We start from the raw sequence: 115343 nt of genomic DNA, 5'->3' as shown, positions 1-115343 counted from the left end.
TTTTGTGCTTCTGCCACAGAGTGGAATAGTGATATTGATGGTGGTATTGGCAATTTTGCAACGATGGCTGGCAGCACATTGAATAATACTTACCAAGGCGGCGATATTAGTTTTGCCAATAGCTCTGATATTTACGGCAGTGTTTGGGCGGGGAATTTATACGGCAATACGGGCGATACTAAAATTCACGGCTATATTACCGCCTTGGCTTTAGGCAGCAAAACCAGTAACACTATTCAAAATAGTACAAATATTATTCTGACCAATTTGCCTGCCAGTTTTAAAGCAGATCAAACTCTATCTACGCCAGGTGGGGGCGGTGCGGGCAACGCCGCCAGCACGGTGGTCCGCCGGGTTAGATATTTATAAGCCTCGGCCCCACAAATCAGATTTGTGGGGCTGATTTACATTGATGACAAGCAAAGCCTTTGATCTGATCCAACAACGTTTTTGCTGTTTTAAGAGTAGAATCCGCTCCCTTTATTAAACACCCCCCGCCTGCCACAAGCACCCTCATCGCAATAAACGCCTTTAACTGATACGCCCGATGCTATACCTCTACAACAGCCGCACAAAAAATTCATTTATGCGTAAACAATATGCTTTTAATTTAATTGAACTGATGGTTACCCTGATTGTGCTGGGTATTGTGCTTAGCATTGCCATTCCCGGCTTTACAGGGATGTTGCAGCGCTATCGCCTGCAAAGTGCCGTTTTAGAAGCGCAAAATGATTGGTTATTTGCCCGCAGCACGGCAGTTAAATTTGGTGGAGCACGCAGCCCCGCTGTTTTTTATGTGGCAAAGCGCCAAAACAATCAGAATTGGTCATTACAAATTTGTACCATCACGCCCTGTAGCGAAGGTAGCACTTTGCTACGCCAGCAGACATCAGAAGAACATAAAGGCGTTGAATTACACTCTTTGAGCGACGCCTTAAAAGAAAATAAATTCCATAATTTCAATGGCCTGCCTAATTTTACCCAGCAGCAATTTATTAACTTTCAATCTGGGCAATACCAGCTGCAATTACAAATTACCGCCACAGGCTTATCCACCCTATGCCGGCCCCAGGGTAGTATCTCCTTCGGAGGGTATGCAGAATGCGTTTGAAGCTTTATTCACAACGTGGCTTATCTTTAATTGAAATGATGCTTGCTACCGCAATGGGGCTGCTACTGCTGGTGGGAATATCGAGCTTATCGCTGACTAATTTATTTACCAGCACCGATACCCAGCGCAATATTATTTTGCAGCAGGATACACAAGCCATGCTGTCTTTAATTAGCCGTGATCTTCGCCGCGCAGGCTATCACCCTGATGCTAATGAAATACCCAATATGCGTAAAATATGGCTCAATAATACGGCGAGCCAGAGCTGTATTTTATTTAATTACCATAATCCAGATTTCCCTAAGCAAGACACTCATGGCTTTCAGTTCAGCCAAGCCAAAGATGGCAAAGGCTTGGTTAAAATGCTGACATCCAGTGACGCCAGCAGCTGTAACAACGGGGAGTGGCAGGCATTAAACAGCGAGCGTAATATACTGATTACACAATTCAAAATTACACCTCACAGCACTTTTGAAAAACAAGGCAGCGAGATTAAAGAAGTAATCAGCAATTTAGATATTGATTTAGAAGCCACGGATAATGCAGGAAAATTCAAAGTGCATTTAAATCAGAATGTACAATTACGTAACCGCCCTTTTCTACAAGAATAAGCATCATGATGAACATCCTATTTCATCAAAAAGGCGTTGCCGCACTCACGGTGACCCTGGTACTCACTTTAATTGCCACGGTTTTTGTTTTATCTACCAATAAAAATAGCTATGTTTTTCAAAAAACATCAGTCAATCATTACCAGCAAGTGCAGGCTTTTGAAGCGGCAGAAGCGGGAGCACAAGCGACCTTATTGCAAATGCGCCGGGATATTGAAGCTATTAATTTAAATGCCAATCACGACGGTATTATTTTAAAAAAAGTAACATCATCAATCCCACCTGCACCCGGCACAAATAACTGTGGCTGGGATAGCGTAGCGGTGAATAGTGATTCCTATGATTACTCTGAACAATTCAAAAAAAATAATTATATTTTTTCAAAAAAAACCGGCAGTCTCTTTCAAAAAATAGGCACTCAGGAAATCAATGCTGACAATACCGCATGGCGCAGCAGTGTTGATTTAAAAACCGGCATGGTAAGCAGTGAGGGGTGCGCCGATGAAAGCAGCGAGCAAGCGCCTTTTTGCGCCAACACCGGCAGCGATCAAACGGCCGCAGTGGTTAGGCGTGGCTTTGATATTCCGCGTAAAGCCGAATTTAATCCTAAAAAAATTGCCCTCACCATCAAGGGGCATGTAGATATGAGCGGCAGTATGTCGCTCGACCCTCATTCTGGTCAGCCCAAGCCACTATGCAATGTATCAACAGGCGGTGATTTTACCTATTGGGGGGCACCACTCACTCCAGATAGCAGCAATAACGCCCCATTGGCCAATTTATCCAATACCCAACTTTTTGCCGCCGTCTTTGGTATGAGTCCAAGCGATTTTAAAAAACAGGCCACACAAATCAATCCAGAAAATGGCAGCAATACCGTAAGCAGCTGCCCCGCTGCCACTGGCCTGATCTGGATTAACGGCGATTTCACACCACCTAAAGACTGCATTATCGGTAGCAGCTACCCCAGCCTTTCCCCCGCCATTGTGGTAGTGGGCGGCTTTGGTAGCACAGCGCTTACCGCCGGTGGCGCAGGCGGCAATATGGTATCTAACAGCAGCACCATTAGCGGCATGCTCTTTACCAACCACTTTAACGGCATTATTCAAGTCTTGGGTGCAATGGCCGTAAATGGCGATCTTGAAGGCGTAACGGGTGCTGTGTTTGATAAAACACCGGGCGACTGCATGTATGGCGCTTGCGCGCACAGACCCGGCTCTGGCTCGGAAGGCTCGATCAATATTGCTTATGATGAGCGGATGTTTATCGGAGCCAACGCAGGCGGCAATCTTAGCGGCAATAAGCTGGGCAGCTGGCATGATTTCTGTAAGGATGGCAAATGCTAAGCCCTAAGCAAAACGGTTTCTCTATGGTAGAAGTACTCATCACCGTATTAATCATCGGCGTGGCCGCTCTTGCCCTGAATGCCTTACAAAGCAATGCCCTAAAAAATAATAGCATCGCTCAAAACCGCAATGAAGCGCTGTTTTTGGCGCAAGACAAGCTTGAGAAACTGCGCCAAAGTAATCTATGCCCACGCAGCAGTTCTGTATCCGGTGGAATAAGCGTGAATAGCAGCAAGGGCTCAGAAAATGCCGAGCTAGAAAATATCCAGAGACAAACAGCCAGCTACCGCCGCATTACCCTCATCAAAGACATCAGCCTGCCTGCCCCCATTGCGCCCGATTTTGGCTGCCCGCCCATCGCCAAAAACCCGCCCACCGCAGCCACCTTGCCCGATCCGCAAAAACTCTACCAAGTAGAACGCAGTGTACAAGTTGTCCTGGACTGGCAAGACAGCTACGGTGAAACGCAATACATCACCCTCAGCAGTCAGATTAACTGGTCGTCCCTTAGCGATTTACCCAGCCCACCCAGCGACGCTTGCGCCTATGCGTGGGTGGCAAAAAAAGATTTGCTCTGGGGGGCATGGGCAAAGTTTGGCAATAGCCTGTATCAGTGCACACTAGAGAGCGGCTGCCCCGGCAGCGATATCACACCGGATATGGCGGCTGGGCAGTGGAAAAAGATTGGGGTGTGTTAGGGAAATATTTGCAGGGCAGGCATGTCGCCCATGCTTAACTTGACTCATATAGGGTGGCGTACTGCGCATTACTTACTAATAAACCGTAAGCAATGCTTCGAGTACGCCCTACGGTTTGGTTTTCTCCGTGAAATTCCGTGTTCTCTGTGGCCTCCGTGGTTCAAGATTTGGGTTTCCCTTGGATAACAGCCCTACACCCCAACCTCCTCCAAAATCAGCGGCAACATGGCTAAATCCACGCCATGATAAAGATCCCCGCCAACCACTTTTACGTTTGGCCCCACCTCGCATGCACCCATGCAAGGCAGGCGAATTATCCTTACATCGGCGTGCATTTTTGTCACCATTTCCAGGGCTTGCGCCAGCGCTTCGCTGCCTCTGGCGGCACAAGATGGCTGGCCACTTAGGCGCCGATTTACACAGATGGCAATTGTTTTCATTTTTCACCACATATCTACACATTTTGGGATTAATATACGCGCCTTTCCGGCTTTGCCGTCCTTTGTAGTAATTGTTAGTTTGCAAGGATTTTGCCATGCGTTTTTACTTCCCTATCATCATCATCGATGAAGATTTCCGCACCGAGAACACCAGTGGTTCCGGTATTCGTGAATTAGCGGCGGCCATTGAGGCCGAGGGCAGAGACGTAGTTGGTTATACCAGCTACGGCGATTTAACCTCATTTGCGCAGCAGCAAAGCCGTGCCTCCGGCTTTATTTTATCGATAGACGATGAAGAATTTGGTGGCGGCTCCCCCGAAGAAACCCACGAAGCACTGACGAGCTTGCGCAGCTTTGTGGCCGAAATTCGCCGCCGCAATCCAGACATCCCCATTTATATCTATGGTGAGACCCGCACTTCGCGCCACATTCCTAATGATGTGTTGCGCGAATTACACGGTTTTATTCATATGCACGAAGACACACCTGAATTTGTCGCCCGCCATATTATCCGCGAAGCAAAAAGCTATCTGGATACCTTGGCTCCGCCGTTTTTCCGCGCGCTAACCAATTACGCCCAGGATGGCTCTTATAGCTGGCACTGCCCGGGGCACTCGGGTGGCGTGGCGTTTTTGAAATCGCCGGTTGGGCAAATGTTTCACCAATTCTTTGGCGAAAACATGCTGCGTGCCGACGTTTGTAATGCGGTAGAAGAACTCGGCCAGTTGCTGGATCATACCGGCCCGATTGCCGCTTCCGAGCGCAATGCGGCCCGTATTTTTAATGCCGACCACTTGTTCTTTGTAACCAACGGCACTTCCACTTCCAACAAAATTGTTTGGCACTCGACTGTTGCGCCGGGTGATGTGGTGGTGGTGGATCGTAACTGCCATAAATCGATTCTGCACTCCATCATGATGATGGGCGCGGTACCGGTGTTCCTCATGCCAACACGCAATCACTACGGCATTATCGGCCCGATTCCAAAAAGCGAATTTGAGCCAGAAAACATCCGCAAAAAGATGATGGATAACCCATTTGCGCGTGAAAAACTACTGGCCGATCCTAATTTCAAGCCGCGTATTCTGACCATTACCCAGTCTACTTACGACGGCATTATGTATAACGTCGAAGAAATCAAAGGCATGCTCGATGGCGAAATAGACAGCTTGCACTTCGATGAAGCTTGGCTGCCACACGCCGCTTTCCACGAGTTTTATGGTGATTACCACGCCATTGGCGAAGATCGCCCACGCTGCAAAGAATCGATGGTGTTCTCTACCCAATCCACGCATAAGCTGCTGGCAGGTTTAAGCCAAGCTTCGCAGATTCTGATTCAAGACCCAGAAAACCGTAAGCTAGATCGTGATTTATTCAACGAAGCTTACTTAATGCACACCTCCACCAGCCCGCAATACTCCATCATTGCCTCTTGCGATGTGGCAGCGGCCATGATGGAAGCGCCGGGTGGCACGGCTTTGGTTGAAGAATCCTTGGTTGAGGCGCTAGATTTCCGCCGTGCCATGCGCAAAGTGAACGAAGAATACGGTGATGAATGGTGGTTTACCGTCTGGGGACCGGATGATCTGACCGACGAAGGCTTGGATCACCGTGATGCTTGGATGCTGAAATCTGGCGACAACTGGCACGGCTTTGGCGATATTGCCGACGGCTTTAATATGCTCGACCCGATCAAAGCTACCATTCTGACCCCTGGCTTGGATTTAGACGGCAAGTTCTCTGACGAAGGGATTCCAGCCAGCATTATCACCAAATACTTGGCTGAGCACGGTGTGGTGATCGAGAAGTGCGGCCTGTATTCCTTCTTTATTATGTTCACCATCGGCATTACCAAGGGCCGCTGGAATACTCTCGTGGCCGCCTTACAGCAATTCAAAGACGATTACGATAAAAATGCCCCGCTATGGCGCATTCTGCCGAAATTTATTGCCCAGTATCCGCAATATGAGCGTATTGGCCTTAAAGAACTTTGTCAGCAAATCCATGGTATTTATCGCTCCCACGACGTGGCACGCCTGACCACTGATATGTACTTATCCAATATGGAACCGGCCATGAAGCCCGCCAAGGCTTTCGCCAAAATGGCGCACCGCGAGATTGACCGCGTAGCCATCGACGAGCTAGAAGGCCGCATTACGGCCGTGATGCTGACTCCATACCCGCCAGGCATTCCGCTTTTGATTCCAGGTGAAGTATTCAACAAGACCATCGTTGATTACCTCCGCTTTGCCCGAGATTTCAACAAACGCTTCCCCGGCTTTGAAACCTATATTCACGGCTTGGTGGCAGACAAGAGTAACGGCGAAACCCGCTACTTTATGGATTGTGTAAGGCCGTAGTTTTTGTAAGGTGCGGAACACTACATTGTTTCGCACCGCTCTTTTCATCTGAGCATGTTGGGTTACGCCGATTTATTCGCCAAAACCTGCGAATAAACCGTCTAACCCAAGCTACACCCCCGTTACCTATTACCTAGCAACCATCGCAATCAAAGGCTACAAACAAGGAAAGCAGTTTCCTTTCTAATCCCTGAGACTGGGATATTGTGATGCGTTTTCAGCCCTCTGAATTACAAACACTCCTCTATTTTCTTGCCAGCAGCTTTGTTCTGGGCTGTCTACTCTATTACCGCGTGCGTACCAGCCGCCATCGCTTATTTAATAGCATCTTACTACTGGCATTTGGCTGCCTTGGCCTTTACTCCAGTGTATTACTAGAAAGTTATCAGCTCTTCAATGCCGCCAAAGCCGTGCATGAAACCTTTATGGTGGTGCTTGGTTTTGCCATCATCCGTTATTGGGGCATGCTGCTCTTTCAACTACTTGCCCCCTTAGTCAGACTAAAGCCCCCCCGTATCCTCGAAGACTTACTTGAAGCCATTGCCATGATCGGCTGGGTATTTTATCGCCTGCATTTAGCAGGGCTGCAATTGGGGCAGCTGGTCACCACTTCTGCGGTGATCACCGCCGTACTGGCCTTTGCCATGCAAGATACGCTGGGCAATATTCTGGCGGGGCTGGCACTGCATTTAGATAATTCGATTGAGCAAGGCGACTGGATTAAATTAGGCGATCTTACCGGCCGGGTGGTCGATTTATCATGGCGAGCCACCCGCGTTGAAACGCGCAACGGCGAAACGGTAATGATTCCCAACGGCATGCTGATGAAAGGCCAGTTTCAGCTACTCGGTAAGCGCGTTGACAAACCGCTGGCTTGGCGGCGCTGGGTTTGGTTTGAGGTAGGGCTAGACACCCTGCCCACACAAGTGATGCAGCTAATAGAAAACGCCATCCGCGAAGCCGCTCCGCCCAATGTTGCCCAAGACCCTCCGCCCTCTTGCTTGCTGATGAATGTTGAAAAAGGCAATGCCCGCTACGCCGCGCGCTACTGGCTTACCGATATCTTGAACGACGACCCTACCGATTCACAAATCCGCACCCTGATCGATGCTGTGCTACGCCGCAACAGCCTGCGCTTGGCTGCGCCGCAATATAAAGTGTTCGTCACACAGGAAAACGAGCGCTACTTTGAAGGCCGTCACAAGCAGCACACTCAAGAGCGCCTTGCTGTTTTACAAAAATTGGAGCTACTCACCTCCTTAAAAGAAGAAGAGCTGCACACCCTCGCCGACAAGCTGCGCTTTACGCCCTATGTGGCAGGCGACGTGATGATTCGCCAAGGCGAAAAAGTAGAGTGGCTGTATATCATCATTAAGGGGGATGCCGAAGCATGGGTACAACCCACCCGGGGCGAGCGTAAATTACTCACCAAGCTGGGGCCGGGTAGCTTTTTTGGCGAAATGGGCTTGATGACGGGTGAAGCCATCCGGGCCACCGTGGTGGTGAGTAGCAATGTGGAGTGCTACCGAATTGATAAAGAATCCTTCCAGCAAATTCTCCTCTCCCGCCCCGAGCTAGCGGGCGTGTTCTCCGAAGTGCTAGTCAAACGCCAAGCCGAAGAGCAAATTTTATTAAACGACGACAACAGCATCATCCCGCCCGTTGCCCGCTCAGAAATCCTCGCCAAATTGCAGCATTTTATTGGGCTAAATCGCGGAGCGTAAGTACTCTCCCATCCCTTAGGGTGGGCGCGCCTTTGTGCCCGCGCGAACAGATCGACGTAACATTTCCTCACGCAAAGGTAAGATAAAACGTTTTGCCCTCCCAATATTACTTATGTAGACTTGAATCATACCTTTACAGTGTAGAAATAATCCGAGGCAAAGATGAAAAAAAAAAGCTTAATAATAGGCGGTGTTTTAAGCATTATTGCGGGGCTAGTCCATATTGCAATCATCTTTGGTGGCGCTCAATGGTATCGCTTCTTTGGCGCAGGCGAGAACATGGCCGCTATGGCTGAAGCGGGTTCATTAATGCCCGCTGCAATTACCACTGGCATTGCAGCAATCTTATTTATCTGGGGGCTATATGCTTTTTCGGGCGCGGGCCTCATTCGACGCTTCCCATTTATGCGTATTTGTCTGACTCTTATTTCACTGATTTATCTGGTACGTGGCCTTGCCTTCATCCCTGCCTACTTTATTGCGCCTGAGCAAATAAACTCCTTTGCAATTTGGAGCTCGCTCATTTGCCTAGGCTATGGATTATTTTATGCAATAGGCACAAAAACAGTGTGGCGGCTAATATAGCAAAACCGTCATCCCCGAGTGCTTTGATCGGGGATCCAGCAGCCCCGCTGAATTCCCGCCAAAGGCCCTCGGAAATGACGATACTTCGTAGCGGAAAACAAAGGCAAACCCAATCCTATGTTTTTCTCCGTGGCCCTCCGTGCACTCCTTTTCCTCCGTGGTTTAAGATTTGGGTTTTCTCGACCCTTGATCTCGCCCTGCCACGCCCCCATATCTAACGTAAGAACAAACCTTGGAGGTGTGCGGAATGCGTTTTGATAAACTGACCACAAAATTTCAGCAAGCCATAGGCGATGCGCAAAGCAGCGCGAATGCCAACGACAATCCTTATATTGAGCCCCAGCATGTTTTGGCCGCGCTACTGGCCGACGTGGATTCCGGCACTTCCGCCTTGCTAGCCCGTGCGGGGGTGAATGTTAATCCGCTCAAAACCGCCCTTGCTGCCGCCATTGAACGCCTACCTAAAGTGACTGGCGGCGATGGCGAAATGACTGTTTCTAAAGAGCTGAGTAACTTACTTAATCTAACGGACAAAGCCGCGCTAAAACGCAACGATCAATTTATTTCTAGCGATTTATTCTTGCTGGCTTTAACAGCAGATAAAGGCGAAACAGGCCGTTTGCTCAAAGAAAACGGCGCCAAGAAAGAAGCGGTCGCAGCAGCCATTGATGCCGTGCGTGGCGGGCAAAGTGTAGACAGCTCGGAAGCAGATCAACGCCGTGAAGCGCTAGATAAATATTGCATGGATCTGACTGAGCGCGCCAAGGCGGGCAAGCTAGACCCAGTGATTGGCCGCGATGATGAAATCCGCCGCGCCATGCAAGTTTTGCAACGCCGCACCAAAAATAATCCGGTATTGATTGGCGAACCGGGCGTGGGTAAAACCGCGATTGTAGAAGGCCTCGCCCAGCGGATTGTGAATGGTGAAGTGCCTGAATCGCTCAAATCTAAGCGCGTCTTAGTGCTCGATCTGGCGTCATTGCTGGCAGGCACCAAATACCGTGGCGAATTTGAAGAGCGCCTGAAAGCCGTGCTCAATGAGCTGGCCAAAGACGAAGGCAATACCATTATCTTTATCGACGAACTGCATACGCTGGTGGGCGCGGGCAAAACCGAAGGCTCAATGGATGCGGGCAATATGCTCAAACCCGCGCTGGCACGGGGCGAATTGCATTGCATCGGCGCCACCACGCTGGATGAATACCGCAAATACGTTGAAAAAGACCCTGCACTAGAACGCCGCTTCCAAAAAGTACTGGTGAACGAGCCTAGCGTGGAGGCCACCATCGCCATCCTGCGCGGCTTACAAGAAAAATACGAAATCCATCACGGGGTAGAAATCACCGACCCTGCGATTGTGGCCGCCGCCGAGCTAAGCCATCGCTATATCACCGATCGCTTTTTACCCGACAAAGCAATTGATCTGATCGACGAAGCCGCTGCCCGTATCAAAATGGAAATCGATTCCAAGCCCGAAGTGATGGACAAGCTGGATCGACGCATTATTCAGCTCAAAATCGAACGCGAAGCAGTAAAACGCGAGAAAGATGATGCCTCTAAAAAGCGCCTTTCCCTGATAGAAGAGGAAAGCGCACGGCTAGAGAAAGAATACTCAGACTTAGAAGAAATCTGGAAAGCAGAAAAAGCCAGCGTACTCGGCAGCCAAGCGATTCGGGAAGAAATTGAGCGCGTTAAAACCGCCATGGACGCTGCCCAGCGTCGTGGCGAGTGGGACAAAGCCAGCGAGCTGCAATACGGCCAATTGCCGCAGCTAGAAGCCAAGCTCAAAGCCGCCGAAGCGTCCGAGGCCACCGGTGGCAAGCTCAAATTGCTACGCACCCAAGTCGGCGCAGAAGAAATTGCCGAAGTAGTCAGCCGCGCAACGGGCATCCCTGTCAGCCGCATGTTGCAAGGCGAACGCGAAAAACTGCTCGCCATGGAAAGCGCCCTACATCAAAAAGTAGTTGGGCAAGCCGAGGCTGTGCGTTTGGTCTCCGACGCCATCCGCCGCTCCCGCGCAGGCCTTTCAGACCCTAATCGCCCTTACGGCAGCTTCTTATTTCTTGGCCCAACCGGCGTAGGGAAAACCGAGCTGACTAAAGCACTGGCGGAGTTTTTATTTGACTCGCCCGACCATTTAATTCGCCTCGATATGAGCGAATTTATGGAAAAACACAGCGTGTCCAGATTGGTTGGCGCGCCTCCGGGCTATGTGGGCTATGAAGAAGGCGGCTACTTAACCGAGGCCGTTCGCCGCAAACCCTATAGCGTCATCCTGCTCGACGAAGTCGAAAAAGCGCACCCCGATGTGTTTAATATCCTGCTGCAGGTGCTGGACGACGGCCGCCTAACCGACGGGCAAGGGCGCACGGTGGACTTTAGAAATACGGTTATCGTGATGACCAGTAATTTAGGCAGCGCACAAATTCAAGCGATGGCCAGCATGGATTATCAGCTCATCAAAATGGCCGTGCTCGCCGAAGTGCAAGGCCATTTCCGCCCCGAGTTTGTCAACCGGATTGATGAAATGGTGGTGTTCCATTCACTCGATCAGGCGGCCATCAGAAATATTGCACGCATTCAGCTTAATCGCTTACAAAACCGTTTAGCGCATATGGAAATCGAAATGAGCGTGACCGATGCTGCGCTTGATATTGTAGCCGCAGCAGGGTTTGATCCGGTTTATGGCGCAAGGCCTTTAAAACGCGCAGTACAAACCGAAATTGAAAACCCGTTATCGCGGGCCATTCTGGAAGGAAAAATCAGTGCAGGCCATCTGCTCACCATCGATGCCGAAAATGATGTTCTTTGCTTTAAGCAATCTCAGTAAAGCAGAGCCCACCATCCACTAATGAATAAGGGCGTTCTTCGGAACGCCCTTATTCTATCTAAGCCCCTCGGATATCCAGAGGCACAAGCGCCCACCCCCTTTAATTTACTTTGAGGCCGCACTCAGGCAAAAGAAGCATAATCAATTTTTATTGCGGCTTACTTCTAATTTTTGATAAACACCCAATGTGGCCATTTAAACGATTCACCACAAGCGATTAATCACTTATAAAGAAAGCGCAACACCATCAGGCGGGCAATCCAATTACTCCGTCTTAAAAAAAATTTCTTTCTCGATTCAAATAATTAACAATTGTGAAAATTATAAGATAAGCTTAACGATCGAATCAGTGAAAAAATGTAATGAAGCACGCTCTTACATTTCTGACATCCATTAAGGCTTTAACCGCCTTATTCCTGCTCATAGCCTATGTAGGCATTGGCTTGATCAGTATTCAATTTGCCCACCTACCACCAGGCAATATCGCCATTATCTGGCTTGCTGCTGGCTGCGGCTTAGTGATTTTACTAGAGCTTGGCCCCCTTGCACTTCCGCTGATTTTTGCCGCCAGCTTTATCCTCAATACCCCCACCTATTACGCGTCCCTCAACACCCTCGATGCCAAACAACCGCTGGCTGCGGCACTTATTCTAGGCATACTACCTGCCGCCATTGATGCCTGGCAATCATGGATGGCGGCCAAAGCATGGCATCACTTTGTTGAAACCACTCACCGCCCCCCCTTACAAAAGCCCACCGATCTGCCCCATTTCTGGCTGAAAATTTGCTTTATTCCCGCCTTATTCAGCATGGTGCTCCTGCATGGCGTACTGACACTGAGCAATATGATCGTTTATCAGGATTTATTAAGTAATCTGCAACAAATGCTGGTGTTGATTATTGGCGACACGGCAGGGCTTTTTATCATCGTACCTATTTATGTAAGTTGGAAATCCGGGGCATTAAAAAATAACTATCGGGCAGCGGTTCCTTATTTAACTATTCTTACCCTGATTGTTGCGCTCGGCTTTCTTTTTTACAGCTATATACTGATGCTCATCTTGCCTATTTTACTTTTAATTGCGATTCGCTTCAGATTAGCAGGCACCTCCTTAGCCCTGTTTATTGTTTTTACACTTTCAGTGATCGGCACCGCCCAGCATGCCGGCCCCTTTGTAAACCCCAGCCCTATTCTTTCATTTCTTAATTTGCAGTTATTTCTTTTCTCCATTGGCTTAACGCTACATTACTTAGCCTTATTACAAGAGCTGCTCAGCCATAGCCGCCAACAGCTCGAAGCCGAAGTCGCACTCAGAACCAAAGCTTTAGCTGCAGCCAATACCCGCCTAGAAGAATTAGCCACCACGGATGAGCTAACCGGTGTAGCCAACCGGCGGGAGTGGCAACATCGCTGTGAAGACGCCATGACTTATGCCCGCCGCTATCAACAACCGCTGTCTATTTTGCTGATTGATATCGATCACTTTAAAAATGTAAATGATCAATACGGGCATCTGGTGGGCGACCTTACCCTCAAAGAATTGTGCCGGGTATGCAACGCCGAGCTACGCGCGTCCGATAGCTTTGCCCGCTGGGGCGGCGAAGAATTCGTATTACTTTTGCCCGGTACCACACAGGCAGAGGCCATTCTGGCAGGCAATAAATTGCGTATGGCCGTAGCCTCACAAGCAATCGTCTCCTATGAAGAACACACCATCCGTATCACAATTAGCATTGGCGTTGCGATGCTGGAAGACCATGACAGCAGCCTTGATCATCTCTTAAACCGCGCAGATCAAGCCATGTATGCAGCCAAGGCGGCAGGCAGAAATCAGGTGCAATGTGCGCAAAGCTGCAGCACATTCAGCCGCCAGTAAGCCTTTTTACGCTTAAAGATTTAAATGTGATTTTGTCACGCCTTTGTACTATTCAACATTACAAACCCAGAAATAATTGCTAGAGTGCCTGTCGCGTTTCTATGCAAATAGTCTTAAAATACATAAGCATAAAACTGAATTCTGCTTTTTATCCCCAAACGGCCTCGTTTTTTGGCCACTACAAGGAGATTCATGAATACAAGTCCCCAACCCCGCTTTCATCACACCTTAAGCATGCCAGTGTTTTTACCCAGCATGATTTTAATTGGCATTTTGCTCGCCATTTGCACACTTAACCCACAGGCCGCTGAACAACTTTTCTCGCATGGGCAAGTTTGGATCACGCAAAACTTCAGCTGGTTTTATATTCTTTCTGTGGCTGTTTTTGTCATCACCCTCGTCGCCATCGCTTGCAGCCCTTACGGCAATATTCGCCTAGGGCCGGACGATGCCAAACCCGAATACAACTTTACCTCTTGGGTGGCCATGCTATTTGCCGCTGGCATGGGTATTGGTTTGATGTATTTCGGCGTGGGCGAGCCGATGCAGCATTATTTATCGCCGCCACTGGCCCAAGGCAGCACCATGGCTGCCGCCCGTGAAGCCATGACCATGACGTTTTTTCACTGGGGCTTTCATGCGTGGGCGATTTACTGCCTTGTTGGCCTTGTGCTGGCCTACTTTGGCTTTCGCTACAATCTGCCGCTGACCATTCGCTCCGGCCTCTACCCAATTTTACGCGACAAAATTAATGGCCCAATCGGCCATGCCGTCGATGTATTTGCGCTTTGCGGCACTATTTTCGGGATTGCCACCACGCTGGGCTATGGCATTTTGCAAATCAGCGCCGGTCTGCATTCGCTTACCGGCTGGGATACTTCTAATCTGCAATTTCAGTACGGCCTGATTGCTGTGGTGATTGGCCTTGCGGGCTGGTCGGCTGCATCGGGCTTGGATAAAGGCGTGCGCCGCCTGAGCGAGCTTAATTTAAGCCTCGCCATTATTCTGATGCTATTTGTGCTATTTGCCGGGCCAACGCTGTTTTTACTTGGCGCATTTGGCGACAATATCGGCCATTATTTCTCTAGCCTCGTCGAGCTAACTTTCCGCTCTTATACCTACGAGCCTACACAAAAAGAAGGCTGGTTTAGTGGCTGGACGCTGCTTTACTGGGCATGGTGGATTTCTTGGTCGCCCTTCGTAGGGATGTTTATTGCGCGAATTTCCCGTGGCCGTACCTTACGTGAATTCATCATCGGCGTGATGCTGATTCCTGCGCTGTTTAACTTGATATGGATGACGATTTTTGGCAATACCGCCATCTGGCTGGATATGCATACCGCTGCCGGTGCGCTATCGCAAACCGCGGGCAATGTGGATGCGCTGCTATTCAAATTCTTTGAATACCTGCCACTGGTAAAAGTCACTTCATCAATCACCATCCTGCTGATTGCCGTGTTTTTTGTCACCTCGGCCGATTCGGGCTCTTTTGTGCTTAACACCATCGCCACCCGTGGCGCAGAAAAATCGCCTGCTTGGCAAAGCCTGTTTTGGGCTGGCCTACTCGGTGTAACTGCTGCGATTTTACTGACTACCGGTGGTTTAAAAGCACTGCAAGCCGTCACCTTGATTGCCGCCCTGCCGTTCACGGTGATTATGCTGCTACTCTGTTTTAGCCTGTGTAAAGGCTTAGCGGCAGATAGGCAGCACTTCTCGCAGAAATTCTCACCTGGCACCACCTTCTGGACAGGCCAACACTGGCGAACCCGCCTTGCACAAATTCTGCATGAGCCCCGCCTGAGTGATGTCGAAAAATTCATCACCAAAAGTGTTGAGCCTGCGCTGAATGAAGTCGCCACCGAGCTACAAAAGCAAGGTCTGAGTGCCTCGGTATTACACGGGGACGATGGCGCGGTTTCCTTGATTGTTCCCCAAGCGAATCTGCGTGACTTTGTTTACGGTGTGCGACCTTTAAAACAGCCAGTGGCTACTTTTGCCCTACGTGACGCATCGTTACCGATGTCGAGCAGGCCGCATCACTATGTGCCCATCACCTTCTTTGAAGACGGCCGCCAAGGCTACGATGTGCAATATCTGATCCAGCAAGAGCTGATTGCCGATGTGCTCAAGCAATACGAGCGTTATTTAAGCTTGGTGCAAAATCAAGATACGCATCTGCTGAATTCTGCACCTGGGCATACTTAAAATGATTACCGCCGCATTACACTCGGAATGCGGCGGTATTTCATGCTAATTTATTTTTGAATCCACCATTTAAACAGACTATATAAGTCGCGTAATTAAATTAGGCGGTATCGTGCTTGATCAGTGGAGTGTGTACCTATTGTTTTCTAAATCGGGCCGGAGAGGATAAATTGATTGATACAGCAGCTATGAGCTATAAGAATATCGACATCCCCATCCTACCTATAAGGAACAAAAGTAAAATTAAAAAGAATATTCGAATAAAACCACTTCCATAGCGTAAGGCCAAAAAAACACCCGTGAGAGAGCCCGCGATATTGCATATAGCAACCACACCACCTATTTCCCATAAAACATTGCCGGATGGGATAAAAAACAACAGCGCGGCGCTAAATGTTCCTAAGTTAACCAGCTTTGCTGAAGCTGAAGCGTTCAGGAAGTCGAATCCAAAAAATCTGACAAAAATAAAAAGTAGTAAGCTACCACTGCCTGGCCCAAATACCCCATCATAGAAACCAATTAAACCTCCAAAAAACACCCCCAGAAAAATCTCTTTTTTTCCGCAGCGTATGTTAGTACTAAATCGTCCCAAATCTTTTTTAATAAATGTATAGCTAGCCATGACGATCAAAATTACAAAAACAACATATTCCATAAGTCGTTTGGGAATTAAGGAAACAGAGAGAGCTCCAAGGAAAGCGAATATAAATGCTGAAAACATCGTTGGAAGCATGAGCTTCCATATGATTTTTATTCTTTTTAGATAAGTGAATATTGAAGAAAAGTTACCTGCTAATACAGCTAACTTATTAGTTCCAAAAACCGTTGCCAAACTGTGTTGGGGCAGAGCGTGTAAGAGTGCCGGCACCTGTACAAGCCCCCCGCCGCCAACAGCTGCATCAATCAGCCCACCACAGAAAGCAAAAAAACCCAATGCAGCTAAAGTACTTTCAAAATCCATATAAAATATCCGGTACGGATTTGAGTTTTTGACTGAGCATTATGATTTCCTTTCGATATGAGGTCTGTGATGCCCTGAATTCTGCAGTCAATTTAGTGCGGTATCCATCGAGGTTTCCCTTGGCACGATGGTGACTGTCTCATCCGGAGAGAGCAACCTTCACTTTTGATGCGGAGCTTCCAGAATAAAAGTTGCGGACGGGTTAGTTATTCGACATCAAAGCTGCATGCAAAGAGTCAAAAGCTTTTCCAACGCGGCTGTTGTAATCAAGCATTATTTCTTTCAGTCGATCTATTTGAAATGTCAGGTCGACCGTTCGACCGTAAGCCTGTGCAGCGGCTAATGCATGCAAGCCATGTTTGTTTTCTACCTCTCCAGCATGGCCCAAAACGTATCCTTTTGCATTGCGTAAGTTCTGAGGGTTGCTAGCCAACATTGGATTTATAGACAGAAGTTTTTCTTCAATGTATTGAGCTATGAAGTTATATTCTCTTCCATTCCAAAGTTCGGAGGCGATGGAGACCATCATGGCATCCATAATGGATTGTTTGTGCTCAAGGGAGTTCATAGGTGACTTATATTCCGCCACGCCTGTTTTGTAGAGGAATTCAGAAAACTCGTTACATTCATTAACCTTATATTGGGCCTCTACCCAGCCTGGCGCCTCAAAGGCCGCTGTCAGATAGCTGTACATGCCATCATGTCCCTTATGCCCTAGGCCAAAATCATCTTTCGCAACCTCATGCATGTGAGCCATAACTTTATGATAGCCCCCTTGGTTTTCGGCAGGCACAGATAGTGCGTCTGCAGACAGACGCATGATGATTTTTGCGGAAACTAAGCTCGTTGTTTTATGGGTTTCATTCCATCCATTAAAGAACTTCAAAACACCGGCATCAGCTTTGTCTTTTTTCAAAAGTGCATTGAATGCGTTTTCAGCCCAGGACTGAGCTTCTTGAGTGACTGAATGGCACAGCACCTCTTCCATGGCATTTTTAATTTCAACTACCTGCTCAACTTGTACGGAAAGAGGCTCCCTCTGGAGGCTTTCGAGGATAGCCCTGCCTGGTATTTTCAAACCTCCTAGATGCTTGGATAATGCCTCAATGAAAGTTTCACCGAATTTTTGCATTGACTTATTGTTTTCAATAACCTCAAAACGACTTTGCAATGATGCTGAGTTCATAATTTCGCCTTTTTTTATCCACTAGGGTTTATTTGGTTAACCCCAGTAAAATTTTTTACATAGGACCAGATACGCTAATGCTATTGGCTTGAAAGCTTAGCAACAAGTAACTTATAATGACTTAATCATTCATTTTTAGTGATCAATTAAGATGGAGCTTTCCCAATTAACGATGTTTAAAGTGGTTGCCGAGCAAGGAAGCATCATTCAGGCGTCTAAATTACTGCACTGCGTTCCGTCAAACATTACGAACAGAATTAAGCTTTTAGAAAAAGAGCTTGGAGCACCCTTGTTTATTAGAAAGGGTAGAGGGCTTGTAATTAGCCCTTCGGGATTGTTATTTCTAAGCTACACAAATAAAATTTTGTCTTTGTGCCAAGAGGCTCGTAGAGCTCTCGATTCTGAGTCAGAACCCTCTGGATTACTGAAGATTGGTGCAATAGAGTCTTCTGCGACCGGCAGACTGCCTAGTATTTTATCCAGATATCATCAGAGTTATCCCTCGGTAAAAATGGAGTTCAGTACTGGGATCTGGTCGCAATTGTTAAGTGACGTTGTTGCGCATAAACTAGATTGTGCAATCATTGCGGTCAAAGATGAGTGCCCAGACATTGAGCGCATGGAAATATATAAAGAGGAGCTTGTGTTAATTGCCTCGCCAGCGATGGGCGAAATAAGCACTCCGCAAGACTTGATCGGAAAAAATATATTTATGTGGCCAGAAGGGTGCCCCTACAGGAAATCCCTTGAAGGTTGGCTAAACGAACATCAAATACCTACTCCAATAACTAACATAGCAAGTTATGGCACCATTCTTGGGTGCGTTAGTTCTGGCGCAGGAGTTTCTTTGGTGCCCAAAGGAGTATTTGAGCAGTTCAGAAGGATTGGCAGTATAAGTGGATACTCATTCAGTGGCTTGATGCCGATACAGAATTACTTTATCTGGAACAGACATACAGGGTTTCATCGTGCAAAAGATAAATTTTCAGAGCTACTGAAAAATGAGTTCAAAGATGTCTAGACAATAGGTGAAACAATAGCGACAACAATAGGGGACTGACCTGTCCTGACAACCGTAGACACGCCTCACTCAAATTCCAACCGCTTGCCTGCTGATCTTTTGTGCAAACGCGACCGGAGATAGATTACCCAAGCGTGTGTGGCGCCGCTGGTGATTGTAAAAAATTTCGATGTATTCTCGAATCGATACTTCTGCCTCAAACCGGCTGCCGTAACTGTGATGGTGCACCAACTCATTTTTCAAACTATTCCAAAAGCTTTCCATCGGCGCATTGCCGTAGCAGTTCCCACGCCGCGACATCGATGCCTGCAAACCAAACTGCTCAATCAGCTTCCGATAGCTATGCGAACAATACTGGCTACCCCGATCTGAGTGCAGGATTAAGCCGGCTTGCGGCCGCTTCCATTTCACGGCTTTCTACAGCGCTTGGCCGACTAATTCCTGAGTCATACGTGATCCCATGGCATAGCCGACAATCTCGCAGGTAAAGACATCCTTGATACCTGCCAAATACAGCCAGCCTTCACCCGTCGGGATATAGGTGATGTCACTCACCCAGACTTGATTCGGCTCAGTGGGTTTAAATTCCTGATTTAGCAAGTTATCTGCAACCGGCAGAGCATGGTTTGAGTTCGTCGTAGCTTTGAATTTACGCTTTTGGATGCAACGAATGCCTTCTTCACGCCGCAGCCGGGCGATCCGGTCACGACCCGCCTTAATGCCTTCTTCTGCTAGTTCATCCTGCAAACGCTTGGTGCTATAAGTCCGTCGAGTCTTATTGTGTGCGGCCCGAATCTCTACCCGTAAACGCTCATTCTCTAGCGAACGGCGGCAAGGTGGTCGCTTCTGCCAGGCGTAAAAACCACCGCGAGATACCGCCAAAGTCTGGCACAACAACTTGACTGGATATTGAGATTGCCATTGCTTCACGAACACGTACCGGGCAGTGACTCCCTGGCAAAGTACGCTGTCGCTTTTTTTTAAGATATCGCGCTCTATTCGGGCTTCGGCCAGCTCTTTGCGTAATTGCCAAACCTCGGCCATCAGGTCAGCGGCACTGGGTATCACGGTCGGTGTAGAAGGGGTTTTGACTACTTTGCGGGCTTGTGTGACTCAATACGCCAGCGTGCTCTGCTTCATACTCAAACGTGCTGCGGCCTCGGCCACTGAAAACCCTTGCTCAAACACCAGCTTGATCGCTTCCGCCCGAAATTCCAGCGTATGGCTTTGCGTTATTCTTTTGCTCATTTCTCACTCCTGTTGGTTCAAAGTTTACCAAACAAGCGTGTCTACGGAATTCAGACTACCTCATCGAATCGAATCGAATCTTCCAAATGTGCAACTCTGCTCGTCATACTTTATCATTAAGAAAAAAAGCAATTATCCATTGAACAGCATTGGGGAACAGCATTGGGGACAGACCACAGTTAATTTGCTGAATAGCGCGCCTGGCCCCCCCCCCCTTTAGCCCAAAGAAAGCCTCGCTCATATTTGAGCGGGGCTTTATGGCGTTTAAATACCCCAAAATCATAAGTAATGTGCACATCAGTTTGTACATGTAAAAATTGACAAGCGGCGCCTAAGTGGTTAAATTTCGACCACTAAAGAGGAGAGAGTACCTAGGGAAAACCCTTGGTGCCGCCGAAGGCGCAACGCCCGCGAACGCTCAGGCAAAAGGACTCTTTGGCATCAACACTCTGGAGAGTGGCGTGCACAACGCCCACCGAAGGGGCTAACAAAACGGATCGTCATGAACCGTTTTGGAATCTCTCAGGTACCAAGGACAGAGGGGCCGCTGCATATAAGAAGCCTAATCGGCTTGCAGCGCTATGCCCGAGAGCGCCATGTCCGCCCAACTCCACACTACCCCACTCAATGCTGCCCATCGTATTGCCAACGCCCGTATGGTCGATTTTGGCGGCTGGGACATGCCCGTAAACTACGGCTCGCAAATCGAAGAACATCACGCCGTTCGCACCGATGCCGGCATGTTTGATGTGAGCCATATGCGTGTGGTGGATATCAAGGGTGAACAAGTTCGCGCCTTCCTGACCCGCGCCATCGCCAATAATGTGGCCAAGCTTAAAGTTTCCGGCAAAGCGCTCTATTCTTGCTTGCTCAACCCACAAGCTACCGTCATCGACGATTTAATCGTTTATTTCTTTGCCGAAGATTACTTCCGCCTTGTGGTTAACGCGGGCACGGCTGACAAAGATATCGCATGGATGCAGCAGCTTAATACCGAATGGAATACCGGCCTCACCATTACCTCCCGCAATGATTTAGCTATTTTGGCCGTACAAGGCCCCAATGCCCGCGCTAAAGTTTGGCAAGTTTTGCCAGAAACCCAAGCCGCCAGCTCAGACCTCAAGCCTTTTAATGCTGTGCAAATTGGCGACATCATGATCGCCCGCACGGGCTACACCGGCGAAGACGGCTTTGAAGTGGTACTGCCTGCTACGCAAATTGAAAATTTCTGGAATCAACTGATCTCCGCTGGCGTTCGCCCATGTGGCCTTGGCGCACGCGACACGCTACGCCTAGAAGCCGGTATGAATTTATACGGCCAAGATATGGACGAAACAGTGAACCCGCTGAATGCGGCACTGGCCTGGACGATTGATCTGGTTTCCGAGCGCGATTTCGTCGGTAAAGAAGCCCTGCTGGCTCAAGGCCAGACCCAACAATTCCTAGGCTTATTGCTGCTAGATAAAGGCGGTGTACTGCGCGGCCATCAAGTGGTGCACACCGAACACGGGACTGGTGAAATCACCAGCGGCACGTTCTCCCCTAGCCTGCAACAATCCATTGCGATGGCACGTTTACCGCTAGGCGTTGCGATCGGCGACACCGTACACGTAGCGATCCGAGACAAAAAACTAGCCGCCCGCGTGGTAAAAATGCCTTTTGTACGCAACGGTAAATCACAGCTTTCATAAAAACCTAAGATCTGTAGGCACAGAGAACACAGAGAAAAACAAAACGAGAACGGAGAGAAAACACACCGTTTAAGCTTTTACTTAATCGGTTTTCTCTGTGTACTCTGTGTTCTCATTTTTTCTCTGTGTCTACAGAACTTTTTGACCTTACACAGCACACAACAACACACCCCATACCGGAGCACTTTTATGTCTATCCCTGCAAATTTGAAATTCACTGACACGCACGAATGGCTTCGTCTTGAAGAAGATGGCAGCATCACCATCGGTATTACCAACCACGCGCAAGAAGCGCTGGGCGATATCGTGTTTTTAGAATTGCCAGCAGCTGGCACACGTTATGCCAAAGATGACGCTTGTGGTGTGGTTGAGTCGGTTAAAGCTGCTAGCGATATCTACGCGCCATTGGCGGGTGTGATTCTGGAAAGCAATGACGACTTGACCAATGCTCCAGAACAAGTCAACACCGACGCTTACGGCGCATGGTTATTCAAAATCACCCCAGACAACGCAGCCGACCTCGATGCCATGCTGAGCGCCGCCGATTACGAAAAAGCCATCAGCTAATAAAACATAAAAACGTCTGTAGACACAGAGATCGGGAAGAACACAGAGCACACGGAGAAAACCTTTAAGGTAAAACCTAATTAACAGCAAGTTATCGCTTACAGCGCTGTTATGGCTAGGTCTTCCTCCTTGTTCTCGCTTTTGTTCTTCTCTGCGTTCTCTGTGTCTACAGATCTTTTTGGCTTATCTTTTTGACCTGCCCCACGTACACTTACGGTTGCCGCCATGACCACTGCATCTCTTAGCCATCTTGAAGATCACGCCGCTTTTGTGGCTCGCCATATCGGCCCTAATGCTGCGGAAGAAGCCGCTATGCTGGCCCTGCTTGGCTACGCTACACGCGCCGATCTGATTAAAAATATCGTTCCTGCCGCCATTCACCGTCAGGATGCTTTGCCGCTGGGTGAATTCACTCAGGCGAAAAGCGAAGCCGAGGCTTTAGCCACGCTAAAAGCCATTGCAGGCAAGAATGTGCTCAAAAAGAGCATGATTGGTCAGGGCTATTACGGCACCCATACTCCGAGCGTGATTTTGCGCAATATCTTGGAAAATCCAGCTTGGTACACGGCTTACACGCCATACCAGCCAGAAATCAGCCAAGGCCGTCTGGAAGCGATTATTAACTTCCAGCAAATGATTACCGATATGACCGGCATGGCGATTGCCAATGCGTCGATGCTGGATGAAAGCACTGCCGCTGCCGAAGCGATGACACTCTTGCTGAGAATGAGCAAAAGCAAATCGACCATTTTCTATGTAGCCGCCGATGTGCTGCCACAAACCCGCGAAGTGATTGCAACCCGTGCAGCGCCACTGGGCATTGAAGTGCGCACCGGTCTTGGCGAAGCGGGTGACGGTTTTGGTGTACTGCTGCAATACCCTGGCGTAAACGGCGATGTACCGGATTATCGTGCTCTGGTCGCTGATTTACACGCCAAGGGCACTTTAGTCGTTGTAGCTGCTGATTTACTGGCGCTCACCCTGCTGGCCGCGCCCGGCGAATGGGGTGCAGACGTAGTGGTCGGCAATAGCCAACGCTTTGGTGTACCGCTCGGCTTTGGTGGCCCGCACGCTGGCTTTTTGGCTACTCGTGATGAATTCAAGCGCTCTATGCCGGGCCGTTTGGTTGGCATTACCATTGATGCGCAGGGCAAAAGCGCTTACCGCCTTGCCCTTCAAACCCGCGAGCAACATATCCGCCGCGAAAAAGCCACATCCAATATCTGTACCGCCCAAGTATTGCTCGCCGTGATGGCCAGCATGTACGCCGTTTACCACGGCCCAAGTGGCTTAAAACGCATCGCTCACCGCGTGCACCGCCTGACCAGCATTTTGGCTGCGGGCTTGACCCAGCTCGACGCTAAAGTACTTAACAGCAACTGGTTTGATACGCTGACGATTTCGGTAAAAGAAGCGGCTGTCGTGCATGCGCTTGCTCACAACCACGGCATTAATTTGCGCGTGATTAACGCGACCACCGTGGGTGTATCGCTAGACGAAACCACCACGCGTGAAGATGTATCGGCGCTGTGGCATGTGTTTGCAGCAGGTAAAACCCTGCCAGCAGTCGACGCCATCGATGCAGAAATCGCAGGTAGCCTGCTAGGCGAGCTGCTACGCCAGTCCGACTTTCTGACGCACCCTACCTTTAACCGCTATCACTCCGAAACCGAGATGATGCGCTACCTGCGTAGCTTGGCAGATAAAGACTTAGCCCTTGATCGCACCATGATTCCGCTTGGCTCTTGCACCATGAAGCTAAACGCAGCCAGCGAAATGATGCCGGTCACTTGGCCAGAGTTTGCCAGCGTTCATCCATTCGCACCTGCGGCACAAACCGAGGGCTATCGCGAAATGATCGCCCAGCTCGAAGCCATGCTCTGCGCGGCAACGGGTTACGCGGGTGTCAGCTTGCAGCCCAACGCCGGTAGCCAAGGCGAATACGCGGGTCTGTTGATTATCAAGGCTTACCACGCATCGCGTAACGATACCGGCCGCGATATTGTGCTCATCCCCGCTTCCGCTCACGGCACCAACCCTGCTTCTGCGCAGATGGCAGGCCTCACCGTGGTGGTGGTGGCTTGTGATGAAGCGGGCAATATTGATCTGGCCGATTTACGCGCCAAGGCCGATAAACACAGCCAGAATATTGCCGCAATTATGATCACCTACCCAAGCACGCACGGTGTATTTGAAGAATCGGTCAAAGAAGTGTGCGATATCGTGCACGGCCACGGTGGCCAGGTGTATATCGACGGCGCAAATATGAATGCCATGGTGGGCCTGTGCGCGCCTGGCCAGTTTGGCGGCGATGTTAGCCACTTAAACCTGCACAAAACATTCTGCATTCCTCACGGCGGCGGCGGCCCCGGTGTTGGCCCGGTAGCGGTAGCAGCACACTTAGTACCGTTTTTGCCTAATCAGCAAAGCAGCGGCTATGTGCGTGGTGAGCAGGGTATTGGCGCAGTCAGCGCAGCGCCCTTTGGCTCGGCAGCGATTTTGCCTATCTCATGGATGTATATCGCCATGATGGGAAGCGATGGCTTAAAGAGCGCGACTGAAGTAGCAATTCTCAACGCCAACTACATCGCCAAACGCCTTGCACCTTTCTACCCTGTGCTTTACAGCGGCCATGATGGCTTGGTTGCGCACGAATGTATTCTGGACCTGCGCCCACTAAAAGACGTCAGCGGCATCAGCAATGAAGATGTAGCCAAACGCCTGATGGATTATGGCTTTCACGCCCCCACCATGAGCTTCCCGGTACCGGGCACGCTGATGGTGGAACCTACCGAAAGCGAATCAAAAATAGAACTCGATCGCTTTATCGACGCCATGATCTCCATCCGCAGTGAAATCGATCGCGTGGTAAGCGGCGAATGGACACTGGCAGACAATCCGCTAGTCAACGCGCCGCACACCGTGGAAGTACTCACCGCTGAAACGTGGGAGCACGGCTACACGCGCGCCACAGCTGCATTCCCGCTGGAAAGCGTAAAACGTAATAAATACTGGCCACCGGTTGGCCGTGCAGACAACGTTTACGGCGATCGCAATCTGTTCTGCGCTTGCCTGCCGATGTCTGATTACGAGTAAACTTTTAAACTCACGAAGCAAAGGCCATCCGCAGGGATGGCCTTTTTTATTTAAAATATCAATAAAATTTATTTGGTTTAGCATTTAACGCATTGCCGCCCCCCAACGCATATATAAATGTGCCCATTGCCACCAATCACTTGAGTTCATCCTGATCAGCAATAAAATGTTCACAATATATAAAATATATTATCTATTCTGATACCAAATAATAATTAAGAATATTATTTGTAACCATATCCATACCCCGCTCAAAGCACTCAGGAGTGCGATCAGCGATATGCGGCGTATGCAATACATTATCAAACTCAAAGAATGGGCTGTGCTGATTTAAAGGCTCGTTTTCAAACACATCCAGCCCTGCTCCTGCGATCCAATTATTTTTCAAAGCATGATAAAGATCTTTTTCCTCATACAAACCACCACGCCCTAAGTTCAGTAAAAAAGCAGAAGGCTTCATACTTTTTAACAAAGCACGGGTAATCATGCCGCGTGTATTTGGAAACAAAGGCAAATGCAAAGAAATAACATCAGAAGTTTTAAATAACACGTCTAACTCTACAAAATGAGTTCTTAGTGTTTCAGCTCTGTCCGCACTAGGGCATCTGGTCCACATACACGTTTCCATGCCAAATGCTTTGGCAAGGTGATTCACCGCAGTAGCGGTATCTCCTGCGCCAACCAGGCCTATTTTTTTACCCTGCAAGCCTAAATTATCCTGTTGAAGCCAAATCCCTTGCCGGGTATTGCTATCATTAACAAGTAACTTTTTTGAAAGCCCAAGCAAAAGAGCAAAAGCATGCTCTGCAACTTCACCCGCACTCACACCCGGCGTATTTTTGATTAAAACACGATCGCTGATTTCTTTTGAAATTTTAAAATGATCAATACCAATCCCAAAATAAGATATTATTTTTAACTGAGGAAGATCATCAAATAAATCCGAGTTAAATAAATAACTCTTTTTTATATTAATCAGCGCATCTGCCCCTGCTAACCGGGCGATTAACTCATCCTGATCGCGGGCAGCAGAGCGATAATGATCAACATCCCCAATTTGATCTAATTGAAAACGACGACTTGTATCAAAAAAGGCCAGAGCCTCATCATCCAAAATAACAATCTTTGGCCTTTTATTAATCATTTATAAATATCGCCCATATTTTTTATGACTTGAATATCATCCCATAATGCTTCATGAGAAGTAGCCAGCAGCTCCAGAACAAAACAAGAATAAAACCCTTCTCTGGCAGGCCCAATCATGTCACCTATTTTTACCCTAAATTCATGATGATGATAACTATTCAGATTTTGAATTGCATCAATATCTTTTAAGCCTAAAAACTCCTTCTTTAGCAAAGGAAAAGGAGTCACAATTGCAAAAGGACGCGGCGCTGTTAAAGTAAAATCAGCTATACACCCTTTTTGATTTTGGTAATACAGTACATTAAGCGGCAGATCATAAGTCATTTCAAGTACACGATTACGATGGGCACCCGGCCGAGCAGCAATTTCTAATAATCGGGGGCCATGCTCTGTGAAAATAAACTCTGTATGAGCAACACACGCACGTAAGCCTAAAGCCTGTGCTCCTTTTTTTGTAAGACGATTAGCCACTTCTTGCTGTGCTTCCGTCAATTTTGTGGGGCAACCACGATAAAAATGATGAAAGTCATTGAGACCCAAATCTTTGCCCGTTATCACATCAACAATTGGAGTAGCGTAAATACGGCCATCCTCAGAAATAATTAGATCCTGTGAATGTAAAGATCCCTCTAAGAATTCCTCGATTTGAATTTCTGGCACGGCATCATCACTTACGCCTATTTTTTGATAATGCGCGCTTAAGCCGCTTTGCATATTTAAAAAAGCAGCGTTTAACTCTTCAAAATGATGGCACTGACTAACAAATAAACTAGCGGCCAAGTTAGTTGGCTTTAAAATCAAGGGGAAACCAATTTTCTCAACTATTTGCTCCAGTTCATTCTGGAGCCGTGTTTTTTCAAATAATGCAGTTGAATACTCACCGATATGCCTAACAAACGCTTCATGCATTTTTGTTTTGTTGGTCACGCACTGTAAACTTTCTTCACTGATAAAGGGCAGCCCCAGCGCCTGAGCAATCACTCTGTGATGAGGTACATACGCCTCCCGCGTATTTAATACCGCATCAATGTGCCATTTTTTTGATATCGTATTTATCAAGCTACTTAACGCTTCATTTGATTCTCTAAAATCGAATTTTTCAATTAACACAAATTGATGATCAACAGGAATGCTATTGATTGAATTGGAATCCAGAATCAAACCAACAGAAATACCTTGTTTGAATAATGTTTCAAACTCACCGTAACGAGCCCCGCCAAGCACCAGACATAAGCTATTTGGAATAATTTCATTTTTCATAGTAAGAACTTAATGTGAGCAATCCATTGATCCGACCCGGACAAACAAAGGGGCTAAATTAAACGATCGATGGCGCTAAATAATTAATCGCCATATCTGCTTGTGCAAGCGCATCACACGATCGTTCCGCCTGAACAATCACAGCCGCTAAACGAAATTCACCATATTTTTTCGGAGGAAGAGTCACAGATGCGCCTTCTTTACGTTCAATAAATAACTCCTGAACCCCTTTTACAGCCAACGCTTCTTCACATCCTGACCATGCGCTCAGCACACCTTCAGTTTCAGCAATTAAAAATTTAACTGTTGCATGATTATCAAGCTTTTTACTTAAATCAATCTCTTCACCTAATGCCGCTAAAAATGAACATGCACTGATATCTATTCCCTGAGCCAAGGGCAACAAATGGGTCGTAATAAAATCTCCTCCTAAACGGCCATTAATTTCAACAATTTTTGGCCCCTCAGAAGTCAGCATCAACTCAACATGAAAAGCACCTTGTCGGTAATCAATCGCAGTCAGCGCACGAGTTGCAACATCAAGAATGGCAGCCTGCTGTGATTCTTCTAATCTAGCGGGAAAAAGATGCTGCTTTTCAGTAAAATTATTTTCAGTAGTCCACTTCTCCGTAATTCCTGCAATATGTATTACACCAAAACTGGCCACCCCTTCAACGCTAAATTCTGGCCCTTGCATATACTCTTCAGCTAAAAACTCACCCTCATAAAACTTAAACATTTTATCGTCAGGATTATTGCTCACTTCCAACATCTGCTGATAGATTTCCACCAAATTATGGCCAGATTCAACTTTAAAAATACCACGGCTGGAGCATGCACCTACAGGCTTAAATATAAATGGAAAACCAATATATTTTGCAGCAGAAATTAAATCGTCTAGGCTTTTTACAATACGAAAACGCGGCTGAGGAACAGCTTGCTCAGCTAAAGAAATACGAGTCATAAATTTACTGCGTGTTTTAATCGCTGTATCTACTGTATTACCAGGTAAATCTAATTTTTCAGCAATGAGTGCACAAGGCTCAACATACCTATCCCAAAATGAGATGACACCATCAAATTTTTTAATTTTATGTTCAGCCTCCAAAACCTCTAATAAGGCATTGGTATCTTCTGTATCTACTTCAATAAATCGATCAACATATTCTGCAATTTCTTCAGGTAAACTTTTTGCAGCAAGAGCAATTGACAAACCTAAATTTTTTGCCGTCAATAGTGTATTTTTTCTTTTTGGAGTAACAAAATCAATAACTAATATTTGCTTGCGCATAAGATATCTCTCTTTTTATAAGATTAGTGGTTTACTACGAAGCATGGGCTAAGACCATCAATCACCCGTTTAGCATTGATTGCTGCTGTCTGCCGCATCTCGATTGCGGATTCGCTGGAAAAGTATGATTTATGTGGATTAATCAAAACTCTTCCTTTTAAATAGCTAGGCGGTTCAAGCCACATATTTATAAATGAGCAATGAGTTGGCGGCTCTTCAGGCAATACATCAAGCATCAATTGATTGAGATGGCCAGCCTCAAGAAAAGACAAAAAAACATCGGGATGCGCCATTGTCGTGCCCCGGGAAGTATTAACTAAAGAAGCCCCGAATTTCATTGAATGAAGAAAGCTTTCATTAACCATTTCTGTCGTATCTGCAGTAAGCGGAACATGCAGGCTAACAATATCTGCCTGATTGAGTAACGCTTCCAGGTGCTCAATTCTCTTCGCGCCGATCTGGTCTAAGCGAGCCACTTGCTCCGCACTCAGATAAGGATCAAAGTATTCAACGCAATAGCCCAGCGCTCGCGCATAATTGCACACTGTAGCGCCAATGCGTCCCGCCCCAATGATTCCCAGTATTGAACTAGATACTCTTCGTGTTGGTGGCGTAACTGCCTGCTGCCATTTTTCAAAATTTTCTTTTGCAAAATGATCTAAATAATTTATTTTTCTAGAGCAATTTAATATAAATGCCATTGCAGTTTGTGCTACTTCTTCAGTGCAGTAAGCTGGATTGTTTGAAACGAAAATATCTTTACTTTTTGCATAGCTTAAATCAAGCCTGTCATAACCCACACCGTAGCGCTGAATCGCTTTCAGCTTGGGAAACTGATCGATAAAATCCTTATCAACATGCTGTCTCCACACCATTAATACTTCAGCATTTTTGTCAAATTCCAAACTGACATCATCTCCTAAAATATCACGCTCAATATCTGGATTAACAATTCGATCTGTAATATATACTTTCGCCATTTAAATCAATCTCTTTGCAATGCGGTTAAATTAGCTTTATTTCCTGAAAGGCAAACAAGCACAGATACAATAGCCAAAATAGAAACGGTAAAGAATAATGATTTAGAACCGTAATACGTTAATATATACCCACCCATAATAGGCCCAATCGAGAGGCCTAAATTTCTAAACGTAGCCGCTCCAAAATAAGACCCGCGGAGCGAATCTGGAGCAAGCTGTTCAATCAGCTCTGTAGAAATTGGAAAAACAAACACTTCGCCAATACTTATAAAAAATATTGAAACAAATAAAAAGATGATTGAGATTTCCTGAAAAGCCATTAAAAACATGCCCACAGAGAAAACACCACACCCCACGACCAGGCTAATATTCAACCCCATCCTTCTGCTTAACCAATAAATTGGAGCCTGAAATGAAATTACAATAATTCCATTTGCGGTTAATAAATATGAAAAGTATCTAATACCATCATGAAAATTATTGGCAATAATTTGTGCAACCGTACTTTCTATCTGGCTGTAGCATAAATTAAAAACAATCCCCCCTAGAATGAGTCTTTGTAGTTTTTTATCCCCTAATAAGGCCGTATATGACTCTTTAAACTTTTGCCTCTTGACCGTTGTTAAAGTTAAAGCGTTATTTCTGTTGTGGAAAAAAACAAATGATAAAATTAAAAAATAAAAAATATAGAAGTAACACGTATAAAGGAAATTATCACGGGAAGCATTTATCCCTAGCCAGCCGCCAAGCGCAGGGCCAAGTGCAGCGCCAATATTGGTAAAGAAATACCGTAGCTGATAAATTTTCCCCCTAAGCTCCACAGGGCTAAGATCCCCCATTAGAGCGGCACTTACAGGGTGAAATAAGCTGGAGAAAAACCCGCAAAGCGTATTAAGCACGGCGAAGATAATAATTCTTGTATGGGCATCCTTCAGCTCTGCTGAGAAATAAAAGCCTAAAAACACGAAGGGTAGAAAAGAAAGTGATATGAATAATAAATTCTTTCTTCCAAAAATATCAGATAATTGCCCTCCTAAAAAACCTCCCATTAAAGAAGCAAAAGGCGAAAGTGCAACAATCAAGCCAATTTCTACCGCATTTAATCCACTATTCTTTATCAGAAAAATAGCGATAAATGGAATGCTCATAAAATTTGCAGCTTTTATTGTTGCTGTGCCAAACAATAAAAGCCAAACAGTGTTACTTATTTTTAAATTATTTCTATTTGAGTGTGTCATTTAAACAGGCTATTACGAAAAAGATGATGAGCAAATTGGGTTAAAATCGAGCAACAGCATATCTCGTGTCGCCCATTTTCCATTTCCTTCACAAATCATTGGATCAACCGAGTGCAGTAAGCGCCGGTCATCAATCAAAATAGAATCAAGCGGTTTTTTTAACTCACAACTTGTAATTAACTCTTGGTGGTCATCATAAATATGGCTTTGAGCGAGCAGTACATTTTTACGCCCAATCATAATTTGAGCAACATATGCATGTCCGTCGCGGTGAATTCCTTCTGGCGTTGGATTTCCCTTTAATGAGACATTGCCAATAATTCGTATTTGATGCGCATATACCAAACACTCGGCATGATCGTTTTGCAATTTATCATAATGGAAACGAATCAGCCCTCTGATTAACTTTGAATTCGCAATTTTTTCTTCTATCGGTTCGAAACTACGAGCAAGCCCTCCATTCAGATGATTGACATCCTTAGACTGAAAAAACTCCCCCTTAGGCAAACATTCTAATGCCATGTTTTCTTTACTTATTTTCCAACGTGCAAAACGCCGCTGACGATAATTTCCTTTATCCATCATAAATCGATCAATTGGAAGACGGGAATAAGACTCTCTAAGATCCTGAAATTCTTTTGAATATAAATCTATATCTGTAGATTCATAATTATCAGCGCAAAATAGGACAAAACCCTTATTTGCCAAAGAAGGTTCCATATCGAAAGAAAATGGTGTTTTTTGAACTTGAAAAGCATAAGTACTTCTTTCTTTCTCTTGCTGAATCATTACAAGCTCCTTATTATTTATCTTAGGAAATTAAATATTTAATTGTCTTATTATTTCAAATAAAAACTAAAAACTAAAAACTATTAATTTCATTTATACATAAAAATGCCATTTATATATTATCAATAAAAAATTAAATAACTTTATCTGATTGACCTATTTAGGCGTAAATTTTAAGAAAAAATTTAAATAAAATACTGTGAGTGGTATTAATATAATTGATATTTTCATTATTTTTTACCAACATAAAAATTCTTCAAAATTACAAACAAATCATGCAAGCAATAATAAACACTAAAGAATTTTGACAGCAAATCGACAGAAACAGGACGTTAGACCATTGACATATCATTGTCAAGAAAATAACTTCGAATACTTTTGTTTAAAACGCCATTAGCATTGAAATATAACGGTTTAATTTTTTTATTTTGCATGAAAAATCAATAATTGCTAATAAAATTACAGGGATAGGAAATACGGGAATCCCCCAATAAAAGCCTAATTTATTTAAAAATAAATGCATAGAATGCGTGCATACAAAATTTATCACCAAATTCAAATAGCGAGCAAAAAAGTCATCCATGAATAAAAAATTAACCCACAGAAATAGAATAGCTAACATTAGATCGCTATAAAAAGGTGGAGATCAATGTTTGATCAAGGCAACACAAGTATATGTCTGGATGATTAGCGGATAGAACATCAGCTAGAACTGAAAACTAAATCTTATTTACAAGATTAATTAACTATATTGCTAGTGTTTGTTGACGTTTGATTTACGGCTGTGTTGGCTGCAGTTTTGGGGCTAAAATAGGCTGACGGAGTAAGAAATGCGGTTAATACATTTTCTGTTGTGCATGGTTTTTCTGCAATCTGCATGCAATGTGATGGCAGCTCCTTTTAAGGTGATTTTTATCCCTAAAGGTGCGACCCATATTTTCTGGAAAGAAATAGCACGTGGGGCTGAGGATACAGCAAAGAATTTAAATATTGAGATGGTTTGGCGAGGGCCAAGTCTTGAGGATGGCGTTGATGCGCAGGCTCGTATTATCGATTTTTATATCCAGCAAAAATATTCCGGAATTATTTTAGCGCCTAATTCTCCGGAGAAGCTCGATAAAACGATTCAGGAGGCCATCAGAAAAGGAATCAAGGTTGTGGTCGTGGATTCCCCACTCACAGCGCAAAATAAGCTGCCTTATGTAGGAACAAATAATAAGGAAGCAGGTGCGCTTGCTGCAGCTCAAGCAGCAAAAGATTTTCCGCAGGTAAAAAAAATACTGCTTCTTCGCTACTCGCCCCAGCATAGCTCAACATCACAGCGTGAGCAGGGGTTTTTAGAACACATACGTAAGCTGCTGCCCCAGGCTGAAATTATTGACAATCAATACACTGGTATTACGGTGCAGAACGCCGAATCGAGTTTGCATACTATTCTGGCCCGAATACCCGATATAGAGCTTATTTTCACCCCCAATGAATCAAGCACCGAAGGGGCGGTACGCGCACTTAAAGCAAAAAATCTTTCTGGAAAAATAAGGCATTACGGTTTTGATTTTAATCACAAAATTAATGAGGCCATCAAAGATGGCAGCCTGAATGGCGTTGTGATTCAAGACCCTTATTTAATGGGGAAAAAAGCCATGCACACACTATTTGAATTACTTGAAAATAAGCAGATCCCTGCCTTGTTAGAAACTCCTGCCCTTTTGATTACGCATAAAAATATGAATAATCCAGAAGTCAGGTCAAAAACAGATCCATTTCTAAAGCTCTATGCTAGATAAGCAAGACGGATATCGCTTAGGGCAGGTTTTAAGCTTACGCTGACGAGAATAGGGTGAAACCCACGGGTATTGTTAAATAAATGCGCGAGCTTCACCACCCCCAATCAAGACTTAAATATGGGCGTACGATTCGCCGCTTTACTGCGGCCATCTAATTCAGCGATCAAAACGGGTAATTTAGCTTTAGCTGCCTGCTTTAGCTGCTCGCTAGCCTCGGTATAGACTTTAGTTGAACGAAACCAATCGGCACTGATGCTATCCCCTAAACGATCAGAGATCAGATGCCAAGCATAAGCATCGACCAGAGTGTTTTCCTGCAAATAAAGTTCAGAAATAATCCCCGCGGAGCGAATATTGCCTGCCACTAAAGCATCTTTGAAAGTAGATTTAGCTTGATTGGCGTAATCTGTTTGAGGATTATAATCAGGGTTTTCCGGGTTTTTATTTAATTCAAAATAATACTTTTCACCCAAATGCACCATCGCATAAGCGTCCCCTGACTTAGCCATTTTCTTTAAGCTTTGCAAATCACGTGTTAAATAATCCGCTGGCACCATATAACCCAAAGCTTCCATTTTTTTACGGCGGGCCGCTTCTTCAGGGCTAATTACTTCTTTATCTGGCACATTCATTACGGTATTTAAATGAGGGAGTGTTTTGAGCTCATCGCTGCTTAAATCAATATTTTTGTTTTTAGCAAAAGGCGATGCCTGCAACATGGCCGACTGATTGATGCTTTGATTTTTTTCAGAAGAATCTGCCCCCGCCAAAGAATGTGGTAAAGCTTTATCCTGTGGCTGAACACCCGTTATAAAATTAGTTATAACCGGTGATGCTTGTGATATTAAAAAACCTGTGGCAACGGTTAATACAACTACAACAGCCAGAACTCGTTTTTTCATATTCTGCCTCACACGAAGCCCCAATCCCTGCTTAAAGCAAGAATCGGGGTAGTTTTTAAATCATTATCTTGGCAAATTATTCAGGCATTTTCTTAGATCGCCCTGAGCGTAGCCCCAACGGGTAAAGGCATCTCGCTGAGCAGGGGTACCGTGCGTGCCATAATCAGCGGCAGCCCGTGCGCTACTGACAGCGGCTTCCAGAAATGGTTGATACCCCAGCCTGTTTACTGCAAAGCGAATAAATGATCCACCATTGCAATCAGCTTGCAGCTCCATATAAGGGGCTTTTAAATTAATCCCCCTGATAAACTGAATTGAATGGCCCCATTCATGAGCCAGCACCATTTTTGCTGCATAACTGCCGTGCTGATTTTCCTGAGACTGCAAAAACTGTGTGCCAACGCTGATCGTGTAAGGGCCGCAAGCATAGGCGGTTGGGCTTGGTTCACCGCATGCACGCTGATTAATATAAATCGTTGGCCGTGCATACTGACCTTTTTCCTGACTGATCTCTAAGCCAGACTTATTAATGTAAGCTTGATTCACCGTAACCGCATTTACTGATTGCGATAGGCCGGCTAATCCCATGACCAAGACAAGTACCAAATGAGTTTGTTTTATCATTTTCATCTCCTTAGTGTGCTGGTTTCTTGTTACGCATGTTTTACTTTGAAAGCAATTAATGATTAATAATCAATCACTTCCAGCAACAGATCATCAGACCAATGACAAAGAGATGTCAAGCAAGCACATAAAAAAGTATATAAAACTAACAATAAAGCAACACACTCATTCTCTATTCCTACTCTAGGCTTTTGGCTAACATCAGCAACATTCCCGCTGTTGCCCCCCAAACCACTCGTCCATCATGCTCCAGAAAATGAGTAAAGCCCCGCTGACCATTACGCTCAACCATTCTGCGTTCAAAGCGGCGCACATCCAGCAAGACCGACAACGGTAACTCGAACACCTCGGCCACTTCATTTGGATCCGGTGCCAGTTCAAAGCCCGGCTGCAAAACCCCCACTACTGGCGTGACCCTAAAGCGGCTAATAGTGAAATACTCTGCAAGGCAAGCAATCACCTCTACCCGATCAGCAGCAATACCGGTTTCTTCTTGCGTTTCACGCAAAGCAGTGGCGATCAGATCCACATCCTGTACTTCATAAGCACCACCGGGGAAGCTCACTTGGCCCGCATGGGTAGAAAGATGAGCGGCGCGCTCTGTAAACAAAACCGTCGTACCCGCAGGGTGCAAGACTAAAGGAATGAGCACAGCGGCCGCACGGCTATTTGCTAAAGCCCCTCCGGCCAAATCGCCCGATACTGTTTTTTTTGCTGCATTTAACTTCACTTGCAACCAAGGAGTTATTTGATTCGAGCTTGGCAAGATCACGACGATACCTATTATTTTTACGATCCATTTTTATAAAAACTCAGTGCTCATGCACGATCCCCGCTAATTCTGCCGTTCACGTAATCGCTGGCCCACGGCACGGCCTAAAGAGATAATTTTGGCATGAAAAGGCCAAGCTTCATTCAGCTCTTTTTCACGGCCTGTTTGCTCTACTTTTTTACATAAATCAGCCAATGATTGTGCGCCCAACTGAGCGGCGGCTCCTTTTAGTTTATGCGCACAGTTCACTACCGCATCGCCATCACCTGATTCGATTACCGCGCCTAAATTAGCGAGGCACTCGTCCAGAGTAGGCAAAAACAACTGAATTAATTCATCAGTCATATCCATACCCAGCATGGTTTTCAAATCTTCAAAGGTATGATTAATGCTGGCCATTTCTTTATCAATCTCTTCGGGGCTAATTGACGAAATCATAGGATCTCCACTCTGGGCAATGGTAACTTGCTCATTTAACTGATTTGAGAAAAACCGAGACAACACACGAATCAAATGTTCGGCAGTAATTGGTTTGGCAATAAAATCATTCATCCCCACTGCATAGCACCGCTCTTCATCCACTTTAAATGCATTGGCAGTTAAAGCCACAATAGGTACCTGACTTTGCTTTCCTGATAATGAACGAATCAATGCCACCGAGGTGTAGCCATCCATTTCTGGCATCTGGCAATCCATAAACACCAAATCATAATGACCTTTTTGTACTGCATTCAATGCCTCTAAACCATTACATGCCACATCCACTTTACAGGCTAACTTCTGCAGCATCATCATGACTACTTTCTGATTAATCGGATTATCCTCTGCCACCAGAATATGTAAATTCAGGCGCTCGATATCCTGTGCCAACAGTTGCTTTACTTTGATTGGTGCGCTTTCAACAATATGCAAAGCACCCTCAATACAATGCCGCAATTGTCTTTCTGAAGCAGGCTTGGCTAAGAAAAATGCCAGCGGATGAGCCGCACGATAGCCATCATCAATCATTGGATGCCCCAGATAAATCAGCGGCACCTGAGGCGCAATGGCACGAATGCGATGGTTTTGCCCGGCTATCTGCTCATAACGTGCATCAATAATAACTAAAATATACACCTCAGTAAGCTGCTCCAGCGCAGCTAAACCCTGCTCTAAATCTGTATAACAATCAGCAGCTAAACCCAAACGCCCCAGCATCATTTGCAGTGATTCAGCATGTGCGGCAAATAGATCAAGCACCAGCACTCTGTTTGAGGGATGCTCATTCTGCACGGGTGCGGGTGGCTCGGCGTCAGTCACATTAAAAGGAATTTCAAACCAGAATTCAGCCCCTTCACCAAGCAAGCTTTCCACTCCAATGCGCCCCTCCATCGCCTCAATTAATCGCTTGCAAATAGATAGACCTAAGCCCGTGCCGCCAAATTTTCGCGTCATCGAATTATCTGCCTGAGTAAAAGGCCTAAATAATTCACTTTTAAGCTGCTCAGAAATCCCCAGCCCCGTATCTTTTACCTGCACCCGGATCAAGGCCTGCTGGTTATCAAGCGCCTCGCTCGATACCCGAATCACAATATGCCCGCTCACCGTAAACTTAATCGCATTATTCATTAAATTTAATAAAATCTGTTTTACCCTTACAGGGTCCCCCAAAACACGCTCAGGAACCGACGGGGCAACCACACAGGCTATTTCTAAATTCTTTAAATAGGCCTTAGGCATACCAATAAATAAAGCCTCTTCACATAGCTGCCGCAAATCAAGCGCAACACAGTCCAGCTCTAAACGACCGGCTTCAATTTTAGAAAAATCTAATAAATCATTCACAATTGCTAGTAATGAATTACCCGCGGTATGAATTGAATCAATCAAATCACGTTGCTGAGGATTAAGCTTGCTTTCCTGCAGCAAAGCAGAAAAACCAAGCACCGCATTAAGTGGAGTACGAATTTCATGGCTCATATTGGCTAAAAATTCGCTCTTGGCCCGGCTTGCCGCCTCGGCCAGTAAAGTGGCGGCTTGTAGCGCATCTTCATTCATTTTTCTGGCATGAATATCAATATTCACCCCCAGAATACGTAGCGGCTCACCTCTTGGGCCAAAGGCATTCACCCTGCCCACTCCCAGAATCCAGCGCCAGCTGCCATCTTTGGCACGCATTCTGAATTCAGCAGAATACGTCGGTGTTTTGCCATCAAAGTGAGCCTGCAATACTTGTCCGGCAATCACTAAATCATCCGGATGCGTTAGGCCAGACCAGCTATTAATGTTGTGTTTTATTTCAGATAATTCATAACCCAGCATTTCAGCCCATTGCCCGCCAAATAGCACTTCATTTGTAACGATATTCCAATCCCAAATCCCTAAACCTGCACACTGAATAGTTAAATCCATTCTTTTTCTGCTCTCATTCAGCGCCTCTTCATGCTTTAGAATTTCAGTGATATCTTCATGCGATCCAACCATTCTGACTACATCACCAGATTCATTTTTTAAATGAACTGCCCGGCTGCGCACACTCACCCAATGACCTGCTTTATGCTTAAAGCGTAAAGTGACTTCAAAACGATCTGACATGCTCTGATTAAATTCATGCGTTAAGCGTAAAAATCGTTTTCTATCTTCCGGATCAATTAAATAATCCCATGTTGCCAAATTGTTTTCTAACTCATCATCCTGATAGCCAAAATTTTCTTTCCATTGGGATGAAAACCAAACTTCGCCGGTTTGCATATTCCAATCCCAAATTCCCTCTTTTGCAGCTTGTGCTGCCAGAGAAAAACGCTCTCCTGATTCCCGCAAGGAGTGTTCAGCTTCTTTTAATGAAGTAATATCAAAATTAATGCCAATAACACGTTCAGCGTGATCTTTTTCATTTAATATTAATTTTCCATGCATGGAAATATAACGAATACTACCATCTGCGCGGGTAATTCTGACTACTTCACACAAAGACTCGCCACCATGTAACATGGCATGAACTGCACCATCAAATTTAACAATATCTTCCCGAACAATCCGGCCAGACCAATTCGCATAATTCACATTAAAAGAAATGGCATCTAAGCCATAGAATGAATACATTGTTTCATCCCAGTGAATTTCATTTTCTTCCAACCACCAATCCCATATCCCCAGATGGGCCGCATTGATTGCCAAATTAAGCCGCTCTTTAATAATTATTTTTTCTTTATCCTCAATTAAAGCAGGCTTTGCCAGCACCCCGACTATTATTTTATTTTGTGCAAAAAAATAAAAGGATAAACTTGCACTAAAAGAATCACCATCATAATCAACCCCATTCAGCACTAAGGGAGGATATTCAGTTTTATTTTTTGAATGAGACATGCAGCTTTGGATGTTTTTTTCCAGTATTTCGGATGATAAATCAAGAAATAAACAGCAAATATTTTTACCACACACATCTGCAGCCGTTAATTTAAAAAGTTTCTGTGCTGCTTCATTAATATTTAAAATTTGTCCCTGCTGATTAATTTTAAGCACTAAGGATCCAACTTCGCTGAGCGCTAAAAATATTTCATTTTCCTTCTTTTTTTCCAGCTGATCGCGCAGCTGCAAATAACTATTTCTAACATTTATAATAATATAAAAAACGTAACCTCCTCCCATGCTAATGATAAGACCAAAGATAAAAATCCACAGACCATTATTACTTTTATAAATAATTTCAAATTCAGGCCGACTCTTCATTATTATTTTTATTTTTTTACCGCCATAATCAAATATTACCTCCCTGTTAAATAATGAATCTATTTTTTCAACTTCATTTTTATCGCCATTCACAAAACGGCTTTCATATATTTTATACGGATGCTTATTAGGTAATCCTGCAATTAACATTTTATACTCTATAAAACCACCATACTCCAGATTAATACTTTCCATCATTTTTGCCGCACTCACAGGCGCGTATATAAATCCCTGTAATGTGCCTTGTCGATCAAAAAATTTATTTATTCTTGATTCAAACCGATACCAAGGAGAAAAAACAAAAAAATCTGCATGATGCAAAGAAGAAAACAAGCTAGAGGAAACAATCACCTCTTTATCTTTACGAATCGCCCATATTAAATCACTGACCACGGCATGGTCTGTAGAAAAATCATAGCCACGCACATCCACTTTAAAAATGCCCGGCTCTAGTGCTTCAATAATATAGGCATCTGTATTTAAGCTAGAGACACTCGCCATTCTTAAGGAAATATTTGAAAAATCACTAGCCCATTTTGCCTGGTAAGCCGTTCGATTCACCTCACTCACCTGCCTTACTAAGCCAATAGATAAAGCCCCCGGCTGCGAAGAGGCTAGATCTAAAAATTGCATATAGCGTAAAAACTCTACCGGCTGATTGGCACTGACGCCCGAAAAAGCATGCGCCCGGCGCAAGCCATCGCCGTAGCTGCTCATCCGGTTTTGCACAGCACTCACTAAACGGCTGCTCGTTTGTAAAAAGGCCGCTTCAGCCCGCTCGTTTTCCATTCGATCAATCAAAGAGGCAAATACACCGCTAGTAGCAATGCTGAGTAAGCCAAGCAAAAAAGGGCTTCGCCACAGCGTATTCTCCCTAGAAAATCGGCGAAAAAATGGCTCCATTGCTTACTTGTTACCTACATATCTGCATTGCCTATCAATATAGTGACCGTCGTGGCGGCTTGCCAGATAAAGACTAAAAATCATGACGAATACATTTCGCTTTATGTAACCTAAAAAAAATACAACCCTGATTAATATAAAAAACGATGCTATTTCATCGCCTTTACACAGGCTTTTTTCGGTAATGCCACAAATATCTATGTATTCACCTCGCGGTCTAACCAAATATTGGGGATAATTCCCTATTCTCTTTATTCCTTGGTTTTCGCCACGATGCCGCGCAAGATTCTCGTTACCTCAGCCCTTCCCTACGCCAATGGTGCGATTCACCTTGGCCACCTTGTTGAATATATCCAAACTGATATCTGGGTGCGTTTTCAAAAGCAGCGCGGCAATCAATGCCATTACGTCTGTGCGGATGACACACACGGCACGCCAATTATGCTGCGCGCTGAAAAAGAAGGCCTGACACCAGAAGCGCTGATTGCACGCGTACACGGTGAGCACACCCGTGATTTCGCAGGATTTCATGTTGATTTTGATAACTTTTACTCGACCAATTCGCCTGAAAACCGCGAGCTGGCTTACCGTATTTACGGCAAATTAAAAGAAGATGGCAAGATCGCCAGCCGCACCATTAACCAGCTTTACGATCCTGTTAAAAACATGTTTTTGCCTGATCGCTTTGTTAAAGGCGAATGCCCAAAGTGCGCGGCTAAAGATCAATACGGTGATAATTGTGAAGTCTGTGGTGCAACTTATAGCCCAACCGAACTCAAAAACCCGTACTCCGCTGTTTCAGGCGCAACGCCAGAGCTGCGCGAATCGGAACACTATTTCTTTAAGCTGGGCGAGTGCGAAGACTTCCTGAAAGAATGGACCACCACACCCGGTAAGTTGCAAAAAGAAGCATCCAACAAGATGCAGGAATGGTTTGAAGCCGGTCTTTCAGACTGGGATATCAGCCGCGATGCGCCCTACTTCGGCTTTGAGATTCCAGATGCGCCAGGCAAGTATTTCTATGTGTGGCTGGATGCACCAGTTGGCTATATGGCCAGTCACAAAAATCTGTGCGATCGCCTTGGCTTAGATTTTGATAGCTATTGGAATAAAGATTCTGATGCCGAGCTATATCACTTCATCGGCAAAGATATTCTGTATTTCCACGCGCTATTTTGGCCAGCCATGTTGGAATACGCAGGCTACCGCACGCCAACCGCCATTCACGCCCACGGCTTTTTGACCGTAGACGGCGCAAAAATGAGCAAGTCGCGCGGCACCTTTATTACCGCCGAATCCTATCTCAAGCATCTAAACCCAGAATGGCTGCGTTATTACTTCGCGGCTAAATTAGGCAGCGGCGTGGATGATCTGGATTTAAATCTGGAAGACTTCAGCGCTCGGGTTAATTCGGATTTAATCGGCAAATACGTCAATATCGCCAGCCGCGCCGCAGGCTTTATCAGTAAGCGTTTTGAAGGTCGCTTGCACGATGGTATTTTCACCGCCACCGATTACCCGCTGATGGATCGCATCGTGGCGCTACAAGGCCAGTTGCAAGGCGCTGGCGAAAAACTGGCCGCGCTTTATGAAGCACGCGAATATGGCCGCGCCATCCGTGAAATTATGGCGCTGACCGATGAAGTGAATCAGTACGTCGATAGCGTAAAGCCTTGGGCGATGGCAAAAGATCCTGAACAAAGCTTGCATCTGCATGTGGTTTGCAGCTTCTTGATTAATGCTTTCCGTATTCTGACCATCTACCTCAAACCGGTGCTGCCTAAGCTGGCTGCGGATGTAGAGCAATTTTTGAATGTTGCCCCGTTTACTTGGGACGATGCACAGGTCTTGCTGCTGGATCACACCATTGAGACTTATCAGCATCTGATGACCCGAATCGACCCAAAAAACATTGCTGCCATGGTTGAAGAAAATAAGCAAAATCTGGAAGCCACCGCGCCTGTGGCCAAGCCAGATTATGAAATCCCGCCGCTTGAAGAAACGATCAGCATCGATGACTTTATGAAGATCGATCTGCGCGTGGCCATGATTACCGAAGCCAAAGCTGTAGAAGGTGCGGATAAATTAGTTTCCTTAACGCTGGATATTGGCAACGAAACCCGCCATGTATTTGCCGGTATCAAGGCCGCGTACAAGCCAGAAGACTTGCAAGGCCGCATGACCGTGATGGTGGCGAATCTTGCGCCGCGCAAAATGAAATTCGGCGTGTCGGAGGGCATGGTACTGGCTGCAGGAGGGGACGGTGGCTTGTATATTCTGAGCCCGGATACCGGAGCCAAGCCTGGTATGCGCGTGAAATAAATCGCGAGTACGCCGCCATTCGTGGCGGTTTTTTTTGCTGACTTTTTGCCGACTTTTTGTGAAGGATCAGGCCATAAGCGCCTTGCTCACTGATATCTCAGGACTTGGTTTATATTAATGTCCCCAATTAAAATTGTAGGGCGCACTCGAAGCGAAGCGCAGTGCGCCATGAACAGGGCGAACTCCAAAACTGGTTTTTCGTGCTCTATGGCGTACTGCGCTATCGTTGAGCGACTAAAACCGTCGCTCAACGAAGCTTCGAGTACGCCCTACCTGTAAAGGTAGATTCCTGACCTTCCCTTTTAAAAAAGAGCCCTATGCTAAAACGCCTCCTCTCCATCAGCCTCTTGCTCAGCAGCCAAGCCTACGCCGAGACAAGTGATGTCTTACAAAAAAAACCAGCCGCATTTAAGCTGGGTTTTGAAACCATTACCCTGCCTAACGACGAAAGCATGGGCATGGTAGGCGGTAGCTATTTAATCGAAACGCTGCCCGGCCTCTATCTTGGCCCAGCAGCCTATGGTGCGATTACAGGCGAGCGCGGCGGTTTCTTTACCGGCGGCGGTGAAATCACTTACCGCCTCCCTGTAACCGAACAAATCAGCGTAGATACCGGCTTTTATCTAGGCGGCGGCGGCGGCGGCGCAGCAGGCGTGGGTGGCGGGCTGATGCTGCGCCCGCATATCGATTTACTTTGGGATTTTGGTGGCATTCGTGCAGGGATTTCTGCCTCGGAAGTGCGTTTTCCAAGTGGCAACTTCAGCAGTCGCCAGCTGGGCGTGATGATTTCTGTCGACGATACATTTAGCTATAGCGATGCCAATCGTATCGGCCAATACCTGAGTGCCACTCGCAGGGGCGGCGTGGGCTTTGATCGTATCGCCGTGATTGCAGCACAATCCAAGCCACAGGGTAATAGCGTTAAAACCACTACCGGAGCAGCAGCGCCAGACAGCACCTCTTATGCGGGCTTTTTAATGACGCAATCGCTGAATAATGGCTGGTTATGGGGCGTAGAAGCGGCCGGAGCAGTGAAAGGATCTTCCGATGGCTATGCCGAAGTCTTGGGTACATTCGGCTGGGAATACACGTTTAACTCATCATTACGAGCAGGCACACGCGTGGCGCTGGGCATGGGCGGTGGTGGAGCGGTGGATACGGGCGGCGGCGCTTTGGGAAAAGCAGCGATCTTTGGCACGTATCAAATCAGCCATGATCTTGATTTAACTTTAGAAACAGGCCTATCCAAAGCCTTTGACGGCAGCTTTAATGCCCGCTACGCCAGCTTGCAACTCGGCATGGCGCTGGATCACCCGCATGCAAGTGCCGATATTCTGAACCGGATTGAAGGCTGGGAATGGGATGCCAGCGCGCAGCACTACACCAGCGCAGCCCGCCGTGATGGCAGTAAACGCAGCATGCAAAATATCGGCTTTAAATTAAACCGCGAAATGGATAATGGCTTTTATCTCAGCGGCCAGGCGCATAGTGCCTTGGATGGCGGCGCAGGTGGCTATTCGGTTGGCTTAATCGGCGCGGGCTGGGAAAGCCCAGAAATCATTGGCAAATTACGCCTTAGTGCAGAAATGCTGATCGGTGCAGCAGGCGGCGGCGGGGTTGATTCAGACGGCGGAGCCATCATGCAGCCTATGGCTTATGCCAGCTACCCCATCAGCAATAACTGGCGACTAAAAGCCGGTGCAGGCGTGGTGAAATCATTCAAAGGCGAGTTAAACAGCCCCGTGCTTGATTTATCAATCGGCTACCGCTTCGGCCTGCCACGGCGCTAAAAGCCAGTCACTGCATAACAAAACCCAAGTCTTGAACCACGGAGACAAGGAGAACACGGAGGGCCACGGAGAAAAACACAAAAGGTTTTCTCCGTGAAACTCCGTGTTCTCTGTGAACTCCGTGGTTCAAGATCTGGGTTTTCTAGCTAAAACAAGCCACCATCCTAGCTAAATACGCCTCACAGCCCGGCTCGCCTTCGCTAGGTGCCCAGCTGGCTTTTTCGCTATCGCTCAGCGGCACATAAGGGCCGGCCTTGCTTTCAAAAAAGACCGAGCCACTTTCCAGCGCCACCATGCTATGAAACGCGCCAGCAGGAATATTGATTCCCAGATTGCCATCGGCTGAAAGCACAACTTGCTCGGTCATCTCACCTGCTTCATCAAAAATCAGCACCCCAAAACGCCCGCTCAGCGCAATCATGGTTTCGTCTTTTTCCACATCAGAATGGCGATGCGGCTGCACATAAGTGCCCGGCTCCAGAGCATTCAAAAGTCGATGACAGGCCGATTCATTACTGGCATGAAAATTCAGATTTTTACGCAGCCTTGGGCTGGTTTTTGCTGCTGCGGATAAATCAAGCAAGGTCTCGTTATTAATTAAACTAATCATATTATTTATCTCAATTTGGAATGCTTTGGAGTCCGGCACTATGCCGTTTTCCAACCCGGCAAGGGAAATACTTTATCGTAAACCCAGTTATAGACAAAGGCATAAACCAGATAAAAAGTGGCAAAGCCTAAATCCATAATAAAGGCTTCCCAAAGACCAATATTCAGCCACCATGCCACCAGCGGTAGGCTAACAAATAAGAGGCCACCTTCAAAGCCAAAGGCATGCACGATGCGCTCTAAAGTATTTTTCTTTACACGCTTTTTCCAACGCGCTAGTAAATAATCAAAGCCTAGGTTGTAAACATAATTCCAGACCGCCGCAATCACCGACATCGTTACCGCCAATACACCCAAATCCTGTACCGAAAAGCCAAATGCCCAGTGGGCCAATGGTACAAATAGCAAAAAGCCAATCACCTCAAAACCAATGGTCTGGCGGATACGATCACCCCTACTTCTCATCTGTACTTTCATACTGCTCACTCATTGCAAAGATAGCCACCATAGTAAACTGCTTCTATGATGGTTGTTAGTTGGAAACCATCACAAAAGCAGATAGATGAAATATTCATTAGATCAACTCAGCGCTTTTAAAGCTGCGGCAGAATGCGGATCTTTCTCTGCGGCAGCCCGCCGCTTGGGCAAGGCGCAATCACTAATTAGCACGGCCATTGCCAATTTAGAGATCGATCTGGGCGTCAGCTTATTTCATCGTGAAGGCCGCTACCCCCAGCTCAGCGCAGAAGGAGCGCGACTTTTGCCTGAAGCGATCGCTATTTTGCAGCGCTGCGATCAACTTAGCGGCATTGCTCATGGGCTGGCTGCGGGGCAAGAAGCCAAGTTACGTTTAGCTGTAGATGATTCAGCCCAAATGCCTTGGCTGGGGGATTTACTTGAACAGCTTGCGGTAACATTCCCATACTTAGAATTAGAGCTGTTATTCCCCATCATGGAAGATCTGCACGGGCTACTACTCTCTGGCCGGGTCGACTTAGGCATCAGCTATGAGGCCGCCGAGCATCCTAAAGAGCTGGCTTTTCATGCCCTTAGGCAGTGCAAAATGCAGTTTGTGGTATCGCGCCAACACCCCTTAGCCCTAGAGAAAACGGTAAGCCTAGAAATGCTACAAAACCATCGGCAGCTAATGGTTACTGGCCGCCACAGCGGTGCAGAAAAAGAGCGTTTTAGATATTCGCCATCAGTCTGGTGGGTAGAAGGCGATTGGCCCGTGCTGGAGCTGGTGCGTCGTGGCTTAGGCTGGGCTTGCCTGCCCAATCATTTTGCCGATGCCGCCCTACAGGATATTGTGCAACTTCCACTGCAATTTTCAGAGAACCGTTTACAAGTCGGCGTGCAGCTGGTCTGGCATCCTGCACACCCCTTAGGGCTGGCAGGACAATGGCTGAAAGAGGCTTTAATTCACAAATCGAGCCAAATAATGGATCAATTGGGGTGAAATAAGCCCCTATTCAAGTTGTGGATGAGCCAAATAATTCAAACTGCCAGACTCTCGGTATAATCCCCTTTTTGCCACCTCAGTACAGGCCAGCCATGTACCTTCCAGATCCTCGCCTCTACGCTAGAGTTAACGCACAAAACCCAATTATCCGACTCTTGATGTCACTGCTGACCGAATCGTCCAGTGTTCTCGTGAGTCAAAAACGCGAAGAACTCACGCGCCTACTCGCCGACACCCTTGCGATCAATGACCACGCCGCCTTAAACGCCGCCATGACGCAAGCGCCGTCTTTAGATGCCTATCTGGAGCTATGGAGCCTGCTGCGCGCAGCCGTAGAAACCGCGCCAAAAGATGCAGAGCAATACGCCATTCCTTTTGCGATCCCCGTTATTTTGGTGGCAGGTTTTAAAGGCACAACCGAGCTTGCTGGCCAGCTCAAAGATGTCGACGCCGTGCTTGCCCTATTAAAGCAGCACGAAGTCGTCGCGCCCGATGCCGACGTTTGGCTATCCGCCAAATTAGTCCATGCAGAAACACTGGCCGGTGTAAATCCATCGCAACTCAGCCAATGGCGTGATCAATTGCAATACGCCTCTGGCGGCTTACCCATCGATTTAAACACCTCCCCGATGCCGCTAAAAGACGAAGCCGTTTTCCTGCGCTATCTGGTGGGCGTGGCGATGCAAAAGAAAGATGCAGCACCCGCAATCAAGCTGGGCGGCAATCTGGGCGCTTGGGGCATGCAGCTGGCTAATTTAATTGGCGAGCAGCTTAAAACTAACGGGGTGACTTTATTCCCGATCCCGCGCACGCCGATGCCGTGGCTGATCGCCGGTGAAGCTGGCCGCGAAACCCAGCTAGAAACCCGTTTGCAACTGATGACCAGCAATGCACTACGCAGCATCCGCAGCAAAGGCCGCACGCCAGTGATCTGTATTGCCGCGCACGAAAACGCCGAAGTGCGCATGACCTTTTCAACGATTGAAGACGCCGAACGCTGGGAAGGCTTTGTCTGGCCACTATCGGCTTGGGATCATGTCGAAAAAATCCACCAATACGCGGTAGAACTCTTCCGTGAATGTATGGTGACCGACATTCGCATTATCGAAAACGTACAGCCTGATATGGATAGTGATCAGTTACCGTTTTTTGTGACGGCGCATATTAAGGCGGTTGTGCAGCATTAATTGATTTTCGTAGGGCGGGTGCAACCCGCGAGCAATATCTAAAAGTACACGGGTTGCACCCCATATGCGCTAAGCAAAGTCAAAAAGACCTTTTTAGTGCCTTCGGCACGTTAATTTAGGTGCGGCATCCCCGCGGGGACTCACTTTCTTGCTTCGCCAAGAAAGTAAGCAAAGAAGGCGACCCCACGAAACACGAAGGCCCCTGCGCTGCGGACAATCGAGTCGGCGGCGGGCGGGATTGGCTCGTTCCTCGCTCCCTTGCCGAAACCCCGCCCCGCTTGTTCCTCGCTCCGGCGTGTTTCAAGGGGTGAGGGGGTGTGAGATAAATCCACAGGGGTATGCACGATAAGTGGGACTGACTGGGATGATACGGGAAGCTTTGGGACTGTTGAAGTGAAATACTCTTGCTGCAGGTGAAAACCAAAACGAGCCACAATTTGGCTCGTTTTTGTTTACACAAACAGATCCTGCTGCCTGCGGGCGATCTCTTCCAAGCGTACTGTTTTGACTATCTTATAGATCCACTGCAGCGACACGCCAAATTTGCGGGCTAGGTCGCTGTGATTGGTACCGTCAAATTGATCATAAATGAGCTGGTCCCGTTTGGATAATTTCACCGACAAGCCCATCGGAAAATAAATATTCTGTCCGCCCCAATGCGCGGCCATCCGGTCTGCAATCTCGCTGGCCAATTGCGCGGCTTTTTCCTTATCGATATTCGCCAGCTCAATTAATGCCGCTGCAATATTGTCGGTTAAATCGACCAGCAACTCTGGCCCCTTGCTACGAAAATCTTTGCTCATGATTTTTCCTTTGAATGATTCAAATGATCCGTCATGAATTCCCACGCCGCGTGCATCGGATCAAACGCGCCACGGCTGATGAGGCTGAGCAATCTTGCCATCTCAACCTTCACCTCTTCAGTGCAGCCAGCAGCATTCACATCTTGCTGCAGCTTCGCCACGGCGGCGGGTAGAAACCGCATCGCCCATTTTTTAAGTGATTCAATCAAGGTTTGCGCCTGTCTGTGATTAATCCACTGCAGCGCCTCTACACCCGTAATCCGCTTCACATACGCGCCCAGAGCCGCTTCTGATGGGTTTCTCACACCGCCCAAATCATGCAAAAACAACCACAGCGCCCTGATCTTTTTGCTCGTCTCTTCCTGATCCAGCGGTCGGCTTGAACCAGCCTTTGCAGATGTCACTTTGAAACCTCGCCGCTGTAAATGGGCCAGCACAGCCAGTGCTTTGGAGGCACTTAAATCTTTGGCCGACTCAACACCCGCAACCTCTTTCAACATTGCGCGATAGGTATCGTCATCCATTGCCAGCTGTTTTTTTGCAATATGGATTTGAGCTAAATGAGCGTTGCTTGCCATGATCAGATTCCTGATTAAATTCACTTCGCACAACGCCCTTATGTATAAAGGCGCTGTACGCAGAAAATTAACGATTCAGTGCCGTTTTCAAATCCTTACTCACGCTAAATTTAGCGGCGCGGCTAGCGGCAATCGTGATCGCTTCACCTGTGCGAGGATTGCGGCCCTCACGCTCGGCACGTTCAGCAACCGATAACTTGCCCAGCCCCGGCAAAGTCACATCATCCCCCTTGGCCAGCGCCGATTGCGTTACTTCACCCAAAGCACTGAGAAACGCCTCAGCATCGGCCTTGCTCACTTCACGGCCTTGAAGTTTCATTTTTTCTGTTAACTGATTGATTAAATCTGCTTTAAACATGCTGCTTTGCTCCTTTTGAGCGCTGGAAAGTGGTTTTTTTTGCGGCTGATTAACGCCAGCCGCGAGCGCTTATTTCTGGAAATGTCGGCTTTGATTGCAAGTGCGTTAGGCGGGGATTTCCCGAGCCTTGAGCGGGAAGTTCTCAAAAATTTGAATACTGAACAACACGCCTGCCTTATAAATAACCGTATCTTTCCCTTCTAAGATCAACGACTCTTCGCCGCTTTGAAGTACGATTTTCATATCATCAGGGCTATCAACTACCTTATATAAACAGTCAATTTGCTCTTGGTGCCAATCAATCAGAGCCTCAGCGATCAGATCAATCTCAGATGCATCCATCTCACACCCCCGCAACATCAAGCGAAATCGCTTCGTATTTGCCTTCTTTCCCCACCCGCTCATACACCCGGATATAAGGCACAGTGCCTTGCACCCGCAGGCTTTCGCCCAAGGCCAGCATCGCTAGCTCCCACTTGCCCGTGGCATCCACCATTTGCAAACGGCGCAGGCCCAGCACGCGGCCCGCGCTGATCTTGCCTTCCTTATCCACTTGAAACGCATCGTTCACCAGCACGCGAATATTGGGGTTGGCACCTTCCGACCAGCTATTGACGCACTCATCAATCAGCGCCTTGGCCGCCTGCAGCCCTTCATCGAAGGTCAGCACGTCATGCATGGCACGCACAACCTTGTACTGGCCGTTAAACGTGGTCAGTGTCACATTGCCCTTTTTACCGCCGATGGGTGCGTTGTAGCGTTCAAAACTCAAATCACAAAACGCCTCAACATCACCCATCAAATCCAGCTTGAATTTGCGTAGTAATTCGCGCATTTCCTTCGCTTTAACCACGATTTCTTTAACTAGCTTGTCCCGCTCAATGTCGATCTCTTTGATACTGGCCACGGGGATCAACCGGCCCTTAGCATCTTCCATAAAATCTTCAGGTTTCATGACTTCACTCCCATGCGTTGTTTCAGTTTTTCCAGCTCGCTGCGGGATTTCTGCATACGTTCCGGGGTAAAAAAATTCTGCCCACTATCCGGGCGGGGGATGTACCAGCTTTTAGGCTGATAGCTTTTGCCCTTTTCCCTCGGCGGGGGTAAGTCTGGCGGTGGGCGTTCGTCTATGCCTTCCACACTTGCCGCGATCGCCACCAGCTCCGCTTGGTAATCATTCCAAACTTGCCGACGAGCAAATAAGCGATCCATTCCACCTACAACCAGCAGCTCTACCTTGTCCGCAAGTTCGGCACGGGTGGCCTCATCCAAATCGCGCATCACGCCACTTCCCGCCACAAAATATGCACGTCATACAACTGGGTGCTGTGCACACACACCCGCACGCCCTCTACATCGCGCACCTGCATCTTGCCCAACATCACATTGCGCAATGCCCGGCGAAAAACCGCGTCAATTTCTAACGTGATCGCATCATCACTTGGCACAACTTGCGAGCTAGGGATCACCCGCAGCACCGATACCCCAAATTCACGCAGGCGGCGCAATACTTCGTTCTGGCGGCTCATTACCTCAGGATTCAAGACGCTGCTCATCTCACACCTCCTCAAACCATTGAACAAGACACCCCTGCATTTCAAACTGCCACAGCTCAAATTGCCCCTCTTTGCTGCGCATGTGCTGCACAATCTCCGCGCCAAAATCAGCCTTAAACTTAGCGCACCAGCCTTTTGCGTATTGAATGAGCACAAAGGGCTTGCCCGTTTTTGTGTCACGACTGCCTTGCAACTGCACACTTAACTTCTTACGAATCAACCAGTCGATGGTGCGCATCGATATCATCACGTTTTCAGCCACCTTGACTGCCTCGGCCAGACCGGGGCGTTGTTGAATCCCGATTGCGATACTCATCTCACACCCCCTTGACAACGTCAGCAGTGACAACTGGAGCGCCCACAGACGCAGCCAGATTCATGCACGCAGTCAGCAGGTTGCCGACCGCGAGTGGATACAACAAAGAAACCGATTCATTACGCCCAGTTCGGTTGCTCGCCATAGTCAACTTGGCCCGCAGCGCCTCAATACCGCTCGCGTCGATCACCTCGGCCACCGGCTTATTCATGCGTTGAAACTTGAATTTCAAATAATCATCCAGCCTTGCCCCATCCAGTGGCAGCAGCTCCACTACCTCGCAGCGCTGTACCACTTCGCGCACCTCCGAATTGCGCTCGGATAACTTCGCTTTTAACTCTGGCTGGCCCACCAAGATGATGCTCAGCAGCTTTTTGAAACCCATTTCCAGCTCAAAAAATCGCTTTAAGTGCTTAAGCGTGGCAATCGGCAGAGAGTGCGCCTCGTCGATAATCAAACAATGGCTGTACCCCGCTTGATGGCTGTCGCACAGCGCCGTGTGCAGCTGCTTAAACCGCGCCTCTGGATTAACTCGGTTTCTTTGCAGCGGGGCCACCGCGCTTTTAATCGCCTCAACGATGTCGCTGGCCTTGAGCGTTTTACCGCTTCGATCGTTGCCTTCCATGGCCAAAACGTAGGGGCGGATAATCATGATCGGCAGGTTTTCGCGCAGAATGCGATCCTGCAAATCGCGCATCAGCGTAGTCTTGCCCGCGCCAGATTCCGCCACTACCGCCATCATTCCGCCGTGCTTAGCGGTCTGAAACATCGCCTCGCGCACATAGCGCACATCGGGGCTGATATACATATCTTCGTGCGACTGCACCGCCTCATCCGCAAACGGATCTCGAAACAGCCCAAAATGCTTGCGAGTGGCTTGATGCAAGGTTTGTTTTCTAAGCAACATGACGTCATCCTCGTTGAGTGCAGTTTTTGAATGGTGAATCCGCGCGTTTTGAATCTGATCGTTATTAACCCGAATCCCTGCAAACGCTTCAGGGGTCGGCTCTACATCAAATACATACTGGGTCTGCGCCACAGCAGCGCCGTGCTCCGCTAAAAACGCCAAAATGGTTGCTTTTAATTCATCCATTTTTTTGAGCTTGGGCCAATCGTTGTGGTTAATGATTTGCGCTATGCCCGCATCTGAAACACCAATGGCGGTGGCTAAATCACTTTGCTTTATTAGTAAAGAGTGCAATACGCCTTTTAATCTCAACATTTCAAGCTCCTGATCAGGCTGCTTTAACGATGCGCAGCGGTGTTTTTTTATCTGCCGCAGGGCTAATCAGCTCAGCAAAAATCACATCAATTTGCTCCGGTGGAACGCCACCGGGAAAGCGCTGCTGCAGCCATGCAAAACGATCAACAGACCACTCACCACCGGCGTTTTCAACACGCGGCTTAAGTAATTTTGCAGCTTCAATATGCGATAGCGGAGGGAAAGAAACCTCTGGTGCAGTCAGATCGTGCTCGGTGCCACGTCGAGGCAAATAGGTCGGCAGCTTGGCATCATCGATATGCTTATAAGGATCAAGCTGGCCACCAAAGGGCAATACCTTGGCTTTGCGGGCGGCTTCCGCATCAGTTAAAGAACCTGTTCCAGTCACCAGTTGCTCAATGCTTTTAACGGCGCGTTGTGCCGGTGTTTCAGCGTGGGATTTAAACTCACCAAAAGTCGCGGCTGATTCAGCAAAGCCGTATTCGTTTTTCAGCACCTCAGGCACGATGTGGAACACCTCAATGCCGTCTTCATTCACCAACACCACCTGCGCCGCATCACTGCGCCACGGGTTGCGGGTAATCATCAGCTTTTCGCCCACCATCACATCTGGCACGCTGGACACATCAAACTCACGGCCTTGGAATGAAACCCGTAATTTAGGCGACACCTTGCGGCTTTCTGGCTCGGCCACCGCCAGCTCACGGCACACCTCAACCGAAGGCGCTTTAATCAGTTGGCTGGCTAAAATCGTCATCCACAGCTGATTGCGAGTCTTACCGTGGCGGCTATGTACGGCGGTGGCGTTAAAATGAGCGCGCCATTTCTTAGCCAGTGCATTTAACTCGTCCAAATTAGCCACCGGCTGAAACTTCAAACCTGGCTCAAGCTTGCGTTCGATAATATTGCGGGCGTTTTCAACTTGGCCGGTGGCGCGGGCACTGCCTGCCTTATGCACCACCATCTGGATGCCCAAGGCGCGGCATAGGTTTTTAGTCATGGATGCCGTATTGGCCGAGCCGGGGTCTAGGTTCAGGATCTTCGGCACCCCGTGCAGCAGATCAGCTCCGCCACGCTCCTGCATGGCATTAATCAGCACCGAGCACAGGTTTTCACCCGACTCCGCCCCCATCACATATTCCGCATAAATCCAGCCGCTGCAGTGCTCGGTGATCTCATAACTCCACACCCGGTCCGCCGCAATCCGCGCCACGTTTTTAGGTTTGTTTTTATAAAACTCTGCGTGATCCATCACCCGCAACCCGTTTGCGTTCAGGTCAATAGACGGCTTTAGGTAATACAACACGCACAAACTGGCATCAATTTGCCAAACATGGTTAGGGTGCAGGCTGGCCAGCTCCATCACCGGCGCAGGGGCCAGCAATTGATCGGGGTGCAAGCCATAAGTACGCAGCGCCCGTGAAATAGCCGTGATTGAAAGCATCCTGACTTCTCCCGATGCTTTATCAATAAACTCCGCCCGGATCATGGCATTAGCCCGCAGTGTTTCCACCGCATCCACCACCGAATACAAACGCTTGCCATTTTTACGTGTGGACTCCATCAACAGCGCCGAGATCAGCATGGCCTCATCCCGGCTCAGCTGGCTTTGCCCCGCATCGGTGCGCCGTTTACGTGTTTGAGTCACCGCCACTTCCTTCAACTTTTTGGCCAGCGTGGCGGGAGAAATGCATAAATCGCGGCAGGCCGTTTGATAAATCGCCCCTTTGCCGCCATGCCCGGCAAGGCGGGCGGCTTGTGCCACTGCAACGATGCGTTCGGTTAGGACGGCGCTCATGGCTTAGGCCTCTTCCTGCGCGGCAGGCAGCGGGGCTTCTTCTCTCAGCCAGGCAGGCATAGCCTCGCCATCGGGCGCTTCTTTAATACTGAATTCGCCACGTAGCTGATTAAGTGCAAATTGCAATTGTCCCAATAGCCCAGCCATAAAATCGTCATGCATAAATCCATGCTGTTCGGTGTGTTCAGCTAATGCAGTAAACGGTTTTTTTAATGAGCGCAGTGCTATTTCGGCTGCAGAGACCTGCTGGCTAACCTCAACCCTGAGGCCGTCTCCCAGATCAATCGGGTCCATTTCAGTAATCAGTTTTTCGCGCTTTGCTAAATCAAGTTTGAGCTGATCGCGTTCGGTGTTTGTATTGGCTTGTAGCTGGCTAAGTGCTTGATAGTTTTCACTACCTTCGCGCAGCGCATGCCTCAATTCACGGTTGGTCATGCGGTCAATTTCATCAAGTTTTAGCCCAGCAACCGTGCCGCCCTCAGCCAGTGCGGCCAATTCATCGTCATCTTCGGTCATTAACTCAAAAAGTTTTGATTTGCCCAAAAGCGCCAACGTCGGCGCTTTTGCCAAAAGCTTGGGTGACATATATTTAATAGACGCCTGCATCATGCGTTGTGCGGTGCGCTCAGGAAGGCCCAACTGCTCACGAACAATGGATTCAAACTCGCCATGAGGTTCGTTCTCTTTCAACACAATCAAACGCTTGCCCGCCTCCAGCATCGCTTCGGCACTTTGGGCCATATAAAACCGAGCCTCATTCACAACGCGAATGCGGTCATAAATCTGCCCATCACCAAACTGAGCGCTAATCTCCTGCGTTAGCGTGCTCATTTGCTGCTGGTTCAGCCCGTGCTCAACCGGCAATTCGGGTAAATCAATTACTTCGCTTGATGTTTGTTTTACGCGTCCCATCATCGATCTCCTTATGCACCAGCCGCGATGCGGCAGTTAATTTCAATAATTCGGCTTTGTAATTTGGCTACATGCTCTGCATGGGCTTGCGCGATTTGCAGCATGGCCACGCTGTGGGCAAATCGCCCGTTGTCTAATTTCACCACTAAGCCCGCATCAATCAGATCCGCCATATCGCGGGTGATGGTGACCGCGCTGCAACCTAAAGCATCCGCAAGGTCTTTATTAGATAAGCCGGTAATCGTGTGGCCGCGAAGTGCTTTAAGCACTTGCAATACCCGGCTGCCTTTGCCGCTGACTTGGGTTTTACTCATTCATCACCTCCCAGTGCCAGCTCTGGCTGGCTGTGTTTTTCGATATTGACCTTGTGCCAAGCTAGTCCTGCCATACCTGCATGGATCGCGGCGACAGCGGTGGTGGCATCGGTTTGCCCATCAGCAAATTTCAAAATCTGGCTAACTGCATCGGTGAGCAGGCTCTGTAATTTATTCACATCCTGCGCATTGGCATTTCGCCCCACCGGCACATTGATCACCAAACGTCCTGATTTCAGTGCCAGCCATTCAGATAAAAAAGAAGCACCGCAAGCGTATTCAAAAGCAGGAATTAAAATGGCAGGCATACGGCCATTGGCTTGCCACTTATATAAATCGTGATGGGTCGCCGCCATTAAGTCGGCCACGCCTTCAACGGACTTATTATTTTTATCCCTCGCCTTGCCCAAACAGCCACGAATTGAAGAAGCTGCATCAATCGGAATAAAGCTGTTCCAATTTCTATCCATTTTTAGAAACCCCTGTTTTTGCTGTCTTCTAAACAAATAAAAACTTTCGCTCTATGAAAACTTATTTCCATGGCCGAAACTAAAAAGGCATAATCACTCACAAGGAATACGGCAATGTCTGATGCAAACCGCTTGTTAAAAGTCGAAGCTCAAATGAATGCTATGGCTCATGCTTGGCTGACTCTGGTGGCGGCTCTGGAAACAGAGTCGGGCTTTGATGCGGCAGGTCTGCAGCGCTCTTTACTGAAGCGCCGCTGGCCAGATCGCCCGGATCTGAACACAGAGGCGCGGGAGTCTTTGCGCTGGCTGTGCGATCAACTGGATGAGTCACGGGCCACTCGCCAAACACCAGAGCATTGATTGGGAAGCCATATTGGCAATATTGAGTAGCATCCATGATCAGCTCCTAGCGTTTGTCTGAGCGGCTTGCATTAATGGACATTGCAAAAGGCTGAGCAGCCTGTTTACGGGCAATCGCAACCCGATCCAGCTGCTGCGTTAGGCACGCGGCAGACAGGGAAGTCACTAGGGCATCGGGGGACGGTTTACCGGCGTATGAAAGTGCGAGCGTTTTCATGATGAGCCTCAGGCTAAAGGAGCTTTAATTGGAATATGAACGGATTGCGACCCTAGCCACTGTAAGAGGTCTAGATCGCGTAGGCTGGGATGCGCTGGGTCAATTACTACTTGTGGAGTTCGTAGCAGGCCCACCAGGAATTGATCGGCCAATGCCTGTGGTATTGACACCTGAAGTGGCAAAACAACTACTGCTTGCGCTCCAGACATGCCTCGGGGGAAAAGAAAACGAAGCAGAGCCAATGCAATAAAGGCGCGAAGTTGATAAAACCTCATGAGGTTTGTTTTCATAATGATCAAGCCTCCATTGGTTCAGCAGACTTCATACCCAACTTCACGGCAATATCGTGCGCCTTGCCGTAATGCGCTTTATCCGTACCGTTGAGCACGCGGTAAACTTGATTACGGGTGTAGCCGTGCTGGGCGGCCCAATCAGTGAAGGTTTTTCCTTCGCGACGGAACTTTGATTTGATTTGAGCAGGGGTCATAGCATTGGCTCCTTTGGGATTTTCCACAGGCCGCATGGCGATGCGTCTTGTGTGAATGATGTTGTGCGTTTGATGTGTTTATTATTGTGGAGTATTTCCACAATGTCAAGGATATGGTGTGGAATTGATACACAAAAGACTAAAGGAAGAATTTGACCGGCTGGGCCTCAAAGCTGCAGCTGCGGCTAAATATGCGGGAGAAGAGGATTCGCAAGGCTTGCGGGATGTTTTAGGAGGACGTAAACGACTATCTGCGGAGCTGCTGGCTGCTTTAGCGCCCACTGGAGTAGATTTGGTTTATGTACTTACGGGCACTAAAACCATTTTGAATTTGCCAGCGGATGAGCAGATGATTCTGTCTCGCTACCGCAACAGTGCACCAGAACTTAAAGATGCGGCATTGCGTGTATTGCTAGGGGGAGATACAACACAAACAACTCGCTACGAAGGTTCTCATATGGATTTCAAACAAGCCCCGACAGGCACAATTGTTGGAGGGGATTTCGTTATCGGAAATAAGAGGAAGTAAGTATATGGATGGCGTAAAACAACAGTTTGATAAGGTCGGAAATGTGGCTGGTCGTGATGTTGTTCATCATCATTATCACGATAAGGCTAACTCGAAGGAGCAAGAGGTAATCAACTATGCAGTTTCCAAGCTGATGCTAATTTGCACCAAAATACAATGTAAAGCTGAAATGGAGCAGATTAGCCAAGCCCTTTTTAGTCGCCCGTTTTTTAAACATCTACAGCTGGAGCAAATAGCAACCCTGCAAGGGATTGCAGAAGTAATGCAGCATAGATTATCAATTGAGCTGGAAAAATGGGGGCACCTCAACTCAAAGGTGATCGCCATGAATGAGGCATTAGCCCAGAATGATCAGATGATTGAGCAACTTAATCATGATTTAACAAAGCAGGCTCAATTAGCCAGCCAGCCTTGTAATAGTTGCCAACAGCATGCAAGCCTAATGCGCTACTTTGGTATTGGAGCTTTAATATCAATTCTATTTTTAGGCTTAAGTTGGTTTTGGATAAAGCTGGTATAAAGCAGATAAATTACAACCTCAATAACTGGAATAAATTATTAGGTGTCATTTTGATATCTAGCTTTCATTTATCTAGCATTAAGGTAACTAGATCAACGAGTGGTGTTTGGGTTGAAGTCAACAAGACATTACTCATGCTGGTTCAAACGCCGACAAAACGGCTTGCGACACTATACTGATTTGATTGTTAATCAACCAGCGAGCCATTGGCCCGCCTTGTGCAGTAAGGAGAGCTTTAATGAAAAAGTTTCTGAAATGGACAGGTGCTGTGATCGTTGCTTTGATTACGATTGGGCTTATTTTTGGAGATAACAAACCAAATACGGCTGAGGCTAAGATAAAAGAAGAGCAGGCTCATGCAAGCAATACTCCCAATCCACAGCCTGTGGCCGCGCCTGCTTTAGCCGTAACAGCTAAAACACTAGGCAAAGCTTATGAAGATAATGAGGCGGCAGCGGATCAGCAATATAAAGATAAAGTACTTGAAGTAAGTGGCTCAATAAAATCCATCACCAAAGGCCCGTTCGATGAAGTCGTTGTGGAGTTAAAAAGCGGCAATGATTTTTTAGGCGTTCAAGCCAAATTAAACAAAACTGATGAAGCCAAAGCTGGTCAACTTAAAAAAGGGCAAGCCATTAAACTACACTGCACTGGCGCAGGTGAAGTTACATCAATCCCCATGCTGGATGAATGCACCATCTTGTAATACGACAGTGAGTTTCATACCTTAAACCCCATTAAAAGACCTCCTTCCACATGCCGCTGAAAATAGCGGCATGTTTCGTTTGGAGGTCATCATGACCCGTGAAATTCAATTCATCGTTATTCATTGTGCAGCCAGCCAGAACGGTAAACGTTTAGGCGACGGCCAGCGTAAAACCGCCGTTAAAGTGATAGATGTCTGGCATAGCCAGCGTGGTTTTAAACGCTCACCAGCAGCCCGTGATGCATTCAACCCGGATCTGTTCGCCATCGGTTATCACTGGGTTATTGACTGTGACGGCTCGCTAGGCACTGGCAGGCATATTAATGAAGTTGGCGCACATGTTACGGGGCGTAACTCCAACTCACTGGGTGTGTGCCTAGTGGGCACGGATGCATTTACTGCCCGGCAGTGGGAGGCGTTGCACAGCCTCATTAAATCGCTAAAACAAAAATACCCCTCAGCCAGCGTTGTAGGCCACCGAGATCTGTCTCCCGATTTAAACGGAGACGGCAAAATCACCCCTAACGAATTCACCAAACTCTGCCCCGGCTTTATTGTGGATGAGTGGCTGATTCGTGAGATGCAGCCACTGCAGTCGCACTTGGTTGGGGGCTGATATGTTCCGAATCATTCTCTCTCTGTTATCTCCGCCGCTACCCCAACTAAACCTTTTGCCTATCTGGCTTAAGCCAGAGCCAGAATCAGCTGCGCCACGCCGCCATTCTGGTGTTCGTGCGCAAAAACGCGCTGCAGCAAAGCGCCGCCGTCGGGGGGGGAAATGAAACTCTCCGATTTGATTACAGAGCCAAATACTGGGCGACTGTCTCATTCCAAAATATGGGCAAATATTGCCTGTGCGTCCGCCACCGTGGTGTTTGTTCGCCAGGGCTGGGCGGGCACGCTTAGCGCGGATATCTGGTTTGCGTATCTCGGCATTGTTGGTGGCTACGCAGTAGCACAGCGTTGGCTGGCAAGCCGCAAAGGAGGCTCCGATGCTGCCTGATTCAATCTTCAGCAAGTTTGCATTTATGGGGTACCTGTTTGCCACCGGCATTGCACTAGGTGGATATGGCGGATTTCAGTGGGCCACATCAATGGCGGATGCTGAATTAGCAGATCAGCGTGAGGCAGCATTACTTGGCCGCTTAGAGCTTGCTCACTACAACGCCGAGTTGCAATCGCGCATACAGGCTCACGGTGAAAAACTCGCCTCCGAGCTAGATCAAACCCGCGCACAGCTGAACGAAGCCCGTGTGCAGTTATCAAGGAGTGTGAGTCGTGTTACCACTATCTATAAAGCCTCGCCCAATGCAGCTCCTCAGCCGCTGCCTGCTGCTGTGTTCACTACTGGTTTTGTCCGCGTGTGGAACAGCGCCCTTGCAATGCCCGCCACCAGTGATCAACAAACCACCACAAACATTGCTGACGCGGCCAGTGCCTGCGATTCAGCTGATTGCCTCCTCGCCAGCAGCATTACCCAAGCCGACATTCTGACCAACCATATCGATAACGCATTGCGCTGCCAGAGCATTGAGGCCCAGCTCAATCAACTCATTAACTGGCATGAAGGCCAGTGAGATGAATGCCCATGTGCTGCAGTTTTACAGATGGCAGCACTTTATGGCTCATCGCCAGCACCGCTTTTTAGCGATGTTGTACTGGGCCACACAGCACAACGCCGAAATGGAGAATACAAATGATGCTCAACATTGATTTTTGGCAGGCATTGGTCATGGCGGGGGCTGTGTTTACGTTTTTTACCGGCCTGCTGATCATGCTGCTGAAGGCGCTATTCAAACAATTTGAAGAGCGGCAGAGCACGCGGTTTGCACAAATAGAGACCGCGTTAATTAAACGTGATGACGATTTCACCAGATTAGAGCGGGAGTGGCTGAAACATCTCGCAGAGCTGCCCATTCAATATGTGCGGCGTGAAGATTACATCCGTGGGCAGAGCGTGCTGGAAGCCAAGCTGGATGCGCTGTATTCCAAAGTCGAGCTGGGCCAATTAAGAGGAACACAGTCATGACTGATCTCGTCAAAATTCGCCGCGAATCCATGCGCTGGAATCTAATCAACACCCTAGATAAAGCCCGCCCTCACACAAGTAACGAGCAGTTTTTGCTGGAAGTGATGCGGGCTATTTACCCCGATGCCACCGCACTAGAAGTCCGCCGTGAGCTGGATTACCTGAGCGACCGTCAGCTTGTAGAGCTGCGTAAAGAGCCATCAGGTACTTGGTTTGCTGACCTAACTCGCTGTGGTGTCGATATCGCCGAGTACACCATTGATTGCAAACCCGGCATTGCACGGCCCCTTAAGTATTGGAGTTCTTGATTATGGCCCGCCGCAGCAGTATCGACGGCCTGCCGGAAGACGCACGTCGGTGGTTAGAGCGTGCGCTCACCGATAGTAATTTCAGCGGCTATCAGGCGCTGGAAGAGATGCTGCGGGAGCAAGGCTATGTGATCAGCAAGTCGGCCATCCACCGTTATGGCCAGAAGATTGAGCGGCGTTTTGCGGCAATTAAAGCCAGTACCGAGGCCGCAAGAATGCTGACCGAGGGTGCGTCAGATGATAAAGATGCCCGCTCTGAAGCCTTGGTAGCGCTGGTGCAAACCGAGTTATTTGAGTCGATCATGAATCTGCAAGAGGCTACGGCAGAAAAGGTAGACCCGGCGGCCCGCATTGCCATGCTGTCTGACGCCGCTAAAAACATCGCCACGCTGGCACGGGCCTCGGTGAATCAGAAAAAATTCCGGCTGGAGCTGCAATCACGGGTGGATGCAGCAGCTTCAGCAGTAGAGAAAGTAGTGAAGAAAGGCGGCCTGTCTGACGATGCTGCAGATGCCATCCGCCGCCAGATTTTAGGGATTGCATCGTGATTACCGAATCCCGCACAGCCCGTTCGCCTGCAGTATTGCTGCCATACCAGCAACGCTGGGTTGCAGACATCTCGCCCGTAAAAGTCATCGAAAAATCACGCCGGATTGGTCTGTCGTGGGCCGAGGCTGCCGATTCAGCGCTGCTTTCGGCTAGTCAAAGCGGTATGGATACTTGGTATATTGGTTACAACAAAGACATGGCGCAGGAGTTTATCCGCGATTGCGCCGACTGGGCCAAGCACTACAGCCTAGCCGCTGGGGAGATTGAAGAGACCGAAGAGGTCTTTATTAATGGCGACGATGAAAAAGCAATCTTAGCTTTCGTCATCCGCTTTGCGTCTGGCCATCGCATCACCGCCTTATCTTCTCGGCCAAATAATCTACGGGGTAAAGCAGGCCGCGTGATTATTGATGAAGCTGGCTTCCACGAGCAACTCGATGAGCTGCTTAAAGCTGCAATGGCTTTGCTGATGTGGGGCGGTCAAGTGCATGTGATCTCTACTCATAATGGCGTGGACAACCTGTTTAATGCATTGATTAATGATGTTCGTTCTGGCAAGAAGCCGTATAGCATCCACCGCACTACTTTTGATGATGCGCTGGCTGAGGGGCTATATCGGCGTATTTGCTTGCGCTTAGGCAAAGATTGGACCGCCGAGGAGGAAGCTAAATGGGCGGATGGAATCCGAGCCTTTTATGGTGACGATGTAGAAGAAGAGCTAAATTGCATACCTAAAAATAGCGGCGGCGCATGGCTGTCCAGAGCGCTGATTGAATCCCGTATGAATAAAGACACGCCGTTGCTGCGCTATAAATGTGACGAAGGCTTTGAGCTATTGGCCGATTATATTCGCGAAGCGGAGTGTGGGGATTGGCTGGAAAAACACCTCGCGCCCTTGCTGGCCAAGCTGCCAGCAGATGCCATTTCTTTCAACGGCGAGGACTTTGGCCGCAGCGGCGATCTAAGTGTGCATGTGCCGCTGATCCAGATGCAAAACCTAGTTCGCCGTGTACCTTTCATCTTAGAGCTGCGCAACGTGCCTTTCCGCCAGCAGGAACAAATCTGTTTCTATCTATTAGACCGATTGCCTCGTTTTATGGGGGGTGCATTTGACGCACGCGGCAACGGCCAAGCCCTTGCTGAATACGCCATGCAACGTTACGGCATCAGCCGCATCCAGCAGGTGATGCTTACCGAGGGCTGGTACCGCGAACACATGCCACCCGTTAAAGCGGCATTAGAGGACGGCAACCTGATCGATCTGCCCAAAGATGCCGACATTCTGGATGACCTGCGAGCGATTGAAGTGGTGCGCGGCGTACCGCGTATTGCAGAAAAACGTAGCACCGGGGAAGACAAGGGCAAACGCCACGGCGATGCCGCCGTCGCCTTGGCGCTGGCCCTCTTTGCCAGCCGAGAACTAAACAAAGGCCCGGTCACGGCGAAATCACGCCGCCGCCGTGGTGGTGAAAAAATTACACGGGGATACCAATGAAAGCAAAAGGTCTTTGGGTTAGTCCCACAGAATTTGTGCAGTTTGGCGAGCAGCGCAAACCGCTCTCCGAGCAGTTGGCCACGCGCAGCCGCAGCATTGATTTTTACGGGCTGGGCATGTACTTACCCAACCCGGATTCTGTACTCAAAAAACTGGGCCAGGATATCAAGGTCTACCGCGAGCTGCGCTCAGACTCCAGCGTGGGTGCCTTTATCCGCCGTCGTAAATCAGCAGTGACAGCACTTGAGTACGGCATTAACCGCGAGTCTGCAAAAAGTGCTGCCAGCAAATTAATCACCACTGTATTTAGCAATTTAAAACTGAAGCGCATCATTAATGAAATGCTGGATGCGGTGCTGTTTGGCTATCAGCCAATGGAGATCGTCTGGGGTAAAGTGGGCAGCTATATCGTGCCAATCGATATCATCGGCAAACCTGCAGAGTGGTTTGTATTCAGCCCAGAAAACGAGCTGCGCCTACGCACTAAAGAAAACCGCATTGCAGGTGAAGCGCTGCCGGATCGCAAGTTTCTTCTACCCCGCCAAGATCCCAGCTATGACAACCCTTATGGCTTCCCTGATTTATCGATGGTGTTTTGGCCCACTACGTTCAAAAAAGGCGGCCTAAAGTTTTGGGTGACGTTTACGGAGAAATTCGGCATGCCGTGGATTGTGGGCAAACACCCACGCGGTACACCCGAATCAGAATCTGACCGGCTACTCGATAGCCTAGAGAGCATGGTGCAAGACGCAGTCGCCGTGATCCCTGATGACTCCAGTGTTGAGATCAAAGAAGCCGCAGGCAAGGCAGGCAGTGCCGATGTGTATGAGCGCTTATTGCACTTTTGCCGCTCCGAGGTCTCCATTGCCCTGCTTGGCCAGAACCAAACCACCGAGTCCACCAGCAATAAAGCCAGCGCCACAACAGGTCTGGAAGTCACACGTGATTTACGCGATGGCGACAAAGCAATCATTGAAGAAACATTCAATCACCTTATTGAGTGGATTTGTGATCTGAATTTTGGCGAGGGAATAGCACGGCCCACGTTTAGCATGTGGGAGCAAAAAGAGGTCAATGATGTACAGGCCACCCGTGATGAAAAACTCAGCAGAGCCGGTGTCAAATTTACCCCTGCTTATTTCAAGCGGGCATACGATCTACAAGATGGGGATTTAGATGAAACCCCAGTCAGCGACGTGCCCGCCACAGCCCGCGCTGATTTTGCTGAAAGCGCGGACGATCCTGATTATGCGGATTTGGCCAGCAGTACTCTGGCTGAAGAAGCCCAGCCACACCTAGATGAATGGCTGACCCGAATTCGCCATCAGATCAATCAAGTGGATGATCTGTCTCAGCTTCAAACATCGCTCCTTGCTGAGTTTAGCGAGCTGGATATCGGCGATATGGCAAAAGTGATGAGTTTAGCTTTTGCATGTGCTGATGCTGCGGGACGTGTAGAGGTTAAAAATGGCGGATGACCTCAGTGCTGTGTTTGCTCAGCCCTTCGCCGAGCAGCTAGCCTATTTTTCCCAAAAGCTGGCGTTGCCGTCTGAGCATTGGGATGATCTCATCGCCGCTGGCCACGACCGTGGTTTTATCGTGGCGGGAGCGATGAAGGAGAATCTGGTGGCAGATCTGAAAGCCGCCATCCAGACCGCCATTGATGAGGGCAAAACCATTCAATGGTTTCGTGACGAGTTTGAAAACATTGTGCAAAAACGTGGCTGGACCGGCTGGCTGGGTGAAGACAGCACAGGTGGTACCGCATGGCGCACCCGGATCATTTACACCACCAATCTACGCACCAGCTACTCAGCTGGCCGTTATGCCCAGATGACAGACCCAGAAGTGTTGGCCAGCCGCCCGTATTGGCGCTATGTGCATCGCTCCCGCGAGCATCCACGTCTTAGTCACAAGGCTTGGCACAACACTGTGCTACCAGCACAAGACCCTTGGTTTAATACTCACTTCACACCGAATGGCTTTGGCTGCAAGTGCCTCATCGAGGCGATCAACGAGCGGGAGATGAAGCGCATGGGCAAGGCCCAGCCTGATACCGCGCCGGATGATGGCACTTACCAGCATGTAGTAAAGCGCACCGGCGAAGTAGTCACGCTGCCCGTTGGTATTCAATACGGCTGGGATTACGCACCGGGGCAAAGCGTGGCTGAAGACATCAGAAGGATGGCACGATGATTCAAATCACCCTGACCGAAGCAGCAGTGCGCCGCGCTCTGGCCAATGTGCAAAGCGCCGCCATCAATATGCGGCCGGTGTTTAAAGACATCGGTGAGCACCTGACCAATACCACCATCCGCCGTTTTGACGAGGGCCGTGGCCCCGATGGCGAAAAGTGGGCGCTCAATAGCATTTTGTCGACGCTGAACTACAAAGAGGGCGATCGCCCTCTGATTGGCGAAACTCATTCGCTATCGAATGAGATTCACTATGAAGCCGACAGCGCAGGGGTCATGGTCGGTAGTAGTAAAGTACAGGCTGCCATGATGCAGTTCGGCGGTAAAAAATCTGAATTCCCTCACTTGTGGGGTGATATCCCCGCCCGGCCATTTTTGGGTGTATCGAGTGAAGACGAGCGAGAAATCCTTGATCTGAGCCTGGATCACCTTACCCGCGCCGCTCTCCGATAGTTCGGCCGTTTGCGCCCACTGTTCCCTCTTGATAAGCAAGCGTAGCAGGGCAACCATAGCAAAGGCTTCTAAAGCTTTATAAAGGCTTTACGCTCTATTTAAATAACCTTAATCCTTCGCTACTTTGCAGCCACGCATACCATGCTCACACTAGCGATGACTTGAACTATCCATCGCAGAAATAAATTGCTCTTTAGGAACATGGGCGTTCCTAATCATAATGAGATTATCTCTGACAGAATTAATAATGAAGTCATTAATGTAATACCCTTCCGCAAACCTGCTTTCTAAAGTGATCCCTTCCAAAGCCCAGTTGTTAGGGTCAAATCCAATATCGTTAAATTTCTCATTAAATGGGAAAACTTTGTATTCATGCCAAAACTGGCTGCTTACGTCATAAGCCCAGTAATTAACATCAGCAATTCGCTCTCCATCTAAGCAAAGCCACCAGCCGAACACCCTTCCAAAGTCGGTATTATCATAAGGGTGGATGGCTATTTTCTTTTTGAAAAACATTGCGGCATCTCAGTCTGTAATTATTTTTTATCAATATGATCAGCGACCCAGCTAGCACCATAATAACCACCAATGCCAAAAACAATACCGCCAATCAACCCCGTTATGATTAATCCTGGACCCGTTTCTACCCCCGCCGCCGCACCAGCAGTACCACCAAGTGCAAAACCTGCTCTGGCACCAGCCCATCCTCCTGCTTGCCTCACAATTTCTGCGGAAATAGGCTTCACGCTTTTTAGCTTAATAGACTTTTCTGTCGCCTGTTCCAGGTCATAGGCAGTAAACAAGACTCCAACGACACCGACTACCTTTACAACTCGCATTGTTGCCTTCGTGGCGGCCAGAGAGCTTGGAGTTATGATGGCTTCAGGTGGTACTCTTTTACTATGAAGTAGAGTTTCTCCTTCTAGTTCTGTTATGGCATGGATCAACTTATCGATGCGAGGGGCCGTATGAGGGTGAGCTGTTTTATATTCAATCAATGATGCGGCTAGCTCATCAGTGGAAACAATTTTAATTCCTAGTTCATTTAGCTTAGCGATATCAAAGTAAATTTTTTTGCCTAAAAAATCACCTGCACCATGAGGGAAAAAAGAGCTTGTTGAAATATATGGAGATACGTTCCGACCCATAACATGATCTAAAGGTGATAGTGGTACCTCCCATGACTTAGGCATTAAGCCGTACTTTTCCGGGTAGAACTCACCTTTAATTTGTTCCGCTGTTAGTCCCATCTTTTGAAGCTTTGCATAGTTTTCTGGGGAGGCAAGAAAACCTTTTCGCACTAGAAATCCATCCTTGCCGGGCTGCTCAATAATGACAAAATTAAAAGCAATCGCGGGCATGCCATAGCCAGTAATGTCATATGTAGAGTTAGGCGTTTTATTCGTTGTCGTTTTAAAGTCAAAAGCCCCCATTACCACTTCTCCAGAGCAAGTACGCCAGTCAATATATTTAAAGTTTGTGCATCATCTGTATAGATACGCTCACAACAGCCTTCAGCATCGCTAATCCCTTTGTATGCCTTTCCCGCACTGTCGGTGATGTAATACGGAACATAGGGGATGGGGTTATTGTCCAGATCTTTAATTCGCACCTGTTCATCATATTTAAGGACCCTTGCTGCCGCTGCAGTCTCAACTAAAGTCTTTGCCGCTGTTGCCGCTTTACCAGCAGAAGCCGCTCCGCTGCCTTCATACGCACGACCGATTTCTGGCATTGAGGAAATAAGAACAGCGCCGCACGAGGTTTTATGTCCTTCTAATGCCACAGCCTTTCCGCCAACAGCCCAAGTAGGATCTCCCTCAATAATTGGGCAAACGCCGTGTCCTGGAATAGGGCAACTCACCTTATCCCCGAGTAATGCAACGGGTTTACCGAACATATTGGTCGTAGAAGCCCCACTCAGTACAACACCACCGTGGCTGGTTTGATCGCCTAAGCGAATCACTTTTTTCATTAAAACCTCCGTGAATAGCTCAGTACGGCAATCTTAGACGGTGCTTACAGTATTAACAATCAGCAAAGATACCCATTTAGCTCACCCGTAACACCTAGGTTGTGGCTGCGTTTTTCCACGATTGCTAATTGTAAAGTCGATTAAAAGACCCATTCCCCTGTGCCGCTGAAAATAGCGTCATGACTACTCCAGCCCCCCTCCATATTTTTAAGCCCGGCCGTCAAACCGCAATGAGCGGGGTGACGCTGGATTTTACCGACGCAGATATTGCAGCCTGTGCCGCTGCATACGATCCGGCGCTGCATGAAGCGCCGATAGTGATTGGACACCCCAAACATGACGCCCCCGCTTATGGCTGGGTGAAGTCGCTTAGCTCTAGTTCTGAAGGTCTAATGGGTGAGCCGCATCAGCTGGATGTGAGCTTTGCCGAGATGGTGGAATCGGGTCGGTTCAAAAAAGTTTCCGGCTCTTTTTACACCCCCGATTCTGCTAACAATCCTGTGCCCGGTGTGTATTACCTACGCCATGTGGGCTTCCTCGGCGCAATGCCTCCGGCTGTCAAAGGGCTTAAACAAGTCGAATTTGCTGAAGACGAAGATGGCGTGATCGAGTTTGGCGAATTGCCCGCCGGTGCCGTCGCGCGAATCTTTCGTGGCCTGCGTGAATGGATGATTGGCAAATTTGGGCTGGATGAGGCCAATAAAGCCCTGTCGTCATGGGATGTTGACTGGGTGCAGGAGCAAGCCGCCCAGCCCGAACCCGAAATTTCCCCCGCATTTTCCGAACCTACCCCCGTTATCAAGGAGCCTACCGTGACCCCAGAACAAGCCGCTGCACTCGAAGCAGAAAACACCCGCCTGCAGGGGCTGGTGGCCTTTGCCGATGCAGAAAAGAAAAAGCTGCTGGCAGAACAGCGCCACGACGATCACGCCAGTTTTGCCGAAGGGCTAATCGCCGAAGGCACGCTGGCCCCAAAGCATAAAGACACCGTGATTGCGTTGCTGGATTTCGCGGAAGGCGAGCAGGTGCTGGAGTTCGGCGAAGGCGCTGCGAAGCAAGCCCTGCCAACGGCGCTGAAAAGTTTCTTGTCTGAACTGCCAAAAGTAGTGGAGTTCGGCGAGCTGGCCACCAAGGGCAAGGCATCTACGGCAGAAGCAGCGGATGCCGTTGATTACGGTGAAAACGTTGACCCAGAGCGGGCGCAGCTGGATCAAACAATTCGTTCACACATGCGTGAGCACTCGGTGGATTACGCCACTGCGGCGAATGCAGTTATTAAATAAAGGGGTAGGTCATGGGACGTTTATCTAATCTGCGCATTGTTGATCCTGTTTTATCACAACTGGCGCTGGGCTATAGCAATCTGGAATTAATTGGCGAGCTGCTATTCCCCACGGTTGAAGTGCAAAAAGAAGGAGGCAAGATTCCAAAGTTCGGAAAAGAAGCTTTCAAAATCTACAACACCGAGCGGGCCTTACGCGCTAAATCCAACCGCATTAACCCGGAAGGCTTAACCGGCATTGATGTGGTCCTGGATGAGCACGATCTGGAATACCCGATTGATTATCGTGAAGAGCAGGAAAGCGCCTTCCCGCTGCAATCTAACGCCACCTTTGTGGCCACGGAAGGGATTGATCTGCGCCGTGAAAAGATGATCGCAGATATGGCGCAAAACCCTGCCAACTATGCGGCCAGCAATAAGATTGTACTGTCGGGCACTAGCCGCTTTACTGACCGCGTGAACTCCGACCCGATTGGGGTGGTTGAGGCGGGCAAGGAAGCCATCCGCGCCAAGATTGGCCGCTACCCCAACACCATGATCATTGGTGCCTCAAGCCAGTCGGTATTAAAAAACCACCCGCAGCTGCTGGACCGCATCAAGTACTCCATGAAAGGCATTGTGACTGCCGATCTGATGCGAGACATCTTCGAGATCGAAAACATCGGCATCGGCAAGGCGGTTTATGCCAATGATAACGATGTGTTTGCGGACCTCTGGCTGGACAACATCATCTTGGCCTATGTGCCGGGTAAACGCGCAGGCCAGGAGCGCACCCCTTACGAGCCAGCTTTTGGTTACACCATCCGCAAAAACAAGCCGGTGGTGGATACCCGCATGGAAGACGGCAAGGTTGAGGTTGTCCGCTGCACCAATATTTTCCGGCCCTTTATTGTGGGCGCGGAAGCGGGCTATTTGATCTCTGATACGAACGCATAAGGGGGCTGAAATGATAGGTCGATTTTTAGTGATAGGCGCACCCATTTTGCACAATGGGGAGCGCTATGAGCCGGACGATAAAATTGAAATGAGCATGAAAGAAGCCGTCAGCTTACTTGCTTTTTTAGAGCCTGATCACACTTGGCTGCCAGAGCCAGAAGCCGTTATCGTCCCTCCGGCCCTCATCGAAACACCACCTCCGGCAACGGATAGTTTGCCTGCCGATGCCTCAACTGCCCCAGATGCAGAAACGGCAGCGGCAAACAAAAAAGGAGCTAAAGCATGAAAACCGCACAGCCATTAGGTATCACCTCCATTCTGGCCTCCGCCACCTTGCCCCGCTTTCGATTTATTGGTTTTAACGGAGGGCTTTGCGCCGCCAATGCCAAAGCACTGGGGGTAAGCGATAGCGATGCCGATAGTGGCCAGCAAGCGGGCGTGATGTTCTCTGGAATTGGGTTGGTTGAAGCGGCGGCCAGCATTGCACAGGGGGCATCGCTTGTTTCAGATGCTGCAGGTAAAGCCATCACGGCTACCGTGTTTTCTGCCACGGTGCCAGCAGGTGGCACGGCTGTGACCTCTACCAGTGCAGGCCCTGCCATGACGCTGGCCGGTAGTGTGTTGCCACAAAGTATCAATGGCTATGCACTGGACACCGGTGTGGCGGGCGACATCATCCGCGTTATGGTGATCTAAACCATGCGCTACTGCACCCTGGCTGAATTGCAGCTGGCCATCCCGCTGCAAACGCTCATTGCGCTGAGCAATGATGCTCAGCCAGATCTGAGCTATGGCGGCACCACCGTGCCGTTGCAGCTGGTGATGGAGGTGATTGAAGATAAGGTGCAGCAAGCAGAGGAAGTGGTGGACGCGCATCTGCGCGGCCGCTACACCTTGCCGCTGCTGCCTATACCTTCGGTGATTAAGGATCTGACCATCAAGCTGGCCCGCCATGAGTTGTATGCCCGGCGGCCAGAGGGGGGCGATTTACCTGATGCAGTTACGCGTACTTATAAAGCATCAATGAGCATGCTGGAGCAGATCCGGGATGGCAAGCTCACCATCGGCATTCCGACGGGTGAAGCGGCACCCGAGGCGGGAGAAATGAAGGTGCGCACGCGGGAGCGCCGCTTTAATAACAATGTGCTGGATCGTTACTGATGGCCAGCACCGTTGAAATACTGGATGCCATCGTGCAGCGCTTGCGTTTGAAATTGCCCCAGCTGGTCGTGGAGTATTTCCCAGAAAACGCTAAAAACTACACCTTGAATCATTCGCTGGGCGCATTGCTGGTGAGTTATCTGGGTAGCCAGTTTGATGACACTGCGGATACGGGGTTTGTGGCCCAACCCCGCACCATTAAGTTGTCGATCACGGTGGTGGTGCGTCAGCTCAATGGCCGAGGTGGCGCAATTGAAGTATTGGATCTGGCCCGCCGTGCCGTGGTGGGTTTCAGACCACCAGACTGCAAAAAAATACGTGCGGTCAGTGATAAGTTTTTAGGCCAAGCAAGTGGCCTTTGGCAATACGCCTTAGATATTTCCACAAGCGGCATGCTGGTGGAAGACGAAGAAGTGGGTACTGAACACCCATTAATTGCAGTGAATAACGAGGAGGCACCATGAAGAAGTATTTATATAAAGGCCCAAGCTCTGGTGTCACCTTGCGTGATGGGGAGATTGAGACTGAAATCATGTTACATGACGGTGCAGAGGTGGATCTGCCTGAGGGGCATGAATACACCCAAACACTGCTGGCGCTAGGCCACCTTACCGCCGTGATTGAAAAACCGGCCAAGGCTAGCAAGACCGCTACCACTGCAGAAGGAGTGTAATCATGGGTTATTTACACGGTGTAGAAACGATAGAGCTGGAGCGCGGCCCGCGCCCGGTCTCTACCGTTAAAAGTGCAGTGATTGGGCTGATCGGCACAGCGCCCATTGGGCCAGTGAATACCACTACCCTTAGCCTGTCTGAAAAAGACGGCGCAGCCTTTGGCCCACAGCTACCGGGCTTTACTATTCCGCAAGCACTGGATGCCATTTATGACTTCGGCACGGGCACGGTGCTGATCATCAATGTGCTTGATCCTGCCGTGCATAAAACCAATATTGTGGGTGAGTCTGTTGCACTGAATACAAGCACCGGCATCGGCCAGACCAGTAAGCCTGCTTTATTAAATGCCATTGTAAAAAGCGGTGATAACGTCACCACTTATGTGGCGGGTACGGATTATTCAATCGATCTTGTATTCGGCACCATCACCCGCATTAAAACCGGCGCAATCCCCGCATCTCCACCGCCGCTAAAAGTGACTTACGACTACGCCGACCCGACTAAAGTCACGTCTGCAGACATCATCGGCTCGGTGAATGCGGCTGGCCAGCGCATCGGCATGAAGGCGTTGAAAGACACTTACAATTTGTTCGGTTTCTTTGCCAAAATCCTGATCGCCCCAGCGTTTTGCACACAAAACTCAGTGTCGGCTGAGCTGATTGCGATGGCGGATCAGTTGGATGCAATCACTTATATTGATGCGCCAATTGGCACCACATTCGCCCAAGCACTCGCAGGCCGTGGCCCCAGCGGCACGATCAACTTCAATACTTCAAGCGATCGCGCTCGGCTTTGCTATCCACACGTTAAGGTTTACGACCCAGTGCTGAAGGCCGAACGGCTGGAACCCTTGTCCTCTCGCGCCGCTGGCCTACGAGCCAAGGTAGATCTGGATAAGGGTTTTTGGTGGTCTAGTTCTAATCAGGAGTTGTTGGGCATTACCGGCGTAGAGCGCCAGCTTTCAGCGATGATTGACGACCCATCATCAGAAGTGAATATGCTCAATGAAGTAGGCATTACCACGGTATTTAATAGCTACGGCAGCGGCCAGCGCTTATGGGGCAATCGCACCGCCGCTTTCCCTGTAGTCACGCATATGCGTAATTTTGAAAATGTGCGCCGCACCGGCGATATGCTCAACGAAAGCCTGCGCTACTTTAGTCTGCAATATATGGATATGCCGCTGAACCAGGCATTGATTGATAGCCTAGTCGAATCCGCCAATAGCTATGGCCGCAAGCTGATTGGCGATGGGGCACTCATTGGATTTAAGGCATGGTTTGATCTAGCCAGAAACCCGCAAACCGAGCTGGCCGCCGGGCATTTACTCATCAGCTACAAATACACCCCGCCACCGCCAATGGAGCGACTGACGTTTGAAACCGAGATCACCTCGGAATACCTGCTCACATTAAAGGGGGCTAAATAATGTCCAGTATCGAAGTCAACCGCATCACCAACGCCAATATCTATGTGAATGGCAATTCACTATTGGGTAAGGCGGAAGAAATCAAACTGCCGGATGTCACCGCTATCATGCAGGAGCATAAAGCGCTGGGCATGGTGGGTAAGATTGAGCTGCCTGCTGGCTTTGAAAAACTGGAAGGCGAGATTAAGTGGAATTCGCTGTATAAAGACGTGGCCAAAATTATGGCCAATCCTTTTAAGACCGTACAACTGCAATGCCGCTCAAACGTAGAAACCTATAACAGCCAGGGCCGCATAGAGGAAGTAGCGCTGGTGACGTTTTTAACCGTCAGCTTTAAAAAGAACCCGCTGGGCACATATAAACAGCATGATAACGCCGAATTTCCCGCCAGTTTTTCAGCGACCTATATTAAGCAAGTCATAAATGGTGAGGAAATTTTAGAGCTGGATTACATGGCCAACATCTTCCGCGTGAATGGGGAGGATATGCTGGAAACTTACCGGCAGAATATTGGCGGCTAGTGTTGGTAACGCTTTAATGCTTAAGCCCACTTCGGTGGGCTTTTCCTTTTCTAAACTGCATTAACTGACTCCTGCTGCTACCTCCTGCAAAATCCTTTGTGTTTAGTTACGCCATCACTCCGGCTAATTCACTCACACAAAGGGCATCCCATGAAAATCACATTACGTTTTCCATTTACCACTGCTGCTGGCATTCGCATTGAGTCGCTGGAATTGCCACGCCCTAAGCGTAGCGATTTAAAAGCAGCACAAAAATTTAGCAATGATGCGATTGATCAGGAGGACTTTTTGTTTTGCCGCCTTACTGGGCTGGTGGTGGAAGACCTTGATCAATTGGATGTGGCAGACAATAAGGCGCTCTCCGATGCCTTTCAGGCCATGGTTGGTGGCGGAGAAGTCGCTGAGGTCGCTGGACGAAGTGTTGTTGCTGGTACTGCGGATGCCGCCGTCTGAAATTGATGGCCTAGAAATGGATGATTATTTTTTCTGGGTAGAGGCTGCCGAGCGTGAAATAAAGCGCCGTAGTCAAAGCTAAATAAGGGCGTCAGCATGGCTGATTTACTCGTTGGGATTAGGATTGGAGCCGCGCTGACTGGGTCATTTCGGGCGGCATTTGCCGGTGCGCGAGGCACGCTTGACCAACTGGGGCAAACAGTTGATCAAGTGCGTACCCGGCATGCCCGGCTTGGTGATGCAATGGCTCGTGCCGCAACTCACCCTGCTCGTAATGTGGATGCCCTGCGTCGCCAGTATGAGCGGCTGGGGCGAACGCTAGAACAACTACGAATCAAGCAAGAAAAACTCTCGGCCAGCTTAGAGCAGGGGGCGGTCTTAAGCGCCGCCAGGTCTGAGCTAAATGGTGAGGCGATGGAGGCCTTGGCTGTGGGCGGTGCGGTGGCTTTGCCCATCGCGCAAGCCATCGCATTTGAAGACGCCATGCTGGGTGTGGCGAAGCAAGTGCAAGGTGCCCGTGATGATGCTGGCAAACTGACCCCGCTGTATTTTGAAATGGGCCATTCCATTCAAGCATTGGGCCGCAGGATTCCCTTAGTCACCAATGAAATTGCCAAGCTGGTAGAGGGCGGTGCTCGCATGGGGGTGCAGGGTAAAGAAAACCTGCTGATCTTTGCTGAGCAAACGGCCATGATGGCCAGCGCTTTTGATATCCCGACAGAGCAAATCGCTGAAAGCATGGGCAAAGTTGCCACGCTTTATAAAATCCCCATTCCTGCGATTGGCAAGCTAGCCGATACCATTAATTATTTAGACGACAACACCATTACTAAAGGCGGCGACCTGATTAATTTCATGGAGCGCACCGCTGGCGTGATTGCAATGGTAAAGATGTCAGCCAAAGAGGCCGCAGCGCTTGGTAGTACGTTCTTAACGCTGGGGGAAACACGAGAAACCGCATCAACGGCCGTCAATGCAATCATTGGTACTTTTGCTTCTGCTGAAAGCGGCACTAAGGCATTTAGATCTGCGGTGCGAGAGCTGGGTTTAGCGCCTATAGGTTTGCAAAAAGGCATGCAAACCGATGCGATGGGTACCTTGATTAAGGTTTCAAATGCCATTGCAAAACTGCCCAAAGACAAGCGCGTTGGTGTCATGATCGACATGGTAGGCAAAGAGCATTTTGATACATTCTCTAAGCTCGTAGATAACCCTTTGGAGCTGGCTAAACAGCGGCAACTGGCGAATAGCCCGAAAGCGCAAGGCTCAATGCAAAAAGAGATGAATGCCCGCAAGGATACGACCTCGGCTCAATGGTTGATGTTCCAAAACCGCCTCTCGGAGCTGACGGTTAATCTGGGTACCATCCTTTTGCCAACGATTAATCAAATCATGGGTGGCATCGGCTCAATGGTGAGCAAAATGGCGGATTGGACACGGGCGCATCCTGCTGTTACTCATGCGATTGTAGGCACAGTGGCCGCTTTGGCAGGGTTAAAAGTTATCAGCTTCGGCATTCGTTATGCTGTGAATGTGGTGATGTCGCAATTCAATGCACTGCAAACCATTTTCAATACCATCACCGCCAAGTGGACCCAGCTCGTGGCGCTGTGGCAATCCGGTTATTTTTCGCCGTTGATTAGCAGGCTGGCGAGTATCGGCAATTCATTACGTGTTGGATTTCAATTGGCACTGCCGTGGCTCAGGCAGGCGGGAATGATGTTGCTGCGCTTATCGCCCATCGGGCTAGCGCTCTCGGTGGTTGGCTTGCTGATTTATAAATATTGGCAACCGATTAAGGGTTTCTTTATTGGGCTATGGCAGGGCTTATCTAGCGTGGCTGGCCCCGCGTTGAAGGCGCTGATTCAAAGCGTTACATCGTTTGCTAAATCAGTATGGGCACTCATCTTAGCCATCCCCGGTGTGGGCGTTTCGATTCGGATGATAGGCATTGTCGCCAAGCCCATTTTCAATGTCATCATAGTTGGCGTACGGACTGCCTATACATGGTTTAAAAAACTCATCGCGCCGATTGATGATGTGGGTGGAAAAGCCCAGAACATGGGCCAAATGGTTGGCGTTGCATTAGGTGGAATCGTTAAAGGGCTATTTAGTTTACCGACACAATTTTTCAAATTCGGCGGCGACATTGTTGATGGCTTAGTGAATGGCATTAAATCCAAGCTGGGTGCTGCCGAGCACACCATTACCCAGTTCGGTCAAAATATTAAAGGTTGGTTTGCCAGCACCTTGGGCATTCAATCACCCTCACGGGTTTTCTTAGGCTTTGGCGACAATATCGCTCAGGGTGCGGCGTTGGGGATTGGCCGCTCAGCCGTCTTTGCTACCCGCGCAGTGGCTGCAATGGCGCAGGCCAGCGCCACGGCCTGGGGCAAACCAGAATTAGCATCGCCTTTTGTGGATGTTGCCAACCGCGTGGCCAGCGTGGTGCCTCGCTCATCCGGCCATGAAGGGCCGAACTCGTCCGGCGGAATGACGGTGCATTTCTCCCCACAAATCACCGTACAAGGTGGCGATCCTGCTGCGGTGCAAGGCCAAGTGAATCAGGCTTTGCAATCCGCATATCCTGAGTTTGAAAAAATGATGAAGCGCTACGAGAGTAATAAAAAGCGCGGCAGTTATGGGGGGAATGCCTGATGTTCGCCATTCTCGGCAGCATTGAATTCGACCTCATCACCTACTTTGATGGGCTAGAGATTAGCTACGGCGCGGACTATGCCGAGCACGCACTCATTGGGCGCAAGCCTCGGCTGCAGCATGTTGGCGATAAGCTGGACGAGATTAAAATTGATCTGGTTTTTCATGCCAGCTATTGCAGCCCAGAGGCCGAACTGCTGCGCTTACGCAAGGCGGTGACGGCACATGAGGCGATGTCATTTGTGCTGGGCAATGGGGATTACAGGGGGCGTTTTGTTATTACGAATATTATTTCTACCGGCCGCCAGACAGACAAAACGGGCAGCATGATTGCGCTAGATGCCCAGCTGGCCTTGCGAGAATACACGGGCGATCCAGCCACACCTCGCCCCGTGGCGGTAGTGAGTGCAGGCAGCCCGCTGCCGCTACAAAGCAAGATTGCACCTGCACTAGCCATTCCGAAGATTAGCCCACTGGCTCAGGCGGTGAGCACAGTTAAAGGGGCATTGAGCATGGTGAGCAAAGCGCTCTCTGCCGTGGCCGCTGTGAAACAACTGGCTAGCACAGATCCCCTTACTGCGTTGGCACGCCTTCCTGGCGTGGGGACTGTCGTTGGTAATGCTTTGCCAGGGCTAGGGGCGGCCGTTGAACAAATGGGAGCGCTCAAAAACATCGCCAGCGTGGCGACCGATGCGGCGCAAACCGTGCAGCGGGTTTCGCGGATGCGTGGGGAGATAAGCAGCCTTACGCAAAACATGGCCAGCGCCAACGCAGGCAATTTGCTCTCTGTTTTAACGTCTGCAAACGGCACAATTCAGCGGGTGGATAGCGAGATCCAAGGCGTAAATCTGCCGCTAGCCCGAATGACGGCGGCGGCAGTCACGCGGCGGGTGGGCGCATGAATCTGACCCACATCACCACGGATGGCGATCGCTGGGATTTGCTAGCGTGGCGCTATTACCGCGATGTATCGCGTATCCCTCTGCTGATTGATGCCAACCCGCATATTGCGATTGACGAAGTACTCACCAGCGGGCAAACCGTCATCGTCCCCCTTGTTGAGGAAGAAGTAAGCACAGAGGAGTTGCCACCGTGGAAGCGCTAAACACTGTACGCACCCCCGTGTTTGAGCTGAGTTATAACGGCCGGGCTATTTCTCAGGACGTTACCCCTTACGTGAGGTTAGTGGCCTATACCGATCATTTAAGCGGCGAATCGGATAGCCTAGATATTGAGCTGGAAGATTCAGATGGGCGTTGGCTGGGTGAGTGGTACCCAGAAAAAGGGGCGACGTTGGCGTTTAAGTTTGGCTATCAACATCAGCCCTTAGCCTCTGCTGGCCAATTCGATATCGATGAATTAGAGCTAAGTGGGCCGCCATCGGTGGTGCTGATCAGAGCGCTGGCGGCCGGGGTGCAAAAAGCAGTTCGTACCCGTAAAGGCAAAGGCTACGAAGACACCACGCTGGCGGCCATCGCTCAGCGCATCGCCAAGCTGCATAAAATGACGCTGGTGGGCAAGATTGATGCGATTCCGATTGATCGGGTTTCGCAATATCACGAGAGCGATTTAGCTTTTTTGCATCGGCTAGCGGGCCGGTATGGCTACACCTTTAAGGTGACAGAAAATAATACGCGCTTAGTGTTCTGGAAAAATAGCGCTTTGCACTCACAAGCGTCTATTCGCAGCTACACCCCCAATGATTTAGCAGGCTGGCGGTTTAGAGATAAAGTGACCGATGTACCTGCTCGCGTTGAAGTCAAACACCACAATACTAAAACCAAATCCTTGGTCACTGCTGGTGTTAAACATAGCGAGACCACGGTTTCTGGGGCAAGCTCCTCTGGAGAAAAATCCAGCGCTGATACGGTAAAGATAAACCGCCGCGCCCCGACTGCCGCATCGGCACAAGCACAGGCAGGAGCTGAAATGGAGCGGCGGCTATTGGACCGAACCAGCGCTGAAATTAGTTTGGAGGGCGATCCTGCTTTGGTGGCTGGTGTAAATATTGAGCTAAGCGGGTTTGGTCAATTATCTGGCATTTACTTGATTAATCGGGCTACTCACACCATAAGCCGCAGCGCAGGTTATACCGCCGATTTAGAGCTTAAGCGCTCGGCTCCTCTTAGCCCTAAAAAAGCCAAAAAGCATGGATGAGACCTTTGCAGAAAGCGGCGTCACGCTTAAGTTTGGCATCGTGATTACCAGCAAGCCCGGCTTTGCGCGGATTAGCTTGCCGGACACGGACAATATGCAAACCATGTGGCTACCGATCGCTTATCCCAAAACCCAAGATGATCAATGCTACTGGACCTATGACACCGGCGAGCATGTGGCCGTATTGCTGGATGCTCAGGGTGAAGACGGGGTGATTATCGGGGCGATTTTTTCTGATGAAGATACGCCCCCCATTAGCGACCCGAATAAATTCGGCATCCAGTTTAAAGACGGGGCCATGCTGGAATACGACCGGCTAACACATACGCTAAGCATTACCGGCGTATCTAAAGTCATTGTCGAAGCCAGCACGACCATTATCTTAAAGGCCGATAGCAAGGTGACAATCGACTCGCCAGAGGCTGAATGCACGGGTAATTTACTGGTGAAAGGCTTGCTGACTTATCAAGGCGGCATGGCTGGGTCTGGCGGTACGGGTGGCGCTTCTGCCACTATTGCCGGTAATGTTCGTGTTACGGGGGGGGATGTAGACGTGGATGGCGTGAAGGTAAAAGGCCACCACCACACTGAGCACGACGGCTACAGCACTAGCAACGCCAAAGCATAGTCTTAAACCGCTTTAATATCCCTCCTTAAAACATAGCGTCATCATGGCGCTATGAATCTCAAAGACATCTCTTCCCTGCATTGGCAAACCGCCCTCGGCGGTGATGGCATTGTCGAAAATATCGACGATATCCATCAGGCCATCGCCATTATCTTGCGCACCCCGCAGGGAGCAGACCCATTGCGGCCAGAGTTTGGCAGCAAACTCCACGACTATATCGACTACCCGATCCATCGCGCCCTCCCGCATGTGGTGCGCGAAAGCGTGGAAGCGATCGCCCGCTGGGAGCCTCGCGTCACGGTTGAGCGCGTGTCGTTTGAATTAAGTGAACCGGGGCAAGCTCTGGTCAAAGTGTTCTGGCGTTTGCCGGATGGCTTTACAGATCAAACGGCGGTGACGCTATGACGATCGTACCCAAAGTCATCGACGATGATAGCCAAGCCATTACTGCCGAGCTGATTACGGCTTATGAAGCCATGACCGGCAAAACGCTGTATCCCGCGCAAGTAGAACGCTTGTTTATTGATTTGATTGCATACCGTGAAACATTGTTACGCAGTGCAATCAATGATGCCGCCCGGCAAAATCTGGTGGCGTTTGCTCGCGGCCCGATGCTGGATTATTTGGGCGAGCTGGTGGGGGTAAGCCGCTTGCCTGCCCAGCCAGCACAGGCCATTGTGCGCCTGACCTTTGTTACCCCCTTAATTGCGGTCTTACTTATTCCAGCAGGAATACGGGTGCAAACCGCTGCAGGGCTACAGTTTTACTCGCTGAACGAAGTCATGCTGCCGCTGGCCAGTACTTATGCGGATCTGGCCGTCGCTGCGATGGAGCTAGGCACGGCAGGCAATGGCTATGTTGCTGGGCAGGTGAACGGCTTGCTGGATGCGATCGGGGTTGAAGTGAGCAGCGTGGCCAATTTAGCCGTTACATCTGGCGGGGCCGAGGTCGAGAGCGATGATCGCTTGCGCGAGAGCATTAAGCTGGCCCCTGAGGTGTTTAGCGTGGCGGGCAGCCGCTTGGCTTATCGCCAGCATGCGATGCGGGCACATCAGGACATTATCGAAGTGGCGGTGATTTCGCCTGCACCTGGCGAAATCCGGCTCTACCCGCTGCTTAAATCCGGTCTGCCAACCCCTGCTATTTTGACCGCTGTGGCCGAGAAATGCTCGCATGAGAAGGTGCGGCCGCTATCGGATTCTGTGCTGGCGCTCTCGCCGGTTGAGCGCTCCTATACGCTCTCTGCTCAGCTGGTTTTATATAGTAGTGCCGATGCAGCGGCTGCTCTGGCCAAGGCACAAAAGCAAGCTGCGCTATTTGTAGCCACGCAGTCGGCGGCCTTAGGGCGAAATATTGTACCCACGCAAATTATGACCATCTTATCCGTGCCTGGTGTTTATCAGGTCACGCTGCTATCGCCCACTTTGTTAGAGGTGGGGGAATACGAATGGGCACATTGCACCGGGATTAACATTCAGCTGGTGGGGGTGAATGATGGCTAATGCTACGCCGCCAGTCCTCGCAATTGATCCGCGCTTTGGCCCACTGGCCCAGCTCTCTGAGCGCTTAACCGGCCTTGATATCTCGCGTGTGTTGGTTAATTTGGTCGATCTGGCTGAGCCTTCGGTGCTGCCGTTTTTAGCCGATCAATTCCATGTGATGGGCCATCACGGCTGGAGTGCGGCTTTGAGCGATGAGTCACGCCGTGAGCTAATCAAGTCCGCGATTGAACTGCATCGTTATAAAGGCACACCGTGGGCGGTAAAGCAGGCACTCAGCAATCTAGGCTTGGAGCAGCTCACCCTGATCGAGCGCCCAGCTGGGGCACACTGGGCCGAGTTTGATATTGATATCACCGTGAGCACTCGGCCGGTTACGGCAGAAATTTACCCGCAAATGACGGCACTGATTGATACCTACAAGCCCGCCCGCTCTCACCTGCGGCGCTTGGTGGTTTCGCTGGCCACGCGCAATGCTATGCAGGCAGCGGCAGTGACCTTTGGCGGTGACACGATCTCGATTCAACCGTATCAAATCAGCCTGATTACTTCCCCCTCTGCATCACGCTTGGCCGCCATTCGCCAGCATGACTGGGGCACGATCACTATTTACCCGAGGACATCATGAGCACTTTTTATACGCTGCTAACCAATATCGGGGCAGCTGAATTTACCAATGCTCAGGCGGGCGGCACCAATGTCAGCTTTACCCATATTGCCCTAGGCGATGGTAATGGTGCGGCAGTTACGCCGTCCGAATCCGCCACGACGCTGACGCATGAGGTGCACCGGGTACCGATTTCTAGCGTGACCACCGATGTTAATAACCCGAACTGGCTGGTGATTGAAGCCGTGGTGTTGAGTGCCGTGGGCGGCTGGACAGTACGGGAAATCGGTCTAATTGGCGGGCAAGGCGGCGGCAAGCTTATTGCCTTTGGCAATTTCCCGGATACCTATAAGCCGGTGCTTGCAGAGGGCAGCGCCCGCGATCTGGTAGTGCGCATGATTCTGCAGGTGGGTAATGCATCGGTGGTGCAGCTGACGGTAGATCCATCAGTGGCTGTGGCAACCAATCAATCCATTGTGAATGCCGTTGCTAATCATGTGCAAAACCCCGCAGCCCATCCTGAGTATGTAAAAACATCGGATTTAGACACTTTGCTTGGCCGTGCCCGGCGTCACTTTTTTGCTAGTTTCTAGGAGGTTCTATGGCATCAGGAAAATTCTGGGCGGGGCTGCTTACCGCCAATAATTCCACCGACACGGGCGTCATTCCGGCTGCAAAAATCCGCACGGTGAATATCAATGTGGCGAATTACGGCAGCGTGGATGTGCTGATTAGGGTGTATATCGGCATGAATGCCGCCCCGTCTGACGCGGACCGTATTGAAGCGGATATCACGCTGAAACCCGGCCAGCTGTACAAGCTCACTGGCGAGCCAATGAGTACGGGGGAACGGGTGGTTTTATTTAGCAATAACACCGGCGCGGTTGCCCGCGTGAGTGGTTTTGAGGAGGACGCATAAAATGGCCCGCATCTTAACAACCCCGGCAGGGAGCAGCGCTGCGGCTGCAAGCACAGGTTTGCTGGACCGCTACACCCCTAAATTTCCGGTGGGGTCGGTAACTGTTCCGCCGGGTGTGAGCAGCTGTTTTATTACCGGGGTGGCAGCTGGGGCGCGGGCAGTGGCTGCAACAGGGGTGAATATGCCTGTTAGCACACTGCTTGGCAGCTCTGAGTCTGGAAATATTGTGATTGGTACTGCTCCAGATGCTGCTGCGACAAATCCCATTTTGTATGACCCTATTGGCCGTAAACAAGTGCCGATATTTAGTGCCTCAGGCTCTCCTGTTGCAGCCAATACCGGTGGTCAGCAATGCCATGTCAGCGATGACGGTTTCATTTTTATTGGTGGCACGATCGGCTCATATTTTAGTGTTGATTATGGCAACACTTGGCAGAACACGACGTTTATTAAAAATGGCCAGCGTTCAATGGCCGTGCGCCCTGCAGATGAATACACCGCTATGGTGGATCACCGTGTTGCGTATATCAGTAATACGAGTCAGCGGATTGGTATTTGGAATGGATTTGGTCTTTCTGAAGGTGCCGTGAATTACGCAAACTCCACAACACTGGACAAGATAGATTATGTGAATGGTTTCTTTGTAGCATCTGCGACAGGTGGCATAAACAAAACTTGCTTCTATTATAAGGACGCAACAGTCTCAATCCTTGGCGGGGATGGTTGGCCCGTAGTTGTTGTGGATGCAGCTAGCAATAAAACGCCTGCTGGCATGGCTTACGGAAATGGCATTTACGTCTATGCGTGTACCGACGGCTCAATTTACACCGCTACAAGTATCACCGGCCCTTGGACCGCTCGCACCAGTAATGTGGCCAGCATTCATGGGATCAGATTTGCGGGCGGGCGCTTTGTGTGTGTCGGGAATGGCGTTTCTACACAAACTACAGACGGGATCACCTGGACCAGCGGTGCTCAGGCAGGGCTGTCATGGACTGAGACGGGTAAGGTCACGTACTGCACTCGCGTCAATAAATGGGTGGCCATAGCATCAGGTTACACTCTCTATACCAGCGATAATGGTAGTACGTGGACTCAGAATCCATTTTCAGCTCCAGGCATGATTACGCTGATTGCGAATGTTCCGAACGGGGTGCTTGCTACCGTTGCTGGCTCAGGGTACGGATGGATTTTCCCAGACCCTGTCTATGGAGCCGCCGCACAATTCTCTACTAGTAATGACGGCGGCGCATTGCGCGTTATTCGTACATCCAACAATAGCGAGGTCTTGACGCTGGCCGGGGGGCTGTCCAATGGCTTTGGCGGCTCTACAACGGGTAATCCCGGCGTGGACGTTTATGGCTCAAATGGCGTGCAACCCGGCACCACTTCTGGTGTGGAAGCGCGGCCAGTGGATATGCCTCATCTGGGGGGTGTCGCCAGTTACGGTTACAAGGTGTCAGGCGGGGCCGGGCGCGCAAATAACAGCCAAGGCGGCGCTTCTCTTTTTGCTCCCGCTACCAATTTCTTGCTGGCCACCAGCACCTCACCGGTAAAACCCGTAGGCGCAGGCGCAGGGGGCGCACACAGTACACCGGCCACCATAGGTGGTGGCGGCGGTGAGGGTGTGGTCAGGCACAAAATCAGTGTTACCCCCGGCGAAGTGTTGGCGTACTCGGCGGGTTTAACCATTGCAAATACCAATCTAACCACTTTTTCAAGCCATGCGTTTGAGCCATCACGCGGTTACATCAGTTTTGAATTTGCATAGGGAGTAGGCAATGAATTACGCATATATTCGGGCGGGGCGTGTTGACCATATCGCGGCCAGCGCTGGTGAGGAAATGACGGGTTTAGAGTATACGGTCGAGCTGGCTGAAGGCAGCACGGTATCACTCGGAGATCTCTATGATGGCAGCACGTTTCATCACCCCCTGCCGCCACTCCCCGCCGCTCCCACCCTGTCGCCGATTGAATTCAAGTTGCTCTTTCATCCCAATGAGCGCGTGGCGATTGAGCAGTTGAGAGCCACTGATCCAATGGTCAAAGACTTTATGAGCATCGTTGAAGACCCGCGCATCACGCATATTAATTTGAGCCTGCAATCAACACGCTATGCGTTGGCTTATTTGGAAGAGAAAGGTTTGATTACTGCAGCACGCACTCAGCAAATCTTAACAGGCGTAGTGCAGTAGTTTGAAGACAGCGACCAGCCGGGTGTTCGAGCACCCGACTGGCCAGCTAACCCGCAGAATATGCCTGCAAGTCAACCCAAGACTGCCTAACCGTAGCTACGGAAAGGCAAGCGTAACGGGTTTTTTCACTATATGAAAGAGGCTTGCAGATGTTGCAATTAAATACAACACCGATTGTGCCGTGGATGGGTGGGAAGCGCAGATTAGCGAAACACATCCTGCCTTTATTCCCTGAGCACTCATGCTATGTAGAACCATTTTGCGGTGCGGCCGCGCTGTACTTTTTAAAAGCGCCAGTCAAAGTCGAAGTCATCAACGACGTAAATGGCGAGTTGGTAAATCTATATAGAATTGTGCGGCATCATCTTGAGGAGTTTGTCCGGCAGTTTAAGTGGGCGCTGACTTCAAGACAGATCTTTAAATGGCTGCAGATTACCCCTGAAGAAACGCTGACCGATATTCAGCGGGCTGCACGTTTCTTTTACCTGCAGAAGATGGCCTTCGGCGGCAAAGTAGATGGCCAGACTTTCGGTACCGCCACCACGACGCCGCCAAGGCTGAATCTGCTAAGGCTGGAAGAAGATCTATCAGCGGCTCATTTACGCTTAAGCCGTACTTATATAGAGAATCTGGATTGGGCAGCGTGCATTAAGAAGTACGACCGGGAACACACGCTATTCTATTGTGACCCACCGTATTGGGGCACCGCAGGCTACGGCGTAGAGTTCGGCCTACACGAATACCAGCGCATGGCCGAGTTGGCCAAATCGATCACTGGCCACATGATCATCTCCGTCAACGATATCCCAGAGATGCGTGAGGTATTTAATGGGCTGGCGATAGAACGGGTAGAGATTAACTACACGGTCGGCGGTAAAGGCAGAAGCAAAGATAAATCAGGCGAGCTGATCATCCGTAACTTCTAAGCCCCAAAAGCAAAGGGGCCATTTGGCCCCTTTGCTGATAAACATGAAATTCTTTTTCAAATGATGGAAAATGCAGCCAAGCCATTTATCGCGCACAACACCCCACATTTTTCGCGCCGCGCTTCAAAGGGGACTTTAAAAAGCCCTATGCTACGAGCGGGGTTATTATGATTTTTTGCTGCTTGCTAATAACAAATAATTTGCTTAGCGCTTATAGAGTGAAACCCGCGAGCAATATTGAAAAGCCCTCAGGTAAGTCCCGACCTAAGATAAATTTCCACTTCCTAATATCGAGGCCACAATGAGCCACTATCAGCACCACGTATTTTTTTGCCTGAACCAGCGCGAGCCGGGTGAGCGCCAGAGCTGCGCCAGCTGCGGCGCAGTTGAGATGTGGGAACACGCCAAAGGCCGCATCAAAAAACTAGGGCTAAGCCAGCCGGGCAAAGTACGGATTAATAAAGCAGGCTGTCTGGAGCGCTGTGAAGAAGGCCCTGTACTGGTCGTTTACCCAGAAGCAGTTTGGTATACCTATATCGATAAAAGCGATATCGACGAGATTATCGACGAGCATATCGTTAATGGCCGCATCGTTGAGCGTTTAAAAATTTAAGCCGTTTTCGGCATGCTCCAAGTTAATCCCTTGTCATAAGATGAACCGGCAGTTATAGGGTGTACAACGACGCAGTCCTTGTTACGACAAAACGGTGCGCAAGAAAAACGACTTGCACACCCTATAAAAATCAGCTTTTTTGCTATGATTTTGGCTTAAGTTGATGCGCATAGGGCAGCCGTACTTTTCAATCTAATTACCTGGCACGCCACAGCCCATGAGCACTCCCCGCAAAGCCCCTTCTTTTGAACTGATTGAAATCAATGGCCCAGTGGGCACACTGGAATGCCTAAGGCTGTCTTCTGCCCTCGAAACAACCGTTGGTATTGTGCTAGTCGCCCACCCCAATCCCACCGAAGGCGGCACGTTTAGCAATAAAATTGTGCATACCCTCGCTAAAACACTCAGCCGCTTAGGCTATGTGGCTTACTGCCCTAATTTGCGTGGCGTGGGCAATTCAGCGGGCGCTTTTGAAAATGGCGTCGGTGAAGTCGATGATATGGCCGCCATACTGGCTTTTGCCAGAAGCGAGCACCCCGCGCTAAGCCGCCTGACATTGGCGGGATTTTCCTTCGGCACCTTTGTGCAAAGCCAGCTCTGCCAGCGCCTTGGCAGTGATGCAGTAGAAGGCCTGATTCTGATTGGCCCCGCAGTCAGCCGCCATAACTTCCCCGAAGTACCTGTCGGCAAAACGCTGCTGATTCACGGCGAAGAAGACGAAGTCATTAGCTTAGACACCGTACTGAACTGGGCCAGACCGCAATCGCTGCCGGTCGTCGTCTTCCCCGGCGTTGGCCATTACTTCCACGGCAAGCTCACCCAGCTTGGCGATTGGGTGAATAAAGAATGGCTTCATAGATGAACCTGATTGCCGCGCCATTTGCAAACGGGCTGCTACTGAGTTCTGCCTTACTCAGTAGCTTGCTGATCTTGCATGCCGCCGTGCGCATTCCTTGGTTTGCCCTTAGCCAGGAACGCATCACCGGCTGGTTTGGCGCGAGTGTTTTTGTTTTAGGCTTCTGGCAAATGAAAGCCAGTATTCAGCCCGGCCTATCGTTTCACCTGCTTGGCGCAAGTGCGCTCACCATGATTGCAGGGCGAGATAAAGCGCTGCTGGGCCTTGCCGCCGTGCTCGCCGCCGATACCGCTTACGGCCATGCAGACTGGGGCAGCTTTGGGCTAGCGTGGCTGATTGTGGCTTTTATACCCGTGACGCTCACTCAGTATTTATTTACTTGGGCGCAGCGTACTTTACCCGCCAATTACTTTATTTATATTTTTGTAAATTGCTTTGCCGCCAGCACGCTCACCATGTGGTCGGTAGGCTTGCTTACTTGTGGCCTGCTGGCTGCAAGCGGCGCTTATCCGCTGGATTTTTTAATGAGCGAGCAACTTCCCTATTACTTTCTAATGGGCTGGCCCGAGGGCTTTAGCTGCGGTATTTATATGTCTTTACTGGTGATCTGGCGGCCACAGTGGGTGAGCACTTTTGATGATGCGTTTTATCTGACACGCAAAAACTAGCAAGCGGCTCAGCCTAGCCAAAGCAATTCAGGCACAGCATGATCATCCTCAGCATCCGGATTTCCTCGCCGTACACACTGCACAAAGAGGAAACCCATCGTGTAAAGCCTTTACTCAAGCACTTACACTCCCCTTTGCTGAAGCTCAATCGGCATATGACTTAACTTGCCCTTTAATTACATTGCGAGCTATTGTTAAGCAAACACTTATTCCCTGAAAACGCATGCACAGCATACGCTCCCGACTGAATATTATTTTTTTGGCCATCGTGACGCTATTTTTAGCGACTTCTGGCATGATTTCCTATTGGCAAACGCAGCAAGAACTAGAAAACAATATGCATCTGTCTGCCATGGCATTGCAAAAACGCCTGCAAACCGTACTGCCCGGCATTCTCTGGAATTTTGACAGCACCCAATTAGGCTTGGTGGTTGAAGCAGAAATGCAATCAGCCGATCTGGCCCTGCTGCTGGTCTATAACAACGAAGAACAAGTCGACGGCCGTATTAATAATCAGGGAGAAATGAGCGAGGTACGCCAAAGTATCGTGCCGCCCAATGCCCAAACTTTCCCGATTTATTATCCGGCCAACGAAGTATCCAAACCCATGGGCAAGGTGGTGTATGTTTTTTCGCGCGAAAAAATAGCCGCCCGCTTAAAGCAAATTGTCATGGCCAAGATTATTGAAGTGGTACTGCTCGACTTACTACTTTTTATGGCGCTTTCTCACAGCCTGCTGCTGGTTGTCATCCGTCCGTTGGGGCAGCTTAGAGAGGCACTGATTCATGCGGCAGATGCCAAAGACTTTAATTTAAACGATATCAAACTCGCCCATACCAGCAAGGACGAATTTGCCGATGTAGCCGATGCAGTTCATAGCATTACCCGCAGGCTGTGTACTGACCTAGAAAACCGCAAAGCGGCAGAGCTCGCAATGCGCCTTACCCGGGATTTAACCGAAAGCGCATTTAAACAATTGAGCGAAACCAAAAACAATCTGGTTCAAGCAGAAAAAATGGCGTCTTTAGGCGGGTTGGTGGCAGGCGTTGCCCATGAAGTCAACACGCCTGTTGGCGTGATCCTCACCAGTGCCTCGGTCTTATTTGAAGACACGCAAGCATTTAAAGCCAGCTTGGACGCAGGCGCCATCAAAAAATCAGAAGTCATGCGCTATTCCGAAATGGCCGTTGAATCCAGCCGCCTGATCCTTGCCAATGCCGAACGCGCCGCCCAACTGATTCAGAGTTTTAAACAAGTGGCTGTCGATCAAACATCAGAAGCCAGACGAACTTTTGAGCTGGGTGAATATATTGATGAAGTGATTATGAGTTTAAAGCCCACCCTCAAACGCACCTCGGTGCGCATTGAAACCAGCTGCACAGAAAAAATCGATCTGGACGGCTATCCGGGTGCGATCTCCCAGATTATTACTAATTTTCTAACGAATGCTTTGGCGCACGCCTTTAGCGAAGGGCAAGAAGGACTGATTTCGCTGAATGCTTCAAGAATCGACAATAGCGTGACCATGCGCTTTGAAGATAACGGAGCGGGGATACCTCCCGAGCATCTTAAAAAGATTTTCGATCCTTTTTTTACCACCAAACGGGGTAGCGGCGGCAGCGGGCTTGGGCTAAATGTGGTGTTTAATTTAGTCACGCAGACCTTAGGCGGCACCCTAATTGTGAACTCCGAACAAGGCAAAGGCACTTGCTTTATCGCCTGCTTCCCCCTGATTGCCCCTCTGCCTAAGGAAGGCAAAGCCAGCTAAAAACAGCAATAATCTGGTATCCTTACGCCCATGACACATGCCATTCTTTTTTATTGCCGCCCCGGTTTCGAAGCCGATGTGGAGGCCGAATTCACCTTTAAAGCTGATATCCCTGGTAAATGGGAAATTGGCCAAGGTTTTTGTATCTTCCTGCCTAAGCGCCCCGCCGATTGGGACAAGCTTTACCGCACATTAGAATGCGGCGACTGGGTTTTCCCTCGCCAGATTATTTTTGTGGTTGAAGCGCTCGATCTGCCGCCTAAAGATCGCCTTACACCTATTTTAACGGCGATTGATAGTTTGCACGAAGCACACAAAGGCCCTTGGCGCGATGTATGGATCGAGTATCCGGACACCAACGACGGCAAGGAGATCTCCTCATTCAGCCGTAAATTTGGTGCGCTGCTTGATGCAAAACTCGCAGCAAAAGGCTTAGCCAATAAACCCGACGCCAAAGCGCGCCTACATTTATTTTTCCCCACTTTAGAACGCGTTTATATCGGCTTTACCCGCCCTGATTTTTCTGTGAACTGGCAATTGGGCATTCCACGCCTGCGTATGCCAACCGACGCCCCCAGCCGCTCTACTTTAAAGCTAGCTGAAGCGTTTATGATGCTCGTGCCCGAATCGGGTCAGGTCAAGCCCGGCATGAGCGCAGTAGACTTAGGCGCGGCCCCCGGCGGCTGGACATGGCAAATGGTCAGCCGTGGTTGCACCAAGATTTTTGCCATTGATAACGGCCCAATGAAAGGCAGTATGGCGATTCACCCTAGCGTGAAACATCTGCGTGAAGACGGCTTTAAATATCGCCCGAAAAGCCCGGTGGATTGGCTAGTTTGCGATATGGTTGAGCAACCTGCCCGTATTGCTGCGCTGATTTCAGACTGGTTGGTGAAAGGCCATGCCCGTCAGGCTATTTTTAACTTTAAATTGCCGATGAAAAAACGCTGGAATGAATTGCAGCGCTGCTTAGAGATTATTGATGATGCGCTCGATGGTGCAGGTATTCGCTACCAGATCCGTGCCCGCCATCTGTATCACGACCGCGAAGAAGTGACCTGCTATTTAACTAAAATTAAACGTTAAATAATTGTATTAAGGGGATGTTTAACGCAAATCCTATCAACTTAGGCGAAATGCTTTTCGTAGGGGGGGTGAAACCCGCGAGCGATGCTGAAAAATACGCGGGTTTCACCCGCCCTACAATGTTCAATGCTTGCCATTGTGCAGCAGCATCTAGCTAAGTTGACAGGATTGCGACTCCCCCTTAAAACACCTACCTATTTTTTAAAAGAGAGTTTGTCCATTGTTAGTCACTAAGCAACAGGGGTATCGCATGTTTAAAGAATTCAAAGAATTTGCAATGCGCGGTAATGTAATTGATTTAGCCGTTGGTATTATCATTGGTGCGGCTTTTGGCAAGATTGTTGATTCGCTGGTAAAAGACATCATCATGCCGCCCATTGCCATGCTCATGGGCAAGGTAGATTTTGCTAATCTGTATTTCTTATTATCTGAAGGCAAGACCCCTGCGCCTTACGCTACTTTAGATGCCGCGCAAAAAGCGGGTGCGGTCACCCTCAATTACGGTGTATTTATTAATGTGATGATCAGCTTTGTGATCGTAACTTTTGCAGTATTTCTGGTCATTAAAGGCCTGAACAAGCTTAAACGCGAAGAAGCCATTGCGCCTGCAGCGCCTGCTGCTACACCCGAAGATATTGAGCTACTACGCGAAATTCGCGATTTACTTAAAAAATAAGTACCGCACTCTGATTTAAAGCATGGGTAGCCTAGTGCCCATGCACTCCCCCTAACGCTTTAAAAAAACGGGTTGATCGTTTTCGGCGCATTGCCTCTACACGCTGCGCGTTTAATTCACGACTTCACCGCTATGCCCTGATTACTCCGACAAAAGATCAGCCAGAGGCACATCGACACGGACAACAAGCGGCTCACCCTCAGCCATCTGGCTAGGCTTTCCGGCAATACATACCTTATTACGCCCTGTGCGCTTGGCTTCAAGCAAAGCCATATCTGCCGTGCGCACCAACTCGTTAAATTCTACCGGCCCCAAAGCCGTTACCAGACCAAAGCTGGCAGTAAAAACCGGCAAGCCTGCAATCGCAATCCGGCACTCCAAGGCGGCTCGAACACGCTCCAAGCTACAAAGCCCGCCCTCTTCATCGGTACTGGGAAGCACCACCACAAACTCTTCCCCGCCAAAGCGCCCCACAATATCACCGGGGCGTAAGGCTTCTCTCAGCACACGCGCAAACAAGCGCAAAGCTCTATCCCCCGTATCATGACCATAGCTATCATTTAAGCGCTTAAAGTGATCAATATCGGCAAAAGCCACGCAAGCAGGCTCGGCCTGCGCCAAAGCTCTGGCCGCTTGGTTTTCCAGACTACGACGATTAAGCAAGCCTGTCAGCGGATCGGTACGCGCTTGCAATTGCGATTCGCTCATCACCCGCAGCACGCCTAAGCGCATGCCAGAATGAGTTGCAATTGCCGTGGCACGCAGCATTTCATCATCATCCGGCAAATGGCCAGCAGGCCCCACAATATGCAAAATACCTACAGCCTGACCAATACTGGTCAATGGAATACATACGGCAGAGCAATCACCAATCTGCCTGCCACGCATATAGCGGCACACATCGAGTGCGCTATCATCATTAAATTTTTGCACCTGCCCCCGGCGAAAAGCCAAGCATTGCACCGGCGATGTCACCCCACAACCACAATCAGCCGTGTAATTCTGACTGCGAGACATCACCGATAAATGTGCCGTGCTCGAGTCAGACATCAGCAAGGCCGTGGAGCGCTGCGGCAGGCCCAATTCAATCGCTTCAGAAATAATAGAGGCTGCTTCCCCATCGCTTTCTGCCATTTCTAAAGCACGGTGTACGGTAGAGGTAAATTCCTGTATGCCTGCATCGCGAATTAGTTTTTGCTCGCGCTGCAGCGTTAATTTTTGAAAACGCCCACTAATCACGAGTGCTAACCAAATCACCAAAGGAATCGCAATCAGCAAGGAAAACACCAGTGCGCGGCCTAACTCTCTCACCGAAGCAAACGCCTCCTCTGTATCTTGCCGCACCACTACACCCCAGCCATAGCCCGCAAAACCCAAAGCCCCTTTGGAGGTAGAAAACGCGGCCAGCTGCTCATTACCATGATTCACTTCAGTCAACACGCCATTATTGCCACTCATCAAAGCCTGCACGGCAGGGGAATTTTTAGCCAATACGGCAGAGCCAAAGGGCAGGCCTAATGAATCGCTTAACACACGGCCCTGCTTATCCAGCACTTGCAAGTTCACCTTTTTATAGCCACTTTGATGTAAGCGATCTTTTGCCATATTGGCGATCGCATTCACCACCCTTTCATACGAAGCAAAATTAGCCCAAATACGAACAATCTTCCCTTGCTCATTAAAAATAGGTGCTGCAAACAGCAGGCTGATTTCTGACTGCCCCAGAGCAGTTTCTAGCAAAGGGTCTCTGGCCGCATCCGCATAATAAGTTTGACCGGCGCTTAATGAGCCAGCGCTCATTTTTTTAAACCATTGGGTGGCCGCCACGCTTTCACCCAAAAGCTTATCGCTATCGACACGCCGCCCATCGCCACTCACTGTATTACTCGCCACAATGTGGCCCTGCATATCAACGGCAATCATCAAATCGTAAAAACCATAAGCCCTCACATAGGCATTGGCCGCCGCTGTTGTCACCTCGGGCGAGCCACGCACGCTAGGGTTAAGCGCAATCATTTGCACATCGCCGTAGCGCTCAAATAAATTCCGATCAATTTTATCGATAATGCTTTCTGCCTGAGCGGCCAGATAAAGCTCTGTTTTCTCACGTAAACCCTGCTCGCTACGCTGATAACCTAGCCCGCCGGTTAGCAGCAGCGGGATTAAGCCCAGTAATAAAAGCCCGCCGAGCAACTGCCGGCTTAACGAATGCAAGGCCATATGCGGCTCTGCAATCGCTGCTTTTGCCTTTAAATCACTGAACCATGCCATGCTCATGGCGTACCTCTCACCAACAAAACTGACATTAAATTTCAACAATACAACATAAAAAATAAGGCTATTTATATGTAGACCATATAAATTAATACGTATAACTTACCCAACGAATGGTCTTCATTCATAATCTCACGGCTACTTTTCCCCTGTTTCCCGCATCAAGCTACAATGCCGCCATGAACAAACCCATTCACTTACGTATCCGCCAATTTATTCTGGAAGGCATACGCGAACGCCGCTTTTTGCCCGGCGCAAAAATCCCCACCGAAGCCGAGCTGGTTTTGCAATTTGGCGTATCCAGAATGACCGTCAATAAGGCGGTCCGTGATTTAGCCAGCGAAGGTGTGCTAATCCGCTTTGCGGGGGACGGCACCTATGTGGCCGAGCGCAAAGCCGAATCGCCGCTGCTGGATATCAATAATATCGCCGAAGAAATCGCCTACCGTGGCCATCGCTATCGTGCATCGGTAGAGCTACTTTGTGCTGAACCTGCTCAAGCTGAAATCGCACTCTGGCTAGGCCTAGTAACGGGCGAAATCCTATTTCACTCGCTGATTGTGCACTTTGAAAATGATAAAGCGATCCAGATTGAAGATCGCTACGTCAACCCCGCCTTTGCGCCGGATTATCTACAACAAGACTTCACCATCGAAACGCCGAACGCCTACTTAATGAAAAGCTGCCCGCTGACCGATATCGAGCACACGGTAGAAGCCGTACTACCCAACACCACCGAACAAGCCTTACTCCATATCGCCGCCAGCGAGCCCTGCCTGCGCGTACTCCGCCGTACTTGGTCGCATAAGCATCTAGTCAGCTTCAGCCGACTATTACACCCCGGTAGCAGCTACAAACTGCGCTCGCAAACAAGGGTGAAGAAATAAATCTGCAGGGTGGGCATGCTTTTATGCCCGCGTACTAAGCAAAGTCAAAAAGACCTTTTTAGTGCCTTCGGCACGTTGATTTAAGTGCTGGCGGCCCTCTGGCTTTCCTTGTATACGAAGCCAAGCCACAATCTCAAAGCACGAAGGCCCCTTATCTACGGACAGCGGCGGCGGAACTCGCTTCGGCGAGCTTCAAGGGCATAAATATCTACACAAGGGTGATGTTTGTTCCCCCTTTGAAAAAGGGGGCTAGGGGGGATTTGAAGTTGCATCTCTTTACAAAAAGGCAGCAGCTAATGCCAAGGAAAATCCCCCTTAATCCCCCTTTGACAAAGGGGGAGGCTGCAGCACTGAAGTACCGACATCAACTTGTGTAGATACCTATACACATGAGGTGTTCCCCCCTTACAAGTTCAAGACTTAGCCTCCACCAGCGCCTCATCTGTCTATACAAAAACACCTCGCCACCCTGCAGGTCAGCCATAAGTTCTACCTCATTAGACCTTTCCCTGCTTGACATCAACAGCAAAATGCGTAAATGTATATACAATTACACAGCCGACTGCCGATGATGACCCACACTACAGAATCGCTTTGGATTAACGCCCGCCTTGCTACCCTATCCCCTGAGCATGAAGCTGCTTATGGAGCGCTGCATGCCCATGCCCTATGGATTAGAGGTGAAGAAATCCATGCGATTTTGCCGCAGGACGAAGCCTTGGCCGAGTTTGCGGGCAGAGGAGAAATTATCGATGTGGCTGGCGCTTGGATTACCCCAGGTCTAATTGATTGCCATACCCATCTGGTTTATGGCGGCAACCGCGCGGCTGAATGGGAAAAGCGCCTGACGGGCGTGCCTTACCAGCAAATTGCCGCAGAAGGGGGTGGCATTGTTTCCACGGTGAACGCCACGCGTGATTTATCGCAAGCCGGCCTCGCAACACAAAGCCTGCCTCGCCTGCTGGCCTTGATAAACGAGGGCGTTACCACGCTGGAGATTAAATCCGGCTATGGCCTGCGTCTTTATGATGAGTTAAAACAGCTGCGCGTAGCCCGCCAATTTGGCGAAGATCATCCGGTAGAAATCGCCCCTACCCTACTCGCCGCCCATGCCCTGCCGCCTGAATTTGCGGGCCGCAGTGACGCATATATCGATGAAGTAATTAATCGCATCCTGCCTGCCGCCGCCAGCGAAGATTTGGCCGAAGCGGTGGATGTGTTCTGCGAAGGCGTCGGCTTTAGCCCGGCCCAAACCCGCCGCGTATTTGAAGCGGCCAACGCGCATGGCTTGCGTGTAAAAGGCCATGTAGAGCAACTGTCTAATTTGCACGGCGCGGCGCTGGTGGCCGAGTTTAATGGCTTATCCGCTGACCATATCGAGCACCTAGACGACGCAGGCATTGCCGCGATGCACGCCGCTGGCGCAGTGGCAGTCCTGCTGCCCGGCGCGTTTTACTTTTTACGCGAAACACAAAAGCCCCCTGTTGCAGCGCTCCGCTCTGCAGGCGTGCCGATGGCGGTATCGACGGATCTAAACCCCGGTACCAGCCCCTTCGCCTCCATCCGTTTGGCGATGAACCAAGCCTGTGTGCTATTTGCCTTAACGCCCGAAGAAGCCCTCACCGGCACCACCCGTCACGCAGCCCAAGCACTGGGGCGCGCAGCAACCCACGGTCAACTAGCCGCAGGATTTGTCGCAGACTTTTTAGTCTGGAACATCGATCATCCGGCAGAAATCATCTACAGCCTAGGCACGCCTCTGCTCAAACAGCGGGTATTTAGAGGCCGCTAAGCTGTAGACCAAACCCAAGATCTGTAGACACAGAGAACACAGAGTTAAAAAGCAGAACACGGAGAAAAACGAGAAGAAAGGCAATAAGGCCAGAATGAATAGTTGTTCTTTTTTCTCATAGGTTTTCTCTGCGTGCTCTGTGTTCTCATTTATCTCTGTGTCTACAGACCTTAGGTTTTTCTACAGAATTTTTAGAAGTTGAAGATTGAAGAGGATATAACCATGACCGTTTGGACTGGGCGTATTGATACTGCTGAAGGGGATGCAGCTCGGCGCTGGCATCAAGTTGTGCAGCCCCTATCTACTAATCAGCCCGCAGGCATTGCCCTGCTTGGCTTTGCCTGTGATGAAGGCGTGCGCCGCAATCAGGGGCGGGTGGGTGCTGTGGCTGGGCCGGTGGCTTTGCGTAAGGCGCTGGCGAATCTGGCTTATCACCCCACTCTGCCGCTTTATGATGCTGGGGATGTGGTCTGTGAGGATGGTGATTTAGATGCCGCTCATCAACGTCTAGCTGCTGCGGTAAGCCAAAACATCCAAGCGGGTCATTTGTCGCTGGTGCTCGGCGGCGGGCATGAAACGGCTTTCGGCCACTGGCTGGGCATTGCCAACGCTTCCCCAAGCCAACGCATCGGCATTGTCAATTTCGACGCGCACTTTGATTTGCGCGAAGCAAGCGAAGCCACATCCGGCACACCCTTTGCCCAGATCGCCGCTGCATGTGCCAAACGTGGCCAAAGTTTTCAATACCTCTGCATGGGCGTGGCCGAAACCGCCAATACCGAGGCGCTGTTTAATAAAGCGCGGCAAGTACAAGCCTCATGGCGGCTCGACACCGAAATGACACCGTGGCAGCTGACAGAAACCGAGGCGCAGCTGCAAGCCTTTATCGATCAAGTCGATGTGGTTTATCTGACGATTGATTTGGACGTATTGCCCGCAGCGCAAATGCCTGCAGTCTCCGCCCCCGCAGGCTTTGGCGTAGAAATCAGCGTAATCGAGCACCTAAGCCGACTACTTGCGGCAAGCGGAAAACTCGTCGCAGCAGACCTAGTGGAATTCAACCCGCTGTTTGATACCGACAGCCACGGCGCAAAAGCCGCCGCTAGACTGGCATGGGCGATTTGCAGAAGTTTAAAACCTTTAAAAACCTAAGATCTGTAGACACGGAGAACACGGAGCTTAAAAACAGAACACAGAGAAAACCTTGAGAAAACATAAAAAATCCTTATGGTTTTCTCTGTGTGCTCTGTGTCCTCACTGTTCTCTGTGTCTACAGACCTTTTTGACTTTCAATTTTTTAAAAACCTAAGTTCTGTACAGACCTTTTTGACCTTCCTTCATCAACCGGAGCCATTACCATGACTGACCCACGCCATGATCCTTCCCGCGTTATTCGTGCGCCACGCGGTAGCGAGTTGACTTGTAAAAGCTGGCTGACTGAAGCCGCTTTTCGCATGATTCAGAATAATCTCGACGCCGAAGTGGCCGAGTATCCGCAATCCTTAGTGGTTTACGGCGGGATTGGCCGTGCGGCGCGCAATTGGGAATGCTACGACAAGATTCTGGAAGTACTCACCCGGCTGGATGACGATCAAACGCTGCTGATTCAATCAGGCAAGCCGGTTGGCGTGTTTCCATCGCACCCCGACGCACCGCGTGTGCTGCTGGCGAACTCCAATCTGGTCCCTCACTGGGCTAATTGGGAGCACTTCAACGAGTTAGATAAAAAAGGCCTGATGATGTACGGCCAGATGACCGCAGGCAGCTGGATTTACATCGGCAGCCAAGGCATTGTGCAAGGCACTTATGAGACTTTTGTGGCGATGGCCAAACAGCATTTTGGCGGTGTAGCCAAGGGGCGTTGGGTCTTGACTGGCGGTTTGGGTGGCATGGGCGGCGCTCAGCCGCTGGCCGCAACCATGGCTGGTTTTTCGATGATCGCCGTAGAGTGCGATGAAACCCGCATCGATTTCCGCCTAAAGACGCGCTATGTAGACCGCAAAGCGACCACCTTGGATGAAGCGCTAGCCATCGTGGCTGATGCAAAAGAGACCGGCAAGCCGGTATCCGTTGGCCTATTAGGCAATGCGGCCGATGTGTTTGCTGAGCTGGTTGCCCGTGGTATTACCCCCGATGTCGTCACCGATCAAACTTCAGCGCACGACCCTGTACACGGCTACCTGCCACAGGGATGGGATATTGCCAAATGGCGCGAGGCGCAAAAAAGCGATCCGGCTGGCGTCACCAAGGCCGCCAAGCAATCAATGGCTAAGCAAGTGCAAGCGATGCTGGATTTACAAGCGCGTGGCGCGGCAACCGTTGACTACGGCAATAACATCCGCCAGATGGCGCTGGAAGAAGGCGTAAAAAATGCATTCGACTTCCCCGGCTTTGTGCCCGCCTATGTGCGCCCGCTGTTTTGCGAAGGCATCGGCCCTTTCCGCTGGGTAGCACTATCTGGCGACCCAGAAGACATTTACAAAACAGATGCCAAGGTCAAAGAGCTGATCCCGGATAACCCACATCTGCACAACTGGCTGGATATGGCGCGTGAACGCATTGCCTTCCAAGGCTTGCCAGCGCGTATTTGCTGGGTAGGCCTGAAAGATCGCGCTCGCCTTGCGCTGGCCTTTAATGAAATGGTTAAAAATGGCGAACTAAAAGCGCCTATCGTCATTGGCCGCGATCACCTCGACTCTGGCTCGGTAGCCTCACCGAATCGCGAAACTGAAGCCATGCTGGATGGCTCGGATGCCGTATCCGACTGGCCACTTTTGAACGCGCTACTCAATACTGCTGGCGGCGCAACGTGGGTGTCGCTCCACCACGGCGGCGGCGTAGGCATGGGCTTTTCTCAGCATTCAGGCGTAGTGATTGTGGCTGACGGCACAGACGCCGCCGCCAAACGCCTAGGCCGAGTATTGTGGAATGACCCCGGCACCGGCGTCATGCGCCACGCCGACGCAGGCTACGACATCGCCAAAAACTGCGCTAAAGAACAGGGCCTAGATTTGCCGATGTTGAAGTAAAAACAACAACAATAAACCCTAAGATCTGTGGACACAGAGCACACGGAGTTAAAAAACAGAACACGGAGAAAACCAAGAGTACTGACAAGAACATAAAGATCAAATTTAATCTCTTCTTTTGTTTTTCTCCATGTGCTCTGTGTTCTCACTGGTCTCTGTGTCTACAGAATTTTTAGTTCGTAGGATGGGTGGAGCCGATGTTTTTACGGCGATACCCATCGCAAGCCTATTGATGGGTATCGCCAAAAACAGGCTCCACCCATCCTACAAATACAAACACACTGGATCACACAATGAGCACATTCAATATCAAGCCCGGCCAATTAACGCTTGCTGATTTACGCAAGATTGCCCGTGATGAAAGCATCACCCTTAGCCTAGACGCCTCGGCGCATGCGGGCATCAATGCCGCAGCCGCTACCGTGGCACGTGTTCTAACTGAAGGGCGCACGGTGTATGGCATTAACACGGGCTTTGGCCTGCTCGCCAGCACCAAAATCGCCACTGAAGAACTTGAGCTGCTGCAACGCTCCATCGTGCTTTCACACGCTGCGGGCATCGGCAAGCCGATGGAAAACGGCACGGTGCGTTTGCTGATGGCGCTGAAAATCAACTCGCTGGCGCGTGGTTTCTCCGGCATTCGCCTCTCGGTGATCGAAGCGCTGATCACCCTGTTTAACCATCAGATTTATCCAGTGATTCCGCAAAAAGGCTCGGTGGGCGCATCGGGTGATTTGGCACCGCTATCCCATATGAGCGCGGTTTTGATTGGTGAAGGCGAAGCCTTTGTCGATGGCAAACGCGTCACTGGCGCGGCTGCGATGCAAGCCGCCAGCCTTGATCCTATCGTGCTCGCCCCCAAAGAAGGCTTGGCATTATTGAACGGCACACAGGCATCGACCGCCTTTGCGCTAGAAGGCTTATTTGCTGCTGAAGACTTATTTATCGCCGCGTCTGTAGCAGGCAGCTTATCGGTCGAAGCCGCCATGGGCAGCCGCACGCCATTCGATGCACGTATTCATGCGGTGCGTGGCCATGCTGGGCAAATTGATTCGGCGACGTTTTATCGTGATTTGCTTGGGGATGCTAGCGAAATCTCACAAGCCCACGCCAACTGCGGCAAGGTGCAAGACCCTTATTCATTGCGCTGCCAGCCACAGGTGATGGGTGCATGTCTGACGCAAATCCGCAATTCGGCAGAAACTTTGTTGGTAGAAGCCAATGCCGTATCGGATAACCCGCTGGTTTTCTCTGACGATAATGTGATTTTGTCTGGCGGTAATTTCCACGCCGAGCCAGTGGCCTTTGCTGCAGATAATCTAGCGCTAGCGATTGCCGAAATCGGCTCGCTGTCTGAGCGCCGTATGGCCCTGTTGATCGACAATAATCTATCTAAATTACCCGCATTCCTCGTGAATAACGGCGGCGTTAATTCTGGCTTTATGATTGCCCAAGTGACCGGCGCGGCGCTGGCTTCTGAAAATAAATCGCTGGCTCACCCCGCATCAGTAGACAGCCTGCCTACGTCCGCCAATCAGGAAGACCATGTTTCCATGGCCACTTTTGCTGCGCGCCGCCTTAAAGACATGAACGAAAACACGGCAGGTATTCTGGCGGTGGAATTACTCGCAGCTTGCCAAGGGATTGATTTCAGAGCGCCAAACAAGGCATCGGACAAGCTTGAAGCCGCTAAAGCGCTGCTACGCGCCGAGGTGACTTTCTACGATAAAGACCGCTACTTTGCACCCGACATCGAAAAAGCAGCGGCCCTGATCAGCCGCGCGGCTTACAACCACTTCAGCCTACCGGGTCTACTGCCTTCGGTTTAAAGCGAAGCAATCTAGTTCCAATAAAAAAGCCCGCTTCTTATACAGAAGCGGGCTTTTATTTAAAGCTTACCAAACATCAGCGAATAGATACTTCAACTCGCCTATTTCTAGGCTCAAGCACCTCATCAGGCGTTAATACTAATAAATTGCGCTCGCCGTGCGATTCTACCGTCAGCGAATTATATTTCAGCCCCTTTTGCTTCAGCATTTCTGCAACCAGAGTGGCGCGTACCAAGGCCAGCTGTTCGTTCACCTCAGCCTTGCCCAATGTATCGGTATGCCCCAGCACCGAGATGTCCACCGCTGGCCATTTTGTGGCCTCAGCAATAATTTCTGGCAGCAACAGCTCAGATTCATGGGTCAGCATGGTATCAACCTGGAAATAAATCAGGTAATGCCGCGGTATTTTAGGCCGGGCTGCCATTGCATCACCAAAATCCTCTTTGATTTTTTCCTGATCAATTGCGGCAGGTGCTTCAGAGCCGTCAAGAAGCGCACCATGGCCTGCCGTTTTAATCGCTTGCTCGCCTTTATCTCCTTTAATCACCACCTCGCCGGTGCGCCCATCAGGATTTTCAAGCAAAACGATATAAGAATTCGATGCGCACCCTTGCAGCAATAAAACCGCAGTAAACATCATGAACATCAAAAATGAAATGGGGCACCTAGCCCCATTTATATGATTCAAAGGCATGTATTACTCCTCAACTTTCACCAAAAACTGTGTGCCCCGTACCCCAATCATGCCGGCAGGAGTGCGAATAGCGACGGCATCCGGCTGCAATTTAGCGATGATTCCAGAAACATAGTTCATCGTTCCCTTAGCCAGCATGCTCACAATTTTTAACTTACCTTGAGCCGGTGCATAAAGATACTCATCCACAGTAAGCTCAGTATCGGGGCCAAAAGACATCACTGTTTCGTCTTTAAAAGTAAGGCCCATGCTGCTTTTTGCTCCCGTTTTCAAAATACTGCCCTGCTGCACTGCAGTACCTACTTCGGCTTTCACTACCTTGCCTGCCGTCGTCACTGAAGCCTCACCCATCACGTTTTTCACATAGGCAATAGGCGTTTCAGCAGCCCAGCTCGCTGAGGATAATAGCAGCCCACACATAAAAGATAATTTAAACATCACTTCTCCTCCATCACACTGATGAGCAGGTATGAAACATTGTCAGCTTAACACGCATGAATCAACGTTTAATACCCATCTCCCTAGCATGCTGACAGCCGTAAGCAACTTGCTCCAAACGGTTAAATTCAGCAGATCTAAGGTATATTTTGCTTATTCAATCAAGCCCCAAAACACACACTGCCACCAAGCAGACTACGCTATACCGATTACAGATGAAGTATGGCTTTTACTAGGGTCTGTTGACGCTTCATTCACGGCTGCGTTGGCTGCAGTTTTGGGGCTGAACAAGGCAAAAATTGCGACATGGCACCAGTACCATTAGCGATTTTTAACGCAGTGCAGCCCCAAAAATGTAGCCAACCCGAAGGGCTTAGGCGGAAAATGGCTATCCACTGCGTTATGCTCCTCGGAAATAACCCGTTATTGCCTTCGTCGCATGCCTTGTGCCTAGCCATTTTCCGCCTAAGCGCAATTGTGAATGAAACATCAACAGACCCTAGGCCTCTCGACTAACAATAAACTAAGCTGAATATCAGCTCGCTCTTGGCGTAAGAAAACCCCACTAAAAACAAACCATGATCAATCAATCACTCAAACGCCTTGGTTTTTTCCTCCCGCTCGCCTCTGCTTTTTTAGGCTTAGCGCTGCTATTAACAGATGCATCACCACTACAATCCTTACGCAACAACCTATTTGATCAATATCAGCGCTGGTATCCGCGCATCAATCTCAACACAGCGGTGCGCATTATTGATATTGATGATGAAAGCCTGCGCCGCCTTGGCCAATGGCCTTGGCCACGTACGCGATTAGCTCAATTAACAGATCAATTGCAAAGTGCAGGTGTAGCTGCCATCGGGTTTGATGTGGTTTTTGCTGAGGCAGATCGTACTGCACCACGGGCAATGGCCGATCTTTGGTCACTTAAAGGCCCTTTACGTAGCGAGCTTGAAGCTCTGCCCGACCACGATCAGGCCTTTGCACAAAGCATCAGCAAGGCCAATATTGTACTGGGATTTACTGTGCAGCGTGGCACACTGACCGGTGAACTCAGCGCGGCAAGCTCTACCGCACTCAGCCATCGCCCATTTCGCTATATCTACGCAGGCCCGCCCCCCACGAGCTGGCTGCACACTTTTCAAAGTGCCATCCTTGCACGGCCAGAGCTCGAAAGTGCAGCCAAAGGCAATGGCGCGCTTAATTTTGTGCCAGACAACGATGGCGTAGTGCGGCGGATTCCTCTTTTATTGCAATTAGCAGACGAGCCTGTCCCCACCCTTGCAGCAGAAATTCTGCGAGTGGCTCAGGGCGCTCAAAATTATGTTTTAAAAACGCAGGCACTGGGCATCAGCGAAATAAAAATAGGCCGGTTTCAGATTCCAACCACCCGCAGTGGCGAAGTCTGGATGCATTACTCACGCGAGTCGCCCCAACGTTATTTACCGGCTTGGAAGCTGATCGCAGGGCAAATTCCTGCGGAGCAACTTAAAGGCAAAATGATTTTAATTGGCAGCTCGGCACAGGGCTTAATGGATTTGCGCTTTAGCCCGCTTGGCCGTATTTTGCCCGGTGTAGAAGCACACGCTCAGCTGCTGGAGCAAATTACGAGCGGCCATATCTTGCAGCGCCCCGGCTGGGCTAGCATTGCCGAAATCATCACCACCCTAGTGGGTTGCCTAGCTATCGGCCTGATTGCAACGCGCAGCCGGGCACTGATTGCGGCCAGCACCACGCTGGCCTTGCTGGCGCTGGTACTGCTTAGTGGCTGGTATGCCTTTCGTGAGCACACGCTGCTTATCAACACCGTAACGCCTGCATTGGCTTTTGCCTCTACCTTTATCCTTGGCAGCCTGCTGCATCACTGGATGAGCGAGCGTGAGCAGCGCTGGATTAAGCAAGCGTTTTCCCGCTATGTATCCCCCAACCGGGTCAGCCATCTGATCGAGCACCCAGATTCAATGGCACTGGGCGGACGCCGGCAAGAATGCAGCTTTATTTTTACTGATTTAGCCGATTTTACCAGCCTGATGGAGAGCATCGACCCTGCTCAGGCCGTTACTTTGCTAAACGACTATCTTGATCAGATGATCGCCATTGCCTTTAAACATGAAGGCACGCTGGATCGAATTGTGGGCGATGCGGTGGCGATTATGTTCTCCGCGCCGCTTACACAAGCCGATCACCGCGCCCGCGCCCTTCGTTGCGCCATGGAAATGGATGCTTTTGCCAGCAACTACTCCGACACACTTCAGGCAAAAGGCTTTCAGTTTGGCAAAACCCGAATTGGTATTCATTCAGGGGAAGTCATCGTGGGCAACTTTGGTGGCTCTACTATTTTTGATTATCGAGCATTGGGTGATCCAGTTAACACCGCGGCGCGATTAGAGAGCGTAAACAAACACCTAGGCACCCATATCTGCTTATCTGAAGCTACACTATCGGGCTGCCCGGACGCCTTAGTACGCCCTGTTGGCCGCCTTGTTCTCAAGGGAAAAAACCGGGCACTACAGGTATTTGAGCCGCTCACCGAAGCACGCTTAGCAAACTATGCACCGTTAGAATTGTATCGCAGCGCCTACCAGGCCATGGCTCAGGAAGTATCGAGCGCCGCCAGCGATTTTAGCGATCTTGCCCTAAGCTACCCCCATGATCCCTTGCTTGCTTTGCACCATCAGCGGCTTAGTAAAGGCGAAAAAGGCGATCTGATTGTTATGGCAGAAAAGTAAGAGGCCCCAATGAGCACCGCAAAAATCAACCGCTTTATCCAAATCTTTAGCGATGCTTTTGCCCAGCTATCGGTATCCATCACGATGCCTGATATCGAGCACTTAGCCGTGCTGATACACCGTGTGATGGAAAACAGAACACGCAAATACCACACCGCGGCGCATGTATTCGAGCTTTGCGAAGACCTTAGCGCCAGGCCACAGCTTGCGGCGCTTTTTCATGATCTGGTGTATTACCAACTGGATGGCAGCTTCCCCAAAAAAATAGCCCCCTTGCTCAACAAGGTATGCCATATCGAAAATGGCGGCTTTATTTTGCAAGAGTTAAATAATGACGCACTGATCATGTGTGCCGATATTTTTAATTTCAAGCCCCATCAGGCGCTGCCGCTTTATGGGGGAATGAATGAGTTTTTAAGTGCCGTTGTCGCTGTCAGGCTGATGCAGCCCTATTTACCTATGAGCGATCTGATTGCCATTGTGGCCTGCATTGAAGCCACGATCCCTTTCCGGGGATCTGATGAACATGGCAAAGATTGCTCTGACCTGCTGGCAGAAAAAGTAAGCATTCAAAGCAAAAAATGGCTTACGGAGCTCACCGATGCAGAAGCCGATGAATACCTTGCACAAGTGATGCAAGACGCGATAAGCCTGAGCAATATTGATGTAGCTGGCTTTGCGGAGCCCAACCCCGGTAAATTCTTATCCGCAACTTGGCTGCTCATCGAAGAAGCCAATACCCCACTCAATACGGTAGGTGTTTACACCCTGCAAGACTATCGAATGGCCTTATTGCGGATGGAGGAATTTCTGCACGGACTTAAAGCAGAAGTTGTTTTTCACCAATATGCCGATCTGCCAAGCGATGTGGAATACCAACGGCTTACCGAAGCGGCACGTAGGAATATTGTTTTTTCCTGTGATTTTCTGGCCGCCAAACTCACCTCCGTCGCCCTGATTGAAGCGCTGGCCCTGGCAACTGGCGGCGATTGCCCGGTATCGATGTTTCTGGGTGACATTCACGGCATAAGCAGCGCGCCAGATCGGGCCGAAAATTTTCTTCCGCCAGCCCATACGGCCAGCGATGTTCGCCCGGCACTGTTGCAAATTTTTGAGCAAGGCCGCTCAGAGGAAACCTACTCTGATCTGAATGCCTCCCCACTCACCGCCTATCTCTATCGCAGCCTAGGCCATCAGGGCACATTTCAAGCCTGGTCTCTGGCACGGCACTTTTTTTCTGGTCAATTATCGCCGGAAGATTTTCTCAAAAGTCTGGATCGCAATTTGGTTATGTCGATTATCCAAGCCTGCATGCATATTGCGGCTTCGCGGCAGGCGGGCTTGCAAGCACTGCACGACATGCTGTCTGAAGCGCAGCACTGATCCAGCGCTTTTTAGCAGCAAGATGGAGAAGCGCCCTAGCCCTCGCACTTCTTCATCCATTTTCAATCAATAGCAGCCCGAAGAGGCTGCTATTATTGTTTATAAACGTAAGTAAAAATAATAATGTCCTTAACTTATTTACAGATACACACTTACAGAGTTATAAAGCACGCCTTGCGCCATCTATGCCATCAGAATGGTGAATTGATCAGGCACTACCCAAAAACAGTGTGTTGCTAAGTCAATCAGGAAAGGGGAGCAATTCCCAACCTGCCCGGTACTACTCGCCACGACTGCATTGCCCAATCACAGCACGTTTTTTGTAAATACACGGATGGCCGCGTGATATCAATCATTGCTCAAAACAAGTGGTTATTTTGAGCAATACACTTATTTAACTAACTAAGGAAGTTTGTATGAAACTGCGTTCTATCGCCCTGACTGGCCTCTTTACCTGCTTACTAGCCCCTGCTGCCTCTGCATTTGATCTTGGCGGCCTTATCAAAGCAGGCGAGCAAGCATTTCAAGCCGCTACGCTATCAGATACCGATGTCAAATCACTGGCCAACCAAGCTTGCGTACAAAGCGATTCCGGTTCAAAAATTGCACCCGCTAAAAATAAATACAGCAAACGCATGGATGCTATTGCCAAAAAACTGGGCACTGATATCAACGGGCAGGCTGTTAATTACAAAGTGTATTTAACCAATGATGTAAACGCATGGGCGATGGCCAATGGCTGCATCCGCGTCTACAGCGGCCTGATGGATCTGATGACCGACGACGAAGTGATTGGCGTAGTGGGCCACGAAATGGGCCATGTGGCACTGGGCCACTCCAAAAAAGCCATGCAAGCCGCCTACGCGGTTGCCGCAGCCCGCACCGCAGCGGGCTCATCCGGCAATGCCACCGTGGCTCAGCTCAATGGCTCTGATTTAGGTGAATTTACTGAAGGCTTGATTAATGCCCAATTCTCGCAATCGCAAGAATCAGATGCAGATAATTTCTCTTTTGATGTATTAACTCAGAAAAAATTAAACCGCGAAGCCCTCGCCACGGCATTCCAAAAGCTGGAAAAACTAGGTGGTGGTGAGCACAGCATGTTGAGCTCGCACCCGGCATCTGCTGATCGTGCTAAAAACATTCAAAACCGCATTGCCAGCGGCAAATAACCGCTAAACGTATGCAATGGTGAGGGTGTTTGCATCTGCTGCAAACGCCCTCACCACAAGCCCCATCTCTCCCTATAAATCTCTGCTCGAATTTATCTTTTCTTGATAAATGGCACATAAGAACCACGGCCACTTTATTTTCTGCCCAATCAATATATCTATCTGTATGCTACGCGTCAGCCTGCCGAAAAAATCGTAAAACCATTAGGAAATATAGCCTTGCAGATCAAAACGCTCTTTCTATGCCTTACTATCGTCCTGCTCAGTGCCTGCGGTAAAAGAGAAGAAATGGGCGAAATGCCCGCAGCAAGTGCCATTGCCGAATCGGCGGCAGATTCCGCGCCAGTAAGCACTAAAGAACAACTCAGCTCCAGTGCCAACACCTATAGCGATAGCACCCGCCAGTTTATTCGCACTGCCGATGCCAGATTTCAAGTTAAAGACGTTTATAAATCGGCACTGATCATTGAAGATATCGCCGCCCAGATGGGTGGCTTTGTTGAAAAAAATGCAATTAAATCAGAAATAGCCCAAATTCACTTTGAGCCAATTAGCGACAATAAAAAAATGAAACTCACCGAGCACACCGTCACCGGTGCTCTGATTATTCGAGTGCCCAGCGAAAAAACTCAGGAGTTTCTACGCCAAATGGCCGGGCAAATCATTTTTTTAAATGAACGCACTTTCCTTGCCCAAGATGCACAATTTGAATTACTCAAACAAAGACTAGGCATCCGCCGTAATCAAGAAACACAAAGCCAAATGGGTAAAGCCGCCAAGGGCAGTGGCAATGCGGAAGATAAAGCCATCGCGATTGATGCGCAAGACAGCAGCAAACAGGCCAGAGACCAGGCCATCATTCTGGAAAAAGAATTTGCCGACCAAGTGGCCTTTAGCAAAATCACTTTATTTCTAGATCAAGCATCTCAAATCAATCAGGCAGAAGTCAGCGATACAGAAGCAATCATCAAACAAGCCCGCCCGAATTTCTTCTACCGCCTTGGTAAAGCCATTCAAACTGGCTGGTATTGGGGGCTGGATACCAGTATAGAGCTGATGAAAATCTGGCCTTTATGGCTAGTGCTTGCTGCAATTGTTTTATTGCTACGCCGATCTAGAAAAGCGAAAAAAGCACCCGTTACTAAAGCAGAAGAATAAATCCATAAAGGCATACTCGATATGAAACTCAAGCTCATTTTATGTATGCCTGTTTTTCTGGCACCAATGGTTTTTGCACCGTTTGTTTTTGCACAAGACACTGAGCTAGAAGCCGCAAAGCTGCCATTGCAAAACTATATTCGGGCGCATGAAACCGGAAACGCAGATTTTGTACGTAAAGCATTTACGAGTGATGCAAAAATCGTTGACTATATCAGCGGCAATTTAATTTCATGGAGCGTAGAGCAATACGCCGGGCGCTTTACCGGCAAAGCCGCCAACGATGAAGCACAACGCAAACGCAGCTTTGAAATCATCGACACCACAGGCGATGCCGCCATCGCCAAAGTCATGCTCGATTACCCAAGCATCAAATTTGTAGACTATATGGCACTACTAAAAATCAATGGCGAATGGAAAATCACCCACAAATCATTTAACGCGCAAGCCAAACCAGTAAGCGTTAAATAATAGGGCTGAATAAGCTCTGAATCAGTCTTGTAGGGCGGGTTAGATTTATCAACCCGCGCTGGGTCTGGATAACGATGCCAGCCACAATCCACCTACTCGATCACCACTCTGCTTACACTGTCTGAATATCTGACTACGTCAAATACCAAACCGTCTTATAGCGCTTTAAAAAAGCGAAAAAAATATCCACACCAACAAGCGAATCAGCACCTATAAACCTTAAACCTGTAGGCACAGAGATCAGTAAGCACACGAAGAACACGGAGAAAACCCTAAAATAGCTCTGTTTTTCTCTGTTTTTCTCTGTGTGCTCTTTTTAGCTCTGTGTCTACAGATCTTTTTGCTTTAAAAGGTTTATTCCGCAAACTCACAACGCCAAATACGTCTCAAACTTGCTTCTAAACATCGAAAAAAAGCTTCTTACATTGCGGATATTCGATTGGGTGGCAAAAAGGCGGTGGGCTAGCTGGTGATAGGCGTTCATGTCCGCCACCTGAATAATCAGCACAAAATCCGGCCCTGGCGAGACGCGATAGCATTGCTGCACGGTTTTTTCTGCTGCGGCGAGCAACTCAAACTCCTGCATCTTTTCTGATGTTTGCACATCCAGCGTGATTTCAACGATGGCAGTTAAGCCTGCGCCAACTTTCTCTGGCGCTAAAATTGCCACCTGCTTGGCAATCACACCCGTATCCATTAATCGCTTCACTCGGCGCAAGCAGGTTGGCGGCGAGGCATGTACCTTGGCGGCCAGATCCTGATTACTTAATGAAGAATCTTGCTGTAATTGTTGCAAGATCCGTTTATCCAGCTCATCTAATGCCGTGATCGATGTCATAAAAGTTCACAATTTTTATAAAAATGAAATAAAAATTCATACGAATAGATGGTTATCTATTTATTTCATAATACATTAAATTTTGAAAGATATATTCACATCAAACCATTTAGGATAGAGAGATTGCTTCATTTATTCTGTAGGGCGTGCAACCCACCATTTTGAGATCATCATTCTTAAACATGGCGGGTTTTACCTCAATCCTATCAACTTAGGCTTAAGTCATAAGTTAATTCGGCATTCGTAGGGTGTACAACGACGAAGTCGTTGCGCACCGAGAACGGTGCGCAAGAAAAACGACTTGCACACCCTACGCAAAACCAAGCTTTGCTTTACCCCTAAGTTGATTGGATTGGGTTTCACCCGCCCTACATGATTTACAACCTTCCCATTTATCACATCCCCCGAGGTTTCTATGTGCGGTATTGTCGGTGCAGTTGCCCAACGTAATATCACCCCTATTTTGCTAGAAGGGCTTAAACGGCTTGAATACCGCGGCTACGATTCCTGCGGCGTGGCCTTGCATGTGGATGGCAAGCTACAACGCTCGCGCAGCACTTCCCGCGTGACCGAGCTGCAAGCGCAAATCGATCAAACTGGTTTAGCGGGTTTTACCGGCATTGCCCACACCCGCTGGGCCACCCACGGCGTGCCTTCATCGGCCAATGCTCACCCACATTTTTCGCGCGAGCGGATTGCGCTGGTGCACAACGGCATTATCGAAAACCATGAAGAGCTACGCGCCGAGTTAACCGCAGCCGGCTATGTATTTGAAAGCCAAACCGATACCGAAGTGATCGCGCATCTGATCGATCATCTTTATCAAGGCGATTTGTTTGAAACCGTACAACAAGCAGTGAAACGCTTAACTGGTGCTTTTGCCATCGCCGTATTCTGCCGCGACGAGCCGCACCGCGTGGTGGGCGCACGCTTAGGTTCGCCCCTGATTGTGGGCGTAGGCAAAGGTGAAAACTTTATTGCCTCTGATGCCATGGCCTTGGCGGGCACGACCGACCAGATTATTTATCTGGAAGAAGGCGATGTCGTTGATCTGCAATTGCAAAAATGCTGGATTGTAGACAGCCAAGGCACATCGGTGCAGCGCGAAGTTCGCACCGTTCACGCCCATAGCGGCGGTGCCGAGCTTGGCCCTTACCGCCATTACATGCAAAAAGAGATTTTTGAGCAGCCACGCGCCATTGCCGACACCTTAGAAAATGTCACCAATATCATGCCCGAGCTATTTGGCGACAAAGCCTACGGCATTTTTAAAGACATTGATTCGGTGCTGATTCTGGCTTGCGGCACCAGCTACTACGCCGGGCTAACCGCCAAATACTGGATTGAATCCATCGCCAAAATTCCGGTGAATGTAGAAATCGCCAGCGAGTATCGCTATCGCGATAGCGTGCCAAACCCTAAAAGCCTAGTCGTGACTATCAGCCAAAGCGGCGAAACCGCCGACACGCTTGCCGCGCTAAAACACGCCCGTAGCCTAGGCATGCTGCACACGCTGACCATCTGCAATGTAGCCACCAGCGCCATGGTGCGTGAATGCGAGCTGGCCTATATCACCCATGCGGGGGTAGAAGTCGGCGTGGCATCCACCAAGGCTTTTACCACCCAATTGGCGGCGCTCTTCCTGCTGGCACTGTCTTTAGCACAAATCAAAGGCAGATTAAGCGACGAGCAAGAAGCCGAACACATCAAAGCCATGCGCCATCTGCCGGTTGCCATCAGCGCCGTGCTAGCGCTGGAACCGCAAATCATTGCATGGGCCGAGCAATTTGCCATCAAAGAAAACGCCCTCTTCCTAGGCCGTGGCCTGCACTACCCGATTGCTCTGGAAGGCGCGCTTAAGCTGAAAGAAATCTCCTACATCCATGCCGAAGCCTACCCAGCTGGCGAGCTAAAACACGGCCCGCTGGCGCTGGTGACCAAAGAAATGCCCGTCGTCACCGTGGCCCCTAACGACACCCTGATCGAAAAACTAAAATCCAATATGCAAGAAGTACGCGCCCGCGGCGGTGAGCTGTACGTGTTTGCCGACGCCGACTCACGCATCACCGCCAGCGAAGGCGTCCACGTCATCCGCCTACCCGAACACTACGGCCTACTCTCCCCCATCCTGCACACCGTGCCCTTACAACTACTGGCCTATCACACCGCACTGGCACGCGGCACGGATGTAGATAAGCCAAGGAATTTGGCTAAGAGTGTGACGGTGGAGTGAGGGGGATGCTTAGTTTTTACTCTTATTCCGACCTATTAAAGTCGTAACTTGGCAATTAAAGTCGTGAATTGTCTAATATAGTCGTGAAATAGAATCCAGCAAAAATGCCCCTTGCAAAGAAGGGGCATTTTATAAGTCGTAAAAATAGCTTACAAAAACTGCTCTGGGGTTGCATTGATCTAAATTGGCACTTTCGCGGCGAGAACAGATCAGCACAAATCAGCCTATAGATGCTGCTCAAGTGTCAAACTAGAACGAGTACCTTTCAACTAGGTTTTGGCTTTTATAGTTGCGCCAGTGAGGAGGATTATCCCAAGCAAACTGTCGGCAGATTTTGCTGTGTTTTATTAAAATAACGCCGCTCACCATCCTGCGCCATCATCGCAAGCACCTTGGCAAAGCCGCAGCCCGCATTGCGCACTAAACTTTCAAGCTGTTGCAACGGAACACCGAATACCGTTGCGGATTCAATCAGTGATTTTTCTTCCAGATAAAACGCGATCGCAGCTTGCTGCAAATTGAAATGATTCCGGCCACTAAAGTTTGGTAAACCAAGAGTTTGCAGACGTTGTCGTACAACGAAGTCATTGATCTGCGGAAACTGTTCTGCTGTAGCTCGATAATCGCCTCCCGTCGCTGCATAACGTTTGATCAATTCGTTTTTGCTAATGTTGACGGATTTTCGGTAGTTTACCGTCAGCTCTGCTTCACTGTTGTTTTCGAGTGCGAACATGGCTTGATCAAATGTTTCGAACAAGGCACTAGCAGCGATTAAGTAAGCTACCGTATTAGATGAATTAGTCTGGCAGTACAGTACTCCATCGATTGGATTAAACCATTCTCCTTCAGGCTTGACTGCCAGTTTAGGCACTACGGCATGTAGCCATTCACGGCCAAATTTTGCGATAACAAGATCACTGAGCAAGGCTTGCTTTACTTTGCCAGGATTGCATTGAAGTCCGAATTCCTTCGCACAATTTTTGAGTTGTAACGCAATTGGACGAACTGCCAGAGGCTCTCAGCTAAATACCACCACACAGCTGGCAACCTCTAGGCTAGAGTTCCAAGCAGAAGACCATGAAGACAGTTGTTAGGTTGCTTCTTTAGCCAATCTTTGCATATTTAGTGAACTGGTTTTTAGCCCCGCCTTAGTGAAGCGGTAACGCATGTATGATGAGATATCATCCTCGTGCGACGATACGATTAGCTGACGATGCTGCAGTTCGCAACGAAGCAGGTCGGTTAGGGATGCCACGCTCACTTCATCCAGAGATTGAGAGGGATCATCGATGAGTATCAGAGGGACATTGGCGTACACCTTATGCAGAGACAAGAAGAAGGCCAAGCTGAGTGCTGAGACCTGCCCAGAACTCATGGAAAGTACGGCATCATGATCAGACTTTTCTGCGGTCAGAAACCGTAATTGCTTGCCCTCGCGACTCTCGATGAATAAGCCTAAACCACGTTGGTAGTTCTGTATGAGCCGTCCACTATAAATATGGAAAATTAGTTCGATCTCTGAGATGGTGTGGTCGGAATAGGTACGCTCTACCCTCTCTAGGGTTTCGCGCAGCTTCTTGACCTTTTCGCTTGCTCTATTGGCAGCGTCGTTCTCTCGTTGAATCTTTTGCAGAGATTCTAGGGATTTTTGTAGTATGGTACTTCGTACTTAGTTGGCTTTGATGGAGATGTACTGCATCTTGTTGAGCAGATCTTGCGGCTCGACTATGTAGAAATCCTCAATGGTCTTAAAGGTTTGCAGGATGGTTTGCCGCCAATCTTCTGGCAATGGCTCAATCTCGGCTGTCTTCTTGGCACGAATCAAGGCAATAAGATTTTGCAGACGATCCTCCACAATCTCTGTATTCGCTGAGAACGAATAATCAATTGAAGTACCTGTAGTTTGCAATCGTTCTGCCAACTGCTGAATGCTTGCCAGACGAACTCTTATGCTCTCTAGAGCAGTGTGTAGGGCATTGTTATATTCTTTCGATAATGCCGTTTCTCGGAACTGTAGGTATGCAACTATTGGCACCAGTTCATCGGCCATCAGAGTAGTCAGGTGGTAATCCCCCCACAAAACCAGCTCATTTTTAAGTAGAATTTTCTCGCAGTCTTTGAGGAGCTTCTACATGAAAGCAGCACGTTATTCCGACAGCCAGATTATGGCGATTTTAAAGCAAGCTGAAGCCGGTTCGACCGTTCCTGATCTGTGCCGCGAGCACGG

The 115343-nt window shown here is 49.2% G+C and carries 114 protein-coding genes, 1 pseudogene and 2 riboswitches (1 of these 117 running past the window's edge); of the genes and pseudogenes, 75 read left to right on the top strand and 40 right to left on the bottom strand.

Annotation, left to right across the window (positions count from 1 at the left end; genetic code table 11):
* The 5 genes from ACFQNF_RS05945 to ACFQNF_RS05925 all read left to right on the top strand — a co-directional run.
* On the top strand, positions 1 to 369 hold the 3' end of the coding sequence (locus tag ACFQNF_RS05945) for a hypothetical protein (protein ID WP_380186890.1). The gene continues 1581 nt to the left of window position 1, outside the view; 369 of the gene's 1950 nt are visible here — the last part of the coding sequence; its start codon lies off the left edge, out of view; its stop codon occupies positions 367 to 369.
* Positions 370 to 586: 217 nt separating this feature from the next.
* Entirely contained in the window at positions 587 to 1111 is a 525-nt protein-coding gene (locus ACFQNF_RS05940; protein WP_380186889.1) for a pilus assembly FimT family protein, read from the top strand.
* Positions 1102 to 1722 carry a hypothetical protein gene (locus ACFQNF_RS05935; RefSeq protein ID WP_380186887.1) on the top strand — a complete coding sequence of 207 codons (621 nt, stop codon included), beginning with the start codon at positions 1102 to 1104 and terminating at the stop codon, positions 1720 to 1722. The genes ACFQNF_RS05940 and ACFQNF_RS05935 overlap by 10 nt, the downstream gene beginning before the upstream one ends.
* 5 nt (positions 1723 to 1727) lie before the next feature.
* Complete coding sequence (locus tag ACFQNF_RS05930) at positions 1728 to 3068, top strand: pilus assembly PilX N-terminal domain-containing protein (protein WP_380186886.1); 1341 nt, start codon at positions 1728 to 1730, stop codon at positions 3066 to 3068.
* Complete coding sequence (locus ACFQNF_RS05925; protein ID WP_380186884.1) at positions 3062 to 3766, top strand: type IV pilus modification PilV family protein; 705 nt, start codon at positions 3062 to 3064, stop codon at positions 3764 to 3766. Before ACFQNF_RS05930 ends, ACFQNF_RS05925 begins: the two co-directional genes overlap by 7 nt.
* Before the next feature lie 191 nt (positions 3767 to 3957).
* Here the strand turns inward: ACFQNF_RS05925 and ACFQNF_RS05920 are convergent, their stop codons facing one another.
* A complete protein-coding gene (locus ACFQNF_RS05920; protein ID WP_380186883.1) occupies positions 3958 to 4206 on the bottom strand; it encodes a (2Fe-2S) ferredoxin domain-containing protein in 249 nt (82 codons plus the stop codon).
* 95 nt (positions 4207 to 4301) lie between these two features.
* Between ACFQNF_RS05920 and ACFQNF_RS05915 the strand changes: the two genes are divergently transcribed.
* The 6 genes from ACFQNF_RS05915 to ACFQNF_RS05890 all read left to right on the top strand — a co-directional run bounded on the left by ACFQNF_RS05915 (position 4302) and on the right by ACFQNF_RS05890 (position 15787).
* Positions 4302 to 6566 carry an Orn/Lys/Arg family decarboxylase gene (locus tag ACFQNF_RS05915; protein ID WP_380186881.1) on the top strand — a complete coding sequence of 755 codons (2265 nt, stop codon included), beginning with the start codon at positions 4302 to 4304 and terminating at the stop codon, positions 6564 to 6566.
* A 209-nt stretch (positions 6567 to 6775) separates the two neighbouring features.
* A complete protein-coding gene (locus ACFQNF_RS05910; protein ID WP_380186879.1) occupies positions 6776 to 8290 on the top strand; it encodes a cyclic nucleotide-binding domain-containing protein in 1515 nt (504 codons plus the stop codon).
* Between the two features lie 162 nt (positions 8291 to 8452).
* On the top strand, positions 8453 to 8875 hold the full coding sequence (locus tag ACFQNF_RS05905; protein ID WP_380186877.1) for a flagellar basal body-associated FliL family protein: 423 nt from the start codon (positions 8453 to 8455) through the stop codon (positions 8873 to 8875).
* Between the two features lie 247 nt (positions 8876 to 9122).
* Entirely contained in the window at positions 9123 to 11705 is a 2583-nt protein-coding gene (gene clpB / locus ACFQNF_RS05900; RefSeq protein ID WP_380186875.1) for an ATP-dependent chaperone ClpB, read from the top strand.
* Between the two features lie 362 nt (positions 11706 to 12067).
* A complete protein-coding gene (locus tag ACFQNF_RS05895; RefSeq protein ID WP_380186874.1) occupies positions 12068 to 13582 on the top strand; it encodes a sensor domain-containing diguanylate cyclase in 1515 nt (504 codons plus the stop codon).
* A 192-nt stretch (positions 13583 to 13774) separates the two neighbouring features.
* Positions 13775 to 15787, top strand: coding sequence for a BCCT family transporter (locus ACFQNF_RS05890; RefSeq protein ID WP_380186872.1), 2013 nt, complete (start codon positions 13775 to 13777; stop codon positions 15785 to 15787).
* A 193-nt stretch (positions 15788 to 15980) separates the two neighbouring features.
* Here the strand turns inward: ACFQNF_RS05890 and ACFQNF_RS05885 are convergent, their stop codons facing one another.
* Positions 15981 to 16748: a sulfite exporter TauE/SafE family protein gene (locus tag ACFQNF_RS05885; protein ID WP_380186870.1), complete on the bottom strand. Its 768-nt coding sequence runs from the start codon at positions 16746 to 16748 to the stop codon at positions 15981 to 15983.
* A gap of 202 nt (positions 16749 to 16950) precedes the next feature.
* A complete protein-coding gene (locus ACFQNF_RS05880) occupies positions 16951 to 17934 on the bottom strand; it encodes a hypothetical protein (RefSeq protein WP_380186868.1) in 984 nt (327 codons plus the stop codon).
* 151 nt (positions 17935 to 18085) lie between these two features.
* Between ACFQNF_RS05880 and ACFQNF_RS05875 the strand changes: the two genes are divergently transcribed.
* Entirely contained in the window at positions 18086 to 18955 is an 870-nt protein-coding gene (locus tag ACFQNF_RS05875; RefSeq protein ID WP_380186866.1) for a LysR family transcriptional regulator, read from the top strand.
* A gap of 69 nt (positions 18956 to 19024) precedes the next feature.
* On the opposite strand, the pseudogene ACFQNF_RS05870 reads toward ACFQNF_RS05875, so the two are convergent.
* A pseudogene (locus tag ACFQNF_RS05870) lies at positions 19025 to 20203 on the bottom strand (IS3 family transposase).
* Between the two features lie 348 nt (positions 20204 to 20551).
* A riboswitch (glycine riboswitch) is annotated at positions 20552 to 20647 on the top strand.
* Position 20648: 1 nt separating this feature from the next.
* A riboswitch (glycine riboswitch) is annotated at positions 20649 to 20746 on the top strand.
* 53 nt (positions 20747 to 20799) lie between these two features.
* Here ACFQNF_RS05870 and gcvT point away from each other — a divergent pair.
* The 3 genes from gcvT to gcvP all read left to right on the top strand — a co-directional run bounded on the left by gcvT (position 20800) and on the right by gcvP (position 25557).
* Complete coding sequence (gcvT, locus tag ACFQNF_RS05865) at positions 20800 to 21894, top strand: glycine cleavage system aminomethyltransferase GcvT (RefSeq protein ID WP_380186865.1); 1095 nt, start codon at positions 20800 to 20802, stop codon at positions 21892 to 21894.
* A gap of 189 nt (positions 21895 to 22083) precedes the next feature.
* Positions 22084 to 22461: a glycine cleavage system protein GcvH gene (gcvH, locus tag ACFQNF_RS05860; RefSeq protein ID WP_380186863.1), complete on the top strand. Its 378-nt coding sequence runs from the start codon at positions 22084 to 22086 to the stop codon at positions 22459 to 22461.
* 225 nt (positions 22462 to 22686) lie between these two features.
* A complete protein-coding gene (gene gcvP, locus ACFQNF_RS05855) occupies positions 22687 to 25557 on the top strand; it encodes an aminomethyl-transferring glycine dehydrogenase (RefSeq protein WP_380186861.1) in 2871 nt (956 codons plus the stop codon).
* A gap of 193 nt (positions 25558 to 25750) precedes the next feature.
* Here the strand turns inward: gcvP and ACFQNF_RS05850 are convergent, their stop codons facing one another.
* From ACFQNF_RS05850 to ACFQNF_RS05825, 6 genes are read right to left on the bottom strand one after another with little or no spacing between them, the layout of a single operon-like run.
* Complete coding sequence (locus ACFQNF_RS05850; protein ID WP_380186860.1) at positions 25751 to 26701, bottom strand: NAD(P)-dependent oxidoreductase; 951 nt, start codon at positions 26699 to 26701, stop codon at positions 25751 to 25753.
* A complete protein-coding gene (locus tag ACFQNF_RS05845; RefSeq protein ID WP_380186858.1) occupies positions 26698 to 27963 on the bottom strand; it encodes an ATP-grasp domain-containing protein in 1266 nt (421 codons plus the stop codon). The genes ACFQNF_RS05850 and ACFQNF_RS05845 overlap by 4 nt, the downstream gene beginning before the upstream one ends.
* Positions 27964 to 28021: 58 nt before the next feature.
* Positions 28022 to 29254 (bottom strand): ATP-grasp domain-containing protein, encoded by a 1233-nt coding sequence (locus ACFQNF_RS05840; RefSeq protein ID WP_380186857.1) that lies wholly within the window; start codon positions 29252 to 29254, stop codon positions 28022 to 28024.
* 23 nt (positions 29255 to 29277) lie between these two features.
* The gene (locus tag ACFQNF_RS05835; protein ID WP_380186856.1) at positions 29278 to 30234 is read right to left on the bottom strand and encodes an NAD(P)-dependent oxidoreductase; all 957 of its coding nucleotides are present in this window, start codon (positions 30232 to 30234) and stop codon (positions 29278 to 29280) included.
* 5 nt (positions 30235 to 30239) lie between these two features.
* Positions 30240 to 31472, bottom strand: coding sequence for an MFS transporter (locus ACFQNF_RS05830; RefSeq protein ID WP_380186854.1), 1233 nt, complete (start codon positions 31470 to 31472; stop codon positions 30240 to 30242).
* A gap of 12 nt (positions 31473 to 31484) precedes the next feature.
* Complete coding sequence (locus ACFQNF_RS05825) at positions 31485 to 32261, bottom strand: 2OG-Fe dioxygenase family protein (protein WP_380186853.1); 777 nt, start codon at positions 32259 to 32261, stop codon at positions 31485 to 31487.
* An 830-nt stretch (positions 32262 to 33091) separates the two neighbouring features.
* Between ACFQNF_RS05825 and ACFQNF_RS05820 the strand changes: the two genes are divergently transcribed.
* Entirely contained in the window at positions 33092 to 34048 is a 957-nt protein-coding gene (locus ACFQNF_RS05820) for a substrate-binding domain-containing protein (protein ID WP_380186851.1), read from the top strand.
* A 104-nt stretch (positions 34049 to 34152) separates the two neighbouring features.
* On the opposite strand, the gene ACFQNF_RS05815 is transcribed toward ACFQNF_RS05820, so the two are convergent.
* The 4 genes from ACFQNF_RS05815 to ACFQNF_RS05800 form a co-directional block, all read right to left on the bottom strand.
* Complete coding sequence (locus tag ACFQNF_RS05815) at positions 34153 to 34950, bottom strand: hypothetical protein (RefSeq protein ID WP_380186849.1); 798 nt, start codon at positions 34948 to 34950, stop codon at positions 34153 to 34155.
* Positions 34951 to 35013: 63 nt separating this feature from the next.
* Entirely contained in the window at positions 35014 to 35574 is a 561-nt protein-coding gene (locus tag ACFQNF_RS05810; protein WP_380186848.1) for a neutral zinc metallopeptidase, read from the bottom strand.
* A gap of 178 nt (positions 35575 to 35752) precedes the next feature.
* Positions 35753 to 36346 carry a CoA pyrophosphatase gene (locus tag ACFQNF_RS05805; protein ID WP_380186846.1) on the bottom strand — a complete coding sequence of 198 codons (594 nt, stop codon included), beginning with the start codon at positions 36344 to 36346 and terminating at the stop codon, positions 35753 to 35755.
* Positions 36347 to 36409: 63 nt separating this feature from the next.
* Complete coding sequence (locus tag ACFQNF_RS05800) at positions 36410 to 40957, bottom strand: PAS domain-containing protein (RefSeq protein WP_380186844.1); 4548 nt, start codon at positions 40955 to 40957, stop codon at positions 36410 to 36412.
* Between the two features lie 273 nt (positions 40958 to 41230).
* Between ACFQNF_RS05800 and metG the strand changes: the two genes are divergently transcribed.
* Both metG and ACFQNF_RS05790 read left to right on the top strand, forming a co-directional pair.
* A complete protein-coding gene (gene metG / locus ACFQNF_RS05795) occupies positions 41231 to 43279 on the top strand; it encodes a methionine--tRNA ligase (RefSeq protein ID WP_380186843.1) in 2049 nt (682 codons plus the stop codon).
* 317 nt (positions 43280 to 43596) lie between these two features.
* On the top strand, positions 43597 to 45069 hold the full coding sequence (locus ACFQNF_RS05790; protein WP_380186842.1) for a hypothetical protein: 1473 nt from the start codon (positions 43597 to 43599) through the stop codon (positions 45067 to 45069).
* Positions 45070 to 45211: 142 nt separating this feature from the next.
* On the opposite strand, the gene ACFQNF_RS05785 is transcribed toward ACFQNF_RS05790, so the two are convergent.
* Together ACFQNF_RS05785 and ACFQNF_RS05780 are read right to left on the bottom strand one after the other, a co-directional pair.
* Positions 45212 to 45679 carry a WbuC family cupin fold metalloprotein gene (locus ACFQNF_RS05785; RefSeq protein WP_380186840.1) on the bottom strand — a complete coding sequence of 156 codons (468 nt, stop codon included), beginning with the start codon at positions 45677 to 45679 and terminating at the stop codon, positions 45212 to 45214.
* A gap of 38 nt (positions 45680 to 45717) precedes the next feature.
* Positions 45718 to 46155, bottom strand: a complete 438-nt coding sequence (locus tag ACFQNF_RS05780; RefSeq protein WP_380186838.1) for a PACE efflux transporter — start codon at positions 46153 to 46155, stop codon at positions 45718 to 45720.
* 85 nt (positions 46156 to 46240) lie between these two features.
* On the opposite strand from ACFQNF_RS05780, the gene ACFQNF_RS05775 reads away from it, so the two are divergent.
* Complete coding sequence (locus ACFQNF_RS05775) at positions 46241 to 47137, top strand: LysR family transcriptional regulator (RefSeq protein ID WP_380186837.1); 897 nt, start codon at positions 46241 to 46243, stop codon at positions 47135 to 47137.
* Positions 47138 to 47232: 95 nt separating this feature from the next.
* Positions 47233 to 48327, top strand: coding sequence for a hypothetical protein (locus ACFQNF_RS05770; protein ID WP_380186836.1), 1095 nt, complete (start codon positions 47233 to 47235; stop codon positions 48325 to 48327).
* 452 nt (positions 48328 to 48779) lie between these two features.
* On the opposite strand, the gene ACFQNF_RS05765 is transcribed toward ACFQNF_RS05770, so the two are convergent.
* The 13 genes from ACFQNF_RS05765 to ACFQNF_RS05705 form a co-directional block, all read right to left on the bottom strand.
* The gene (locus ACFQNF_RS05765; RefSeq protein WP_380186835.1) at positions 48780 to 49130 is read right to left on the bottom strand and encodes a Mor transcription activator family protein; all 351 of its coding nucleotides are present in this window, start codon (positions 49128 to 49130) and stop codon (positions 48780 to 48782) included.
* Entirely contained in the window at positions 49127 to 49654 is a 528-nt protein-coding gene (locus ACFQNF_RS05760) for a regulatory protein GemA (RefSeq protein WP_380186834.1), read from the bottom strand. Before ACFQNF_RS05760 ends, ACFQNF_RS05765 begins: the two co-directional genes overlap by 4 nt.
* A gap of 121 nt (positions 49655 to 49775) precedes the next feature.
* Positions 49776 to 50066: an HU family DNA-binding protein gene (locus ACFQNF_RS05755; RefSeq protein WP_380186832.1), complete on the bottom strand. Its 291-nt coding sequence runs from the start codon at positions 50064 to 50066 to the stop codon at positions 49776 to 49778.
* 105 nt (positions 50067 to 50171) lie between these two features.
* Positions 50172 to 50408: a hypothetical protein gene (locus tag ACFQNF_RS05750; protein ID WP_380186830.1), complete on the bottom strand. Its 237-nt coding sequence runs from the start codon at positions 50406 to 50408 to the stop codon at positions 50172 to 50174.
* Between the two features lies 1 nt (position 50409).
* The gene (locus tag ACFQNF_RS05745; RefSeq protein WP_380186828.1) at positions 50410 to 51021 is read right to left on the bottom strand and encodes a DUF3164 family protein; all 612 of its coding nucleotides are present in this window, start codon (positions 51019 to 51021) and stop codon (positions 50410 to 50412) included.
* Complete coding sequence (locus ACFQNF_RS05740) at positions 51018 to 51347, bottom strand: hypothetical protein (RefSeq protein WP_380186826.1); 330 nt, start codon at positions 51345 to 51347, stop codon at positions 51018 to 51020. Before ACFQNF_RS05740 ends, ACFQNF_RS05745 begins: the two co-directional genes overlap by 4 nt.
* Positions 51347 to 51622, bottom strand: coding sequence for a hypothetical protein (locus ACFQNF_RS05735; protein ID WP_380186824.1), 276 nt, complete (start codon positions 51620 to 51622; stop codon positions 51347 to 51349). The genes ACFQNF_RS05740 and ACFQNF_RS05735 overlap by 1 nt, the downstream gene beginning before the upstream one ends.
* Before the next feature lies 1 nt (position 51623).
* Positions 51624 to 51938: a hypothetical protein gene (locus ACFQNF_RS05730; RefSeq protein ID WP_380186822.1), complete on the bottom strand. Its 315-nt coding sequence runs from the start codon at positions 51936 to 51938 to the stop codon at positions 51624 to 51626.
* A gap of 1 nt (position 51939) precedes the next feature.
* Positions 51940 to 53160: an ExeA family protein gene (locus ACFQNF_RS05725; protein WP_380186821.1), complete on the bottom strand. Its 1221-nt coding sequence runs from the start codon at positions 53158 to 53160 to the stop codon at positions 51940 to 51942.
* Positions 53161 to 53173: 13 nt separating this feature from the next.
* A complete protein-coding gene (locus ACFQNF_RS05720; protein WP_380186819.1) occupies positions 53174 to 54958 on the bottom strand; it encodes a transposase in 1785 nt (594 codons plus the stop codon).
* A 3-nt stretch (positions 54959 to 54961) separates the two neighbouring features.
* The gene (locus ACFQNF_RS05715) at positions 54962 to 55873 is read right to left on the bottom strand and encodes a hypothetical protein (RefSeq protein WP_380186817.1); all 912 of its coding nucleotides are present in this window, start codon (positions 55871 to 55873) and stop codon (positions 54962 to 54964) included.
* Between the two features lie 8 nt (positions 55874 to 55881).
* On the bottom strand, positions 55882 to 56184 hold the full coding sequence (locus tag ACFQNF_RS05710) for an HTH domain-containing protein (protein WP_380186815.1): 303 nt from the start codon (positions 56182 to 56184) through the stop codon (positions 55882 to 55884).
* Positions 56181 to 56654: a hypothetical protein gene (locus ACFQNF_RS05705; protein WP_380186813.1), complete on the bottom strand. Its 474-nt coding sequence runs from the start codon at positions 56652 to 56654 to the stop codon at positions 56181 to 56183. The genes ACFQNF_RS05710 and ACFQNF_RS05705 overlap by 4 nt, the downstream gene beginning before the upstream one ends.
* Before the next feature lie 114 nt (positions 56655 to 56768).
* Between ACFQNF_RS05705 and ACFQNF_RS05700 the strand changes: the two genes are divergently transcribed.
* Positions 56769 to 57014 (top strand): hypothetical protein, encoded by a 246-nt coding sequence (locus ACFQNF_RS05700; RefSeq protein ID WP_380186811.1) that lies wholly within the window; start codon positions 56769 to 56771, stop codon positions 57012 to 57014.
* A 46-nt stretch (positions 57015 to 57060) separates the two neighbouring features.
* On the opposite strand, the gene ACFQNF_RS05695 is transcribed toward ACFQNF_RS05700, so the two are convergent.
* Positions 57061 to 57231 carry a hypothetical protein gene (locus ACFQNF_RS05695; protein WP_380186810.1) on the bottom strand — a complete coding sequence of 57 codons (171 nt, stop codon included), beginning with the start codon at positions 57229 to 57231 and terminating at the stop codon, positions 57061 to 57063.
* A gap of 295 nt (positions 57232 to 57526) precedes the next feature.
* A complete protein-coding gene (locus ACFQNF_RS05690; RefSeq protein ID WP_380186808.1) occupies positions 57527 to 57718 on the bottom strand; it encodes a DNA-binding protein in 192 nt (63 codons plus the stop codon).
* A gap of 118 nt (positions 57719 to 57836) precedes the next feature.
* Between ACFQNF_RS05690 and ACFQNF_RS05685 the strand changes: the two genes are divergently transcribed.
* The 13 genes from ACFQNF_RS05685 (at position 57837) to ACFQNF_RS05625 (ending at position 66502) form a co-directional block, all read left to right on the top strand.
* A complete protein-coding gene (locus ACFQNF_RS05685; protein WP_380186807.1) occupies positions 57837 to 58247 on the top strand; it encodes a hypothetical protein in 411 nt (136 codons plus the stop codon).
* 4 nt (positions 58248 to 58251) lie between these two features.
* A complete protein-coding gene (locus ACFQNF_RS05680) occupies positions 58252 to 58767 on the top strand; it encodes a hypothetical protein (protein ID WP_380186805.1) in 516 nt (171 codons plus the stop codon).
* A gap of 238 nt (positions 58768 to 59005) precedes the next feature.
* On the top strand, positions 59006 to 59473 hold the full coding sequence (locus ACFQNF_RS05675; RefSeq protein WP_380186804.1) for an OB-fold protein: 468 nt from the start codon (positions 59006 to 59008) through the stop codon (positions 59471 to 59473).
* A gap of 91 nt (positions 59474 to 59564) precedes the next feature.
* Complete coding sequence (locus tag ACFQNF_RS05670) at positions 59565 to 60089, top strand: N-acetylmuramoyl-L-alanine amidase (protein ID WP_380186802.1); 525 nt, start codon at positions 59565 to 59567, stop codon at positions 60087 to 60089.
* A 162-nt stretch (positions 60090 to 60251) separates the two neighbouring features.
* Positions 60252 to 60476, top strand: coding sequence for a hypothetical protein (locus tag ACFQNF_RS05665; RefSeq protein WP_380186800.1), 225 nt, complete (start codon positions 60252 to 60254; stop codon positions 60474 to 60476).
* Entirely contained in the window at positions 60466 to 61050 is a 585-nt protein-coding gene (locus tag ACFQNF_RS05660) for a hypothetical protein (protein WP_380186798.1), read from the top strand. The genes ACFQNF_RS05665 and ACFQNF_RS05660 overlap by 11 nt, the downstream gene beginning before the upstream one ends.
* Positions 61051 to 61169: 119 nt before the next feature.
* Positions 61170 to 61502, top strand: coding sequence for a hypothetical protein (locus ACFQNF_RS05655; protein WP_380186796.1), 333 nt, complete (start codon positions 61170 to 61172; stop codon positions 61500 to 61502).
* Positions 61499 to 61810: a hypothetical protein gene (locus ACFQNF_RS05650; RefSeq protein WP_380186795.1), complete on the top strand. Its 312-nt coding sequence runs from the start codon at positions 61499 to 61501 to the stop codon at positions 61808 to 61810. Before ACFQNF_RS05655 ends, ACFQNF_RS05650 begins: the two co-directional genes overlap by 4 nt.
* A 2-nt stretch (positions 61811 to 61812) precedes the next feature.
* Positions 61813 to 62358 (top strand): DUF3486 family protein, encoded by a 546-nt coding sequence (locus ACFQNF_RS05645; protein WP_380186793.1) that lies wholly within the window; start codon positions 61813 to 61815, stop codon positions 62356 to 62358.
* A complete protein-coding gene (locus ACFQNF_RS05640; RefSeq protein ID WP_380186791.1) occupies positions 62355 to 63854 on the top strand; it encodes a hypothetical protein in 1500 nt (499 codons plus the stop codon). The genes ACFQNF_RS05645 and ACFQNF_RS05640 overlap by 4 nt, the downstream gene beginning before the upstream one ends.
* A complete protein-coding gene (locus tag ACFQNF_RS05635; RefSeq protein WP_380186789.1) occupies positions 63851 to 65332 on the top strand; it encodes a DUF935 domain-containing protein in 1482 nt (493 codons plus the stop codon). Before ACFQNF_RS05640 ends, ACFQNF_RS05635 begins: the two co-directional genes overlap by 4 nt.
* Complete coding sequence (locus ACFQNF_RS05630) at positions 65322 to 66050, top strand: phage head morphogenesis protein (protein WP_380186787.1); 729 nt, start codon at positions 65322 to 65324, stop codon at positions 66048 to 66050. The genes ACFQNF_RS05635 and ACFQNF_RS05630 overlap by 11 nt, the downstream gene beginning before the upstream one ends.
* Positions 66047 to 66502: a phage virion morphogenesis protein gene (locus ACFQNF_RS05625; RefSeq protein ID WP_380186785.1), complete on the top strand. Its 456-nt coding sequence runs from the start codon at positions 66047 to 66049 to the stop codon at positions 66500 to 66502. Before ACFQNF_RS05630 ends, ACFQNF_RS05625 begins: the two co-directional genes overlap by 4 nt.
* A gap of 150 nt (positions 66503 to 66652) precedes the next feature.
* Here the strand turns inward: ACFQNF_RS05625 and ACFQNF_RS05620 are convergent, their stop codons facing one another.
* Genes ACFQNF_RS05620 through ACFQNF_RS05610 form a run of 3 tightly spaced genes read right to left on the bottom strand, consistent with a single transcriptional unit; the run spans position 66653 to position 68477 of the window.
* Complete coding sequence (locus tag ACFQNF_RS05620; RefSeq protein WP_380186783.1) at positions 66653 to 67018, bottom strand: hypothetical protein; 366 nt, start codon at positions 67016 to 67018, stop codon at positions 66653 to 66655.
* Between the two features lie 20 nt (positions 67019 to 67038).
* Complete coding sequence (locus ACFQNF_RS05615) at positions 67039 to 67935, bottom strand: hypothetical protein (RefSeq protein WP_380186781.1); 897 nt, start codon at positions 67933 to 67935, stop codon at positions 67039 to 67041.
* The gene (locus ACFQNF_RS05610; RefSeq protein ID WP_380186779.1) at positions 67935 to 68477 is read right to left on the bottom strand and encodes a PAAR domain-containing protein; all 543 of its coding nucleotides are present in this window, start codon (positions 68475 to 68477) and stop codon (positions 67935 to 67937) included. The genes ACFQNF_RS05615 and ACFQNF_RS05610 overlap by 1 nt, the downstream gene beginning before the upstream one ends.
* Before the next feature lie 179 nt (positions 68478 to 68656).
* Here ACFQNF_RS05610 and ACFQNF_RS05605 point away from each other — a divergent pair, with 179 nt between their 5' ends.
* The 29 genes from ACFQNF_RS05605 (at position 68657) to mscL (ending at position 92189) form a co-directional block, all read left to right on the top strand.
* Positions 68657 to 69760, top strand: a complete 1104-nt coding sequence (locus tag ACFQNF_RS05605; protein ID WP_380186777.1) for a peptidase — start codon at positions 68657 to 68659, stop codon at positions 69758 to 69760.
* Positions 69761 to 69771: 11 nt separating this feature from the next.
* Positions 69772 to 70695 carry a major capsid protein gene (locus ACFQNF_RS05600; protein WP_380186775.1) on the top strand — a complete coding sequence of 308 codons (924 nt, stop codon included), beginning with the start codon at positions 69772 to 69774 and terminating at the stop codon, positions 70693 to 70695.
* A gap of 10 nt (positions 70696 to 70705) precedes the next feature.
* Complete coding sequence (locus ACFQNF_RS05595; RefSeq protein WP_380186773.1) at positions 70706 to 70981, top strand: hypothetical protein; 276 nt, start codon at positions 70706 to 70708, stop codon at positions 70979 to 70981.
* Positions 70978 to 71391, top strand: a complete 414-nt coding sequence (locus tag ACFQNF_RS05590; RefSeq protein ID WP_380186771.1) for a capsid cement protein — start codon at positions 70978 to 70980, stop codon at positions 71389 to 71391. Before ACFQNF_RS05595 ends, ACFQNF_RS05590 begins: the two co-directional genes overlap by 4 nt.
* Before the next feature lie 3 nt (positions 71392 to 71394).
* Complete coding sequence (locus ACFQNF_RS05585; RefSeq protein ID WP_380186769.1) at positions 71395 to 71856, top strand: gp436 family protein; 462 nt, start codon at positions 71395 to 71397, stop codon at positions 71854 to 71856.
* Positions 71856 to 72320: a Gp37 family protein gene (locus tag ACFQNF_RS05580; RefSeq protein WP_380186767.1), complete on the top strand. Its 465-nt coding sequence runs from the start codon at positions 71856 to 71858 to the stop codon at positions 72318 to 72320. The genes ACFQNF_RS05585 and ACFQNF_RS05580 overlap by 1 nt, the downstream gene beginning before the upstream one ends.
* Positions 72317 to 72529 carry a hypothetical protein gene (locus ACFQNF_RS05575; RefSeq protein WP_380186766.1) on the top strand — a complete coding sequence of 71 codons (213 nt, stop codon included), beginning with the start codon at positions 72317 to 72319 and terminating at the stop codon, positions 72527 to 72529. The genes ACFQNF_RS05580 and ACFQNF_RS05575 overlap by 4 nt, the downstream gene beginning before the upstream one ends.
* A 2-nt stretch (positions 72530 to 72531) precedes the next feature.
* The gene (locus tag ACFQNF_RS05570) at positions 72532 to 73959 is read left to right on the top strand and encodes a phage tail sheath subtilisin-like domain-containing protein (RefSeq protein ID WP_380186764.1); all 1428 of its coding nucleotides are present in this window, start codon (positions 72532 to 72534) and stop codon (positions 73957 to 73959) included.
* A complete protein-coding gene (locus tag ACFQNF_RS05565; RefSeq protein ID WP_380186762.1) occupies positions 73959 to 74480 on the top strand; it encodes a phage major tail tube protein in 522 nt (173 codons plus the stop codon). The genes ACFQNF_RS05570 and ACFQNF_RS05565 overlap by 1 nt, the downstream gene beginning before the upstream one ends.
* A gap of 150 nt (positions 74481 to 74630) precedes the next feature.
* Positions 74631 to 74933, top strand: coding sequence for a phage tail assembly protein (locus ACFQNF_RS05560; protein WP_380186760.1), 303 nt, complete (start codon positions 74631 to 74633; stop codon positions 74931 to 74933).
* Between the two features lie 96 nt (positions 74934 to 75029).
* The gene (locus ACFQNF_RS05555; RefSeq protein WP_380186758.1) at positions 75030 to 77591 is read left to right on the top strand and encodes a phage tail tape measure protein; all 2562 of its coding nucleotides are present in this window, start codon (positions 75030 to 75032) and stop codon (positions 77589 to 77591) included.
* A complete protein-coding gene (locus tag ACFQNF_RS05550; RefSeq protein WP_380186756.1) occupies positions 77591 to 78493 on the top strand; it encodes a phage tail protein in 903 nt (300 codons plus the stop codon). The genes ACFQNF_RS05555 and ACFQNF_RS05550 overlap by 1 nt, the downstream gene beginning before the upstream one ends.
* Entirely contained in the window at positions 78490 to 78696 is a 207-nt protein-coding gene (locus ACFQNF_RS05545) for a tail protein X (RefSeq protein ID WP_380186754.1), read from the top strand. Before ACFQNF_RS05550 ends, ACFQNF_RS05545 begins: the two co-directional genes overlap by 4 nt.
* Positions 78684 to 79748: a phage late control D family protein gene (locus ACFQNF_RS05540; RefSeq protein ID WP_380186752.1), complete on the top strand. Its 1065-nt coding sequence runs from the start codon at positions 78684 to 78686 to the stop codon at positions 79746 to 79748. The genes ACFQNF_RS05545 and ACFQNF_RS05540 overlap by 13 nt, the downstream gene beginning before the upstream one ends.
* Positions 79741 to 80376, top strand: coding sequence for a phage baseplate assembly protein V (locus ACFQNF_RS05535; RefSeq protein WP_380186750.1), 636 nt, complete (start codon positions 79741 to 79743; stop codon positions 80374 to 80376). Before ACFQNF_RS05540 ends, ACFQNF_RS05535 begins: the two co-directional genes overlap by 8 nt.
* 51 nt (positions 80377 to 80427) lie before the next feature.
* Entirely contained in the window at positions 80428 to 80781 is a 354-nt protein-coding gene (locus tag ACFQNF_RS05530; RefSeq protein WP_380186748.1) for a GPW/gp25 family protein, read from the top strand.
* Positions 80778 to 81878 (top strand): baseplate assembly protein, encoded by a 1101-nt coding sequence (locus ACFQNF_RS05525; protein ID WP_380186747.1) that lies wholly within the window; start codon positions 80778 to 80780, stop codon positions 81876 to 81878. The genes ACFQNF_RS05530 and ACFQNF_RS05525 overlap by 4 nt, the downstream gene beginning before the upstream one ends.
* A complete protein-coding gene (locus ACFQNF_RS05520) occupies positions 81868 to 82503 on the top strand; it encodes a phage tail protein I (RefSeq protein WP_380186745.1) in 636 nt (211 codons plus the stop codon). The genes ACFQNF_RS05525 and ACFQNF_RS05520 overlap by 11 nt, the downstream gene beginning before the upstream one ends.
* The gene (locus tag ACFQNF_RS05515; protein WP_380186743.1) at positions 82500 to 83075 is read left to right on the top strand and encodes a phage tail protein; all 576 of its coding nucleotides are present in this window, start codon (positions 82500 to 82502) and stop codon (positions 83073 to 83075) included. Before ACFQNF_RS05520 ends, ACFQNF_RS05515 begins: the two co-directional genes overlap by 4 nt.
* An 8-nt stretch (positions 83076 to 83083) precedes the next feature.
* Complete coding sequence (locus tag ACFQNF_RS05510; RefSeq protein WP_380186742.1) at positions 83084 to 83401, top strand: hypothetical protein; 318 nt, start codon at positions 83084 to 83086, stop codon at positions 83399 to 83401.
* Position 83402: 1 nt separating this feature from the next.
* Positions 83403 to 85172 (top strand): hypothetical protein, encoded by a 1770-nt coding sequence (locus ACFQNF_RS05505; RefSeq protein WP_380186740.1) that lies wholly within the window; start codon positions 83403 to 83405, stop codon positions 85170 to 85172.
* A 10-nt stretch (positions 85173 to 85182) separates the two neighbouring features.
* Positions 85183 to 85596, top strand: coding sequence for a hypothetical protein (locus tag ACFQNF_RS05500; RefSeq protein WP_380186739.1), 414 nt, complete (start codon positions 85183 to 85185; stop codon positions 85594 to 85596).
* Between the two features lie 149 nt (positions 85597 to 85745).
* Entirely contained in the window at positions 85746 to 86522 is a 777-nt protein-coding gene (locus ACFQNF_RS05495) for a DNA adenine methylase (protein WP_380186737.1), read from the top strand.
* A 301-nt stretch (positions 86523 to 86823) separates the two neighbouring features.
* A complete protein-coding gene (locus tag ACFQNF_RS05490; protein WP_046353515.1) occupies positions 86824 to 87135 on the top strand; it encodes a (2Fe-2S) ferredoxin domain-containing protein in 312 nt (103 codons plus the stop codon).
* A 217-nt stretch (positions 87136 to 87352) separates the two neighbouring features.
* The gene (locus tag ACFQNF_RS05485; protein ID WP_380186736.1) at positions 87353 to 87997 is read left to right on the top strand and encodes an alpha/beta hydrolase; all 645 of its coding nucleotides are present in this window, start codon (positions 87353 to 87355) and stop codon (positions 87995 to 87997) included.
* Complete coding sequence (locus ACFQNF_RS05480) at positions 87994 to 88659, top strand: energy-coupling factor ABC transporter permease (protein WP_380186734.1); 666 nt, start codon at positions 87994 to 87996, stop codon at positions 88657 to 88659. Before ACFQNF_RS05485 ends, ACFQNF_RS05480 begins: the two co-directional genes overlap by 4 nt.
* A 223-nt stretch (positions 88660 to 88882) precedes the next feature.
* Positions 88883 to 90427: a sensor histidine kinase gene (locus tag ACFQNF_RS05475; protein ID WP_380186733.1), complete on the top strand. Its 1545-nt coding sequence runs from the start codon at positions 88883 to 88885 to the stop codon at positions 90425 to 90427.
* A 30-nt stretch (positions 90428 to 90457) separates the two neighbouring features.
* Positions 90458 to 91513, top strand: a complete 1056-nt coding sequence (rlmM, locus tag ACFQNF_RS05470; protein WP_380186731.1) for a 23S rRNA (cytidine(2498)-2'-O)-methyltransferase RlmM — start codon at positions 90458 to 90460, stop codon at positions 91511 to 91513.
* A 250-nt stretch (positions 91514 to 91763) separates the two neighbouring features.
* Positions 91764 to 92189 carry a large conductance mechanosensitive channel protein MscL gene (mscL, locus tag ACFQNF_RS05465; RefSeq protein WP_380186730.1) on the top strand — a complete coding sequence of 142 codons (426 nt, stop codon included), beginning with the start codon at positions 91764 to 91766 and terminating at the stop codon, positions 92187 to 92189.
* Positions 92190 to 92330: 141 nt separating this feature from the next.
* Here mscL and ACFQNF_RS05460 read toward each other — a convergent pair whose 3' ends face one another.
* Positions 92331 to 94466, bottom strand: a complete 2136-nt coding sequence (locus ACFQNF_RS05460) for a sensor domain-containing diguanylate cyclase (protein ID WP_380186728.1) — start codon at positions 94464 to 94466, stop codon at positions 92331 to 92333.
* Positions 94467 to 94642: 176 nt separating this feature from the next.
* Here ACFQNF_RS05460 and hutC point away from each other — a divergent pair, with 176 nt between their 5' ends.
* The 5 genes from hutC (at position 94643) to hutH (ending at position 102000) form a co-directional block, all read left to right on the top strand.
* Positions 94643 to 95350, top strand: a complete 708-nt coding sequence (gene hutC, locus ACFQNF_RS05455) for a histidine utilization repressor (RefSeq protein WP_380186727.1) — start codon at positions 94643 to 94645, stop codon at positions 95348 to 95350.
* 568 nt (positions 95351 to 95918) lie between these two features.
* Positions 95919 to 97142: an imidazolonepropionase gene (gene hutI, locus ACFQNF_RS05450; RefSeq protein WP_380186726.1), complete on the top strand. Its 1224-nt coding sequence runs from the start codon at positions 95919 to 95921 to the stop codon at positions 97140 to 97142.
* A gap of 222 nt (positions 97143 to 97364) precedes the next feature.
* Positions 97365 to 98294, top strand: a complete 930-nt coding sequence (hutG, locus tag ACFQNF_RS05445) for a formimidoylglutamase (RefSeq protein ID WP_380186724.1) — start codon at positions 97365 to 97367, stop codon at positions 98292 to 98294.
* Positions 98295 to 98500: 206 nt separating this feature from the next.
* Entirely contained in the window at positions 98501 to 100171 is a 1671-nt protein-coding gene (gene hutU, locus ACFQNF_RS05440; RefSeq protein ID WP_380186723.1) for a urocanate hydratase, read from the top strand.
* A gap of 293 nt (positions 100172 to 100464) precedes the next feature.
* Positions 100465 to 102000: a histidine ammonia-lyase gene (gene hutH, locus ACFQNF_RS05435; protein ID WP_380186721.1), complete on the top strand. Its 1536-nt coding sequence runs from the start codon at positions 100465 to 100467 to the stop codon at positions 101998 to 102000.
* Positions 102001 to 102076: 76 nt separating this feature from the next.
* Here the strand turns inward: hutH and ACFQNF_RS05430 are convergent, their stop codons facing one another.
* Positions 102077 to 102640 carry an OmpA family protein gene (locus ACFQNF_RS05430; protein WP_380186719.1) on the bottom strand — a complete coding sequence of 188 codons (564 nt, stop codon included), beginning with the start codon at positions 102638 to 102640 and terminating at the stop codon, positions 102077 to 102079.
* A 57-nt stretch (positions 102641 to 102697) separates the two neighbouring features.
* On the bottom strand, positions 102698 to 103132 hold the full coding sequence (locus ACFQNF_RS05425) for a FecR family protein (protein ID WP_380186718.1): 435 nt from the start codon (positions 103130 to 103132) through the stop codon (positions 102698 to 102700).
* A gap of 578 nt (positions 103133 to 103710) precedes the next feature.
* Between ACFQNF_RS05425 and ACFQNF_RS05420 the strand changes: the two genes are divergently transcribed.
* From ACFQNF_RS05420 to ACFQNF_RS05400, 5 genes are all read left to right on the top strand, one after another.
* A complete protein-coding gene (locus ACFQNF_RS05420) occupies positions 103711 to 105861 on the top strand; it encodes a CHASE2 domain-containing protein (protein ID WP_380186716.1) in 2151 nt (716 codons plus the stop codon).
* Positions 105862 to 105870: 9 nt separating this feature from the next.
* Positions 105871 to 107244 (top strand): hypothetical protein, encoded by a 1374-nt coding sequence (locus tag ACFQNF_RS05415; protein WP_380186714.1) that lies wholly within the window; start codon positions 105871 to 105873, stop codon positions 107242 to 107244.
* A gap of 416 nt (positions 107245 to 107660) precedes the next feature.
* Positions 107661 to 108416 carry a metalloprotease LoiP gene (gene loiP, locus ACFQNF_RS05410; RefSeq protein ID WP_380186713.1) on the top strand — a complete coding sequence of 252 codons (756 nt, stop codon included), beginning with the start codon at positions 107661 to 107663 and terminating at the stop codon, positions 108414 to 108416.
* Between the two features lie 219 nt (positions 108417 to 108635).
* Positions 108636 to 109574 carry a DUF4349 domain-containing protein gene (locus tag ACFQNF_RS05405; protein WP_380186712.1) on the top strand — a complete coding sequence of 313 codons (939 nt, stop codon included), beginning with the start codon at positions 108636 to 108638 and terminating at the stop codon, positions 109572 to 109574.
* 21 nt (positions 109575 to 109595) lie between these two features.
* On the top strand, positions 109596 to 110045 hold the full coding sequence (locus ACFQNF_RS05400) for a nuclear transport factor 2 family protein (RefSeq protein ID WP_380186710.1): 450 nt from the start codon (positions 109596 to 109598) through the stop codon (positions 110043 to 110045).
* A 367-nt stretch (positions 110046 to 110412) separates the two neighbouring features.
* Here the strand turns inward: ACFQNF_RS05400 and ACFQNF_RS05395 are convergent, their stop codons facing one another.
* Entirely contained in the window at positions 110413 to 110883 is a 471-nt protein-coding gene (locus ACFQNF_RS05395) for an Lrp/AsnC family transcriptional regulator (protein ID WP_380186709.1), read from the bottom strand.
* A 415-nt stretch (positions 110884 to 111298) separates the two neighbouring features.
* Here ACFQNF_RS05395 and glmS point away from each other — a divergent pair, with 415 nt between their 5' ends.
* Positions 111299 to 113116, top strand: a complete 1818-nt coding sequence (glmS, locus tag ACFQNF_RS05390; RefSeq protein ID WP_380186708.1) for a glutamine--fructose-6-phosphate transaminase (isomerizing) — start codon at positions 111299 to 111301, stop codon at positions 113114 to 113116.
* Positions 113117 to 113423: 307 nt separating this feature from the next.
* Here glmS and ACFQNF_RS05385 read toward each other — a convergent pair whose 3' ends face one another.
* Both ACFQNF_RS05385 and ACFQNF_RS05380 read right to left on the bottom strand, forming a co-directional pair.
* Positions 113424 to 114041 (bottom strand): hypothetical protein, encoded by a 618-nt coding sequence (locus ACFQNF_RS05385; protein ID WP_380186706.1) that lies wholly within the window; start codon positions 114039 to 114041, stop codon positions 113424 to 113426.
* A 744-nt stretch (positions 114042 to 114785) separates the two neighbouring features.
* Complete coding sequence (locus tag ACFQNF_RS05380) at positions 114786 to 115166, bottom strand: hypothetical protein (RefSeq protein WP_380186705.1); 381 nt, start codon at positions 115164 to 115166, stop codon at positions 114786 to 114788.
* An 82-nt stretch (positions 115167 to 115248) separates the two neighbouring features.
* Between ACFQNF_RS05380 and ACFQNF_RS05375 the strand changes: the two genes are divergently transcribed.
* The coding region (locus tag ACFQNF_RS05375; RefSeq protein ID WP_380186918.1) for a transposase at positions 115249 to 115343 on the top strand (95 nt) is incomplete at its 3' end.

Origin of the sequence: Iodobacter arcticus (assembly GCF_042664895.1) — a bacterium.
GTDB classification, from domain to species: domain Bacteria; phylum Pseudomonadota; class Gammaproteobacteria; order Burkholderiales; family Chitinibacteraceae; genus Iodobacter; species Iodobacter arcticus.
The sequence above is the reverse complement of the archived record's forward strand: the minus strand, read 5'-3'. Positions and strand labels throughout refer to the sequence as shown.

Coding starts and splice junctions, on each gene's coding strand:
- clpB (WP_380186875.1), top strand. CDS start 9,123: ATGCGTTTTGATAAACTGACCACAAAATTTCAGCAAGCCATAGGCGAT.
- ACFQNF_RS05935 (WP_380186887.1), top strand. CDS start 1,102: ATGCGTTTGAAGCTTTATTCACAACGTGGCTTATCTTTAATTGAAATG.
- ACFQNF_RS05615 (WP_380186781.1), bottom strand. CDS start 67,935: ATGGGGGCTTTTGACTTTAAAACGACAACGAATAAAACGCCTAACTCT.
- mscL (WP_380186730.1), top strand. CDS start 91,764: ATGTTTAAAGAATTCAAAGAATTTGCAATGCGCGGTAATGTAATTGAT.
- ACFQNF_RS05605 (WP_380186777.1), top strand. CDS start 68,657: ATGACTACTCCAGCCCCCCTCCATATTTTTAAGCCCGGCCGTCAAACC.
- ACFQNF_RS05785 (WP_380186840.1), bottom strand. CDS start 45,679: ATGATTAGTTTAATTAATAACGAGACCTTGCTTGATTTATCCGCAGCA.
- ACFQNF_RS05915 (WP_380186881.1), top strand. CDS start 4,302: ATGCGTTTTTACTTCCCTATCATCATCATCGATGAAGATTTCCGCACC.
- ACFQNF_RS05635 (WP_380186789.1), top strand. CDS start 63,851: ATGAAAGCAAAAGGTCTTTGGGTTAGTCCCACAGAATTTGTGCAGTTT.
- ACFQNF_RS05730 (WP_380186822.1), bottom strand. CDS start 51,938: ATGAGTATCGCAATCGGGATTCAACAACGCCCCGGTCTGGCCGAGGCA.
- ACFQNF_RS05505 (WP_380186740.1), top strand. CDS start 83,403: ATGGCCCGCATCTTAACAACCCCGGCAGGGAGCAGCGCTGCGGCTGCA.
- ACFQNF_RS05595 (WP_380186773.1), top strand. CDS start 70,706: ATGATAGGTCGATTTTTAGTGATAGGCGCACCCATTTTGCACAATGGG.
- ACFQNF_RS05630 (WP_380186787.1), top strand. CDS start 65,322: ATGGCGGATGACCTCAGTGCTGTGTTTGCTCAGCCCTTCGCCGAGCAG.
- ACFQNF_RS05745 (WP_380186828.1), bottom strand. CDS start 51,021: ATGAAACCTGAAGATTTTATGGAAGATGCTAAGGGCCGGTTGATCCCC.
- ACFQNF_RS05815 (WP_380186849.1), bottom strand. CDS start 34,950: ATGAAAAAACGAGTTCTGGCTGTTGTAGTTGTATTAACCGTTGCCACA.
- ACFQNF_RS05765 (WP_380186835.1), bottom strand. CDS start 49,130: ATGAGCAAAGATTTTCGTAGCAAGGGGCCAGAGTTGCTGGTCGATTTA.
- ACFQNF_RS05520 (WP_380186745.1), top strand. CDS start 81,868: ATGATGGCTAATGCTACGCCGCCAGTCCTCGCAATTGATCCGCGCTTT.
- ACFQNF_RS05675 (WP_380186804.1), top strand. CDS start 59,006: ATGAAAAAGTTTCTGAAATGGACAGGTGCTGTGATCGTTGCTTTGATT.
- ACFQNF_RS05380 (WP_380186705.1), bottom strand. CDS start 115,166: ATGGCCGATGAACTGGTGCCAATAGTTGCATACCTACAGTTCCGAGAA.
- ACFQNF_RS05770 (WP_380186836.1), top strand. CDS start 47,233: ATGTACCTTCCAGATCCTCGCCTCTACGCTAGAGTTAACGCACAAAAC.
- ACFQNF_RS05755 (WP_380186832.1), bottom strand. CDS start 50,066: ATGTTTAAAGCAGATTTAATCAATCAGTTAACAGAAAAAATGAAACTT.
- ACFQNF_RS05690 (WP_380186808.1), bottom strand. CDS start 57,718: ATGACCCCTGCTCAAATCAAATCAAAGTTCCGTCGCGAAGGAAAAACC.
- ACFQNF_RS05790 (WP_380186842.1), top strand. CDS start 43,597: ATGCTAAAACGCCTCCTCTCCATCAGCCTCTTGCTCAGCAGCCAAGCC.
- ACFQNF_RS05490 (WP_046353515.1), top strand. CDS start 86,824: ATGAGCCACTATCAGCACCACGTATTTTTTTGCCTGAACCAGCGCGAG.
- ACFQNF_RS05895 (WP_380186874.1), top strand. CDS start 12,068: ATGAAGCACGCTCTTACATTTCTGACATCCATTAAGGCTTTAACCGCC.
- ACFQNF_RS05885 (WP_380186870.1), bottom strand. CDS start 16,748: ATGGATTTTGAAAGTACTTTAGCTGCATTGGGTTTTTTTGCTTTCTGT.
- ACFQNF_RS05930 (WP_380186886.1), top strand. CDS start 1,728: ATGATGAACATCCTATTTCATCAAAAAGGCGTTGCCGCACTCACGGTG.
- ACFQNF_RS05650 (WP_380186795.1), top strand. CDS start 61,499: ATGACTGATCTCGTCAAAATTCGCCGCGAATCCATGCGCTGGAATCTA.
- ACFQNF_RS05735 (WP_380186824.1), bottom strand. CDS start 51,622: ATGAGCAGCGTCTTGAATCCTGAGGTAATGAGCCGCCAGAACGAAGTA.
- ACFQNF_RS05670 (WP_380186802.1), top strand. CDS start 59,565: ATGACCCGTGAAATTCAATTCATCGTTATTCATTGTGCAGCCAGCCAG.
- ACFQNF_RS05555 (WP_380186758.1), top strand. CDS start 75,030: ATGGCTGATTTACTCGTTGGGATTAGGATTGGAGCCGCGCTGACTGGG.
- ACFQNF_RS05800 (WP_380186844.1), bottom strand. CDS start 40,957: ATGGAGCCATTTTTTCGCCGATTTTCTAGGGAGAATACGCTGTGGCGA.
- metG (WP_380186843.1), top strand. CDS start 41,231: ATGCCGCGCAAGATTCTCGTTACCTCAGCCCTTCCCTACGCCAATGGT.
- ACFQNF_RS05780 (WP_380186838.1), bottom strand. CDS start 46,155: ATGAAAGTACAGATGAGAAGTAGGGGTGATCGTATCCGCCAGACCATT.
- ACFQNF_RS05625 (WP_380186785.1), top strand. CDS start 66,047: ATGATTCAAATCACCCTGACCGAAGCAGCAGTGCGCCGCGCTCTGGCC.
- ACFQNF_RS05420 (WP_380186716.1), top strand. CDS start 103,711: ATGATCAATCAATCACTCAAACGCCTTGGTTTTTTCCTCCCGCTCGCC.
- ACFQNF_RS05500 (WP_380186739.1), top strand. CDS start 85,183: ATGAATTACGCATATATTCGGGCGGGGCGTGTTGACCATATCGCGGCC.
- ACFQNF_RS05395 (WP_380186709.1), bottom strand. CDS start 110,883: ATGACATCGATCACGGCATTAGATGAGCTGGATAAACGGATCTTGCAA.
- ACFQNF_RS05925 (WP_380186884.1), top strand. CDS start 3,062: ATGCTAAGCCCTAAGCAAAACGGTTTCTCTATGGTAGAAGTACTCATC.
- ACFQNF_RS05535 (WP_380186750.1), top strand. CDS start 79,741: ATGGATGAGACCTTTGCAGAAAGCGGCGTCACGCTTAAGTTTGGCATC.
- ACFQNF_RS05740 (WP_380186826.1), bottom strand. CDS start 51,347: ATGCGCGATTTGGATGAGGCCACCCGTGCCGAACTTGCGGACAAGGTA.
- hutG (WP_380186724.1), top strand. CDS start 97,365: ATGACCGTTTGGACTGGGCGTATTGATACTGCTGAAGGGGATGCAGCT.
- ACFQNF_RS05875 (WP_380186866.1), top strand. CDS start 18,086: ATGGAGCTTTCCCAATTAACGATGTTTAAAGTGGTTGCCGAGCAAGGA.
- ACFQNF_RS05695 (WP_380186810.1), bottom strand. CDS start 57,231: ATGAAAACGCTCGCACTTTCATACGCCGGTAAACCGTCCCCCGATGCC.
- ACFQNF_RS05590 (WP_380186771.1), top strand. CDS start 70,978: ATGAAAACCGCACAGCCATTAGGTATCACCTCCATTCTGGCCTCCGCC.
- ACFQNF_RS05835 (WP_380186856.1), bottom strand. CDS start 30,234: ATGGCGAAAGTATATATTACAGATCGAATTGTTAATCCAGATATTGAG.
- gcvP (WP_380186861.1), top strand. CDS start 22,687: ATGACCACTGCATCTCTTAGCCATCTTGAAGATCACGCCGCTTTTGTG.
- ACFQNF_RS05720 (WP_380186819.1), bottom strand. CDS start 54,958: ATGAGCGCCGTCCTAACCGAACGCATCGTTGCAGTGGCACAAGCCGCC.
- ACFQNF_RS05545 (WP_380186754.1), top strand. CDS start 78,490: ATGAATCTGACCCACATCACCACGGATGGCGATCGCTGGGATTTGCTA.
- ACFQNF_RS05920 (WP_380186883.1), bottom strand. CDS start 4,206: ATGAAAACAATTGCCATCTGTGTAAATCGGCGCCTAAGTGGCCAGCCA.
- ACFQNF_RS05510 (WP_380186742.1), top strand. CDS start 83,084: ATGGCATCAGGAAAATTCTGGGCGGGGCTGCTTACCGCCAATAATTCC.
- ACFQNF_RS05430 (WP_380186719.1), bottom strand. CDS start 102,640: ATGATGTTTACTGCGGTTTTATTGCTGCAAGGGTGCGCATCGAATTCT.
- glmS (WP_380186708.1), top strand. CDS start 111,299: ATGTGCGGTATTGTCGGTGCAGTTGCCCAACGTAATATCACCCCTATT.
- ACFQNF_RS05645 (WP_380186793.1), top strand. CDS start 61,813: ATGGCCCGCCGCAGCAGTATCGACGGCCTGCCGGAAGACGCACGTCGG.
- ACFQNF_RS05495 (WP_380186737.1), top strand. CDS start 85,746: ATGTTGCAATTAAATACAACACCGATTGTGCCGTGGATGGGTGGGAAG.
- ACFQNF_RS05700 (WP_380186811.1), top strand. CDS start 56,769: ATGTCTGATGCAAACCGCTTGTTAAAAGTCGAAGCTCAAATGAATGCT.
- ACFQNF_RS05460 (WP_380186728.1), bottom strand. CDS start 94,466: ATGAGCATGGCATGGTTCAGTGATTTAAAGGCAAAAGCAGCGATTGCA.
- rlmM (WP_380186731.1), top strand. CDS start 90,458: ATGACACATGCCATTCTTTTTTATTGCCGCCCCGGTTTCGAAGCCGAT.
- ACFQNF_RS05850 (WP_380186860.1), bottom strand. CDS start 26,701: ATGATTAATAAAAGGCCAAAGATTGTTATTTTGGATGATGAGGCTCTG.
- gcvH (WP_380186863.1), top strand. CDS start 22,084: ATGTCTATCCCTGCAAATTTGAAATTCACTGACACGCACGAATGGCTT.
- ACFQNF_RS05680 (WP_380186805.1), top strand. CDS start 58,252: ATGGATGGCGTAAAACAACAGTTTGATAAGGTCGGAAATGTGGCTGGT.
- ACFQNF_RS05610 (WP_380186779.1), bottom strand. CDS start 68,477: ATGAAAAAAGTGATTCGCTTAGGCGATCAAACCAGCCACGGTGGTGTT.
- hutC (WP_380186727.1), top strand. CDS start 94,643: ATGAACAAACCCATTCACTTACGTATCCGCCAATTTATTCTGGAAGGC.
- ACFQNF_RS05830 (WP_380186854.1), bottom strand. CDS start 31,472: ATGACACACTCAAATAGAAATAATTTAAAAATAAGTAACACTGTTTGG.
- ACFQNF_RS05485 (WP_380186736.1), top strand. CDS start 87,353: ATGAGCACTCCCCGCAAAGCCCCTTCTTTTGAACTGATTGAAATCAAT.
- ACFQNF_RS05620 (WP_380186783.1), bottom strand. CDS start 67,018: ATGTTTTTCAAAAAGAAAATAGCCATCCACCCTTATGATAATACCGAC.
- ACFQNF_RS05890 (WP_380186872.1), top strand. CDS start 13,775: ATGAATACAAGTCCCCAACCCCGCTTTCATCACACCTTAAGCATGCCA.
- ACFQNF_RS05840 (WP_380186857.1), bottom strand. CDS start 29,254: ATGCGCAAGCAAATATTAGTTATTGATTTTGTTACTCCAAAAAGAAAA.
- ACFQNF_RS05910 (WP_380186879.1), top strand. CDS start 6,776: ATGCGTTTTCAGCCCTCTGAATTACAAACACTCCTCTATTTTCTTGCC.
- ACFQNF_RS05705 (WP_380186813.1), bottom strand. CDS start 56,654: ATGGATAGAAATTGGAACAGCTTTATTCCGATTGATGCAGCTTCTTCA.
- ACFQNF_RS05400 (WP_380186710.1), top strand. CDS start 109,596: ATGAAACTCAAGCTCATTTTATGTATGCCTGTTTTTCTGGCACCAATG.
- ACFQNF_RS05940 (WP_380186889.1), top strand. CDS start 587: ATGCGTAAACAATATGCTTTTAATTTAATTGAACTGATGGTTACCCTG.
- ACFQNF_RS05560 (WP_380186760.1), top strand. CDS start 74,631: ATGAAAATCACATTACGTTTTCCATTTACCACTGCTGCTGGCATTCGC.
- ACFQNF_RS05760 (WP_380186834.1), bottom strand. CDS start 49,654: ATGGATGACGATACCTATCGCGCAATGTTGAAAGAGGTTGCGGGTGTT.
- ACFQNF_RS05585 (WP_380186769.1), top strand. CDS start 71,395: ATGCGCTACTGCACCCTGGCTGAATTGCAGCTGGCCATCCCGCTGCAA.
- gcvT (WP_380186865.1), top strand. CDS start 20,800: ATGTCCGCCCAACTCCACACTACCCCACTCAATGCTGCCCATCGTATT.
- ACFQNF_RS05665 (WP_380186800.1), top strand. CDS start 60,252: ATGAAACTCTCCGATTTGATTACAGAGCCAAATACTGGGCGACTGTCT.
- ACFQNF_RS05660 (WP_380186798.1), top strand. CDS start 60,466: ATGCTGCCTGATTCAATCTTCAGCAAGTTTGCATTTATGGGGTACCTG.
- ACFQNF_RS05580 (WP_380186767.1), top strand. CDS start 71,856: ATGGCCAGCACCGTTGAAATACTGGATGCCATCGTGCAGCGCTTGCGT.
- ACFQNF_RS05515 (WP_380186743.1), top strand. CDS start 82,500: ATGAGCACTTTTTATACGCTGCTAACCAATATCGGGGCAGCTGAATTT.
- ACFQNF_RS05570 (WP_380186764.1), top strand. CDS start 72,532: ATGGGTTATTTACACGGTGTAGAAACGATAGAGCTGGAGCGCGGCCCG.
- ACFQNF_RS05530 (WP_380186748.1), top strand. CDS start 80,428: ATGAATCTCAAAGACATCTCTTCCCTGCATTGGCAAACCGCCCTCGGC.
- ACFQNF_RS05525 (WP_380186747.1), top strand. CDS start 80,778: ATGACGATCGTACCCAAAGTCATCGACGATGATAGCCAAGCCATTACT.
- ACFQNF_RS05715 (WP_380186817.1), bottom strand. CDS start 55,873: ATGATGGGACGCGTAAAACAAACATCAAGCGAAGTAATTGATTTACCC.
- ACFQNF_RS05475 (WP_380186733.1), top strand. CDS start 88,883: ATGCACAGCATACGCTCCCGACTGAATATTATTTTTTTGGCCATCGTG.
- ACFQNF_RS05575 (WP_380186766.1), top strand. CDS start 72,317: ATGAAGAAGTATTTATATAAAGGCCCAAGCTCTGGTGTCACCTTGCGT.
- ACFQNF_RS05845 (WP_380186858.1), bottom strand. CDS start 27,963: ATGAAAAATGAAATTATTCCAAATAGCTTATGTCTGGTGCTTGGCGGG.
- ACFQNF_RS05565 (WP_380186762.1), top strand. CDS start 73,959: ATGTCCAGTATCGAAGTCAACCGCATCACCAACGCCAATATCTATGTG.
- ACFQNF_RS05710 (WP_380186815.1), bottom strand. CDS start 56,184: ATGAGTAAAACCCAAGTCAGCGGCAAAGGCAGCCGGGTATTGCAAGTG.
- hutH (WP_380186721.1), top strand. CDS start 100,465: ATGAGCACATTCAATATCAAGCCCGGCCAATTAACGCTTGCTGATTTA.
- loiP (WP_380186713.1), top strand. CDS start 107,661: ATGAAACTGCGTTCTATCGCCCTGACTGGCCTCTTTACCTGCTTACTA.
- hutI (WP_380186726.1), top strand. CDS start 95,919: ATGATGACCCACACTACAGAATCGCTTTGGATTAACGCCCGCCTTGCT.
- ACFQNF_RS05880 (WP_380186868.1), bottom strand. CDS start 17,934: ATGAACTCAGCATCATTGCAAAGTCGTTTTGAGGTTATTGAAAACAAT.
- ACFQNF_RS05550 (WP_380186756.1), top strand. CDS start 77,591: ATGTTCGCCATTCTCGGCAGCATTGAATTCGACCTCATCACCTACTTT.
- ACFQNF_RS05750 (WP_380186830.1), bottom strand. CDS start 50,408: ATGGATGCATCTGAGATTGATCTGATCGCTGAGGCTCTGATTGATTGG.
- ACFQNF_RS05825 (WP_380186853.1), bottom strand. CDS start 32,261: ATGATTCAGCAAGAGAAAGAAAGAAGTACTTATGCTTTTCAAGTTCAA.
- hutU (WP_380186723.1), top strand. CDS start 98,501: ATGACTGACCCACGCCATGATCCTTCCCGCGTTATTCGTGCGCCACGC.
- ACFQNF_RS05480 (WP_380186734.1), top strand. CDS start 87,994: ATGAACCTGATTGCCGCGCCATTTGCAAACGGGCTGCTACTGAGTTCT.
- ACFQNF_RS05600 (WP_380186775.1), top strand. CDS start 69,772: ATGGGACGTTTATCTAATCTGCGCATTGTTGATCCTGTTTTATCACAA.
- ACFQNF_RS05425 (WP_380186718.1), bottom strand. CDS start 103,132: ATGTTTAAATTATCTTTTATGTGTGGGCTGCTATTATCCTCAGCGAGC.
- ACFQNF_RS05820 (WP_380186851.1), top strand. CDS start 33,092: ATGCGGTTAATACATTTTCTGTTGTGCATGGTTTTTCTGCAATCTGCA.
- ACFQNF_RS05775 (WP_380186837.1), top strand. CDS start 46,241: ATGAAATATTCATTAGATCAACTCAGCGCTTTTAAAGCTGCGGCAGAA.
- ACFQNF_RS05810 (WP_380186848.1), bottom strand. CDS start 35,574: ATGATAAAACAAACTCATTTGGTACTTGTCTTGGTCATGGGATTAGCC.
- ACFQNF_RS05655 (WP_380186796.1), top strand. CDS start 61,170: ATGATGCTCAACATTGATTTTTGGCAGGCATTGGTCATGGCGGGGGCT.
- ACFQNF_RS05725 (WP_380186821.1), bottom strand. CDS start 53,160: ATGTTGAGATTAAAAGGCGTATTGCACTCTTTACTAATAAAGCAAAGT.
- ACFQNF_RS05905 (WP_380186877.1), top strand. CDS start 8,453: ATGAAAAAAAAAAGCTTAATAATAGGCGGTGTTTTAAGCATTATTGCG.
- ACFQNF_RS05415 (WP_380186714.1), top strand. CDS start 105,871: ATGAGCACCGCAAAAATCAACCGCTTTATCCAAATCTTTAGCGATGCT.